Here is a 115343-nt window from a genome sequence, read left to right as displayed (position 1 = left end):
AACCATTGAAAGAATTCCACCCCATGTCCACCACAGTGACCTATTTGTTCGACCCCTTGTGTGGCTGGTGCTACGGCGCCTCCCCTGCCATCCAGCGCCTGGGGCAGGAAGCCTCCATCACCTTGGAACTGGCGCCCATCGGCTTGTTCAGTGGCGGCGGGCGCGTGATGAGCGCAGACTTCGCCGACTTTGCGTGGTCGAACGATATACGCATCGGAAAGCTCACCGGCCAGCCCTTTAGCGAGGCCTACCGCAGCCAGGTGCTGGGTCAGCACGGCACCCGATTTGATTCATCCGCCGCCTCTCTCGCCCTCACTGCCGTGGCACACACCGCACCGGCGGAAGAACTGAATACCTTGAAGCTTTTGCAAGAGGCACGCAACGTCAATGGCCTGGACATCTGCACCCCGCAAGGTGTGGACGGCGTACTGCGTGCCAGGGGCCTGACAGCGGCGGCCGACCTGTTAGCCCGACAGGACCCAGACCTGCAACTCCAGCACGATGCCCGCGTGCAAAAAGCCCGCCGCCTCATGCAGGCCCATGGCGCACAAGGCGTGCCGGCCATGGTGGTTCACGGCGCGAGCGGTGCTCGCCTGGTGCGTGGCGACGCGCTCTACAACGGCCACGACGCCCTGTTGGCAGCGATTGCCGGAGCCGCGGCCTAAGCCTTGCGGGGCGGCACAAAGGCCGCTCTGGCTTGCAGGGCTCGCTCGCGGGCGTGGCAGCCTTCCAGGTGGTCGTTCACTAGCCCCATGGCCTGCATGAAGGCATACATGGTGGTGGGGCCCACAAAGCTCCAGCCGCGCTTGCGCAAGTCTTTGGACAGTGCGATTGATTCCGGCGAGGTGGTCACCCCGCTGAGCGTTTGGTGGGTAATGGTGGCCGGGCGACTGCTGCTGACGGGCTCAAAGCCCCAGAAGTAGGCCGCCAGACTACCGAACTCTGCTCGCAGCTCCTGAGCCTTTTTGGCGTTGTTGATGGTGGAAGCAATCTTGCCGCGATGGCGCACGATGCCGGCGTCCAGCAGCAGGCGCTTCTCATCCGCTTCATCAAAAAGGGCGACTTTGTCCATATCAAACCCTGCAAAGGCGGCGCGGAAGGACTCGCGCTTGTTCAGTATGGTGAGCCAGCTCAAGCCCGCCTGAAAGCCCTCGAGGCAAATCTTCTCGAACAAGCGCGTGTCGCTGTGCACCGGAAAACCCCACTCTTGGTCGTGATAGCGCTGGTATTCGGCCGTGCTGCGGCACCAGACGCAACGTGCGGTGTGGTCATCGTCGGTAAAAAGCCCGTTGGGCGCGGCAGTGTCGTTGAGCATGGGGCCTCCGCTGGGTACGCTGAGATACTGTTTTTTTGATCAGTATAAAGCCTAGTTCACGACCTGCGGCGCCACCTTCGGAATCGTCAATTCAAATTCTGCGCCCTGCCCCGGCACTGAGCTGACCTTGATGCGTCCGCCCAGAATACGGCTCACGATACGGTGGCTCACTGCCAGCCCGAGCCCGGAGCCGCCTTGCCCCAGTTTGGTCGTAAAAAACGGGTCAAACACCTGGCCCAGGTGCTCAGGCGCAATACCGCGCCCGTTATCACTCACCGTGAGCACCACCGATTTACCATCCGCAGCCTCCTCCGCGCGCAGCTCCACCACGCCGTCATTACGACCAGCCAGCCCGTGCACCAGCGCGTTGCTGACCAGATTGATCACCACCTGCCCCAAGGGCCCCGGGAAACTCTCCAGCACCATGTCCGCAGGCACTGCCAGTTCAATTTGCGCTTCCTGGTGTTTGAAGCTGGGTTTGAGCGTCTCTACCACCTCATGCACCGTCTGGTGCAGGTCGAAGCTGCGGCGGCGCTCGGACTCCTGGTCCACCGCCACTTGCTTGAAGCTACGGATCAGCTCCACCGCCCGCTCCAACGATTTGTGAGTGAGCGCAGCGCCGTCGTTCATGTTCTGCATGAACTCCAAAAACGCAGATCGTTTGAGGGTGCCCGCCAGCGCTTGTTCAGAAGCGCGCTCGGTCATTTCATGCAGGGCGCTGGCGGTGATCAAGGCATTGCCCAGCGGAGTATTGAGTTCGTGGGCCACGCCGGCTACCAGGCTGCCCAGCGAAGCGAGTTTTTCCACGCCTATCAGTTCATCCTGCGCGCGTTGCAAGGTGCGCATGGTCTCCAGAAGGTTGCTGTTGGCCTCATCGAGCGCGCTGGTGCGGTCCAGTACCCGCTGTTCCAGAGTAGCGTTCAAGTCTTTGAGCTGCTGTTCCAGCAACTTGCGCTCGGTCACATCCATGGAAATGGTCATCACACAGTCCAGCTCGCCGTACATGAAGCGCTCAGACGACAACAAAAAGGTGCGCTCCGCGCCGTCCGGCAAGGTGAAAGTCACCTCATAGCCACTGACCCGCCGCTGCGTGCCGAATTCCTGCTTGAACTGCTCACGGTGCGCCTGATCGCGCCAGAAGCCCAACTGAACCGGCGTTTTGCCGATCACATCAGCGCGCAAGCGCTGGAAGGCTTGCTCCCAGGCGGGGTTGATCTCCAGGCCCACGCCTGTCTCGAACTCGGCCACGATGATGGGCAAAGGGCTGGCCTTGAGAATCTGCATCACACGGCGCTCGCTCATGCGCAAGGCGTCGTCCTGGTCAGACAGGGCTTGCAGCTTTTCTTCAAGCGTCCGGTTCAGCGTCTGGACTTTGTCTACGTGCTGCTGGTAGGCCTTGAGCACCAGACGGAACGCCATGAACGCGCCTCCCAGCACCCCCAACTGCGCAATCAGCAGGCTCCAATGACTGGTGATATTGGTGGGTGTCCACCAGCCGAACTGGGTGGAGAGCGCCAAGGCCACATACCAAGCCGCTGACGCCAGGCCCACCCACACCGCTTGCCGCATACCGACCAACCACCCTGCCAGCAGCACCAGCACGACGTTGACATTGAGAATCGGATTGAGCGCGCCACCGCGCAATGTGGACTGCAAGACCACCACCGCCCACAAAGCCCAGATGAACAGGCTCATGGCCCGCGCATGGTGTCCCCGTGCGTGCAAGCCCAAGCACACCATGCCCGCCGCAGCAATCAACACCGGGCCGAGCACCATGACCCATTCGCCGATGAACACCATGCTGACCACGCTGTATAGCAGCGCCACGGCCACCGTGGTGCGCAACAGGCGCACAAACAGCAGATTGAGTTCGGTGCCCTCGAACCCGGCAGTGACCGGAGCCCGGGCTGGCGACGCAGGAGGCTTCACACGATTCCTTGCAGACAACAGACGCTCCAGCTTATCCGCAAATGCAATCGGCCTGCAAGTCAAAGCTTATGAATAGAAAAAGCTGCTGGCGCACAACAATAGTGCGCGAGCAGCTCTCATTTTGATAGCAAACTGACGCCGGCGTTACATCGCTTTGTAGAAGATGTAGTCTGCGGTGTAGCGCACCAGCTGGTTTGCACCCTCGTTGGCCTTGGCGCAGGTGCTGGCCGGTGCAATGCCGCCCACGGTCGCCACGCGCTGGATGTAGCTCACGCCCTGCATCGCACCCATGCCCATGGCCGGGTTGGCTTTGACCAACTGCAGGGGTATGTTGGCAGCCCCATTGGGCGCCACAGCGAGCTGCGTGGCAGTCACTTTGGAACCATCGTTGTTTTCCCAGGTGGCGGGTGGGCCGTAGTACTTGCCGATGACCTTGCCACTGCGGTCTTTGAGTCCGGCATCCGGACCCACAAACACCCATTCGAACTGGCCGGCCATGTCTTTCTTGGCGCGGCACTGGTAGGTGATGTCGCCGGCAGCGGCTGTTTCCATCACCACGGTGTGGCCGGCGGGCACTTGCACGGCGGCGGGCAATTCTGCCTGGCTGAACGGGGCGCGCATGGGCTGGCTGGCACAGGCGGTGAGTGCGGCAACAGCCAACAGAGAGAGAGCGGTACGGGTTTGCATAGGTTTGTCCTGCGGAGAAGGTTGGGGAATCAAAGGTTTACTTTTGTGCGGGCTTGGACACGCTGGCCAGATAGGCCACCACGTCCTCGCGGTCCTGGGCTTCGGTCAGGTAGTAGTTCATTTCCTGTCCGGGTACCACTTTTTCCGGGTTGGTCAGCCAGGCTTTGAGGCCTGCGACCGTCCAGGTATGGGTGGCAGCTGCCATGGCTTCGGAAAAGAAATACCCCTCTGCCTTGCCGGCCTTGCGGCCCACCACACCGCGCAAGGCGGGGCCTGCGCGATTCGCGTCCAGGCTGTGGCAGGCAAAGCAGCGGCTCTCTACCAGCTGCTGCCCGCGCTGCACATCGGGCACGAGGGCCTGGGCCTGCACAAGTGCAGGCGCGGCCATGGAAATTGCCAAGGCCATAAGCCCAGCGCACCGACGGATGAAGGTGCGCGGCGTCATTACGCGCCGAAAGACAGTGCGCCTGCGGGCAGCGGACGGCCCAGCGCGTTGTTCAACAGCACGTAGTGCATGGTCTCGTCCGCAGCCAAACGGCCGGCGACCTTGGCCAGATCCTTGTTCCCGAAGGCGGGAATCACACCGAGGTAGGCATTGATGGCACCCAACTCGAGACGCGCTGCCAAGTCCAGCACATCGCCCTGATTGCGCAGGGTGTCAGCCTTCAGGGCTTTTGCGTAGTCATCCAGCTTCTTTTCCATCACAGGCGTACCACCGAGCTTTTGGATAGTGGCAATGAGTGCGTCACGGTGGGCTTTGTGGTCGGCCTGGAAGCGCACCGCCACATCGAGCACCGGCTTTTGCAGCAAGCCGCTACCGGCGCCCAGTTGGTATGCGTTGATGGCTTCGTGCTCCAAGCCCAGCGCCACGTTCAAGATGCTCACGTCTTTGGAGGTGTCACCGGCCATGCCCTGGGCCATGGTGTCTTTGCCGGCCAGAAGGGCGACGGCTACAGCGGACAAGGTGCCTGTGCGGCCCATGAAGGCGCGGCGGGAAGAAGCAGAAGAAGCAACTGTTTGAACGATGGTTTGCATTGCGGAATCCTTTGAGGAGTGTTGGGCAACTAAGCGAGACCGGGAAATCCGGCTCTCCCCTCGAATACGCAGGCCACCCGCACCTTGGATTCAAATTTTTGAATTTAATTTTTTTGAATCCGCGTCAAGGGTTTGTGCGTACTCAAAACACAAGCCCCCAACCAACGCTCAGCCACCCAAACGCCCACACAATGGAGCCATGAATGCCGACCACCCCGACGCCAAGCTCATTGCCCTGCTGGAGCGTATTGCGCTCAAAGACCAGGCAGCCCTCAAATCGCTCTACGACGAGTGCGCGGGCAAGCTCTATGGTCTGGCTCTGCGGGTTGTCAGCCAGCGCGAATTTGCGGAAGACGTGCTGCAGGAGGCCTTCTTGAACATCTGGCGCTCGGCCCCGGACTACTCCGCATCCCTGAGCCCGCCCATGGCCTGGATGGGGCTCATCGTGCGCAGCCGCGCGCTGGACCTGTTGCGCCGCCGTGCCGCCGAGCGCACCCATCTCACCCAGGAGATTGACGAAACACTGGCCGACACCCTGGAGGGCGATGGCCCCACACCGCTGGACACGGCGCAGGCCAGTGAACAAGCCTGGGCCCTGAACCAATGCCTGGGCCGGCTGGAGAGCAAACAGCGCGAGGTCGTGAACCTGGCCTACATGCGCGACCTGAGCCACAGCGAGCTGGCCACCCAGCTTCAACTGCCCTTGGGCACCGTCAAGACCTGGATACGCCGCGGCCTCGACCAGCTGCGCCTGTGCATGGCACGTTTTGCATAAAAGGCCGCCATGAAAATCCACCAACATCCCGAACTACTGGACCGCTTGGCCGCCAGCTACGCACTGGGCACCCTGCGCGGCGCGGCCCGCCGCCGTTTTGAAGCCATGGCCCGCGAGCAGGCCCCGGTGCGCGCAGCAGCCCTCATCTGGCAAAGCCGCTTCTCCAGCATCAACGAACTCCAACCCGACGTGGCCCCCGCGCCCGCGGTGTGGACACGCATTGAAAATCTGGTACTGGCGGAGCGCGAGCAGGCCGCCCTGCGGGCTGCGCGCGCCAAAGCAGCCGCTCAGTCTGAGAATGACACGCGCTGGAGCGCGTGGCTGCGAAGCCTCACGGTCTGGCGCGTCGCGAGCGCAGCTGGTGCTGTTGCCACCGTGGCCGCAGTCACCGTAGGCCTGAACCTGCGCCAGGAGTTAGGCAGCGAGATTGCCAAGTTGCAAACCCAATTGCAGGCCACACCGCAAATCGAATACGTGGCCGTGCTGGCCGACGACAAAGCCGCCGCCTCCATGCTGGTGACTTTCGATCCCAAGAACAAAAAACTCACCCTGCAACGCGTGGGCGGCTACCAGGAAGCCAGCGACCGCTCCTTGCAGCTCTGGGCCTTGCCCCCCAGCGGCGGCCCCAAGTCACTGGGGGTGCTCACCAACGACAAACTGCTGCGCTTGACCGCCGGTGAAAACGACGTGCGCGAAGTACCTACACTCGCCATCAGCCTGGAGCCCAAAGGCGGCGTGCCGAGTGAAACCGGCCCGACCGGACCGGTGCTATTCAAAGGTGCTTTGATTCAGAAGATGTTGTAGCCTCGTCGTACTTTTTCCCAGCCATGCCTGACTCCACTCCGATCTACTCGGACCAGTTCGGTCCTCGCAAATTCAAACCGCATGGGCGCGTTACCTACGAATACAGCGGCAAGATGCTCTGGGCAAATGCGATAGGCCCCTTCAATCAGGAATTGATGGCGGCAGTACTGGAAATGGCACGCATCGCTTTTCCCGTGATGACTGCCCAAGGGCCCTGGGTACACATTTGCACCTTTCACGAAAGCGCACTGTGCTCTCCCGAAGTCCTGACCGATTTGGGCAGCGCATTGAGCGAGATGGCAATTGGTGGCGTAGCCCCACTAGCGATGGCTTTTGTTCTGCCTGCGGCCGTCGAAGGATCTGCCTTGATGGGGCCTCTCTATGCCAAAGTGTTTCAGGGCACTGGTGTCCCGTTTGCGCATTTTGCGGACCGCGATGCCGCTTGCGCTTGGGTTGAAGCCGTATTCGGCGCATGGCAATCGCCGACAGACACCCGGCCCTAAAGGCGGGCGCTGTCATCAGCGCTTCAATGAACCTTAGCTCCGCCGCCGCGGTGCCACATCCAGTTGAAACGTGGCTTTGCCCGACGAACTGTGTACGTTCACCTGCAATGGTGCTTTTTCCACCAGCTGCGCAGCGTTCCAGACCTTGATCGTGGCGGCCCCCTCAGGCACGTCTTCCAGCACGGCAATGCCTTCGCTGTTGGTCTTGACCGTCCATGGCGACTCCGCCACGTAAATGGCTCCGCCCATGCGGCTGTGGATGAAACAGCCCAAGAGAGCTGCGCCTACCGCGCCGGGCTTGTCCATGGTGAAAACGGCAGCGCTGGCGGCTTTTCCGTCCAGCTTGCCTTCAAGCAAAGCGGACTGTCCATCGGAAGCTCCGGGCGCTGCCCCGGGTGTGCTGAGGCGTACATGGTGATTCCATGGGTCGCTATTGGCGAAACGCACTTTGGCGCCCACACCCACGACAGTAACAGCAGGGATGAATTGCTGTTTTTCCTGGTTCACCACAGCGCTCATGGGCAGCGCGGTGCGAGGCTGGCCTTTGCCGCTGGGCAGCACGATCACCACGGAGTCCGGCGCGGGTTTGCCATCCCGGTCCAGCACCAGCACCTCCAAGGTGCCGGCCTGCGCGGTGACGCAGGCTACAAAAAAAGCCGCACTGGCGGCGACTTTCTTTCCATGCTTTAGTCTGGTGTAGCGCATGTTTATTTGGCCGTGATGATGTCGCGGTGCATGGGCGCCAACAGTGCCAACAATTGGTTCTGGGTAGCGAATGGAATGTTGCGCGCATCCATGGAGGCTTGCAGTACCTCTACCAAGGCATTGAAGTTACCCTTGGTGATGCCCATACCGGCGTGTGCGGTCTTCATGTCAGCGCCTTCATATTTACAGGGGCCACCGGTGGCCATACACACCTGGTCTACCAACTGCTCTGACAGGTAAGTAGCCTTGGTGTCTTTGAACTGCTCGCCAATGCGTTTGTCAGCTTTGAGGCCGGCCACAAACAGGTCCATCAGGGCTTGCAAGCCGGGCTTGCCACCCAGCGCTTGAAACAGGGCGTCATTTTTTGCAGGGGCCATGGGCATGGCGGATTGGGCATGGGCACTCACAGCGACCAGGGCGGACAGGGCCACAAGGCAAGCGACAAGGTAGTTTTTCATGGTGATTTCCTTTGAATCTAAAGCGCGCGCGTCTTAGAACGCAAACTGGGCAGACAGGTAGTAGCCGCTCTGGTTGCGGCTGGAGGTCACACCCGGCAGGATGCGGCCCAGGTCCAGATAGGCCAGTGTGACGGAGCTGTGCTTGTTGGGCGCCCATGCGACGAACACGTCTTTCCATGCGTCTTCCTGCAAACCTTCACCCAAACCGTTGGCCATGCCGAACGCACGCAGGTTGTTGGGCTTGGCACGGTACTCGGCGCCTATGGCGATGTTTTTGCTCAGAAGGTAAGCCACCGAAATTTCAGGGACCCAGCTGGCGTTGTTGGTGCCCGGATCTTTGGAGCCGAAGCCCACCAGGCCATTCTGGTTGGCGTTGGTGTAGCGCAGCGTGCCGTTCACCAGCAGGCTGTTGGCCAGAAAGAGCTTGGTAGCACTTACATAAAAGTCGGTACCACTGGTCTTGGCGCCTAAAAAGTCCAGTACTGGTGTGATGGAGCCGGCATCTACCGTTTTCTGCTCCACACCCACCGCCACCTGGGGCATCCAGCTGTCGCTGTTGAGTACTGCATCGCCGGCCACTTTTACCTTGAGACCTAGCACATCCATCTTGATGCGCTGGCCGTCCTGCACCGCAAAGCCCAGGCCATTGAGAGCCGTTACCGGCGAAGCATTGAAATCCTGGCGGGCCAAAGACACCTCCACCCGGTCGTTAAAGGCAAAGGCCACACCCATGGTGCTGAGCTGGTAGTCCGTCACGGTGGCGCGGCTGACATGGGCAGAGACACCCATCTCCCCCTCGGTCGCGTTGGTGCCAATGGTGGCCCACGGAGTCAAGCCACCGCCGGCAGCGCCGTCGATGGAGCTCACGCCCCCGGTGAGCAAGAGCTTGCCGGTATCAGCAAGGGCGCCGCTGCACAGGGCGGCAGCGCTGAGAGCGATGGCGGTGGATAGTTGTTTCATGGGCACGTCCAGTCCTATAGTTCGGGCGAAAAATCAGTTCCTGACCCTATTACGCGGCCGGATGCGCTCCGGATTCAACTTTTTACAAATAATTTTGAATCCACCCGATCGCGGGCGTCAAACCACGCCGGATGGTCACGTTGCCGCCCCTGTTTTCGGCTACGCTGAGCGCTCTTTTTCGGGGAGCGACCATGAAAACAAAAAATGCATTTCTGGCCTGCGGCTTGGCCGCCTTGAGCTGGAGCGCCCAGGCACTGCAAATCATCAGCCTCTCGCCCCAAGGCGAAGTGGCGCAGGTGCGCCAGCTGGTGGCCAAGTTTGACGAGAGTGCAGTCAACTTCGGCGACCCGAAGGCCGAAGCCCCACTCACCCTAAGCTGCAGTGACGCCCAAGTGACCCAAGGTACAGGCCGCTGGGTGAACGACCGGGTGTGGGCCTACGACTTCGACCGCGACCTGCCCCCCGGCGTGCGCTGCACGGTGCAAACCAAACCCGGGTTCAAATCGCCGAAAGGCGCAGATATCACGGGCGCGAGCAGCTATAAATTCAATAGCGGTGGCCCCTTTGTGCGCAGCATCCAGCCCTACCAGGGTTATCGCATTGATGAGGAGCAGTTCTTTATCTTGCAGCTCAGCGGCCCAGCCACGCTGGAGAGCGTGAAAGCCAATGTGTGGTGCAAGGCATCCGACCTGGGCGAAAAGATCAGTATCCGCCTGCTCGAGGGCAAAGAGCGCGCGGCGCTGTTGGAGGCCCAAGGATTGGACGGCTACGCCAAGGCGGACCCGCTGTCGTATGTGACCATGACTTGCGCGCGCCGCCTGTCGTCATCGGCCAAAGTGAGTGTGGTGTTCGGCAAGGGTGTGGCCACGCCAGCCAACGGCACCACCCCCGGTGTGCCCAACACGGTGGAGCGCCAGTTTGCCTACCAGGTGCGCGAGCCCTTTGCGGCCAACTTCAGTTGCGAGCGGGAAAACGCCCAGGCCGCCTGCCTGCCCATCCGCCCCCTGCAGCTCAGCTTCAATGCGCCGGTGTCGGCCAAGCTGCTGCAAGCCATTCGCCTGAGTGACGGCAACAACAGCTTCAAGCCCGTGCTCGCGGAAGACAGCGGTGATGAAGACAACGTGGTCAACAGCGTGCGCTTTGAAGGCGCGCTGCCCGAGCAGGCCCAGCTGACCATCACCTTGCCCAAAGATTTCAAAGACGCGTCCGGCCGCACCCTGCGCAATGCGGACAGCTTCCCGCTCAAAACCGCCACCGCCGCTATGCCGCCGCTGGCCAAGTTTGCCGCCTCGCCCTTCGGCATCGTGGAGCGCTTTGCCGAGCCCGATGGCGTGGCCATGCTGCCGGTGACTTTGCGCAACGTCGAAGCTGCGCTGAAGGTCAAGGGTCTGAACGCCGAGCAGGACAAATCCGCCGCCAAGGCGCCTGCCGGCAAAGTGCGTACCTTCCAGCCGGGGACGGACGCCGACATCATTGCCTGGTACCGCAAGGTACTGCGCTATGACGAGACCAACATCTCACGCAGCCAAGCAGCCCGCGAACTGGGCACCTCACTGCCCAAGCCCTCCACGCCCACAGACCGCGACTATGTGCAAACGCGCATGCTCTCGCTCTTGGACGGCCGCCCCGGCGCCAAAACGCTGGACCTGCCCCAGCCCCAGACCCAAGACCCACGCCCATTCGAGGTGGTAGGCATTCCCCTCACCCCCGGCTTCCATGTGGTGGAGATCGCCTCCCAAAAGCTGGGCACCAGCCTACTGGACGAGCGCTACGGCGAAGGTCGCACCATGTATGTCCGCACCGCCGCACTGGTGACCAACCTGGGTGTGCACTTCAAGCTGGGCCGCGAAAATGCGCTCGCCTGGGTGACATCTCTGGACAAGGGCAAGCCCGTGGCCGGTGCCCAAGTCGTGGTGTCCGATTGCCGGGGCCAAGAAGTGGCCCGTGGCCTGACCGATGCCCAAGGCATTGCCACCCTTAGTGGCGTGTCGCCCCAAGCGCCCCGCTGCAACGGGGAAGACGGCTACTACAGCAGTGCCTACTTTGTGAGCGCCCGCGCCGCCCAGCCTGCGGCCGATGGCAAAGGCACGGTGCAAGACCTGGCCTTCACCTGGAGCGACTGGAACCGCGGCATTGAACCCTGGCGCTTCAACGTGCCTACCAGCCGCCAGGCCCTGCCCGACGAAGTCGCCCACACCATCTTCGACCGCACCCTGCTGCGCGCAGGCGAAACCGTGTCCATGAAGCACGTGTTGCGCACCCAAACCAGCAAAGGCTTTGGCCTGCCGGATGCCAAGCCCGACACCCTACTCATCACCCACATGGGCAGCGGCCAGCAATACGCGCTGCAACTCGGGTGGCGCAAAACCGCCACCGGCGGCTTGAGTGCAGAAAACAGCTTCTCCATCCCTCAAGGCGCCAAGCTGGGTGCTTACCAGGTGCAGCTCACGAGTGGCAATGGCCGGCAGGACTTTTACACCGGCGAGTTCCGGGTCGAAGAGTTCCGCCTGCCGGTGCTGGAGGGCCGTGTCACCCCCACCGAGAAAAAGCCCTTGGTCAACGCCACCCAGGTGCCGGTGGATGTGCAGATCAACTACGTGTCCGGAGGCGGTGCGGTCAACCTGCCGGTGCGCGTGTCTGCCCCGGTGCGGGCCAAAGGCCTGAGCTTTGCGGACTTCAGTGAATTCAGCTTCTCGCCACCGCAAGTGGGGCAGCAAGCCCGCTCAGACGACGGCGAAGAAGAAAACACCGCTAGCGCCGATGCGCGTGTCATCGCCGACAAAATGCCGATCACCCTCGACAAGAACGGCGGCGGCAAGCTGACTATTGCTGATGTGCCCAAGAGCCGCCAGCCGCAAGACCTGCTGCTGGAAGCCACCTACTCCGACCCCAACGGCGAAGTGCAAACCATACGCAGCACCCAGACTCTGTGGCCTGCCAGCGTAATTGCCGGTATCAAGACCGAGGGCTGGGTTTCCAGCGGACAAAAGATCAAGTTCCGCGCGCTCGCCTTGGACTTGTCCGGCAAGCCTCAAGCCGGGGTGGCGCTGGAGGTGAAAGCTACCGCCCGCATCACCACCACCACGCGCAAGCGCATGGTGGGAGGCTTCTACACCTACGACAACAAAACCAGCACCAAAGACCTGGGTAGCGTGTGCTCCGGCAAGAGCGATGCCCGCGGCCTGCTGCTGTGCGAAACCGAGGTCAACGAAGCTGGCCAAGTGGAGCTGGTGGTGACCGCCAAAGACGGCTCGGGCAACAGCATTCAGGCGGCCAGCAGCGTGTATGTGACCAAACAAGGCGAACTCTGGTTCGGTGGCGATAACAACGACCGCATCGACCTGCTGCCCGAAAAGAAAAGCTACCAAGCCGGCGAGACGGCCAACTTCCAAGTGCGCATGCCCTTCCGCTTTGCCACGGCACTGGTAGCCGTGGAGCGCGAAGGCATTGTGCACACCGAGGTGGTGGAGCTCAACGGCCAGGACCCGACCATCCACCTGAAGATTCAGGAAGGCTGGGGCCCCAATGTGTATGTGAGCGCACTGGTGCTGCGCGGCCGCCTGCGCGAGGTGCCGTGGTACAGCTTCTTCACCTGGGGCTACAAGGCTCCGCGCGAGTGGTGGACCAGCTTCTGGTACGAGGGGCGCGAGTACGTGGCGCCCACTGCACTGGTGGACCTGAGCAAGCCCGCCTTCAGGCTGGGTGTGGCCGAAATCCGCGTGGGCACGCAGGCGCATGAACTGAATGTGAGCGTCAAGGCCGACAAGGAAAGTTACGCCGTGCGCGGCAAAGCGCAGGTCACCATCACCGTCAAGCTGCCCAACGGTCAACCCGCTGCCAACGCCGAAGTGGCTGTGGCCGCGGTAGACCAGGCCCTGCTGGAGCTGATGCCCAACCGCAGCTGGAACCTGCTCGATGCCATGTTGCAGCGGCGCAGCTGGGGAGTGGAAACATCCACCGCGCAAATGGAAATCATTGGCCGGCGCCACTATGGCCGCAAGGCCGTGGCGCCTGGTGGCGGGGGCGGCCACAGCGGCGCGCGTGAGCTGTTGGAGACCCTGTTGCTCTGGAAGCCGGTGGTCAAGCTGGACGCCAATGGCCAAGCCCAAGTGACGGTGCCGCTCAACGATGCGCTCACCACCTTCAAGATCGTGGCAGTGGCCGATGCCTCCACCGGCCTGTTTGGCACCGGCAGCACCAGCATACGCGCCACGCAAGATCTGCAGATCATCAGCGGCCTGCCGCCCCTGGTGCGTGAAGACGACCAGTACCGCGCCCAACTGACCCTGCGCAACACCACCAAGCAGGCCATGAAGGTGCTGGTGACTCCGCGGGCCACGCTATTAAATTTAGAGCAACAAACCATTGATGTACCTGCGGGAGATGCCCGTGAGGTTGCATGGAATGTGACTGCCCCCGCACAGCTCGCCTTGAGCCGCAACGAGGCCATCCTGTGGGAGATTGAGGCCAAGGACACCATCAGCGGCGCCAAAGACGCGTTGAAGGCGCGCCAGCGCATCGTGCCAGCGGTACCGCTCACGGTGCAGCAGGCTATGCTTGTGCAGATTGACGGTCCGCTCACCATGGACGTGAATGCGCCTGCCGATGCCCTGCCTGGCCGTGGCGGCCTGAAGATGGCGCTTCAGCCCAAGCTGGCCGAAGGCCTGCCGGGCGTGAAAGACTGGTTTGCCCTCTACCCCTTTGCATGCCTGGAGCAAAAGACCAGCAAGAGCGTGGGCCTGCGCGACGGCAAGCTGTGGCAAAGCGTGGCCGCGCAAATACCAAGCTACCTGGACAGCGACGGCCTGGCCAACTACTTCCCGCCGCGCGATGGTGAAGCCAACCGCGGCAGCGACACGCTGACCGCCTACTTGCTGGCTGCAACCCATGAGGCCGCCAGCATTGACCCGGCGTTTGCTCTGAGCGACGAGATTCGCGCGCCCATGGAGCGCGGCCTGATTGCCTTTGTGGAAGGCCGTATCCAGCGCGAGTTCTGGAGCCCCCGCAAAGACCTGGACATCCGCAAGTTGGCCGCCATCGAAGCCCTGTCGCGCTACGGCAAAGCACAAGGCCGCATGGTGAACAGCATCACCATCGCGCCCAACCAGTGGCCCACGCATGCGGTCATCGACTGGCTCAACATCTTGAAGCGCGTGACTGATGTACCAGAGCGCGACAAGCGCCTGGCTGAGGCCAACCAGATTCTGCGCAGCCGCATCAGCTACCAAGGCACCAAGATGATCTTCAGCACCGAGAAGGACGATTACTGGTGGTGGCTGATGCAAAGCGGCGACGTGAACACCGCGCGCCTGATCTTGAGCGTGCTGGACGACCCGGCCTGGAAAGACGACATGGGCCGCCTGGCCAACGGCTTCATCAGTCGCCAGCAGAACGGCGCATGGCACACCACCACCGCCAACCTGTGGGGTGGCTTGGCTCTGGAAAAATTCAGCGCCAAGTTTGAAGCGGTGCCGGTCGCTGGAAGCACCAAGGCCAGCATGAGCACAGGCACTGCGGCAGTGGACTGGATCAAGGTGGAACGCATCAAGACCACCGATGCATCCGGCGCTGCACACCAGACCACCTGGTTCGGCGCGCCCGCATCTCCGGGTAACCTGAAGAACAACACCATGTTCCTGCCCTGGAGCAAAACTGCAGCCAAAGACACGCTGAACGTGACCCACCAGGGCGCAGGCAAGCCTTGGCTCACATTGCATTCCGTAGCAGCGGTGCAACTGAAAGCGGCGTTCTTTGCGGGCTACCAGATCAAGAAAACCATTACACCCGTGGAGCAGGCCAACAAGAGCCTGCCGGCCGGCAGCTACACGCGCGGAGACGTGTTGCGCATCAGCATTGAGGTCAACGCGAGCGCCGACATGACCTGGGTCGCCATCACCGACCCCGTGCCCGGCGGCGCCACGATTCTGGGCAGCGGCCTGGGCCGCGACAGCGAGATCGCCACGCAAGGAGAAAAGAAAGAGGGCTACGGCTGGGCGGCGTTTGAAGAGCGCAGCTTCGAGTCCTTCCGCAGCTACTACGAATACTTGCCCAAGGGCGTGGTGAAGATGGAATACACCATTCGCCTGAACAACGTGGGTGAGTTTTCGCTGCCGCCATCACGCGTGGAAGCGATGTATGCGCCGGAGATGTTCGGGGAGGCGCCGAATATGAAGGTGAAAGTGGTGGGGGTGAAGTGAGCAACGACGTGCGATCAACTCTCTTTCGTTATGTGATTTACAAAATCACATTTCCCAATGGAAAGATCTATGTGGGTAAAGACGAGGGAGAACCTGGACACTCACTGCGGTACTTCGGTAGCTGGGACAACGCGATAGTTGAAAAAGACTTCTCTAAATCCGAACTTCAAGACCTCACTCTACGAAAGCAGATTCTTTTTGAGTCTGATGACAAGCTTGAAATTCGCAAAAAAGAAAGCGAGTTCATCAGAGAACTCAAAAGCAACGAACCATCTATTGGGTACAACCAAACGCACCGAAAGCGTCCTGCGACATTTGATACAAAGCTTGATCGTTGAAGTTCTGCAATCAACCTCTTATCAACATTGAACCAAACCTCAGGTGGTGCAAGCACTCCCGCACGATCACCATTGCCGCATAAAACTCCGGCGCCGTAGGCAAGGCCTCATGGCCGATCGGCCTACCTTGGCTGACCATGGCGATGCGGTTGAACAGGTCTTCCACCTCATCCAGATTCCAGTGCAATGCGGCGTCCGGCGCAACGCCTACACCTTGCAATATCAACGCCGCACCAGAGCCGCTTAGCTGCAACTGCTCCGTGCGAGCCACCTTGGCAGCAAGCGGCATCAGCACGTCCTCAGTCACCTCTATGGCGTGTTCAATGTCCAGCGGCGTGGGCGGTGTGTGCCCCATCCATTGACGGGCCAGCGAGGCGGTGCCCAGCTGCAACTTTTGTTGCAAGACGACATGGCCGTCCTGCGTGCACAACACAGTGCTGGTCTCCGTACTGAGTTGAAGTGTGGTTTGAACTGTCATCGCGCATCCTTGTTTCGCAGGCCTTCCAGCATGGCCACCAGACACTGTCGGGTGTCTGCCAGCGCGTCCTGCACGCCAGCCTCATCGTCCGGCAGAGAGTCCATGCCGCCATAGAGCGCGCCCAACACGATGCGCGCCAAGCGCTCTGCATCGTGCCCCTGAAAGATGCCACTTGCTTGAATGGCGGCGATGCTGCCGCGCATGGCGCCCAAGCCCTGCCGTTGGCGGATGTCACCCCACACCTGCGCGCCCAGCACTGCAGGCGCGTCCACCAGCATCAGGCGGCGCATGGGTGCATTAGTGCCGGCTTGTAGCACGGTGTCGATAGAGGCCAAAAACGCATCCCAGGCGTTGCCACCTTTCGCGGTCACGCCTTGGCTTGCTGCCATGGCTGCTTGCACCAACTGCCCGTCCACCTGCTCCACCACCGCAGCAAACAAGCCTTTTTTGTCGCCGTAGTGGTGGTACAGCGCGCCCACGGTCACGCCGGCATCCGCGCAGATGCTGCCGACCGGTGCTTTCTCAAAGCCCTGCTCGCTGAACCAGCGCAGTGCGGCGCTTTGCAACGCCGCCTGGGTGGCACTCGCGTTCTCTTTGCGGCCGTCGCGTTTGGTGGGGGTGTCAGTCATGGGTAACTGGGGTGACAACGGCACCCTTTACAAACATAACGTGATTATGTATTCTTCGAATCACTTTATCAACCGGGATGCTTACATGCCTATCGCCGCCCAAGTTTTCATTGCACTGGTCTGCCTGATCCACGTGTACATCTTTCTGCTGGAAACCGTGCTCTACAAGAGCCGTGGGGTGAAGGTATTTGGCATTCCGCCCTCTGAGGTGGAGTCGCGCAAGGCGGCCATGTCCAACCAGGGCTGCTACAACGGATTTTTGGCCGCGGCCCTGTTGCTGGGCCTGGTCTATCCCGACCCGGCGATTGCCAAGGCATTTGCCACTTTCGGGCTGGCCTGCGTGGCGGTGGCAGGCGTATGGGGCGCGGTCACGGTGATGGTGCGCATTCTGTACATCCAGACCGTGCCCGCCGTGCTGGGCTTGGCTGCGCTCTACTTCCTCTGAAGCAGGCAGTAGCCTCAAGCCAATCCTAAAGCTTTCAAGCGCGCTTCCAGCTCTACCACCGAGCTCCAAGGCAGGATGGGTGAGTTTTTGCGCTCATCCGGCGGGTTCTGCTCCAGCTGATCGGACCAGCCTCCGCAACCTGTCAAAGGCAGCAAAGGCCGCTTGTGCAACCAAGCCAGGCACACCTCCGAGATGGTGCCGGCCCGCCCGCCTATAACCAGGCAGGCGTCGCCCGCCAGGGCCATCAACAAATTGCGCGCATCCCCCACGCCTGAGGGCACCACCACAGTGGCAGGCCAATCGGGCGGTGGCATTTCGCCTTCGGGGATGATGCTCAGCACCTGCCCGCCCGCAGCCACCGCGCATTCGGCGGCATGGCGGGTGGCCGGGCTGCCACAACCACTGACCACCGTGATGCCCAGCCCCGCCATCAGGCGGCCGGCCTCACCCGCAAGCGCATAGGCCGCCGAGCCGGGCTCTGCGCTGCCCAACACACATACCTGCCGTCGGCGGATCGTCGTGGCCATGGCGTGCCTTAGACCAAGGTGCCCAGCGCTGCCGGCGAGAAGTTCGACAACTCTGCCTCGCGGCCATCACGCACTTTCACGGCCCAGTCCGGGTCGCTGATGAGCGCCCGGCCTACTGCCACCAAGTCAAAGTCGCCCCGGTCAAAGCGGCGCAGCAGTTCATCCAGCGATGCGGGCTTGGAGCTTTCGCCCCCAAACGCCGCAATGAACTCACCGCTCAGGCCCACCGAGCCCACGGTGATGGTGGGGCGGCCTGTGAGCTTTTTGGCCCAACCGGCAAAGTTCAGGTCAGAGCCTTCAAACTCCGGCTCCCAGAAACGGCGCTGTGAGCAGTGAAAGATATCTGCGCCTGCGTCAGCCAGTGGCTGCAGCCATGCGGCCATTTCATCGGGCGTTTGCGCAATGCGGGCGTTGTAGTCCTGCTGCTTCCATTGCGAGAGGCGGATGATGACCGGGTAGTCCGGGCCCACCTCGGCACGCACGGCCTTCAAGATTTCCGCGGCAAAGCGGCCACGGGCCACCAAATCACCACCGTATTTGTCGGTGCGCGCATTGGTGCCTTCCCAGAAGAACTGATCGATCAAATAGCCGTGAGCGCCATGCAGCTCAATGGTGTCAAAGCCCAGGCGCTTGGCCGCACCGGCGGCTTTGGCGAATGCGGCAATCGTGTCGGCAATGGCTTCGTCGGTCATGGGTTCGCCAAAGGCTTTGCCGGGGCGCGAGAGGCCGGAGGGCGAATCCACGGGCGGTGGCGCTGTCCAGGTGGTGCGGGGGTTGCGGGCTGCGCCCACGTGCCAGAGCTGCGGCGCCATCACGCCACCGGCCTGGTGCACCGAGTTGATGACGTCTTGCCATGCGCCCAAAGCAGCGTCGCCCCAGAAGTGCGGCACATCCGGGTCGTTGGCGGCAGAGGGGCGCTGCACCACCGAGCCCTCAGAAACAATCAGCCCCACCGCGGCAGCAGCGCGCTTGCGGTAATACTCGGTCACTGCCGGGGTGGGCACGCCGCCGGGCGAGAAAGAACGGGTCATGGGTGCCATGACAATGCGGTTGGCAAGCTTCAAGCCTTTGAAGCTGAAGGGCTGGAACAAGGGTGCGGCGTTAGACATAAGAGCAAAGGTGGGTGGGTTGCAGATCAACACAGTTTACGCAGACCGGTCTTGGCACACCGTGCCCAAGGTCACCAAGGCTACAGGCAGGTTGCGCCTCACTTTTGCTACGCTTTTGATAGCTGCTTGCGCACATTCGGCGGGCGCCAAGACCGCTTTTGAGCAAGTAAAGGCTGGCTACAAGCCCTCCGACACCTTGCTGCTGGACCGCCAGGGCGAAGTGCTGCACCGCCTGCGCACCGACACCAGCGTGCGCCGCGGGCAGTGGGTGGCGCTGGCCGATGTGTCGCCTGCGCTGCGCACGGCGCTGGTGCTGAGCGAGGACAAGCGTTTTTACGAGCACAGCGGCGTGGACTGGCGAGCCGTGTCCGCCGCCGCCTGGGCCAACCTGTGGAACACCAAAACCCGGGGCGCCTCCACCATCACCATGCAGCTTGCAGGCTTGTTGGACGAGGATTTGAAGCGCAGCAACTCCGGCCGCAGCGTGGTGCAAAAGCTGGGCCAAACCATGGCCGCCGAGAGCCTGGAGCGCGGTTGGCGCAAGGACCAGATCCTGGAGGCCTACCTCAACCTCGTGCCTTTTCGGGGCGAGCTCGTGGGCATTGATGCTTTAAGCCGCAGCCTCTTCGGCAAGGCGCCGCACGGCTTGGACCACCGCGAGGCCGCCGTGGCGGCCGCCCTGATCCGGGCGCCCAACGCCAAAGAGGCGCAGGTCACCCTGCGGGCCTGCAGTGTGTTCAAAACCCTGGAGCCCCCCAATGCAAATAATGCTTCAGGCCCAAACATGGGTGGCTGCGAAGCCATGGAGCTATTGGTGGCCTCCGCCCTGGCCCGCCGCGACTTTGCGGCGAGCGAGGGCATGGCCCCGCACGTGGCGCGCCAGCTGGCCCGCACCACGGCGGGGAATGGCGCCGCATCGGCCACCATCCGCAGCTCCTTGAGTGCGCCCCTCCAACGCTTTGCCCAACAGGCCATGCAAACCCAGCTGCGTGAGTTGAGCGGCCGGCATGTGGAAGACGCCGCCTTGCTGGTGCTGGACAACGCCAGCGGCGAGGTGCTGGCCTGGGTCAACAGCAGCGGCCCCCTGAGCGCCGCGCCCGAGGTGGACTTTGTGACCTCGCTGCGCCAGCCCGGCTCCACGCTCAAGCCGTTTTTGTACGGGCAGGCGCTGGCGGAGCGGCGCATCACCGCCGCCTCCCTGCTCGAAGACTCTTCCACCCAGATCCAAACCACCGGCGGCCTCTACATCCCGCAGAACTACGACCGCCAGTTCAAAGGCTGGGTATCGGCCCGCACCGCACTGGGCGCCTCGCTCAATGTGCCGGCAGTGCGCACGCTGGTCATGGTGTCGCCCGACGCTTTTCAGAAACAACTGGCCCGCATGGGAATGCCGCTCAAGGAAAGCGGCGACTTCTATGGCTACAGCTTGGCTTTGGGCAGCGCTGAGACCACGCTGCTCAACCTGACCAACAGCTACCGCACCCTGGCCAATGGCGGCCGCGCCAGCCCCACCCGCCTCACCGTGGGTCGCACGCCTCCGCCCTTCAGCCCGGCGCTGGATGCGCGGGCCGCCTTCATCGTGGGCGACATCCTCAGCGACCCCATGGCACGTGCCCGCACCTTCGGCACCGACAGCGTGCTGGCCACCCGCTTCTGGGCCGCCGTCAAAACCGGCACCAGCAAAGACATGCGCGACAACTGGGCCGTGGGTTACAGCCAGCGCTACACCGTGGGCGTGTGGGTGGGCAACGCCAGCGGCGTCCCCATGTGGGACGTGAGCGGCACCAGCGGCGCCGCCCCCATCTGGGCCGCGGTCATGAACCAGCTCCACCGCCAGCGAAGCAGCCGCGCGCCCCAGCCCCCTGCCGGTCTGCTGCAAAAAGCGGTGACGGTGGAAGGCGAAGCGCCCCGCAGCGAGTGGTTCATCAGCGGCACTGAGCAGGCTAGTTTTGCTATGGAAAAAGGAGCTACTCGCGCAGATTCCACGGGCTCTAGAGGCCCAAATCATTCAAAAAACTCCAGCAACAATGCCCCAAGCACTGCCCGCATCACGGCCCCCACCAGCGGCACCATCCTCGCGCTGGACCCCGACATTCCGCCCCAGGCCCAGCGCCTGAGCCTGGAGGCCGAAGGCAGCAATCTGCGCTGGTTGATCGACGGCAAGCAAATCGCCAAAGGCAACACGGCTTTGTGGCTGCCCTGGCCGGGGCGGCATGTGATCCAGATCGTCGACAGCAAAGGCAAGGTGCTGGACCAGGTTCGCCTGGAGGTGCGCGGCGCCGGCGTCAAAATGCAGGACAGCAAAACCGCCCCACGCCGACCATGACCCGACACATCCGCGTAACCCGCTACCACGCGATCCTGCGCGTGCAACAGCAGTTGGAAACCAAGTCATTCCCCCGACTGCAAATGGCCCTGCTCGTAGCGCTCACGGGCGCGGGTGGTTGGCTCTGCTCTGCCCTGCTCTTGCATGCCGGCATACACCGCATGGCCTTGCGCTACCCGCTGGCGGTGGTCGCTGCCTATGGCTTCTTCATGCTGCTTTTGTGGCTGTGGCTTCGCACCGACAGCCGGGACTACATCGACCTGCCCAGCCCCAACTGGAACGGCAGTGGCAGTAGCCGCCACTGTGCAGACACAACGGACCTGGCCACCACGCCCTTCAAAAGTGGAGGCGGAGGCGACTATGCGGGTGGCGGTGCAAGCGCCCGCTTGGATGGGCCTGCCTTCGACAGCCCTGCGTTGTCCACGACGGAAACACCCAACCTGTTTTCCGGGCTGAGCGATGCTGCAGGCAGTGTGAGCGATGCGGATGAGATTGCCATTCCGCTGATTGCCATCGTGATGGCCGTGGGCATGGCATTGGCCTCGCTGTATGTGATCTACATCGCGCCGGTGCTGTTCTCTGAATTGATGTTCGACGGCGTGCTCTCGTACACCCTGTACCGCCGTTTGCGCACCTCAGACAGCCCGCATTGGGTGCAAACCGCCATGCGCCACACAGTCGTGCCCTTTGCGGTAACGGCACTGTTGTTGGCCCTGGTCGGTGGCGGGCTAGGGCTGTATGCGCCCGGTGCCCACTCGTTGGGGCAGGCCTTGGAGCAGCACGCGGCTCACTGAGGCGGCAAGGTATCCACGGGCTTGGCGGCAGGTGGCCGCAGCAGCGCAAACACAGCGGCCATGGCCACTGCCAAAGCCACCAGAAACAAATCCCACAACACCGGGCCGCGCACCTTCCAATGTGCAGGCATCAGCGATGCGGCCCACAGCTGGGGCGCCCCGGGCAGCACGGCCCGCAGCTGCTTGACCGGCCGCAGCGGCACGATGTCGGGCACCATCGCAGGGCCGGGAATCAGGCTTTCCAGTTCCACGGCAGCCTGCGCAGTGCCGGCCCGGCCGGCCGCCACGGTGTAGGGCCCTTTGCCTGTGGCCAGAAACAAAACCTGTATGGGCGCCAGCTCCGCCGCCAGGCGCAAGCCGCCGGCCGGCAAAGGCACGCCGTTACCGGGCTCTATGCGCAATTGCGCAATCTGTGCATCCGGCAGTGCTTGTGGCGGGTTGCTGCCCTGCCCGCCCGGCAAGTCTTGCCGGTACACCACGGTTGAGGCCAGTAGCTTCCAAGGCTGTGCAGGGTCGGCGCGGGCCGAGATGCGCAAGGGCACAGGATCGTCACCCTGCAGCATGTGCAGGTGTACCGCGCTCAAGGGCGTAGCGAACGGGAAAGACCAGACCAAGCCTGACGCGCCATCGGCCACACCGGCCCCCAACTCGGCGCGCACTGCGGGCACCGGAGGGCGCAAACCGGCCACCCGCCCGGTGAGGCTGGCGAGCTTGACGCCGGTATGACCTGGCCAGGTCACGCGCAGGTAGCGTCCCTCCACGCTCAAAGGCTCTTGCAACTCCAACACGGTGTTTACAGGGGGCTCGGCACCTTCAAAGCGGTAGACCGGACCCTTCACGGTCACCGGGGTCCAGTCTTGCAGGTTGTCACTCACAGCCACTTGCAAAGAAATAAGCGTGTTGCGGTGCCACACACCCTTGATATCCAGCGCAGCCAGCAACTGCACCTCAGTGCGCAGGTCGGCAATGGCCTGAGTGGCGGTGGATGTGAATGAAAAAGCCCGGGTCTGCACCGCATGGCGTTGGCGCACCGGCCCATCGCCCCCCGTCACCGCATAGGGAATCACCTCACCCGCGGCATTCAGCACCCGCACGTCATGGCCGGCGCGGCTTTGAAGGCGGGTCAATGCATCGGCAGGCAGGGCAATGCGCACTAGGCTGCCGGACTCCACCCCGGCCACGGTGCCCAACCATGCAAATTCGGACACCCGGGGTGCAAAGGAGGGCGGCTCGGCACCGGCCGCCATGGTGGCCAGCAGCAGGCCGGACACCGGCAACCAGCGCGCCAATTCAATAATTTCACGCGCCGCAGGCCGGATTTCACGGGCAAACCACCGCCTGCGGACTACCATGCCGCATCGATGAAGGAGACTTTGCATGCCTGTGATCACGAATATTGAAGACTTGCGCGTTCTAGCTGAGAAGCGGGTTCCCCGCATGTTTTACGACTATGCCGACTCCGGCTCCTGGACCGAAGGCACATACCGTGCCAATGAAGAGGATTTCCAGAAGATCAAGCTGCGCCAGCGGGTCGCCGTGAACATGGAAAACCGCACTACCGCCACCACCATGGTGGGCACCGTGGCCAAAATGCCTGTGGCCATTGCTCCGGTAGGCTTGACCGGCATGCAACACGCCGATGGCGAGATCCATGCTGCGCGGGCTGCTGAGAAGTTCGGCATTCCTTTCACGCTGTCCACCATGAGCATTTGCTCCATCGAGGACATTGCCGAGAACACCAGCGCCCCCTTCTGGTTCCAGCTCTACATGATGCGGGACCGCAACGCCATGGCCAACATGATCGAGCGCGCCCGTGCCGCGCGCTGCAGTGCCCTGGTGCTGACGCTGGACCTGCAAGTCATCGGCCAGCGCCACAAAGACCTGAAAAACGGCCTGAGCGCCCCACCCCGCCCCACCCTGGCCAACATCATCAACCTGGCCACCAAGCCGCGCTGGTGCTTAGGCATGCTGGGCACCCGCCGCCACACCTTCCGCAACCTGGTGGGGCATGTGGAGTCGGTGAGCGACATGAAGTCCCTGGCCGCTTGGACCAACGAACAGTTCGACCCCCGCCTCTCCTGGGACGATGTGAAATGGGTCAAGGAAAAATGGGGCGGCAAGCTCATCCTCAAGGGCATTCAGGACGTGGAAGACGCCGTGTTGGCCGCCCAGAGCGGAGCGGACGCGATTGTGGTGAGCAACCATGGCGGGCGCCAGTTGGACGGCGCACCCAGCAGCATCAGTGCACTGCCTGCCATCGTGGCGGCCGTGGGCGACAAACTGGAAGTCTGGATGGATGGCGGCATTCGCAGCGGACAGGACGTGCTCAAGGCCTGGGCCCTGGGCGCCAAGGGCACCATGATCGGCCGTGCGATGGTGTATGGCCTGGGCGCCATGGGCGAAGCCGGGGTGACCAAAGCGCTGCAAATCATCCACAAAGAGCTGGACGTAACCATGGCCTTCTGCGGCCACACCAACATCCAAAACGTAGACCGCAACATTCTGGTACCCGGCACGTTCTGAACCGGCCCCTTGCGCCTCAGCGGTAACCCGCTGCGGCCATGATGTCGTTCACCCGGCGCACGATATCGCTCAGCGCCTTGTCCGCCGGTTTCGCGCCGGTCATGCCCTGGTACACCGCTGCCCCCAGGGGGCCGGTGTTGATGTCGTCCCATTCCGCGATGATGGGGCGCCAGTCAGGCTCCGAATAGCGCAGCTGCTCCTTGAGGGTGATGAACTCAGGGAACTGCCGCACCATGTCGGCATCCGCCAGGGTGGAGACCCGGCTCGGGCCTCCGCCGTGACGCACCACCGCCTTGTCTTGCGCCTTGGACGTCAACCACTGCAAAAGCAGGAAGGCCGCCTCACTGCGGACCGAGTTGCGTGCGATGGCCAGACCCAACCCGCCGGATTGCGAGGCATAGCGGGTGCCACGCGGATGCAAGGCATAACTCACTTTGCCCTCGACCTTGGACAGTGGGGAACTGCGCACCGCGCCGAACACCGCGGTGGAGTCCAGGTACATCGCGCTCTCGCCCTGCAGAAAGCTTGCGAGCGAGTCGTTGTACGAAAACTGGGGGATTCCTTTGGGACCGGTATCGGCAATGTGCTTGAGCAGCTCCAGCGCCTGCACGCCCTCACTGCGGTGGAACAGCGGCATCCACTGATCGTCAAAAAAACGACCACCTAGGGCATTGAAGTGCAGCAACCAAGCGTGCACACAGTTGTGCCCGGATTGGCCACGCGAGGTCAAAGCACCCATGCCAGATTTGTCGTGCAAGGGGCCCAGCAGGTCGGCTAACTCCGCATAGGTGCGGGGCGGCGCAAAGCCATGTTTTTCAAATACGTCGCGCCGGTAAGCCAGCACAGACGTCTCTGCACCGTAGGGCAAGCCGTACAGCTTGGCACCCGGGCCGGGCAAATAACCTTTGGGCCCACCCACCAGGCCGATGTTTTGCACATAGCGCGGCACCAGGTCGCCAAAGGCGTAGTCCGGGTCGGCCAGCAGGCGGTTGTTCAGGAAGCCATCCAGTGGCGCAATGAGTTTCTTTTTGACGTACTCGCCCTTCCAGGTGACGATGTAAGTCACCAGGTCCAGGCTACTTTGTGGCTTGGCCAGCTCGGCCATTTGCACATGTTTCATGCGCAAGATGTTGTCGCGCGCTACGTCCACCTTGATGCCCGTCTCTGCCGTGAACTGCGGCAGCAGCTTGAGCATGGCGTCAAAGTGCGGGTGATCCGGGATGCTGAAAGCCACCGTCTGCCCCTTGAATCGGGCATGGCGGTCCTGCGCGCGGCTGCTGGCCACCGGCAGCGCGCTGCCGAACACGGTAAGCGCACTACCGGCCAGAAGTCTGCGGCGGCTGACGGCTTTGGAAAACAACGACGTACCTGCTATCCATTCATGCAGCGCTCTTTGGTTTTTGTGGCGCTGCTGATATCCCCGAATCCATGATATCCCAGCCGCTTGGCGCCGCGCTTACGCTGTATCAAACAGCCCTTGACCCTTTCAGGCCGGCAGACAGGCCGCGCAGGTCCACCAAACGCAGCACCCGTTCGCCATCACCATGGCCCATGAGCACCACATCGGGCATCAAATCCGACGATTCGCGGGGCGCCGATTTGCCCTCCCCAATAGTCACCAGATGCGGCACCTTGAAGCCGATCAACTGCCCTTCGGCCTCCACCACCAGCACATTGCCACTGGTTTGCGCTGCACTGGCGCCCTTGGCATTGCCCAGCAAGCCTGAGAGGCAATACACCGGAATAGGCCGGCCGCGGCTCATCAACAGGCTGCTGCCCTGCATGCCCTGCACTGCGCAAGCTGCGTCCCACGGCAATATCTCGGCAATCTGCTGGATGGGCGAGGCCACGTCCACACCCACGTTGTAGCTCACCATCTGCCCGCTTTCACGGAAGCCTTTGGATTCGGCGGTGCGTGCGACGTTGCTGAGGCCGCCTTCGCTGCGCCCGGTCTGGCGGGTCATGGCGGCCACATCTTGCAAATGCGCGTCGGCCGCCATGTGTGCATCATTCAAAATCAAATGGAAGCCCGCCCCCGGCGGTGCGGACTGCACCGCGTCATCGGCAATCGCTTCGCCGGGCAAGGTGCCGCTGAACATTTCCGCCTGCAGGCTGGCAAACAAGGGCACAGGGGCGATCTGGTGCCCGTCAGCCACGACCACATTCACAATTTCATCCACCAGAAAAGCCACCAGGCCGGCGGGGAACTGCATCAAAAAAGCCTGCGGCTTGACGCCGGCCTCCATGGGTGCGAAACCACACAGGGCCGACAGCTCCAGCGCAGGAATGTCCTGATCGCCAAACCGCATCATCCCCTTGAAGTTGCCCGCCGACATGTGCGAGCCGCGTACCTCCGGCTGTATAAGCGTGGTGTGCACCGCCTGAGAGGCAATGGCCAGCGGGATACCGCCACAGCGCATGAGCATCAGGTGGCGCGGATCATCAATCAGCCCGGATACGTTTTTGCCGGCCCCTACGTTCAGCGCGTTGGTGGCGAGCACGTTCTGCGGCGCTGTCACGAAAGGCACCTTGGGAATGCCAGCAATCGCCGCGGGGCTCAGCACACTGACCATGGAAGCATCATCCGGCCGCTGAAAACCCGCTTGCAGTACCGATGACAACGGGTCCATGGGGCCCACCGCATTCACCGCATCGTCGGGCAGCACGTAAACGCCCACCACTCCGTCTGCAGCCAGGCCCAACAGGCGGCCTTCGTGTTCCATGACCACCACATCGGCATTGGGTAGCAGCTCGCCTTTGCTGTGAATGATGAGGCGCAAATCCACTACCGGCACCATGAGCCCGCGAAGTGAAATCGCCCCGATCACGCACGCCGCTTCGCTGGGCAGCGCGCTGAGCGCACCCATGGGCGTGACTTCCTTGAGCGCGGCAATCGGCAGGGCCAATTGCATTTGCCCCAGGGTGAACACGCCGAAGCGCTGGCCCGCGGTTTCGGTGCTCATTTTTTCTGCTTGGCAGCCATCGAGAGGCCGGCAATCAGCTCAGCCACATAGTCCGCCATGGCACGCTGGTCGCCGGTGGCACTGGCGATATGGGCCACGTTGTCCACCGCCATGTTCACGCTGGACAAAATGCCCTCGAAGCTTTTCGCTGCCGCCCGGCTGACCTGTGCACCTTCTTTGACGTGTGCGGAGGACTCCTCGATCAGGTTGGAAATTTCCTTGGCGGCCACGCTGCTGCGCTCAGCCAGCTTGCGCACTTCAGAGGCCACCACCGAGAAGCCCACGCCATGCTGACCGGCACGCGCTGCCTCAATGGCCGCATTGAAGGCCAGCAGGTTGGTCTGGTTGGCAATATCGCTGATAACCCGCACGATGTCCGCCACCTTGGCGGTGCTGCTTTGAATGCGCTCAATGGCATCCATGGACTGCAACACCGACGCACTGCCGGTATGTGCAGCCTCTGCGGTTTCGTTCACTTTGCCCGAGGCCGTCGCAGAGTTGTCGGCTACCTCACTGATGCTTTGCACCAGGCTTTTGATGTTGTTTTTCATTTCGTGGGCACGGGTGATGATGCTCTGCTCCAGCGTCACTTCCTTGGTCACATCGAAGGCGTATTTGATGACCTTGGCCGGCTTGCCGTTCAGGTCAAACACCGGCGTGTAGGTGGACTGCAGCCACACATCCCGGTTGAACTTGCCCAATCGCTGGAAGCGACCACTGATGAACTGGCCTTCATTCAAGCGCAGCCAGAAGTCGCGGTACTCGGTGCTTTGCTGGTAATCCACCGTGCAAAACATGCTGTGGTGCTGGCCGACGATTTCGCGCAAGGTGTAGCCCATGGACGCCAGAAAATTGCGGTTGGCGGTGATGACCTTGCCATCAAGGTCAAACTCGATCACGGCCTGCCCCTTGTCGATGGCGTCGACCTTGGCTTCAAAATCTGCGCTCTTGATTTTGGCTTCCGTCACATCACTGGCGAACTTGACCACCTTGACCGGGTTGCCACGTGGGTCGAGGATGGGGTTGTAGGTGGCCTGAATCCAGACCTCCTTGCCGTCTTTGCCAATGCGCTTGTATTCACCGCTTTCAAACTCGCCGCGACCCAGTCGCTCCCAAAATGCTTGGTAGTCCGCGGAAGATGCGTAGGCACTTTCGGCGAACATGCGGTGGTGGCGACCCACCATTTCATCAAGCTCATAGCCCATGAGCTTCTGGAAGTTCTTGTTGGCGGTAAGCACCCTGCCACTGAGGTCAAATTCGATGCTGGCCTGGGCCCGGTCTATGGCACCCAGCTTGCCGTCGGCTTCAAGACGAGAGAGCTTTTGTTCGGTCACATCCTGGCTCACCACAATCACTTTGGAGAGCGCGCCATCCAGTCCCATCAGGGGGCTCAAGATGACAGAGAACCAGACCTCATTCCGGTTAGCGCCTTTGCGCCGAACCTCAGCAGACACTGTTTTGCCTTCGCGCAGATTGAGCCAACGCTGTTTTCGTGCTTCCTGGTCTTGCGCATCGTCAAACATGAATTCGTTTTCGTTGCGCCCCACCATGTCAGCCTCTGCGCAGCCCATGGCTTTGGTCATCAAATCATTGGCTTTGAGAATGGTGCCGTTGCGATCCATCTCCCAAACACACGATGCGCTCATCACCGCCTGCATGCGCACCTGACTCTCCAGAGCCATTAGCTTGCCAGGAGTGATGTCTGAGCAGAACTTCACCACTTTGAACGGCTTGCCCTCCAGGTCGAGGATGGGGTTGTAGGTGGCCTGGAGCCAGACGCGCTTTCCGTCCCTGCCAAAGCGCAGGTATTCACCCGCATCAAACTCGCCCCGTCCCAGTTTTTGCCAGAAGGCCCGGTAAGCCCCGGAGCCCACTTCGTTGTGATCTACAAACATGCTGTGGTGGCGGCCCACAATGTCTTCCAGGCTGTATTCCATCAACTTCAGGAAGTTGTCATTGGCGCTAATCACGTTGCCTGCCAGGTCAAACTCCACCACCGCCTGCGCCCGGGCAATAGCATTGACCTTGCCCTCGTCCTCCAGAGATTTTTGTTTGGCCCGCGTGACGTCGGTAGCGAACTTGATGACCTTGGCCACCTTGCCGCTGGTGCCCATGACGGGCGTGTACGTGGCTTGCAACCAGACGGGGTGACCCGTCTTGCTCAAGCGCAGGTATTCGCCGGTGGCCGATTGGCCAGAACCCAGTGCGGCCCAGAACGCCTTGTATTCATCGCTCGCCGAATAGTCCAAGGGGCAGAAGATGCGATGGTGTTGCCCTTTGAGCTCCTGCAAGTTGTAGCCCATGGCCTTCAGGAAAATGGCGTTGGCGTCCAGGATGTTGCCTTGCACATCAAACTCGATGACGGCTTGGGTGTTATCGATGGCATGCAGCTTGGCGTTGACCTCCAACGACTGAAGCTTGGACGCCGTAATGTCGATGGCGAACTTCACGACCTTGACGGTACGGCCCTCTACGTCGGTGATAGGCGTGTAGGTGCATTGCAACCAGACGGGGCTGCCGTTTTTGTGACGGCGCTCCACCTCACCCACGTGGGAATGACCCGCACGCAGGTCGTCCCAGAAGGTGGCATACGCGTCGGTCGCGGCAAAGTCTTCAAAGCACAATGCACGATGATGCTGGCCCACCAGCTCATCCCGCGTGTAACCCACAGCACTTAGGAAGTGCTGGTTGACATCGGTAACTAGGCCATCCGCATTGAACTCAATGACCGGCTGCATGCCGTCGATGGCGGCGAACTTTGCCATGTCTTCCAGGGCGCGCACGCTGGTGCCGGATACATCGGTAGCCAGCTTGTGCACCTTGTAGATTTCGCCTCCGGTATTTCGCACCGGCACAAACACGCAGTTCAGAAACAGGGTGCTGCCGTCCTTGCGCACCATGGTGCGCACCTGGGTGAGTGACTCACCGGCCACGACCCGGTTCCAGAAAGATTCAAATGCCGGATCCTCCAGCGTCTCGGGGGTGCAGAACTCACGCCGGTTCATGCCTTTGATTTCGTCCGACGAGTAGCCCATGAGTTCCAGGTACGGAACGCTGGCGCCTATGACCTGACCGTCGAGCGTGTATTGCACGGTGGGCTGGGTTTCATACCAGGCCTTGCCTATGAGCAAAGCATCTTCCACTGCGGCTGGAGGAAGTGCCCCTAGATCAATGTGGGCGGTTCCGGTAGGAACGGGGAGGTCAGCGTCAGTCATGTCAGCTCCGGCAAATGGATCGGGAAAATCACAATAAATTTGATTTATTTGATAATTTATCGTCACAAACAATGAATGTCAATGTAAATGTTTTTATCAAATTCATCTAAATACAGCGTTTTTACTAAATACATCGTCATGCCCTCTGCGTACTTGAGCTTGCTATGCTGTGCGCCGCATGTCTCAAGCTGAAAGCCCCCTGCCAAACACCTCGCCCGAGGTGGTGCGCCGCATTGCGCACCTGGACATGGATGCGTTTTATGCGTCGGTGGAGTTGCTCCGCTACCCGCAGCTCAAGGGGCTGCCGGTGGTGATTGGCGGCGGGCGGCGGCATGCGGATGACGCGCTGCTCGTCAAACACGCAGACACGCCGCTGCACAAAATTCCGGTCGCCGATTTCCCGCTCTTGGATGGCTACACCGGTCGCGGCGTCATCACCACCGCCACATATGCCGCCCGGCAGTTCGGCGTGGGCTCAGCCATGGGGCTCATGAAGGCGGCCAAGTTGTGTCCGCAGGCCATTCTGTTGCCGGTGGACTTTGCACAGTACCGGCACTACTCGCAGCGCTTCAAAGCCATCATCACTGACATTGCCCCGGTCATGGAGAACCGCGGGGTGGACGAGGTGTACATCGACTTCACCCACGTGCCCGGTGGGCAACGCCAAGGCGGCCGCGTGCTGGCGCGGCTGATCCAGAAGGCGATTTTTGATGACACGGGCCTCACCTGCTCGGTAGGCGTAGCGCCGAACAAGCTACTGGCCAAGATGGCCAGTGAGTTCAACAAGCCCAACGGCATTGCCATCGTCCATGAGAGCGACCTGGAGCCCATGATCTGGCCCCTGGCCTGCCGCAAGATCAACGGCATAGGCCCCAAGGCCGACGAGAAGCTCAAAAAGCACGGCATAGAAACCATTGGCCAGCTGGCCGCCAAAGAGCTGCAGTGGCTGATGGACACCTTTGGACCGCGCGCCGGTGCCTGGCTGCACGCCGCTGCCCACGGGCAGGACGACAGGCCGGTAGAAACCGAGAGCGAGCCGGTGAGCATGAGCCGCGAGACCACGTTTGACCGCGACCTGCACGCAGTGCGCGACAAGGCCGAGCTAGGCGCCATCTTTACCCGTCTGTGTGAACAGGTGGCGGCAGACCTGCAGCGCAAGGGCTACCGCGGAAAAACCGTGGGAATCAAACTGCGGTTTGACGATTTCAAAAGCGTGACCCGAGACATCACGGTGGACTACTTCACGGCTGACGCCAAAGACATACGACGCATTGCGGGCCTGTGCCTCAAGCGCGCGCCATTGCAAAAACGCCTACGCCTCCTGGGCGTCCGCGTAGGCGCACTGCTCAGTGAGGACGAAGCGTTGGAATTAATGAAAAACAAGCAGGTAGCGCAGGTGGAATATGCGCGAGCAGCTACTAAAAACATAGCAAACGACCCACTGACAGGTCAGCTCTTTTAACCCCGCCACTCCACCGGTGGCAAGGCACACAGTCCGGGCCTGGCAATCAAATATCCCTGAATCCGGTTGACGCCCGCATGGCGCAGCCAGTTGAACTCCTCGACGGTCTCCACGCCCTCTGCCACCACGGCAATGCCAAGGCAATAACAAAACTCCACGATGGCCCGCACAATGGCTTGGCGGGGCCCGCTTTCGTGCACGTTCTGGACTATGCAACGGTCAATTTTGAGTTTGTCGGGCTGAAAGTCCGCCAAGAGCGACAAACCAGCAAACCCGGCGCCAAAGTCATCAATGGCCACGCGCATGCCCGCAGAGCGCACGCGTTTGACCGCGTCGGCAAACATGTCCGGGTCTGTTATTGCTTCTTCTTCGGTCACCTCCAGCACGATGCGATCCGGCGTGAAGCCGTGGCGCGCAGCCGCTTGCACCAGAAAGTCGACGGCATGGGCGTCTACCAACAGGGACTCGGGCAGGAGGTTGAGCGACAAACGGGCATCGGTGCCCAGCTGTTGCGCAATGGAGAGGGCCGCCACCTTGCTCGTGAGGTCAAACCGGTGCAAGGCATCTCCCTCGAAAGCGCTGAGCACGGCCTGCGGAGATTCGCCCGCCGGGCCACGCAACAAAGCTTCGTAAGAGCTGATGCGCCGGTTCTCAAAATCCACAATCGGCTGATAAGCGAACCTGGGTCCGACGTGAGGCAGCGCTTGTCGCTGCACTGCGCTGAGCGTGCTGCCGGGGATGAGCAATTCGGGGTCCCGGCCCGCGCTGGTATGCCCGTCGTGGGCCGCAAGGGGGGCAACAGCATGGTGCCAACGTCCCTGGGTGAAAGCGTCCAGCACGGTGCGAACGCGGTCTTCCGTCAAGTTTTGGAGCGCACGGCTTGACAGCAGCTCGCTCCAGGTCGAGAAGCCCTCAAGGCCTAACTCAGCCTGCACACCAAGCCGCGGCACCGCCAGGCCCATGCTCCACTGCGCGAACCGCCGCTGCGCAATAGGCTCGTGAATCAGCTTCACCAGATTGCTGTGGCGGGGGTCTGACTTGAGGCGCTGATAGAGCGCGATGAGCACATCGTCCTCACCCTCCATCACCTGCAGAAAGCAACCCTGGTCGTAAATCAACAGGCCCGAAACATCCATGCGTACGTTGTCACGCGCAGCCGTAGAGGCTATGGCCTGAAGCATCTCAGGTGTGATACCGGGCTGGGCCTGGCTGGTGTAGATGAGCTGCGACAACATAGCGTTCGGCCTCTCGTCATGGGAGTGTCTGAGGGTCATGCTAACCCAGCAATGCCACGGTGACTAACTCGCCAAGCCTGAATTAATTGATACCGGTCAAGAATCGATCAAACACTTGATCAAGGTCAACCCCACAGAAAAACAAGCGTGCATTCTCTGGGTTATTGCACATTGACTTGATCAACATCCCTGTTGCTAAATGCTTTGGTGCAAAGGTCTTTAGTAGTTACACCATCCAAAAAAAGGGGAAAGTCCATATGCGCGTGAATCTACCGATCAGCCAGCGGGAATACGACTACCCATCCGACCGGATGTTGGTGTCGATGACAGATACCAAGGGTGTCATCACCCATTGCAACCACGCATTTGTGGAGACCAGTGGTTTCAGCTATGAAGAGCTGATAGGCCAGAACCACAACCTGGTGCGCCACCCCGACATGCCACCTGCCGCCTACCGCGACATGTGGAACACCATAGGCCGCGGCCTGCCGTGGACAGCACTGGTCAAAAACCGCCGCAAGGATGGCGACCATTATTGGGTGCAGGCCAACGTGACCCCGATTCTGGACAACGGCAAGCCCAAAGGCTACATGTCGGTGCGCATCAAGCCCAGCCGGCAAGAAATCCAGGAAGCAGAAGCGCTGTATGCCCAGATGCGTGCCGAGGAGAAATCCGGCAAAGCCACCATTTACCTGCGCAATGGCCGGGTCCGGTACCACGGCATCAAAGGCTGGGCTGGTGCGCTGGGCCGCTTGTCGCTGACTGCACGACTGGGGCTGGCACTGGCCGCCATGGTCTTGCTGGGAATGCTTCCGGACTTTTTGGGACTGGAGGGGCACGCCTTGTTCTGGACCCAACTGGCTGTGCTCTCCGCCGGTGGCCTGGGCGTCATGGCCTGGTTCCAACTCCGCTTCGGTGCTGCGATCAAGGCAGCCGAAGACTTTGCGAACGACATCTCGGGCTGCAACCTGACCACCAACGTTTCGGGCGCCTACCCGCCCCCGCTGGGCGACATGATCCGGGCCTTGCGGCAGATTCAAATCAACCTGCGGGCCGTGGTCGGCGATGTGCGCGAGGAGATTGATGCGTTCAGCCGCTCTGCCTCAGAGATTGCATCCGGCAGTATGGATTTGTCTGCACGCACCGAGTCCCAGGCCAGCAGCCTGGAAGAGACTGCTGCCTCTATGGAGGAACTCTCCAGCACCGTGAAACAAACGGCAGACACGGCAGCCCGCGTGGCGGACCAGAGCGCCCGCAGCTCCAAGGTTGCCACCGAGGGCGGGCAAGCGGTACACCATGTGATTGAAGTGATGGAGCGGATTGACCAGTCCTCCAGCAAGATGCGCGACATCATCAGTGTGATTGAAGGCATTGCGTTCCAGACCAACATTCTGGCCCTCAATGCCGCAGTGGAAGCTGCTCGCGCCGGTGAACAGGGCCGTGGTTTTGCCGTGGTGGCATCCGAGGTGCGGGCTCTGGCCCAGCGCAGTGCGACCGCTGCCAAAGAAATCCGCGAACTCATCGCCCAGTCTTCAGAGCAGATCTCTGAAGGTGCGACGCAGATGAAGAATGCCGGACGCACCATCGATGCGGTGGTGGCTAACGTGCAGGAAGTGGGCAACCTGATCCAGATGATTACCAGCGCCACGAAAGAACAGGCCATCGGCATTGCCCAAGTGAACGAAGCAGTGACCCAACTGGACACGGTGACCCAACAAAATGCGGCCTTGGTGGAAGAGTCGGCCGCGTCTTCGGACGGTCTAAACAACAGTGCCTCATCGGTTGCGCGTGCGGTTCAGGTGTTCCAGCTACCATAGGATGCAATCAACACCGCGCGCTGAACGCTTCACCGGACATGCCTGACACGAACCTGCGCTCACTCCAACCACACGATCTGATCCAGTTGCTGGAAGGGGTGCCGGTTCCGCTGTTCGTCAAAGACACCCAAGGCCATGTCATCTATGTGAACCGGACCTGGCGCCAGTCCATGGCTCCCGCATTGGGCGGCTCACCGGCTGCCGCAGTGAGCGATGTGCTGAGCGCGGAGCAGCTCGCATCTTTTCACCAGCGGGATCTTGAGGCGTTCAGTGCTGGGACTACGGTCACCCACGAAGACGAGGTGAAGGGCAACGGGCAACAAAGCGCACGCCATACCCTGACCACGTTGGTTCCCCTTTTTGATGCGGATGGACAGCCCTCCCTGATTGTGGGGTCCACGGTTGACATCACTGAACAACGCCAACTACAGCAACAGAACGCGGCAGAGCGCGGCTTGTTGGAGATGCTGGCCTCTGATGTGCCCTTGCAGGACATCATGTCGGAGTTCATCCTGCGCTACGAGGCCATATTCACCGGTGTGATGGGCTCGGTCTTATTGATGGACGAAGAAGGCAAGCACCTGAGACATGGCGCGGCCCCGAATCTCCCCATCGAATACTGCAAAGCTATAGATGGCGGCGCCATCGGCCCCTCGGCGGGATCCTGCGGCACTGCGGCATTCACCGGCAAGGAAGTCCTTGTTTCGGACATCGCCAATGATCCCTTGTGGGCTGCCTACAAGGAACTAGCGCTGAGCCATGGGCTGCGGGCCTGCTGGTCGGTGCCCATCCGGTCCACCAAGGGCAAGGTGATAGGTACCTTTGCCAACTATTACGGCGTAGCCCGCATTCCGTCTGACTCGGAACTCCAGTCGGCACGCCGAAGCGCCTACCTGCTAAGCCTGGCGATTGAAAACGATTTGAATGACCGGCAGATCCGGCAGGACCGCCAGGCCATTGAAGAAGCGGGGCTCTATCGCCAGGCCATCCTCGACAGCATGGTTGACGGCTTGGTCACGCTGGATCTGAATGGGCGCATCCACACTTTCAACAATGCCGCCTGCCGGATGATGGGGCGCGACCCCGAGGCTCCCCGCCCCCAGACGCTCAGCGAACTCTTGGGCACGCAGCTACCGCTCAATGTACAAGGCCACCTCGATTTGCTGAGCACGGTGGATGGCATTGAAGGCGCAAGCGCCGAGGTCAACGGACGGCATGCCAACGGGGCCATTCGGCCCATCAGCGTGTCTGCCTCACGCATACCGCACACCGAACACGATACCTTTGTGGTGACGCTGCGGGACATTACCCAGCAGCGCCAGGACGAAGAAGAAATCCGCCGCCTCGCCTTCTACGACCCGCTCACCGGCTTGCCCAACCGGCGCCTGTTGATGGACCGAGTCCGCCAGGCCATGGTCAATAGCGCGCGGCTGGGTCAGCATGGCGCGCTGATGTTTCTGGACCTGGACCATTTCAAGCTGCTCAATGACACCCTGGGCCACGATGTGGGGGACGAACTTTTGCAGCAAGTGGCCTACCGCCTGCGCAACTGCGTGCGCGAAGGCGACAGCGTGGCGCGCCTGGGCGGCGATGAATTTGTGGTGCTGCTGGAAGGCTTGAGTGACAACCGCACCGACGCCGCCAACCAGGCCGAGGTGGTCGCCCACAAAATTCTGGACGCACTGGCCCTGCCCTATAGCCTGCGTGGCCACGGCTACAACAGCACCCCCAGTATCGGGATTGTGGTGTTCATGGAAGACCATGAAACCATGGACGACCTGCTCAAAAAAGCGGACGTCGCCATGTACCAGGCCAAGGCGGCCGGCCGCAACACCGCGCGCTTCTTCGACCCGGTCATGCAGGCCGCCGTTACCACCCACGCCGAGCTGGCCAAGGAAATCCGGCTGGGCTTGCAGCGGCACGAATTCGTGCTGCACTACCAGGTGCAAATCGATAGCCAGGGCCGCTGCACTGGCGCAGAGGCGCTGGTGCGTTGGAACCACCGGGTGCGCGGGCTGGTGTCGCCAGCCCACTTCATTCCGCTGGCCGAAGAGACCGGCATGATCCTGCCGCTGGGCGAATGGGTGATGGAGTCCGCTTGCCAGCAATTGGTGGAATGGAGCCGCAACCCCATGACCGCCCACTGGACCCTCGCTGTCAACGTAAGTGCCTCGCAGCTGGCGCAACCCGAATTCGTGGCCAGCGTACGCGAGGCGCTGCAACGCTCCGGTGCGCCGGCCGGTCAGCTCAAGCTGGAACTGACAGAGAGCATGCTGGTGGACGATGTGGAAGACATCATCGTCAAGATGATGGCGATCAAGGAGCTGGGGGTGAGCTTCTCGCTCGATGACTTCGGCACAGGCTATTCGTCTCTTTCGTACCTCAAGCGTCTGCCCCTGTCGCAACTCAAGATTGACCAGTCCTTTGTCCGCGACGTACTGACTGACCCTAGCGATGCGGTGATCGCTCGCACCGTGGTCGCACTGGGCCACAGCCTGGGACTGACGGTAATTGCGGAAGGCGTGGAAACCGCCGAACAACGCGATGCCCTGGCCGCCATGCAATGTGATGCCTTCCAAGGCTATTACTTCGGGCGCCCGGCGCCCGCTGATGCACTGATCTTGTCCGCTGGGACCCAAAATCTGAATCTGTGAAGGTTTTCACATAAAACTTTGCTCCTTGGCGTTAGGATGAAACCTGCAGATCAGCAGGAGGCGTACTGTGGAGAAAAAACTAAGCCCCCGCACGTTGTTGGCTTGGATGTTGGTACTCTGGACTTGCCTTGCGCAGGCTTGGGCTCAGGCCGCTCCACCAGCACCCGCGGGCGGACAACGCTTGCGCATCGTCGGCGGCTTGGCGGGCATACACCAGTACGTGCGCAATGAGGAGCCCTTCTGGACCCAAGAGCTGTCCCGTCTGACCGCAGGCAAATACAGCGCAGAGATAGCTCCTTTTGACCGGTCCGGAGTTCCTGGTGAAGAAATGCTTCGCTTGATGGAACTCGGCGTCGTGCCATTCGGCACTGCGCTCATGAACCTTTCCTCCGCCCAAAATCCCATGCTGGGTGCCATCGACCTCGCAGGCCTGAACCCTGACATCGCCAGCCTGCGCCGTAATCTCTCCGCGTACCGCCCCTATTTGCAAAAAATGTTGCGTGAAAAACATGGGGTGGAACTGCTGGCTGTGTATATCTACCCGGCGCAAGTGCTGTTCTGCAAACGCCAATTCAGCAGCCTGCTGGATCTTGAAGGGCGGCGCATCCGTGTTTCCTCACCCACCCAATCCGACATGGTCGCTGCCTTGGGCGGAGTGCCCGTGCTGGTGGGATTCAGCCAGATCGTGGCGAATATGCAGTCCGGCAACACCGAGTGCGCTATCACCGGCACCATGTCCGGCTACACCATCGGCCTGCACGAAGTCACCGAGTATTACCACCCCATGCCCATCAGCTGGGGCTTGGCACTTTTCGGCGCCAATCTGAATGCTTGGAACGCACTGCCTGCGGACTTGCGCGCAGTGTTGGGGCGCGAAATACCCAAGCTGGAGGCCAACATATGGGCCGAGAGCGAACGTGAGACTGCCGAAGGACTGGCCTGCAACCGAGGCGATGCATCCTGCACAGGTACACGCAAAGGCCACATGAAAGAAGTCGCTCCTTCCAAAAAAGATGCCCAAAGAATGCAAGAAATCCTGCGCTCAGTGGTGATTCCACGCTGGATGCAACGGTGTAACCAGCGCTGCAAAGACATGTGGGACAACACCATCGGCAGCGTATGGACCGCCGCGCCGCCCGGCGCTGCCACTCGCTGATGCCACAACGCTACTCCAAGGCCACTTTGTCTGCCGTCGTGGTGACGGTGGCCTTGATTTTGTCAGTAGCCGCCGCCACCACGCTGCTGGCCAGAAACCTTTACACCGGTGCCATCACGGATGGCAAATCGCAAGCAGACCGCTTTGTCACAGGAGCACAAGCTGCGGTCAACCGCAGCTTGCTGGGGGTCGATGTGCTGCTGGCCAGTCTGAGTAGCCTGCTCAATCTGGACAGCATGCAGGCCGACTGGCTGGAGGGGCCGCTGGCCGGCAAACTGATTCAGGGCGCCACTCGGCAAAACCTGCTGGTGCGCAATGTCTGGCTCATGGACGCCCAAGGCACGGTCGTCGCCAGCTCCGAAAGCCAGGGTGCGGAGACCAACCCTGAGACACCACCGAGCTTTGTGAGTGAGGCCATCAACGTGCCGGTGTCCACCCTCATCATCAGCCAGCCGGTGATCAGCCCACGCAGTGCGGAGCAGGTCTTGTTTTTCGGGCGGCATCTGAAACTGGCCGATGGCAGCAAGCTACTTGCTGTGGCGGAGGTACCGGTCAACCTGATCACCACCATCCTCGTGCAAGGGGCCGACATCAGCCAGCTGGAAGCCACCCTGGAGCGGGGGAACGGGCAACTTCTGGCCAGCATGCCGGCACAGGACGCGCTGAACGGCGTCATCCTCAACCCGGCTTTGGGGAGCAACGCCAGTGTGAACGCCCGGGAAATGCAGTCGCGCATCCAGCAACGCCCTGCCCTGGTGGCCTCGCGCCCCATGCTCTATAACGACCTGCTGATCACGGCCAGCATTCCAATGGAAACCGTAATGGCAGATTGGCGCTTCCAGGTGCGACTGATCGGTCTGGTGGGACTGGCCTTCAGCCTGTTCCTGGCCGGGGCAGGCTTTGCCGCGGTGCGCTACCTGCAGAGCATGGGCCGCGCCCAGCGCTCCATCAGCGACGCCAAGGCCACGACCGACCGCGCCCTTGAATCCATGGAGAGCGGCTTTCTGCTGCTGGATGCCCAGCGCAAAGTCGTGACCTGGAACCGCCGCTACCTGGAGATGTACCCCTGGCAGGCGGGTGAGATCAAAGCAGGCGCTTCTTTCGAGAAGATGCTGATGGTCACGGCACTGGAAACCCTGGGCGATGTGCCGGAAGAGGCCAGAGTGCAGTGGGTGGCCAACCGCATGTCGCTCATGTCGCAAGGGGTGCACAGCCACGAGCGCGAGTTTCCCAACGGCCGCATCATCGAAATCACGGAGCGTGGCACGCCGGATGGCGGCGTGGTCATCGTCTACCAGGACGTGACCCGCCTGCGCCGTGCCAGCGCCGAGATCGAGCAGCTGGCTTTCTTTGACCCCCTCACCGGCCTGCCCAACCGCCGGCTGCTGACTGACCGGCTGCAACAGGCGCTGGTGGCCACTGTGCGCAGTGGCCGGCATGGCGCCCTGCTGTTCATGGACCTGGACCACTTCAAAACGCTGAACGACACCCTGGGGCACGATGTGGGGGACCTGCTGTTGCAGCAAGTGGCACAGCGCGTGAAAGGCTGCGTGCGCGAAGCAGACACGGTAGCGCGGCTCGGTGGTGACGAATTTGTGGTCATGCTCTTGGACCTGAGCCCGGACGCCGCGGAGGCCGCGCGCCAGACCCGACTGGTGGGCGACAACGTGCTGCGATCCATCAACGAGCCCTACACACTCAAAGGCAAGCACTACCGCAGCTCTTGCAGTCTGGGTGCAGCCATGTTCGGCGATAGCCAACAGAATGCGGCTGAGCTGCTCAAACAAGCGGACATTGCGATGTACCAGGTGAAAAACACTGGGCGCAATGCGCTGTGCTTCTTTGACCCTGGCATGCTGGCCATCATCGAGGCACGCGCCAACCTTGAAAACGATCTGCGCCGCGGCATCAGCGAATCTCAGTTTGAGCTGTACTACCAGTTGCAGGTCACGGACAACGGTACACCGGTAGGCGCCGAGGCTTTGATCCGCTGGCACCACCCGTTGCGCGGCATGGTGATGCCGGCAGAGTTCATCAGTCTGGCGGAAGAGACCAACCTGATTTTGCCTATGGGCCAGTGGGTACTGGAGCAGGCGTGCAAACAGTTAGCCGAATGGCAAGCTACCCCGGAGACAGCGGATTTGCAGCTGTCGGTGAATGTGAGTGCCCGCCAATTCCGGCAAGCCGAATTTGTGGAGCATGTGCGTGCCACGCTGCGCGCCAGCGGTGCCCGGGCCAGCCTGCTGAAACTGGAGCTGACCGAGAGTCTGGTGCTGGACAACGTGGACGACACTGTAGAAAAAATGCACGCACTCAAGTCACTGGGTGTGCGCTTCTCCATGGACGATTTCGGTACCGGCCATTCGTCGCTGGCCTACCTCACGCGCCTGCCGCTGGACCAGCTCAAGATCGACCAATCCTTTGTGCACAACATCGGACTGCAGGCTACCGACTCGATGATCATCCAGACCATCATCGGCATGGGGAACAACCTGGGATTGGAAGTGCTGGCCGAGGGCGTGGAAACCGAAGCCCAACGCGCCTTCCTGGCCGCGCACGGCTGCCACTTGTGCCAGGGCTACCTGTTCGGGCGACCCCAGCCGGTAGATGCCTTCAACGGCGGGCTGATTACTGAAGAAATCACTGCCTAGCGCTCACCAAATCTGCACTGGCAGCTACTGTTTCAATAGCAAATACATGCCGGCGACCTGCCGGCAACAGGGTCACTGGCGTGCAGTGCGGGTGTTGGCAGGCAGCGCCTGTGGGTGGCTGGTCCGGAAAGGGTTGATATCCAGCCCGCCACGGCGCGTGTAACGGGCATACACCGTGAGCTTGGTGGGGTGGCAGCGGCTCCAGATGTCCATGAAGATGCGCTCTACGCACTGCTCATGGAACTCATTGTGGTTGCGGTAGCTGATCAGGTACTGCAGCAGGCCTTCCTGATTGATCTGCGCGCCGGTGTAGCTGATCTGCACGCTGCCCCAGTCCGGCTGGCCGGTCACCAGGCAATTGCTCTTGAGCAGGTTGCTCACCAGCACTTCACTCACCACACCCTCCTCGGCCGGCGCGGTACTCAGCAGTTCCGGCGCGGGTTGGTAGCGGGTGCACTCCACGTCCAAGCGGTCCAGGTTCAGGCCGTCGAGCTCATACACCGGCTCGCGGTCAAACTGGTCGGCCGCTATCAGGCGCACCCCCACTGACTGCACGGGCCCGCCGCGCCAAGCGGCTTCAGCAATGTCGGTGCGCAGGCGCTGCAGCACGTCGGAAGCATCAGCAAACTGCGTGTTGTTGAAGCTGTTGAGGTAGAGCTTGAAGGACTTGCTCTCGATGATGTTGGGCGACTCAGCGGGAATGGTGAAGTGCACCAGCGCCACTTGGGGCTTGCCACGTGTGTTGAGCCAACTCAGCTCAAACGCAGTCCACATGTCGGCGCCGAAAAACGGCGCCGCGCCGGTAATGCCGATCTCGGTACGCTTGCCCGAGCGGGGAATGGGGAACAAGAGCGAGGCGTCGTACCGGTCAACATACGCCGACGATTTGCCGAGTTGGGATTGTTCAGGGGTGTTCATGCGATGTTCTCAAACTGCGGGGTGGGCCGTGATGTGGGACAAGAGCGCGGCCAGAATGCGGCGCACCGGTTCCGGGGGCAGATCGTGCCCCATGCCGTCAATGGTCACCAGCTTAGCACCGGGTATGCGGCGCGCCGTGTCCTGGCCGCAGGCCAAAGGCACCAGCGGGTCGGCAGTCCCGTGCACCACCAAAGTAGGCGCCGCAATGCGCCCCAGCAGTGCTGCCCGCGCATGGTCGGACACCACGGCCACCATCTGTCGCAAGGTGCCCACGGGATAAAACGCCCGCTCCACACCACGGGTGATGCGTGCTCGCAAATCCGCTTCCGGTAATGGGAAAGCCGGGCTGCCGATGGCACGGAATAGCGCGAGGGAATGCTCAATCACGGCCGCCTTGCTACTGCCTGTTGGGCGACTCAGCATGGCGCGCAGCACCTCGGGGGTGGGGCCCGGCAGGCCCTTGGCGCCGCTGCTGCTCATGATGCTGGTCAGACTCAGCACCCGCTGCGGCACGGCCAGTGCCACGCGCTGCGCAATCATGCCGCCCATGCTCACGCCCACCACATGGGCTTGACGCACACCAAGAGCATCCAGCACGCCAATCGCGTCTGCGGCCATATCGCTCAAGGAGTAAGGGGCTGCAGGCGTAAAGCCCAGCTTGTACTGCAGGCTGGCCCACATCAGGTTGGGCTTTCCCGCAGCATCCATACGGGTGCTCAGGCCCACATCGCGGTTGTCAAAACGGATGACGCGGTAGCCCGCATCCTCCAGCCCCTGCACCATGTCGGGCGGCCAGGCGATCAGTTGCAGGCCCAGCCCCATGATGAGCAGAACCGCCGGCTTGGCCGCGAACGACGCGTCCTGCGTGGCGCTGTCTTCGACTTCAATCTCGATACCGTTTGCTCTTATTTTCATAGCTGCTCGCGCAAATTCAACGGGCGCTCAGGCCTGTTTTCTTCTAAAAACCAGCCGCTCGGGCGTGGACTCTTGCCCAGCAAAGGCGTAGCCGTCCACATCAAAGCCCCTGAGCTGCTCGGGCGTACTCAGGCGGTGCTCAATGGCATAGCGCGCCATCAGGCCGCGCGCCTTTTTGGCAAAGAAGCTGATGATCTTGTAGTTCCCGTCTTTGTATTCCTGGAACACGCATTCCACCACCCGGCCCTTCAGGGCCTTGAGGTCCACGGCCTTGAAGTATTCGTTCGAGGCCAGATTGACCACCACGGGTGTGGTGTCGACTTTCAGGCGCTTGTTCAGGTAGTCGGAGAGCTGGCTGCCCCAGTAGTGGTAGAGGTTGCTGCCGTGCGGGCCCTTCAGGCCGGTGCCCATTTCCAGGCGGTAAGGCTGCATCAGGTCCAAAGGGCGCAGCACGCCGTAGAGGCCACTCAGGATGCACACGTGCTCTTGGGCCCACGCCAAGTCATCGGCGCCCAATGTCTTGGCATTGAGGCCGTCGTACACATCGCCGTTGAAGGCGAGCACGGCCTGGCGGGCATTCCTCTCGGTGGATTTGGGCGACCAGGCCGCGTAGCGCGCCACATTGAGGGCAGAGAGCTTGTCGGACAGATCCATGAGCCCGGCTATGTCCTGCGGCGAATACGCACGCAACAGGCTGATCAATTCCTTGGACTGCTTGACAAACAGAGGCGCGGTGTGGGGCTGACCATTCAGCGGGGTCTCAAAATCCAGCGATTTGGCGGGGGAAAGCAAAAACAACATGGCAATTTAGGGCTGCGCGAGGCGAGCCGGCCAGTTTATCGCTAAGGCTTATGTCGCACAGATCGCAGGCGTGAAGGCCCGTGCAAGCGTCACGGTTTGTTCATATGCGCGGCTTAGTCTCGGCGCCTTCTTCAACCGGGAACCTTGACCACCATGAACGCTTTCTCCCCCACCCGCCTCGCAGCCGCGCTTGCACTGGCTGTGACCGCCTTCAGCGCCTCCGCCCAAACGGAAGTCACGGCCGTGCTGGCCGGCCACGCCGCCCTGCCCGCCTCCACCACGGTGGAAGCGCCCAAGTCCGCCGGTCCGTTCTTTGAGACCGCCGGCAAGTTCAACGCGGCTAATCGCCAGCGCACCGAGGCACTGGGCAGCATTGACGGCATCAGCTTTGTGGGCGACCCCAAGTACCCACGCAAGTCCGGTGGCAGCTTGCCCATCAAGGGCCAATCCGTTCAAGGGTTCTCCGGCATCGTGTCGCTGGGCAACAGCGAATTCCTGGTGCTGACCGACAACGGCTTCGGCAGCAAGCTCAACTCGCAGGACGCGCTGCTGATGGTGCACCACGCCAAAGCTGACTGGGCCAAGGGCGAAGTCACCCGCCTCAAGACCACCTTCCTGCAAGACCCGGACCGCAAAGTGCCCTTTGCCATCCAGAACGAAGCTACCGCAGAGCGCTTTCTGACCGGTATCGACTTCGACCCCGAATCCATCCAGATCGTGGGTGACGAATGGTGGATCGGTGACGAGTTCGGCCCCTATGTGCTGCGCGTGACCCCCCAAGGCAAGGTACTGGGTGTGATCGAAACCGTGGTGGGCGGCAAGGCCTACCGCAGCCCCGACCACTACATGAACGGCCGCTTGCCCAACTACCCCGGCGACGCCAGCTTTGAAGTGCGCCGTAGCGGCGGCTTTGAGCCCATGGCCAAGTCTTTGGACGGCAAGACCCTCTACCCCATGTTTGAGTGGCCTCTGTGGGACGCTACCACCAAGGCCCATGAAATGCACAAGGGCAAGCCCTACACCCGCATTCTGGAACTGGATGCCGCCAGCAAAACCTACAGCACCCGCCAGAGGAAGTACGCGTTTGAAGAAGCCGGCAACATTGCCGCCGACTTCCAGATGCTGAGCGCCACGACGGGTCTGGTCATCGAACGCGACGACATGACCGAAGGCTCCGGCAACGTCTGCAAGGACGAGCCGCGCACCGACTGCTTTACCCGTCCTGCCAAGTTCAAGCGTGTCTACAAGATCGATTTCGCCCAGACCGACGCCGATGGTTTTGTGAAAAAAGTGGCATTTATTGACCTCACCAAAATCGCCAACCCCAACCGGCTGGCCAAGCGCGGCCCGAACGAGGAAACTTTTGTGCTGCCCCACCTCGGACCTGAAGGCCTGACCGTGGTGGACGCCAAGCACATCGTGGTGGTGAACGACAACAACTTCCCCTACTCCAGCGGCCGCACCCTGGGCAAGCCGGATGACAATGAGCTGACCCTGCTCAACATCCAGGCGCTGATCGACGCGAAGTAATTGGGTTTGCAGGCCGGTGCCGCCATGCACAATGGCGGCACCATGCCTCTTACTGCTTCGCCCCCCGTTTCTCTGGCGTTTTCTTCCCGGCCCCGCAATGCCGGAGCTTTGTTCCGCAGCCTGCTGGCGGGACGGCCGGCGCAGGCCGCACCGGATCAACTTTCCATCGCCATCCATGCCCACTGGCACGGTGCTCAAGCAGATGCCAGGCGACTGAAGCAGTACCGTGAAGTGTGTGGCCTCACGGATGCCGGATTTTTGCCCCCGCTGTACCTGCACGCCATGGCCATGCCCCTGCACATGGCGGTCATGAGTCACCTGCAGTTTCCCCTGCGCCTGCTGGGCCTGGTGCATCTGGCCAACAGCATGCAGTGCCTGCGCCCCATCGGCGACTTTGAGACCTTGGATATGGACTGCCAGCTCCATGGCATAGAGGCGACCGAACGCGGCCAGACCTTTACCTTGCATACCCGGCTGCAAACTGCGGGCGAGACGGTATGGACCGAGACCAGCACCTTTCTAGCCCCCCTGCCCCGTGGCGGAAAACGTCAGCCACCTGACGATCGGCCCGACTGGGGCAGCCCTGTGGCTCGCTGGGCGGTGGCGGGCAACGCCGGGCGCCGCTTTGCGGGCCCGTCCGGTGACTGGAACCCGATCCACGTGAGTGCTTTCACGGCACGCCTGTTCGGCTACCCACGGGCCATTGCACACGGCATGTTCAGCGCCGCCCGCTGCGTAGACTTGCTCTGCCGCGATCTGCCCGCTTGCGCGCCCCTGCAAATCGACCTGCGCTTCAAGCGCCCCCTGTTGATTCCTGGCGAAGTGGCCTTACATACCCGGCAAGAGGCAGACAGCACCCGCTTTGTGCTGAACGTGCTGCCGCAGGGCGAGCCGCATATTGAAGGCGCCTTGCGCAGGCTGTAAGCCCGCAAAGCACCTGGCCAGGAAGCTGCCCGCCTCACCCATCATTGATTGCGAACGAGGAAACTACCATGAGCAACCCCGCAGATGCAGGCTCAGCCCTGACCCATTTCGACAACAAAGGCGATGCCCACATGGTCAATATCGCCGGCAAACCGTTGACGCACCGCAAGGCAGTAGCCGGCGGGCGCATCCAGATGCAGCAGCACACGCTGGACCTGATCCAAAACGCGCAGGCCGCCAAAGGCGATGTGCTGGGCGTGGCGCGTGTGGCCGGCATCATGGCCGCCAAGAAAACCAGCGACCTCATTCCCCTGTGCCACCCCATCATGCTCACTCGGGTGGCTATCGAATTTGAAGTGATTCACGCCACGGCCACCACCCCGCCCGCCATCCAGTGCCTGGCCATTGCCGAAACCACAGGTGGCACAGGCGTGGAAATGGAAGCGCTGACCGCCGTACAGGTCACCCTGCTGACCATTTACGACATGTGCAAGGCCGTGGACAAAGGCATGGTCATGACCGACGTGAAGCTGCTTGAAAAGCACGGCGGCAAGTCGGGCACCTACCTCGCCCCGCCCACCGCCTGACCGCGCTGTCAGCCGCTTAGTCCCCCGGCTGCGCACCCTCGTAGCCCTCAATCAGGATCAGGTCGATCACCGACACGTCTTTGCGCAGGGCGATGGCGGCTTGGTATTCGGGGGAATGCCAGCAGTCCACCGCCGCCTGGTAGCTGGGGAATTCAATCACCACGTTGCGGCTGCGGCTCTGACCCTCGGGGTTCTCAAAGCGGCCGGCGCGCACCAGAAAGCGGGCGCCGTACTTTTTGAACGGCGCGGCGTTCGCGGCCTGATACGCCTTGTACGCCTCGATATCGAACACTTCAACGCGGCCTATCCAGTAACCCTTGGGCATATTTGTCTCCTGTGGAATGCTTGGCGCCAGTGTAGAAGATGCCGCCCCCGGCTACCCGTGCACGATTGCAAATGGAATATGCCCCTAGCGCTTGTTGAATATGCGCCAATAGCTATCAAAAGCATAGCAAATACCGGGGTATAGCCCTGCACCGGTAAAATCGACGCTCGCTCTTAGAAGAACCTCCATGTCTGACAACGCCAACACCCCCATTGCCGCCCCCACCGCCCCCGAACAACCGGGTCTGCAGTCCCTCTCCAAGTCTTTTGAACCCGCTGCGCTGGAAGCGCACTGGGGCCCCGAGTGGGAAAAGCGCGGCTACGGCATCGCCGGCTTCCGCGGCACCAGCGCACCGGATGCAGCGGCTGCTGCACAGGGCAAAAACTTCTCCATCCAGCTGCCACCACCCAACGTGACGGGCACGCTGCACATGGGCCACGCGTTCAACCAGACCATCATGGACAGCCTGACCCGCTACCACCGCATGGCCGGTTTCAACACCGCGTGGATTCCGGGCACCGACCACGCCGGCATTGCCACCCAGATCGTGGTAGAGCGCCAGCTGCAAGAGCAAAAAGTCAGCCGCCACGACCTGGGCCGTGAGGCTTTCACCAAAAAGGTCTGGGAGTGGAAAGAAAAGTCCGGCAACACCATCACCACCCAGATGCGCCGCATGGGCGACAGCGTGGACTGGAGCCGCGAATACTTCACCATGGACCCCAAGCTGTCGCAAACGGTCACCGAGACCTTTGTGCAGCTCTACGAGCAAGGCCTGATTTACCGCGGCAAGCGCCTGGTGAACTGGGACCCGATCTTGATGAGCGCCGTGTCGGATCTGGAAGTGGAAAGCGAAGAAGAAGACGGCTCGCTCTGGCACATCCGCTACCCGTTGGCCGATGGCTCCGGTGACATCACCGTGGCCACCACCCGCCCCGAGACCATGCTGGGCGACGTGGCGGTGATGGTGCACCCCGAGGACGAGCGCTACACCGCGCTGATCGGCAAGCATGTCACCCTGCCCCTGTGCGGCCGCACCATCCCCGTGATTGCCGACGATTACGTGGACAAGGCCTTTGGTACCGGTGTAGTGAAGGTCACCCCCGCCCACGACCAGAACGACTATGCCGTCGGCCAGCGCCACAAGCTGCCCATGATCTGCGTGTTGACCCTGGACGCCAAGATCAACGAGAACGCCCCCGCTGCCTACCAAGGCCTGGACCGTTTTGTGGCCCGCAAAAAAGTGGTGGCAGACCTCGAAGCCGGCGGCTTCCTGGTTGAGGTGAAGAAGCACAAGCTCATGGTGCCGCGCTGCGCCCGCACTGGCCAGGTGATCGAGCCCATGCTCACCGACCAATGGTTTGTCGCCATGAACCAGGTGGGCAAAGGCGACGCCACCGGCAAGTCCATCGCCCAAAAAGCCATTGACGCTGTGCAAAGCGGCGAGGTGAAATTTGTGCCCGAGAACTGGGTCAACACCTACAACCAGTGGATGAACAACATCCAGGACTGGTGTATCAGCCGCCAACTCTGGTGGGGCCACCAGATTCCGGCTTGGTATGACGAGGACGGCAACGTGATCGTGGCCCGCAACGAAGCAGAAGCGCAAGCCAAGGCACCGGGCAAAACACTGCGCCGTGATGAAGACGTACTCGACACCTGGTACTCCAGCGCGCTGGTGCCCTTCAGCACCATGGGCTGGGGCAACGAAGGCGCCGGCACCGGTGCCACCGACGACTACAACCTCTACCTACCCAGCAGCACGCTGGTGACCGGCTACGACATCATCTTCTTCTGGGTCGCCCGGATGATCATGATGACCACGCACTTCACCGGCCGCGTGCCGTTCAAGCACGTCTACATCCACGGCCTGGTGCGCGACGCCCAAGGCAAGAAGATGAGCAAGTCCGAAGGCAACGTGCTGGACCCCGTGGACCTGATCGACGGCATTGCGCTCAGCCCCCTGCTGGACAAACGCACCACCGGACTGCGCAAACCAGAGACCGCGCCTGCCGTTCGCAAAAACACCGAGAAAGAATTCCCCGAGGGCATTCCCGCCTACGGTGCCGACGCACTGCGCTTCACCTTTGCCGCACTCGCGTCGCTGGGCCGCAGCATCAACTTCGACAGCAAGCGCTGCGAGGGCTACCGCAATTTCTGCAACAAGCTGTGGAACGCCACCCGCTTTGTGCTGATGAACTGCGAAGGTCAGGACTGCGGCCTGATGGAGCACAGCAAAGAACAGTGTGCGCCCGGAGGCGTTGCCCATGGCTACCTGGAGTTCAGCCAAAGCGACCGCTGGATCGTGTCGCTTTTGCAAAAGACCGAGGCTGACGTGGCCCAAGGCTTTGCCGACTACCGCTTGGACAACGTCGCCAACACGATTTACGACTTCGTGTGGAACGAGTTCTGCGACTGGTACCTGGAAATCGCCAAGGTACAAATCAACACCGGCACTGACGCGCAAAAACGCGCCACCCGCCGCACCCTGATCCGCACCCTGGAGACCATCCTGCGCATGGCACACCCCATCACGCCCTTCATCACCGAGGAGCTGTGGCAAAAGGTGGCACCCGTCGCGGGTCGTAGCGGTCCCTCGATCTCGATTGCGGCCTACCCTGTCAGCCAGCCTGAGCGCATTGACGAAGCCGCGATTGCGCACGTCGCCAAACTCAAGCAACTGGTGGACGCATGCCGCAACCTTCGTGGTGAGATGAACGTATCGCCCGCGACCCGCCTGCCTTTGTATGTGGTGGCCCAGACAGAAGCTGAGGGTGCTTTCCTGCAATCGTCTGCCGCCGTGCTGCAGGCATTGGCCAAGCTGAGCGAAGTCAAGCTGTTCGACAACGAGGCTGCATGGCAAGCCGCCGCCCAGTCTGCGCCTGTGGCGGTGGTGGGCGAAGCCCGCGTGTGCCTGTTTGTGGAAGTGGACGTGGCGGCCGAAAAGCTGCGCTTGGGCAAGGAGGTGACTCGCTTAGAGGAGCAGATTGCCAAAGCCAGCACCAAGCTCAACAACGAGGCTTTTGTCGCCAAGGCGCCTGCTGCCGTGCTGGAGCAGGAACGCAAGCGCGTGGCCGACTTCGCCGCCACCTTGACCAAGGTGCAAGAGCAATTGGCTCGTTTGGGGTGATAGCAAGTTTGCCGGTACGCCGGCGGACAACAAAAAAGCCGGCTTCAAGCCGGCTTTTTTGTTAGCGCGCTGATCGCAATGTCAGCGTCGACGCAGCACGTGGATGAACATGGTGCCTACGGTTTGCTGGTCCACGAGCTCATGCCCGGTCTGCTTGGTGAAAGCCTGGAAATCGCGCAATGAACCGGGGTCGGTAGCCACCACCTTGAGGGTCTGTCCGCTGTGCAACTCGGCCAGCGCCTTCTTGGCTTTCAGGATAGGGAGCGGGCAATTCAAACCGCTGGTGTCAATTTCTTTGTCGAAGTTCATGCAGGCTGCTTTCTGGCGTTGGAACTGATTTTAGTCGGCCCGTTGCTCGATGTCTTTGCGCCACACCGGATCAATGAACTCCGGCTCATGGCCGCGAGACCGCAAAAATTCTGCAAGTGCATAGCCGGTGCCGGCAGGCCAGCATTTCACGTCCTGCAGGTCATAGAGACGGTAATCCACCAGTTCGGGGCTGAGCTTCACCTCCCCGTCGCACACTGCGTGGTAGGCAATGATGACCTGGTTCATGCGCTGGAAGTCATACACCCCCAAGAGCTTGAGGGCACTGGTGTGGAGGTTGGTCTCTTCCGCGATCTCCCGCGCAATGCCCTCCTCGGACGTTTCGCCGGCTTCCATGAAGCCGGTGATCAACGCGTACATTTTGCCGGGCCAAGCCGCATTGCGGGCCAGAAGCACCTGCCCGCGGTACTCAATCACGGCCGCCAGCACGGGCGTGGGGTTGTTCCAATGGGTGAAGTCGCATGACGGGCACCGCAGGCGTGTTTTGTCACCTCCGTCTTCGGCCAGGGTGATCTCAGCCAATGGTGTAGCGCATTGCGGGCAAAACTTGAAAACTGCTGACATGGAAGCCTTTGCTATTATTTCAGGAGCTGCCCGCGCAATATCCACGAGCGCCAATGGCTGATTTACCTTCAATATCAGGCGGGGAAAACGCCGGTAGACAAGTAACGGTCGCCGCGGTCGCAGACGATGAAAACGATCACCGCATCGCGCTCGCGCTTGGCGATTTCCTGTGCCACCCAGCATGCACCGGCGGCAGAGATGCCACCGAAAATGCCCTCTTCGCGGGCCATGCGGCGGCACATGTCTTCGGCGTCGCCCTGGCTCACATAAATCAGCTCGTCAACGTTGGACGGGTCGTAAATCTTGGGCAGGTATTCCTGCGGCCACTTGCGGATGCCGGGAATGCGCGAGCCTTCAGAGGGCTGCGCGCCGATGATGCGAATGGCAGGGTTCTTCTCTTTCAGGAAGCGGGAGACACCTGTGATGGTGCCTGTAGTGCCCATGGCGCTCACAAAGTGGGTCACACGCCCGCCGGTTTGTTCCCAGATCTCAGGGCCGGTCGTTTCGTAATGGATGCGCGGGTTGTCGCCATTGGCGAATTGGTCCAGCACCCGACCTTTGCCCTCACGTTGCATCTGTTCTGCGAGGTCTCGCGCGTATTCCATGCCGCCGCTCTTGGGCGTGAGAATGAGCTCAGCACCGAAGGCCTTCATGGTCTGCGCGCGCTCGATGGACAGGTCCTCGGGCATGATCAAAATCATGCGGTAGCCCTTGACCGCAGCAGCCATGGCCAGCGCAATGCCAGTGTTGCCTGAGGTGGCCTCAATCAGCGTGTCACCGGGCTGAATGTCGCCGCGCTCCTGAGCGCGCTGAATCATGGAGAGTGCGGGGCGGTCTTTCACCGAACCCGCAGGGTTGTTGCCTTCAAGCTTGCCCAGCAACACATTGTTGCGGGCGAGGTTGTCGGTAGCCTGAATGCGTTGCAGGGCTACCAAAGGTGTTTTTCCGATTGCTTCTTCAATAGTTGGATATTTCATGCCATAAATGTGCCATAATTCGAGCTTCACGAAATACCTGCCCAGGTGGTGAAATTGGTAGACTCAGGGGACTCAAAATCCCCCGCCGCAAGGCGTGCCGGTTCGAGTCCGGCCCTGGGCACCAGATTAAAGCCGAATGTTCTTGCAACATTCGGCTTTTTCTTTGTCGGCTGGTCCGCCTGCAATGTCCTGATCCGGTGTATGCCCGAAATGGCTTGCATCACAATCTGCTTTTTGTGTACGTCCCACACACCATGTCCATGCACTCCACAGAAGATCGCACACCTGCCCTGTTCTGGAAACTGGTGGCGGCTTCGATTCTGGTGGCACTGATACCCACCCTCTGGCCGGCGCTGGATCTTCGCGCGGCGGCTCTTTTTGCCGGCGCCACACCCGCCATTGATTCAGTCAACTGGTGGTGGGTGGAATGGATCAATGCCTGGATGCCCGCCGCATTCCGGACCATGTTGGCCATTTGCGCAATCGCATGGCTCATCTCGCACTTTGCGCAGCGATGGAAGGCGTGGCGCTTGCCGCTGGCTTTTGTGGTTTGCGCCGGCATTGCCGGACCGGGTGCGGTGGTCAATTGGGGTTTCAAAGAGCACTGGCAACGTGCCCGCCCCTATCAGGTCGAAAATTTTGGCGGCACCCAGCAGTTCACCCGAGCTGCGGTGATGACAGACCAGTGCGACAACAACTGCTCTTTTGTCAGCGGGCACGTGGCATGCGGCTTCTTCTTCAGCAGCCTGATGTTGATCCATGCGCGCGGGCGCAAGTTGTGGTTGGTGGTGGGAACTGTTTCCGGACTTGCCATCGGTTTCTCCCGCATGTCAGCGGTCGCCCATTGGTTGAGCGATGTGCTGTGGGCCTACCCGATCACGCTGATGAGCAGCTGGCTTGTTTGGCAGCTGCTACTGAAGCTCTACGGGCTGAAGGGCACAGACACCAATCCGGCAGCCACATCCGGGTAACGCAATCGCAACCGAAGCTCAGTCTTCATGCGCCGGTTGTCGATTCGGCGCGACTCACTCATGAAGCTCAACAACATCACAGGCAGCTGCTTTTGGGCACTGTCTCGTGCCACTCGGGGCGGGCGTGGCAAACCGTACAAGTCTGCCGCCATGTCGAAGTAATCCCCCATCTTCAGTTGGGTGTCGTCGCTCACGTTGTAGATTCGCTGGGGAGCGCCAGCCCATAGCGCCCGCATGCAAGCGCGGGCGAGGTCATCCGCATGAATGTGGTTGGTGTACACGTCATCCTGCGGCTGGAGCACAGGCGTACCTTTTTGCAGCCGGGTACGCGGCGTCCCACCTTCCCGGTCCGGCGCGTAGATGCCCGGAATACGCAGCACAGCGATGGGTGTACCCGTTGCCTTGCCCCATGTGCGCAACACTGCTTCTGCATGCACACGGCGCTGCGCACGAGGGGTTTGCGGGGATACAGCGCGCGTCTCTGCGACCCATTCACCGAAGCAATCACCATAGACCCCGGTGGTCGAACCATAGACCGCGGAGTGCAAGGGACTGCGCAATCGAAGTACCCGCGTTAAGGCTGCAGCGCGCGGATCGGTGCATCCTTCCGTGGGCGGCGGCGCCAGGTACATCAAACGGCTGCCCAAGCCTGCCAATCTTCTCAGGCTGGACGCCTTATCCAGATTGCCCAGCAAAGGCATCACACCGGCTTTACGGAGCTCAGTAATGCGTTCTTCGCTGGAGGTGAGCGCCATCCAACGAATGTGCGAACCGGACTGTCGAATGGCGCGCATCGCCACATCGCCGCAACCGACCACCAGCACACGCTGACGTCTGAACCGCGCCGGGAGCGCACCGAGGGGGGATTGGTTTGAAGGCAAAATCGAGGGTTGTTGACAAAGCAGCCACCTAGGATACCGAAGATGAGCGAGACCGCATCCGCCACCATGACATTTTCTGTTGCCGTGCAGCCCAGCGGACGCACCTTCAGCACACACAGCGACGAAACGCTGCTGGCTGCAGGCATACGCCAAGGGGTAGGCCTGCCCTATGGTTGCAAAGACGGCGCATGTGGCTCCTGCAAGTGCAGGATGCTGTCCGGAAGCGTGGTGCACGGCGCCCATCAAGCCAAGGCACTGAGCCCCGAGGAAGAGGCGCAAGGACTGGTGTTGACCTGCTGTGCGACCGCTACCTCCGATGTGGTGCTGGAATCCAGACAGGTGTCAGCAGAAGGTGCTTTGCCGATCAAAAAGATGCCTACCCGTGTAACGACCCTGCAAAAGGTGTCTGACGACGTCATGGTGCTGCAACTTCAACTGCCAGCGAACGACACTTTTTTGTACCGCGCCGGTCAATACATTGAATTCTTGCTCCGCGATGGCGCGCGCCGCAGTTACTCCATGGCCAACGCGCCGCAGGGCAACAGTGTGGAACTGCACATTCGCCATATGCCCGGTGGCAAATTCACCGACCACGTATTCGGCGCCATGAAGGAAAAAGAAATTCTGCGGGTGGAGGGGCTTCATGGGTCTTTCTTCCTGCGGGAGGACTCCGACAAACCCATGATCCTGCTGGCCTCCGGCACGGGCTTTGCGCCCATCAAGGCGCTGCTGGAGCACATGCTCGCGCAAGGCATTGCGCGCAACACCACCCTCTACTGGGGCGGCCGCCGTCCACAAGACCTTTACATGGACGCTTGGGTAAAAGACTTCCAAATACAGATGCCTACCTTGGCCTACGTTCCGGTCGTGTCCGATGCCCTACCGGAAGACGCGTGGGCCGGCCGTACAGGATTTGTACATCGTGCAGTGTTGGCGGACTACACCGATTTGAGCGGGTATCAGGTGTATGCGTGCGGCGCGCCTGTGGTGGTGGAGTCTGCTCGGCGCGACTATGTTTCGCTAGGCGGTTTACCTGAAGAAGAGTTTTTCGCGGACGCCTTTACCTCAGAGGCCGACAAAGCCCAAGTATGAAAACAAAAAGCCGCTGTGATTTACAGCGGCTTGTTGAAGATAGGGGCTTGTTAACCCTTGCGATCCCGCTTGCCGTCGTGGTTCAAGTCAACCTGACGGTCGTGCTTTTGCAAATAGATGGCCTTGCTTTCGGCACGCTGCATCGCGGTGATTTGCTTGCGCTCATGGCGCGTCACCTTGCCGTCGGCTTCTGCGTGATCCTCTGCTTTGTCGATGCGGGCTTCGCCCCGGTTGAGCCGGCGGGCTTCACGGGCAGTCAAGGCACCGGACGTAGTGCCTTGCGCAATGCGCTTTTCCTGATTCACTTCCCGCTTGTCGATGCCTGGGGTGGCCAAGGGGTCTTTGGGTACGGGTGCGTTTTGAGCAAACGTCACACCCGCCGACAGCAAAACGGCAGTAACAATCAAAGCACGGTATTTCATGCGAAGCTCCTTTTCAAAGTGGCATGGAACAGTTCCATGCATTTTCAACGGAGAGCCAGCAAAAGACTCCGACATCCGGAATGCAAAGCTGTGTAACAGCCTGTATCCGGACGTCGGCGGTGTCGCTTATTCGCCCAAGTAGGCGGCCCGCACCTTGGGGTCGGTCAGCATGTCAGCAGCATTACCGGTCATGGTGACAATGCCGGACTCCATCACATAGCCACGGTTGGCGATCGACAGGGCTCGGCTGGCATTCTGCTCTACCAACAACACGGTTACGCCTTGGGCGTAAACGTCTTTCACAACTTCAAAAATCTTGTCCACCATGATGGGAGACAGACCCATGGAAGGCTCATCGAGCAACAGGACCTTGGGGCGACTCATCAGTGCACGGCCCATAGCCAGCATCTGCTGCTCACCGCCGGACATGGTGCCCGCCAATTGGTCCTTGCGTTCGCGCAATCTGGGGAAGATGGTGAACATTTTTTCAATGTCCGCCAGGATGCCTTCCTTGTCGTTGCGGATGTAAGCACCCATTTGCAGGTTCTCGGTGATGGTCATGCGGGTGAACACACCGCGACCTTCCGGCACCATGGCCAGGCCTTGTTTCACCAAGTCCCAAGGGCCTTGACCCTTGATGCTTTTCCCGAGGTATTCGATATCACCGGCGTTGATGGGCAAGGTACCCGTGATGGCTTTCATGGTGGTAGTCTTGCCGGCACCGTTGGAGCCGATCAGGGAGACCAATTCACCCTCGTGCACTTCGAAATCCACACCTTTGACGGCCTGAATGCCGCCATATGCCACTTTCAGGCCTTTTACTTTGAGCAGAGTCTGGGTAGTCATTTGTCAATCCTTAGTGGCCGCTCGTGCCCAAGTAGGCCTCAATCACTTTTTCGTTCTTCTGCACGTCCGCAGGTGTGCCCTCGGCGATTTGCTTGCCGTAATCCAGCACCGTTACGCGATCACACAGGCCCATGACCAGTTTGACATCGTGTTCGATGAGCAAGATGGTGCGGTTGTCTTTGCGGATGCGGTCAATCAGTTCACGCAACATGACTTTCTCAGTCGCGTTCATGCCGGCGGCTGGCTCGTCTAGAGCGATGAGCTGGGGGTCGGTTGCCAACGCACGGGCGATCTCAAGACGGCGCTGGTCGCCATAGCTCAAGGTGCGGGCTTTGTAGTCGGCAAACTTGCCGATGCCCACGTAGTCCAAAAGTTCTTGGGCGCGTTGAGCAATCGCTGCCTCTTCCGCTTTGAAGGAGCTGGTGCGGAACACGGCGCCCAACAAGCCTGAATGCGTACGGATGTGGCGGCCCACCATCACGTTTTCCAAGGCTGTCATTTCAGCGAACAAGCGGATGTTCTGGAAAGTGCGGGCAATACCGGCTTTGGCTACGGTGTGAACCGCTGTCGGTTGGTATGGTTTGCCGGCCAGTTCAAATTTGCCGCTATCCGGTGTGTACAAGCCGGTCAGCACATTGAAGAAGGTGGTCTTACCGGCACCGTTGGGACCGATCAGGCCATACACCTGGCCACGTTCAATTTTGATGCCCACATCGCTCAAGGCCTGCAAGCCACCGAAGCGCTTGGAGACGCCGGAGACGTTCAATACTGTATCTGTCATAGGTATTCCAATCAGTTGAAGGTCCCCGCCACACGAATGCAGCGGGAAGCTCGCAAAGTTCAGCTCTTGGCGTTTTGCAGGGATTTGCCGTGCTCAGGCGAAGGCCACAGACCGCGGGGGCGCAGCAGCATCACGCTGATCATTGCCAATGCAATCAGCAACTGGCGGAGGATGGAGGCATCCAGGCGGCCATCGGTCATGGTTTGCAGAGGACCAGCGACATAGCGCAGCACTTCCGGCAAGGCCGCCAACAGGACGGCGCCCAGAATGACACCCGGCAGGTGACCGACACCTCCCAACACCACCATGGCCACAATCATCACGGACTCCATCAGGCTGAAGGACTCGGGAGAGATGAAGCCCTGGAAAGAGGCAAACATGGCACCGGACACGCCGCCGAAAGTAGCGCCCATACCGAAGGCCAACAACTTCATGTTGCGGGTGTTGATGCCCATCGCTTTGGCAGCAATTTCGTCTTCACGGATGGCCATCCAGGCACGTCCAACGCGGGACAACTCCAAGCGATGGCAAATGATCACGCTGACCACTACCAATGTCAGGAATAGGTAGTAGTACAAGGTCACCGACGCAATCTCAAAGTCGCCGATCATGAGCTTCTTGCCCAGGTTCAGGCCAAAGAAGTGCAGTGAATCAATCTGATTGATACCTTTGGGTCCGTTCGTGATGTTGACCGGGTGATCCAAGTTGTTCATGAACACACGGATGATTTCACCGAAGCCCAATGTCACGATGGCCAGGTAGTCACCGCGCAGACGCAGTGTAGGAGCACCCAGCAACACCCCGAAGATGCCCGCTAGCGCCGCACCCAAGGGAATGACCAACCACAAAGGCGTGTGCATGCCATCCGGAAACATGGCTGCGATGGCAGGGAAGGTTTCAATCAGGTGTGGCGAGGACATCAAGCCGTACATGTAGGCGCCGATGGCGAAAAACGCCACGTAGCCCAAGTCCAGCAGGCCGGCATAGCCGACAACGATATTCAAGCCGAGTGCCAGCAATACGAAAAGCAATGCCATGTCGGCAATGCGCACCCAGGCGTTGCCGAAGCCTTGCAGAACGAACGGCAGAATCAGCAAGCCGGCAGCAGCCAGCAGCATGGTGAAAAGACGTTTTTGGGGGTTCATGTGCGGGTTCTCCTCAAGCACGGTCCGCAACGCGCTCACCCAGCAAACCGGAAGGACGCAGAGTCAGCACAATGATCAACACGATAAAGGCAAAAATGTCGGAGTAGTGGCTGCCCAAAACGCCGCCGGTCAAGGCGCCGATATAGCCGGCACCGATGGCTTCGATCAAGCCAAGCAAAAGTGCACCAACCACAGCACCGGCCAAGTTGCCGATACCTCCGAACACCGCAGCCGTAAAGGCCTTCAAACCGGGCAGGAAGCCCATGGCGTGCTGGGCTGTGCCGTAGTTGGATGCGTACATCACACCTGCGATGGCCGCCAAGACGGCACCGATGATGAAGGTGGCAGAAATCACAACGTCGGGCTTCACACCCATCAGGGCGGCAACGCGTGGGTTCTCAGCGGTCGCACGCATGGCACGACCCAACTTGGTGTAATTCACCAACCACATCAGGACTGCGAGGGACGCCGCCGTCACACCCAGAATCATGACTTGGGTTGGAGTGATCACAGCGCCGGCGATATCAATCGGGTTACCGGGCAACAGAGTCGGGTAAGACTTGTAGTTGGGCTTCCAGATGATCATGGCCAAAGTCTGCAACAGAATGGACATACCGATAGCGGTAATCAGCGGAGCCAGTTTGGGGCTGTTGCGCAAAGGACGGTATGCGACCTTTTCGATCACGAAGTTCAACGCAGCGGCAACGACGCATGCGATCACCAAGGCGATCAAAAGAATGACAGGGCCCGGAGTGCCGGGCATGGACTCTTGCATCAATCCGATGATGGTCCAACTGGTGAGAGCCCCCACCATCACGACTTCGCCGTGGGCAAAGTTAATCAAATTGATGATGCCGTACACCATCGTGTAGCCCAGCGCGATGAGCGCATACATGCTACCCAACACCAGACCGTTGATGATCTGCTGTATCAAAATATCCATAGAAAACTCCGTTGTTCTTGTGTGCGAACGGCCATGGCCGTTAACACTGGTGGCGTCAGACCATCGAAAGCAATAAGCCTGCCACGTCAGGTTCACTGGCGGTGCAGGCCAAAAGCAGTGCCGCGATTCTAGCGATGTCAGGCTTGGGGGTCTCGGGGGTACAGGGTGGGTTTACCCTTGAGTCTTATGCCGATTCAGCAATTCGTCCCGCATTTCATGCACTATTAGTTTTTCTTCTGATTGCGATCTTTCAAATCCCGTAGCTTCTCAGCAATACGGATTTCCAGCCCCCGTTCCACGGGGCGGTAAAAGTCGGTGTCTGGCATGCCGTCCGGCAGATAGCGTTCACCCGCTGCAAAGCCGCCCTCCTCGTCATGGGCATAGCGATAACCCTTGCCGTAGTCCAGCTCCTTCATGAGCTTGGTGGGCGCGTTGCGCAGGTGCATGGGCACTGGGCGTGTACCGTCTTTTTTCACGAACGCTTTGGCCTCATTGAAGGCCTTGTAAACCGCGTTGCTCTTGGGCGCTACAGCCAGATAGACCACGCATTCGGCCAAGGCCAATTCACCTTCCGGGCTGCCCAAGCGCTCGTATACATCCGCCGCATCCAATGCCAAACGCAGGGCACGGGGATCCGCCAATCCTATGTCTTCAGCAGCCATTCGAATGAAGCGGCGGGCCATGTAGCGCGGATCTGCCCCTCCATCCAACATACGGGTGAACCAATAGAGTGACGCGTTCGGGTCGGAACCCCGTACGCTTTTATGCAGGGCGGAGATCGTGTCGTAGAACTGCTCCCCGCCCTTGTCATAGCGCCGCATGCGTTCGCCCAGCACCTTGAGCAGCCATGCATCCGTAATCTCTGGTGCTTGCTCCTGGCGGGCAGCAATGGCGAGCGTTTCCAGTGTGTTGAGAAGACGGCGTGCATCACCATCTGCATACGCAATCAATCGATCAATTGCTATGCTTTCGATAGCTGGTAGCGCATATTCCGTCTGCGCTTTCAGCACAATTTTCTTCAAGCTGTCAGCGTCCAGAGGCTGCAACACGTACACCGCTGCACGCGACAGCAAAGCAGAATTCACTTCAAACGACGGGTTCTCGGTGGTCGCACCGATGAAGGTAAATAAGCCACTCTCCACATGCGGCAGAAACGCGTCCTGCTGGCTCTTGTTGAACCGGTGCACCTCGTCCACGAAGATGATGGTGCGACGCTGCTCGAGGCCATCACGCGCATTCAGGGCCTGATCCACCGCCTCGCGGATTTCCTTGATTCCGCCCAACACCGCACTGATGGTGATGAATTGGGCGTCAAAGGCGTCGGCCATCAAGCGCGCGATCGTAGTCTTGCCCACGCCGGGCGGCCCCCACAGGATGCAGCTGTGCGGTTGGCCCGACTCGAACGCCAGACGCAAGGCCATGCCCTCCCCCAGCAGATGCTGCTGGCCGATGACTTCACCCAGCGTTTTGGGGCGCAGCAGTTCGGCCAGTGGCTGGTGTTTGGATGGGGGAGTTGCCACAGGGATGCGTCAGGCCTTCAGGCGTTACAAATTGCGATGTGCCACCGGCGTTTCAGGCACGGGGTAGCCGGCTGCACCGAAGGTCTGCACCACCGCTTTATGGGTGTCGAAATACACCTGCCAATAGTGGTCGGTGTGGGTGTAGGGGCGCACGCACAGCAATGGCCCTTCGGGTGTGAACTGAAGAATCTCAATGTCCGGCGCAGGCGAAGTAGCCACGTTCGGAATCGCAGTGACGGCCACACGCAATCGGGCAATAGCATCTTGCACATCTACGCTATTGGCGACCTTGGCCACGCAGTCCACACGGCGATGGGGCAAGGCGCTGAAGTTCTGGATAGAGCCAGAAAACACGGTGTTGTTGCCCACGATGGTGACGACGTTGTCCGGCGTGATCAGCGTGGTGCCGAACAGGCCCAGCTCTTTCACCGTACCGGTGATACCGCCTGCGGTCACAAAATCGCCCACCTTGTAGGGGCGCAGCACCTGCATAAACACACCCGCTGCAAAGTGGGTGAGCAAACCGCCCCAGGCGGTGCCGATGGCCAGACCTGCACCAGCCAGCAAAGCGGCGAACGACGTAGTCTTGACGCCGAAGATATCCAGAATGGCGAGGATCAACACAATGTTGAGCAACACCGAGATGATGGAGGTCAGGTAGTTGGACAGGGTCAGGTCCACCTTGCCGCCCCGCTGCAACCCCGCCCCGAGCAGCCGCAGAGCCATACTGATCAGCCAGCGGCCGATGATCCAGGCAGCCAAAGCACCCAACAATTTCAGGCCGAAATCAGCCCCCTGGGTCGTCAAAAAATTCCAGATGACTTCTGTATTCATACGCAATCTCCCTCAGATGGAGGCCAAGCCAACATTTTCTGGCTGGCCCCGATATACCGTCTATTGACGGACAACATCCGCCCCAGCGGGCGGCTTGAACTGGAATAGTTCAGGGTCCGTAACGGGGTTGCTCTGGAATCCGTTGAACGTCAGCACTGATTTCTGGCCGAAAGTGTCAACTATTTCAAGTATTTCGAGTTTTCCTTGCCGGAATCCGACCCGCACACTTTGCAGCTGGCTGTCTTTGGCCTTGGGTGCGCCCTGCACCCATTGCAGACCCTCTTTGTCAGGAGAATCAGCGAGATTGAAATCCGCCTGCAGAGCCTTGATGTCTGCCGACGATGCAATCAGTGCTGCTGGCGTGGAGCCCAGGGCTTGGGCTTGTTTGCGCGCAGTGACCTGGTTCAGATCCACGTCATAGAGCCACAGCGTCTGCCCATCTGCAACGATGGTTTGCTCAAAAGGCTTCTTGTAGGTGAACTTGAAACGCCCGGGGCGCAAAAACTCGAAGGTGCCGCTGGAGACTTTGCTTCGGGCGACCTGCCCTTCCTTGGCAGGCGCTGTAACGACTTGACTGAACTCCGCTTTCCCCGACTTGACGCCCTTGATAAAGGATTCCAAGTCATTCAAACCGGTAGCGCCCGCAGATAGTGCGCAAGTAGCTATAAAAAAAGTAGCAAATCGCTTCATGCAAACCTTATTCGTTGCGGCTCGGAACCAGAATATCTCGCTGCCCACTGCCGCTCATGGCACTGACCAGCCCGGCCTTCTCCATGTCCTCAACCAAACGGGCGGCGCGGTTGTAGCCGATCTTCAGGTGGCGCTGCACCAATGAGATGCTGGCCTTGCGGTTCTTGAGCACCACCTCAACCGCCTGGTCGTACATAGGGTCTTTTTCGCCACCGCCGTCCTCGCCGCCAACGCCATCCTCGCCGTCGACCGTACCACCTTCCAGCACGCCCTCGATGTAATCCGGCTCACCCTGGCTTTTGAGATAGCTCACCACGCGGTGCACCTCGTCGTCGCTCACAAATGCGCCGTGTACCCGCACCGGAAAACCGGTGCCGCTGGCCATGTACAGCATGTCACCCATGCCAAGCAAGGCTTCAGCCCCCATTTGGTCGAGAATCGTGCGGCTGTCGATCTTGGACCCCACCGAGAAGGCAATGCGGGTCGGAATGTTGGCCTTGATGAGACCCGTAATCACGTCTACGCTGGGACGCTGGGTGGCGAGGATCAAGTGGATACCCGCCGCACGTGCCTTCTGGGCCAGCCGCGCGATCAGCTCTTCAATCTTCTTGCCCACCACCATCATCAAGTCCGCCAGCTCATCGATGATGACCACGATGTGCGGCAGGCGCTGCAGGGGCTCTGGGCTTTCAGGGGTTAGGCTGAAGGGGTTGTAAATGAACTCGCCTTTGGCTTTGGCCTCGTCGATCTTGGTATTGAAGCCGGCCAGGTTACGCACGCCCATTTTGCTCATGAGCTTGTAGCGTTTTTCCATCTCGGCCACGCACCAATTGAGGCCATGCGCCGCCTGCTTCATATCAGTGACCACGGGTGCCAACAAGTGTGGAATTCCTTCGTACACGGACATTTCCAGCATCTTGGGGTCAATCATCAGCAGGCGCACATCGCGCGCCTCCGCCTTGTACAACAAGGACAGAATCATGGCGTTGATACCCACCGACTTGCCGGAGCCGGTAGTACCCGCCACCAGCACGTGCGGCATCTTGGCCAGATCGGCCACGATGGGGTTACCGATGATGTCTTTGCCCAGACCCATGGTGAGCATAGATTTGGCTTCGTTGTAGACCTGCGATCCCAGAATTTCAGAGAGACGAATGCTCTGCCGCTTGGCGTTTGGCAACTCCAGCGCCATGTAGTTCTTGCCGGGGATGGTCTCCACCACACGGATGGACACGAGGCTCAGGCTCCGCGCCAAGTCTTTGGCCAGGCCCACAATCTGAGAGCCCTTCACGCCCGTGGCGGGTTCGATCTCGTAACGGGTAATAACCGGGCCGGGTTGGGCCAGCACCACACGCACTTCCACGCCGAAGTCCTTGAGCTTTTTCTCGATCATACGGCTGGTCATTTCCAGCGTTTCAGGGGACACCGTTTCCTGCCGTACTTGCGGATCATCCAGCAGAGCCACTTGCGGCAACTTGCTGTCCGGCATTTCGCTGAACAGGGGTTTCTGCCGCTCTTTGGCGACCCGCACGCTGGGCGGCAGCTCTACCAAAACGGGCTCAATCACCACCGGTGCCGGTGGCGGGTGAACGATCAGTTCTTCACCACGCTCTTCGAGGAAAACCTCTTCCCGTTCCCGAACCGCCAGCTGCCCGAGCTCGCGGTCCTGTGCTTCTTCTTTTTTCTCACGCCGGGATTCGACCAAAGAATACAAAAAGCTGCCGATGCGTTCAGCCACACGCGGCCACGAGAAATTAAACACCCAAGACACACCGACCAAGCCCAAAACAATGGCAATCAGGCCGGAGCCGGCAAAACCCATCCAGCGGACACTCCACGGGCCCAACAACTGCCCCATGGCACCACCGCTGGCCCCAGGCAACATCAGTTCCAGGCGATAGAGGCGCGCCCACTCCAAGGAGGTACTGGCATACATGAGCAAAAACAAGCCACCCCAGAACATCCAGCGCCGCTGACGATGATTGACCACAGAAGCAGCCTCCACGTCTTCGTCTCCGCGAAGCCGGTCTGCCAACAAAGATAACCAGACACGACCTGCAGCAGCCACACACCACCACACCGAAAATCCGAACAGGAAATAGCTCAAATCCGACCACAGCGCACCCAAACGACCTACATGGTTATGTGTGGGCGCACCGGAGCCGGATGTCGACCAGGCGGCATCCTGCACGGAGTGGCTCAACAGTGCGATCAGCCACAAAGCCAGCAAAACAAAGCCGACCACCAATGCAATTTCGTTCGCAAATCGGCTCAGGCCCGGGGCGGCAGGTTCTGGCGCCTTCTTGCGGGTCGGTGAATGAAGAGTGTGGAGTGAATAGGTCATGTCATGGTGCGCAACAGCTTAGCGTTGCGCAAACGGAATCAACGTGGCTTGGAGCGTCGCTCCCACACCCGTATACCGCCATCGTTGTTGGTTTTGATGAAGCCCTGGTCTTCGAAGTCCTTCATCACACGACTCACCATTTCACGTGAGGCGCCGACCATCTTGGACAAGTCCGAACGGGACACTTTTTCACGGATCAGCATTTCACCTTTGTCGATGGGCTCCGCCATGTCCAACAACACGTTGGCCACGCGTCCATAAACACCCATCAACGCAAGCGACACAATTTTCTGGTCCGCTGTGCGCAGTCGTTGCACCAAACCGCGCATCACAGCACCGGCAATGGCCGCATTGTTGCTGACACAGCGGGTGAAATCATCTCGCCCCAGCACCAGCACATCCATCTGGGTTTCGGCCTGAACCGTGGCCGAGTGGGCTTCGTTATCAATCAGGCTCATCTCACCGATGTAGTCACCGGCCTTCAGCGTTGCCAGAATGACTTCTTTGCCCTTGCTGTCGGTCATCACCACATGCGACCGGCCAGACAGTATCAGAAACAGCGCGTTGGAGTTATGCCCTTGCCGGACGACGTCCTCCCCTTTTTTGATTTTGCGTTTGGTGACATTTGCCGCCAGATCGTCAATCTGCTCCTGAGTCAAATTGGCGAAAAGGGGCACCCGTCGAATCAAATCCTGGTTGCTCAACATTGCCATTGATTGGGGTTCCTGCTTGCTAATGTGCTGCTTCTTACAATCAAGGGTCCGGCTGCTAGCAGCCTTGCAGATCCCGCAACAGCATCCATATGGAAAGCTGTCCCACCGAACTGTACACGGCTCGGTTCACGATTTTCGTAGAAGAAGGTTACATCATGTCTAACACCAAACACGCCAAGGTAATGATCCTGGGCTCCGGTCCTGCCGGATACACCGCCGCCGTCTACGCGGCGCGTGCCAATTTGAATCCGGTCTTGGTCACCGGCATTGCCCAAGGCGGCCAACTCATGACCACCACGGAGGTGGACAACTGGCCGGCCGATGTGAATGGTGTGCAAGGCCCCGAATTGATGCAGCGCTTTCAGGAGCACGCTGAGCGTTTCAAAACCGAGATCATTTTTGATCACATCAATGCAGTAGACCTCACCAAGCGCCCTTTCACCTTGAAAGGCGACACAGACTCTTACACCTGTGATTCGCTAATCATCGCCACCGGTGCCTCTGCCAAGTACCTCGGCCTGCCTTCCGAATCCGCATTCATGGGCCGCGGGGTTTCCGGCTGTGCCACCTGCGACGGTTTTTTCTACCGCAATGAAGTGTGCTGCGTAGTGGGTGGTGGCAATACTGCGGTGGAAGAGGCACTCTACCTTTCCAACATCGCCAGCAAGGTGTACCTGGTACACCGCCGCGACAAATTCAAGGCCGAACCTATCTTGGTGGACAAGCTGATGGACAAAGTTGCGGCAGGCAAGATCGAGCTGAAAACCTTCAAGACCCTGGAAGAAGTATTGGGCGACGCGTCCGGCGTTACCGGCATCCGCCTCAAGAGCGTGCATGACGGATCCACTGAAGACGTGACGCTCAAAGGTTGCTTCATTGCCATCGGCCATGCACCGAACACAGAGATTTTCCAAGGGCAACTGGAGCTGGAAAATGGCTACATCGTGACCCAGGGCGGCCTCAAGGGGTTTGCGACTCAGACCAGCATTCCGGGCGTCTTTGCTGCCGGCGATGTGCAGGATCACGTTTACCGCCAGGCGATCACCAGTGCGGGAACCGGCTGTATGGCCGCGCTGGACGCTCAGCGCTATCTTGAGCAGCAGGAATAGGGAAATTGGCGCGGTCCTGCAGGACCCGCTATAATTTGAGGCTTTGCTGAATTCGCCCCGTGAGGGGCCGCCCTCTCATCGAGGGGTTTGGCAAGTTCCGCTGAGTATTCAGCGGGGGGTTACCGCCACCCTTTCTCTTGGCGAGGTGAGGCCGGCGCACTTTTGCACCGGCCGTATCAATCGGAGTGTCCACATGGCACGCGTATGTGAAGTAACGGGCAAAGGCCCCATGGTCGGAAACAATGTTTCCCACGCCAACAACAAAACCAAGCGCCGGTTCCTGCCGAACCTGCAATACCGCCGTTTCTGGGTGGAGTCTGAAAACCGCTGGGTTCGCCTGCGTATTTCTAACGCCGGCCTGCGTCTGATCGACAAAAACGGTATCGATTCTGTGCTCGCCGATCTGCGCGCACGTGGTCAAGCTTAAGGAGTAAAGCACCATGGCAACCAAAGGCGGACGCGAAAAAATCAAGCTGGAATCCACAGCTGGTACCGGTCACTTCTACACGACCGACAAGAACAAGAAGACCATGCCCGAGAAGATGTTGATCAAGAAATTTGATCCCGTTGCTCGCAAGCACGTCGACTACAAGGAAATCAAGCTGAAGTAATTCACGCTTGCCTTGATGAAAAGCCCGCCTTGAGCGGGCTTTTTTACGTTTGATGCTCGCAAGACTACCTCGCCCGAGAGGAGGTGATGGGTATGCCGGTTTTGCGTAGATCAAGGAGGAGCCCGCAGGGCGGGGGACACGGAGCAAAGCCGGTGTACCCATCACCGCTGTGAAACAAAGTCAAGAATACGGAAGCACAAAAAAGCCCGCACTAGGCGGGCTTCAGATCAGTTAGGTGAACTCTTAGACGCGTGCAGCGCGCAGCTTCATGGAAAAGTCACGCAAAGCGGCAATGCCACTTTCTTCCGCACGGTGGCACCAGCCTTGCAGGTCCTTGGTCAACTGTTCGCGGGACACGCTGGTGTTGAGCCACATCTGGCGCAGCTCTTCACGCATGGTGACCATCTTATCGAGCACTGGAGAAGCGGCGCGGGCTTGGGCCAACTGAGGGGCAGCAGCCGCAGGCACCTTTTCCACATCACGGTGCATCCAGCGCTTGGCGGCTTGGATCATGGCGGCATCCGCACTGCGTGCCTTCATGGCTTCCAACTCGTCACGAGCGGCCTGGCGAACGCCCTTGGCGTAGGTCGCCATGATTTCGTAGCGGTTTGCAATGAGCGCTTCCAGAGTCTTCTCGTCAGCCACAGGGCGGACGTCGCCGTAGGCAGCTTTGGGAGGCGTCTTTTTGACCTTGGCAAGACCCAAGGCACTCATGATGGAGATGTACATCCAGCCGATGTCGAACTCGTAAGGCTTCACCGACAACTTGGCGGATGTGGGATAGGTGTGGTGGTTGTTGTGCAACTCTTCGCCGGCAATGATGATGCCCCAAGGGGAAATATTGGTCGAAGCATCAGGTGCTTCGAAGTTGCGGTAACCCCAGTAGTGAGCCGCACCGTTGATGATGCCGGCCGCAGTGATGGGCGTCCACGCCATTTGCACCGCCCAGACGGCCAGGCCTGCAGCGCCGAACATGAACAGATCAATGATCATCATCAATCCCACGCCCTGCCAAGAGTAGCGGGTGTACAAGTTGCGCTCGATCCAGTCATCCGGGGTACCGTGGCCGAAACGGGCCATGGTTTCCTTGTTTTTGGACTCGGCACGGTACAGCTCAGCACCCTGGAACAACACGGTCTTGATGCCGTGGACGTGAGGGCTGTGTGGATCTTCCGCCTGCTCGCACTTGGCGTGGTGCTTGCGGTGGATGGCAGCCCACTCTTTGGTGACCTGACCGGTGGTCAGCCACAGCCAGAAACGGAAAAAATGAGAGGCAATGGGGTGCAGGTCCAGCGAGCGGTGCGCTTGGTGGCGGTGCAAAAACACGGTCACGCTGATCATGGTCACGTGGGTCAATGCCAGGGTAAACAGCACCATCTGCCACCAGGCGATATTCCAGGCACCGTGGGCCAGCCAATCAATTGCTGCGTTCAGCACAGCCCAGTCAGGTAAGAACATAGTTCGCTCAATCTCTCAACGAGGTTTGGTTATGTATGACAAGGGGACGACGCACGCCCCCTTGTGAAGCCGCTATTTTAGATGCAGCAGTCAGTTTTAGCCAGATAAATCAACGTGAAGTTAAAAAACATTAACTTTCGTCAAAAGATTCACTTCTTTTGCCAAACCGCTGCGAAAAATCCGTCGGTTTGATGCAAATGTGGCCACAAACGCAGGTACAACTGTCCGTCATCGCCCCCGCTGCACAGGCTTGGTGCATTTTCAACCTTGAGGTTGGAAAGGACATCCCCAGCCGGTAGATGTACAAATTCCGGGTTGGCCGCAGAAAACGCATCCGCAATCGCCTCGTTCTCTTGTGGCAAGACGCTACAAGTCGCGTAGACCAATCGCCCGCCGGACTTCACCATACGCGCAGCGCTTTGCAAGATGGCAGCTTGCTTCACCGCCATTTCTTCCACGCCCGCCATGGTCTGGCGCCATTTGAGGTCCGGATTGCGGCGCAAAGTTCCCAGTCCGGTGCAAGGCGCATCTACCAACACGCGATCCAGCTTGCCGGAGAGGCGCTTCACGCGGTCGTCGCGCTCATGGGCAATCGCTGCAGGATGTACGTTGGACAAGCCGCTGCGGGCCATACGGGGCTTGAGCGCGTCCAAGCGATGCGCGGATGTGTCGAAGGCGTACAGGCGTCCGGTGCTCCGCATGGCGGCGCCCAGCGCCAATGTCTTGCCACCGGCGCCTGCGCAGAAGTCCACCACCATTTCACCTCGCTTGGCGTCGACCAGCATGGCCAAGAGCTGGGAGCCTTCGTCCTGCACTTCAAAGTCACCACGCAGGAAGGCTTCGTTCTTGTTCAGGGCCGGCTTGCCGGCAATGCGCAGCCCCAAGGGAGAGAACGGCGTGGGCACAGCCTTGATGCCGGCTTGCTGCAGTTCTTTTTGTACATCTGCACGCTTGGCCTTGAGGGCGTTCACGCGCAAATCCAAGCCAGCGCCCAGATTCAGGTTTTCGACCAGAGGCCAAAAACCATCCCCCAGCTGATCTTTCAGGGGCTGCACCAGCCACTCCGGCAGGTTGTGGCGATGGCGCTCCATCAGGTCGTCAGGCTTGACGGCTTCGCACTGGTCCAGCCAGCGCTTTTCCTGGTCCGTCAATGCGCTACGCAGGAAATCGCCGGGGCCATAAAAGCCCAGAATGGCCAGACGGCGCTCTTTGGGGCCGCTCCCGGAAGGAGCAAGGTGGTCAAACAGCAGTTTTTTCCGGAGGACGGTGTACACCGTTTCAGCCAATGTGGCACGCTCACGCGGTCCCAAGCCGCGGTTGTCACGGAAGAAACGGGAGACGATAGCGTCTGCAGGGTGGTCGAATTTGAGGGTGAGCCGGACCAGTTCGGTACAGGCTTCAAGCAGGGCTTTTGGATGCATAACCTAGTATTGTCCCATGTTCGATGAAAAACTACCCCCTCTCGTGATCACCCCGCCCGGCCGCTATCGCCATTACAAGGGCATGGAATACCAAGTGCTGGACACGGTGCGCCACAGCGAAACCTGTGAACCCATGACGCTGTATCGCGCTCTGTATGGCGAACAAGGCCTCTGGGTCAGACCCGCAGCGATGTTTCTGGAAACGGTGGTGATTGAGGGGGTAGCGCAGCCCCGTTTCACCAGGATTGATGGCTGAATAACCTCTAGCGCCCGCGGGATATGCGCAAGCAGCTCCTGATTTGATAGCGTCTTCAGATGACTGGTAAGGCCAACTCGGCCTCCAAGCCACCATGCGGGAGGTTTCGCAGTAGCAGGCTACCACCGTGCTGCCGGGCAATGTCATGGGCTGCGGCCAGGCCCAAGCCAACCCCGCCGGTATGCCTATTGCGCGAGCTTTCCACCCGGTAGAAAGGCTGCAAGACCTTGGTGAGTTCGCCTTCGGGAATGCCGGGGCCCCGGTCCCGCACCAGCACCCGCAGAGTTTTGTCTGCTAGTTCCAATTGCACCTTGGCCCCACCGCCGTAGCGCACGGCGTTGTCCAGCAGGTTATTGAGGCATCGCCGCAGTGCGCTGGCCTGGGTGCGCACGGGGGGAAACCCCTGCAAAGTAGTGGCCTCCACGGACACGTCGTGACCACAGTCCTGCTGGTCATGCGCGAGGCTGCTGACCAGAGAAGCCACGTCCATGGGCATCCAGGGTTCAGCATCCGCTGCCCCGCGCAGATAATCCAAGGTCGCGCGGATCATCGCGTCCATCTCGGTAATGTCTTTGGCAAAGCGTTGACGTTCCGCCTCGTCTTTCAATGACTCTGCCCTCAGCGCCAAGCGGGTGAGCGGCGTGCGCAGATCGTGCGAAACCGCAGCTACGAACTGGTCGCGCTGCTCGAGCTGCGCTCGGATGTGCTGCTGCATCTGGTTGAACACCTGCGTGGCCTCACGGCACTCCAGGGTGCCTGTCTCAGGCAAGGGCGCTCGGTGGATGTTATGACCCAACTCACGGGCAGCACCGGCAAGCCGGCGCACCGGGTCGGAGAGCCAGCGCGCCCCCACCCAAGCCGCCAAAAGCAAGGCCCCCAAACGCACCCCGATATCCAGCAGGAGTCCTGCAGGCGGCGGGCCACCGTGGGGCCCCGGGCCGGGATGAGGAGGAGGCTCCGGCAGTGCTTGACCCTGCAATCCCGTGCCAGCATCCGCAATAGGTGTGACAAATGCCATCTGCTCACCGGGTGCGCCACGCGGAGGAAAACCCGGCTTGAAGTCGGGCCGCATTTCAAACAGCAGGGTCAATGCCAGCACATGGCTACTGAGCACCGCCACAGCCAATAGCAATGCGAGACGTCCGAACAAGGTGTCCGGCACGCAACGCGCGGCCATCACTTTCCATCGTGCCAGCCATGCCGTCGAGGCCCTCATACCCGCCAAGCCATCCGCCCTTGCACCGATTGCACATTGAACATGTAGCCCGCTCCGCGCACGGTTTTGATCATGGAAGGCTCGTCGGGGTCATCCGCCAGCTTCTGCCTCAGGCGGGACACCAGCAAGTCGATGCTGCGTTCAAACGCGTCCATGGCCCGGCCGCGTGCCTGCTCCATCAGCTGGTCACGACTGAACAAACGGCGTGGTGTCTGCAAAAAGGTATTCAGGAGCCTGAACTCGGCGTTTGACAAGGCCACCACCAAGCCGGTTGGCGACACCAGCGTACGTTCCTCGCGGTGCAGCTCCCAGCCGTCAAAGCAGACCACATCACTGCGTGCCACATTCGGGGCGACCTCTTTGGCGCCTTGCGAGCGGCGCAGCACGGTGTGGATACGGGCGACCAGCTCACGCGGCTCAAAGGGTTTGCCCATGTAGTCGTCCGCCCCGTTTTCCAGCCCCATGATGCGGTCAAACGTGGTGGTCCGGGCGGTGAGCATGATCACCGGGATCTGGGAGCGTTCACGGATTTCGCGGGACAAGGTGAGCCCGTCCGTACCGGGCAGCATCACATCCAGCACCACCAGATTCACCGCATGGCGGGCCAACTGGGCACGCATGCTGTCTGCGTCGCAAGCCGTGTGCACCTCGAAGTTGAATCGGCTGAGGTATTCGCCCAACAGCTCGGTGATTTCGGCGTCGTCGTCAACGATGAGGATGGATATCTTGGTATGCATGGACAGTCCCTTCGGCCCGCTCAGTGTAGAAAACCACCCGCCTCGCAAAGCCCTGAATTGGCAGGTGTGCGGCCCGCTTCTCAACGCTTGAAACCGCCTTTTGTATCAAGCCCGGTACAAAGCCGACAAACCGGCGATACCTCCGCTTTCAAGAATCAAACTGTCGCTCGGCTCCATCGGTTCCGGGTGGCACTTCACCCACCTACCGAGAAAGGAAATGACCATGAGCACCATCAGCGGGGTCAGCGGTTCCAGCAATGCCTGGGCGGCAGTCAGTGCACAACGGGCCCAGCACCAGGCGAAGATGTTCGCCAAGGTCGACACCGACAGCAGTGGCAGCGTCGACCAGACCGAACTCAGCAGCATGTTGAGCGATATCGCCAGCAAAACAGGCACCAGCCTGGGCGACAGCAAAGAACTGTTCACGAAAATGGACAGCAACTCCGACGGCAGCCTCTCCAGCGATGAGCTGGACAAGGGCATGAAAGACCTGATGCCGCCTCCGCCCTCGACCATGGACTTCGCCCAGTCCCGCGGCATGGGTGGCAGCAATGGCAGCCAGGACGACTTGTTCGCCAAGGTCGATACCGATGGCGACGGTTTCGTCAGCAAGGACGAGCTGCAAGTGTTGACCGACAAAATCAAGGCCGATACCGGCCAGGATGTCAGCCAGGACTTCAGCCAGCTCGACACCGACGGCAGTGGCTCCTTGTCGCAAACCGAGTTCGATGCCGGCCGGCCCCAGCCACCTGAGGGTTCCCAAGGCAGCAGTGGCACACAAGGTGCGCATGGCCCCGGTGGACCGGGCGGACCGCCCCCCGGTGGCGGGCATGGCGGTGCCGAGAAAACAGAGTCCAGCAGCAGTGCGACCTACGACCCCTTGGACACCAACCAGGACGGCACGGTGTCAGAGATTGAGCGCTTGGTGGGAGAAATCAAGAACGCGGTGGCTTCGCTGTCGGGAAGTGACAGCGATTCCGGGACAGACAGCACGTCGTCTGCATCTGCGACTGACACGGATGACAGCAAAACCAGCGCTGTGATTGCCAACCTTGCCAAGCAGATCTATGCCCAAGTCGCGCAGGGTCTGGGCGGAAGCACAAGCAGCCTGCTCAGCGCTTCAGCATAAAAAGTGCTGCTAGCGCAAACGGAATGTGCGCTGGCAGCTACTTTTTTGATAGCAGCGTCGCAACCGCCTGGGGGTAAATGCGGTGCTCCTGCGTGAGTACCCGGGCGGCCAGTGCGTCTGCTGTATCGCCAGGCAACACGGGCACCACGGCCTGCTCCAAGATCGGTCCATGGTCCAGCTCAGGCGTCACCAGGTGCACGGTGGCACCGGCAAATTTGCAACCGGCATCCAGCGCCCGTTGGTGCGTGTTCAAGCCGCCAAAAGCCGGCAACAGCGAGGGGTGAATGTTCACCAGACGCCCGGCATACTTCTCCACAAAGCCCGCGGTGAGGATGCGCATGAACCCGGCCAGCACCACCAGGACGGGTGCCTGCGGCGTGTCATAGCGGTTGATCACCTCAGCCAGGGCGGCATCAAACGCTTCGCGGTCGGCATAGGTTTTGTGGTCAAGCACATGGGTATCCAAGCCCTGCTCTTTGCCGAACACCAAGCCACCGGCGGTACCCTTGTTGCTGATAACGGCAGCCACCCGGGCGCCGTATCGACCCGGCCAGTCTTCTTTTTGGGATGCGCGCACGATGGCTGCCATGTTGGAGCCACCGCCAGAGATCAAAATCACGATGTTTTTCATAACTGGCTGAATTATGACCACCCCCCTCCTGCTCTCCCCTGTCGAAGCCCGCGTGCTGGCCACCCTGATGGAAAAAGCCCGCACGGTGCCCGACAGCTATCCGCTTACCCTGAACAGCCTGCTGCTGGGCTGCAACCAAAAGACCAGCCGGGAGCCACTGATGGAGTTGAGCGAGTCCGAAGTCAGCAGCGCCGTCGACAGCCTGCGCGAGGCCGGCCTGTTGCATGAAACCAGCGGCGGACGCGCCGTCAAGTTCACCCACAACGCCCAACGGGGTATCGGTGTGCCTGAACAAAGTGCTGTGTTGCTGGGCCTCTTGATGTTGCGCGGCCCGCAGACGGCCGCCGAGCTGCGTCTGAATGCCGAGCGCTGGTACCGTTTTGCCGACACCTCGTCGGTCGAAGCGTTTCTGGACGAGCTGCAGGAACGCAGTGAAGAAAAAGGCGGCCCCCTGGTCATCAAGCTGGACCGCGCACCCGGGGCCCGCGAACAACGTTGGGCCCACCTGCTGTGCGGGCCGGTGGATGCCAGCGCGGCGGTGGGCAGCCGGTCCGGCGCTGCAACGGGCCCGGCCAACGTGGAGCTTCAGGCCCGTGTCATGCAACTGGAAGCGGAGGTAGCCGACCTGCGCGCCACCGTACAAAAACTGTGCGCCGAACTCGGAATGTCACAACCCGGACAAGAATAAAAGAACGACCGTGCTAAAACACGGCGTAAAGTTCTGTTGAACCTGATAACGAGACCGAGGAGACTGCAATGGATCTGGCATTCACGCCTGAGGAACAGGCTTTCCGCGAGGAGGTGCGCACTTGGGTGACTTCCCACCTGCCCGCCGACATCGCCAACAAAGTGCACAACGCCCTGGAGCTGACCCGCGAAGACCACCAGCGATGGGCCAAAATTTTGGGCGCCAAAGGCTGGCTGGGTTTCGGCTGGCCCAAGGAATTTGGCGGCCCCGGCTGGACGGCCATCCAAAAGCATTTGTTTGAAGAAGAATGCGCGCTCGCCGGTGCGCCAAGGGTCATCCCCTTCGGCCCGGTGATGGTGGCGCCGGTGATCATGGCCTTCGGCAACGCTGAACAGCAGCAGCGCTTTTTGCCCGGCATTGCCAGTGGTGAAGTCTGGTGGAGCCAGGGCTACAGCGAACCGGGCTCCGGCTCGGACTTGGCCTCGGTCAAGACGCGTGCAGAGCGCCAGGGCAACAAATACATCGTGAACGGCCAGAAGACCTGGACCACGCTGGGCCAGTACGGCGAGTGGATATTCTGTCTGGTGCGCACCAGCAATGAAGGCAAGCCACAAACCGGCATCAGCTTCCTGCTGATCGACATGAAAAGCCCTGGCGTGACGGTGCGCCCCATCATCATGCTCGACGGCGGCCACGAGGTGAACGAAGTCTTTTTTGATAACGTGGAAGTCCCGGTGGAGAACCTGATCGGCGAAGAGAACAAGGGCTGGACCTATGCCAAGCACCTGCTGAGCCACGAGCGCACCAACATTGCCGACATCAACCGCTCCAAGCGCGAGTTGGAGCGCCTCAAGCGAATTGCCAAGCGCGAGGGCGTGTGGGAAGACAGCCGCTTCCGCGATGAAATCGCCAAGCTGGAAGTGGATGTGGTTGCCCTAGAGATGCTGGTGCTGCGCGTGCTGTCCGCTGAGAAGAGCGGCAAAAACTCGCTGGACATTGCCGGCCTGTTGAAGATCCGGGGCAGCGAGATCCAGCAGCGCTACAGCGAATTGATGATGCTGGCTGCCGGCCCATTTGCCCTGCCGCTCATCCGCGAAGCCATGGAAGCCGGCTGGCAAGGCGACGCCACTGCTGGCGCCCTGGGTGGCTTCCCCGGTGGCGAAGTGGGCAATGCGCCCTTGGCCTCCGCTTACTTCAACCTGCGCAAGACCACCATCTATGGCGGCAGCAACGAAGTGCAACGAAACATTGTTGCTCAGGTCGTCCTGGGCTAACGGGAGAAGAACATGGACTTTGATTTTTCTGACGACCAGGAACAACTGCGCGACGCGGTGCGAAAGTACGTTGACAAGGGCTACACCTTCGAACGCCGTCGCGCGGCCGAGAAAGCCGGTGGCTTTGATGCCGCCGCCTATGCCGAGCTGGCAGAGCTAGGACTTACCGGCCTCTATGTGCCCGAAGACGATGGCGGCATGGGGTTGGGCCCCATTGAAGGCATGGTGGTGATGGAGGAGCTGGGCCGCGGCATGGTGATGGAGCCTCTGGCGCAGAGCCTGATCGCCGGTGCGGTGTTGGCAGGCTATGCGGATGCCGCCACCCGTGCCGCTTGGCTGCCCGGTGTGGCCAGTGGCGAAAAGCTGGTGACCCTGGCCTACCAGGAGCGCGGCAGCCGCTACGCTCTGGATGCCATTGCAGGAAAAGCGCACCAGGCGCCCGGTGGCTATGTGCTGAACGCTACAAAAAGCATAGTAGCTGCCGGCGACAAGGCCGACGCCTACATCGTCTCCGCCAAGGTCAACAGCGTGATGGGCCTGTTCCTGGTAGAGCGCGAATCCGCGGGCGTCAGCACCCGGGGCTACAACACCCAGGGCGGTGGCCGTGCGGCAGAAGTCGCCTTCAAAAATGCTCCTGCGACCCTGATCACCACCCAAGGCCAAGCTGCGCTGGAACACGCGGTGGACATCGGCATTGCCGCCACCTGCGCAGAGGCCGTGGGCGTGATGGACAAGACCCTGGACATCACCGCCGAGTACATGAACACCCGCAAACAGTTCGGTGTGGCGATCAGCAGCTTCCAGGCACTGCGCCATCGCATGGCCGACATGAAGATGCAGCTGGAACTGGCCCGCTCCATGAGCTACTACGCCAGCCTCAAGCTCAATGCACCCGCACCGGAACGCCGCGCGGCCATGGCACGCGCCAAGTACCAACTCGGGACCAGCATGCGCTTCATCAGCCAGCAAGCGGTGCAGCTGCACGGCGGCATTGGCGTGACGGACGAGTACATCGTGAGCCACTACTTCCGCAAGCTCACCGAACTGGAAATGAGCTTCGGCGACACCCTTCACCACCTGGGTGAAGTGTCAGCCCGCATGCAGGACACGGCTGGCGTTTTCGCCTGATCTGCGGCGGTGTCCGATAGGCCCGGTTGCTGCGAAGCACCGGGCTTTTTTTCGCCTTTGACAGCTGAGTCGCGGTGTAGGATGTACATCAACATATCTGTAGAACCCGTGTAATCCCCAGCCCAGCACCATGAAAGGCAACGCCTCCCGCCCTGCTACCGGTTTCCGGGCCGGCTTGGTAGACATGTACAGCGCCGCGACTCCGCAAGCGGGCAGGCTGCGTGCTGCGCATCTGACTGCCGTCGTCCGGCTGACACCTGAAACCATGCTGGCCAACATCGCCAGCGCCGGGCTGATTTTGTGGACGTTTTCTCCAGACATCAGCTGGGAACTGTTGCTTTGGTTTGCCGGCATCCTGACCGTGTGCTTGTTTGCGTTGCGCAGCTGGCGCCGGAGTTTGGGTCGGCAATTCACCCAAGCTTCACCTGGCACCATCCACAAAGCCACTTGGCACGCCATCGTGCTCGGTGGCGTATGGGCCTTTATTCCGGTCTTCTGGTTTCCGGGCGCCTCTGACAGCCAACAGTTGACCATCGCCACCCTGCTGACCGGGATGATCGGTGCCGGCGGTTTTGTACTGAACCCGCTACCACTGGCCAGCGTGGCCTATGTCACGGTGTTCAGTGCCTCCGCTCTCGCAGCTCTGTGGCGTAGCGGTAACCCTGCGTATTCAGGCGTTGCGGCGTTGGTCAGTGTCTATGCCCCCTTGGTGACGCTCGCCGCCCTGACTGCCTGGCGCAAGTCCATGGCCTTGATCAATGCGGAGAGCCAATCGCAACAGCAGGAACAGACGATCTCTGTGCTTCTCTCGGACTTTGAACAAAACGCCGGCGATGCACTCTGGGAAACCGATGCCGCCGGTCGGCTGGTGCACATCTCGCCGAAGTTGTGTGAGCTGCTCCAAGTCAGCGAAGAAAAAGTTTCGGGCAACACATGGATGAGCATCTTGGTGCCCATTGATGCCAGCGGTGCAGTCACCCTGTCAGAGGCTTTGGCGAGTGGCAAGCCCTTCAAAGAATTGCAGATCTCCTTCAAAAGTCCCAGCGGGAACCGACACATTCAGCTGAACGGCAAAGCACTGCAAAACGATGAAGGCGCCTTCTCCGGATGGCGTGGGGTGGTCTCCGACGTCACGGAGAAAGTGCAAAGCACCAACCTGTTGCGGCAACTGGCCCACACGGACTCTTTGACCGGACTGACCAACCGATTCAAGCTCCGGGAATTTTTGACGGAGAAGGTCGCCGGAAAGCACCCCCTGGCTCTGCTATCCATCGATCTGGACCGCTTCAAAGCCATCAACGATCGCCATGGCCACAGCGTAGGGGACGATGTGCTGCGTTTGATCGCCCAGCGACTGAGGCAGCAACTCGGCCCACAAACCATGATTGCCCGCCTGGGTGGCGATGAATTTGCGGTTGTATTGGTAGAACCGGGCGACATCCAGCAAGCACCCACACTGGGTCGCCGGGTGGTACACCTGCTTCAAGAGCCCTTGGACATCAGCGTGCGCCGCCTGACCGTGGGCGGCAGTGTGGGTTTGACTATCAGCCGTGGGGACGTCGTTACCCTGGATGAACTGATGGTTCAGGCCGACATTGCCCTCTATGCGGCCAAAGACGCCGGACGCGGGCAATGTGTGGCCTACACCCCTGAACTGGGGGCCGTCAACCAGCGACGGGCCACCCTGGAATATGGCCTTCGGAAGGCCCTGCACCAGCAGGAGCTACAGCTCTACTGGCAACCCAAGGTCGACCTCAAGACCTGGAAAATTGTGGGAGCAGAAACCCTCATGCGTTGGCGACACCCGGTGCTGGGCTGGATCAGTCCCGGTGAATTCATCCCCATCGCGGAGCAAAGTGGAATGATTGCAGCGCTGGGAAGCTGGGCCTTGCTGGAGGCCTGCCGCATGCACTCCAGCGCGTTGGCAGGGCTGAAGGTATCGGTCAATGTGTCATCGATGCAGCTGCGCGATGACAGCTTTTTGTCGGTGTTGCAAGACGCCATGGATGAATTCCAGGTCAACCCCGGCCAGCTGGAGTTGGAACTCACCGAATCCGTATTCTTGGAAAGCGCCGACCACGCCTTGGCGATGCTGCATGCCATCAAGAAAACCGGCGTCAAGTTGGCGATGGACGACTTTGGTACGGGCTACTCATCGTTGTCTTACCTGCGCAGCTTCCCGTTTGACACGCTCAAGATAGACCGGGCATTTGTGATTGAACTGGTCGAGAAAAAGGATGCAGAGGCCGTCGTCCACATGATTACCGGCCTGGCCCAGACCTTGGGCATGCGAACCGTGTGCGAAGGGGTGGAAACACCACAACAACTCGAGGCCATCCAACGTGCCGGTTGTGATGAGGTACAGGGCTATATCGTGGCCAAACCCATGCCCTTGCAGGAGTTCGTGGTCTTCCGGGAGAACTGGGACAAGACCAAACCCACCGGCTGGCGATGACTAGCCTGGACTGAGAGGCTGGCCTGCCGCATGGCAGGCCACGCAAAGCTTATTGCCTTCCGGGTCACGAAAGTAGGCGCCGTAGTAATGAGCGTGATACTCGGGGCGCAGGCCCGGAGCCCCTTCGGACACACCACCTTGCGCAAGAGCGACTTGGTAGGCCGCATCCACCATAGCGCGTGTCTCAGCCAGAAATGCCGTCATCTGACCGTTTCCCGCGTGGTGCGTGCCTTCAAAAGGCGTGCCCACCAAGAACAGGGGGCGACTCACGCCTGCCTGCTGCCAACCGGCCCAAGGCCGCTCGGGTTCACAAAAGCGCAAGTCCAACTGCAATACGTCCATCAGCGGCCGGTAAAAGCGCATGGCCCGCTCGAAATCGGAAACGCCGATGAAAATATGCGAAAACATCAGCCCTCCTTCAGACCAAGCCGACTTCCAGCAGCTCGCGTTTGATGTAGGCGTAGTACAGGGGCGCGGCCACCAGGCCAGCGACACCAAAGATCGCTTCACCCACAAACATCACCGTCAACAACTCCCACGCGGAGGTGCCGGTGCGCTTGCCCACGACCTTGGCGTTGATAACGTATTCGAACTTGTGGATGGCAATCAAGAACATCAGGCAAGCCAAGCCCACCATGGGGGCCACTGACACACCTGCCAGGGTCAGTACCCCGTTGCACAACAGGTTCCCGACAATCGGGATCAGTCCGGCAAAAAAAGTCAGCGCCACCAGCATGCCCGAGTACGGAATGTGCACGTCAAACAAGGGCAAGGCGCCGAACAAAAAGAGCGCCGTACAAACAGCATTGAAAGTAGCGATCCAAAACTGGGCCACCACAATCTGCCGGAAGGCGCTGATGAAATACCGGGCACGGGCGCGTGCAGCGGCGCGCAGAGGCGCGGGATGCTCTACTCCGGGCGAGCCCACGATCAGCGCACCAATGACCAAGCCCACATAAGCCAAGAGCCCGCCCTGCAGGCCGGCAGAGCCGAAACCCGTCAGGGCATGGGCCTGGCTTTGCAGGTACGCCGCCAGCCAAGCTTGTGCAGCGACCAGCTCATCAGGAAGGTGGGCGGCCAGGTTGGGCGGCAACTTTTGGCGGATTTCCAGCACCGTACCAGCCAAGTGGTGGAGCAAGGCTTCGTACTGCGCACCCGCGCTGAACACCATGCCCTTGGCGTTGGACAACACCAATGCCAACAGCACCAGCGGAACCACAATGACCCACGCTGCCGCCGCAAAGCCACTAGGCCGCCAGCGGCCCAAGCGCCGGCTGGTGCTTAAAGCCTGAGTGGCCATAAAACCCAGGCAAACCGCCAGAAGTCCAGGCAGGAGGCCGTACACCAAGACCGCGAGGCACACACCACCCGCCAGCACATAGGCGCTGGTGGTGACCATTCGGGGGGGAACGCGAGGGGAGGAGTGAGGGGTGGCTTTGGGCGTCATGAGTGACGCGATGGTACCAACTCAAGTATCCCAATCCGAGGACGAATCCCTGGAAACTCCGGGGTCGTCCCACGTGGTGCTGTCGCTGATGCCGAAATCCGCTCCGCCCATGTCGCGGTTGAGGTCGTTGCCCAAGACGCTGTTATCTGACACCGGGTTGCTGAAGTTGCCACTGTCATGCACCGCGTCATGCCCACCCATGAGGTTGCGGCCTATGGCTTCCGCCGCCATCACGCCAGCACCTACGGCCAGCCCGGTGGCAACACCGCCCATGATTTTTCCCCCCAGACCACTGACGGGGGCTTGACCATATCCGGCGCCATAAGTCGGGCCGTATGGCTGCGGACCATAGGGATTGGACGCTGGGCCGCCGAAGGTCTGCGGGCCGTTCAACCCTCCGCTCATGGAAGCACCATAGGCAGGCTGGAGGACCTTCACGTCCGGTGTACGGCGGCGGAAAGCAAAAAACGCCAAGGCAATCACGCCGCCGGCAAGCAGCACAGGTAGCGCCCAGCCACCCGACGAGGACGGTGCAGGGCTGCTGTAAGCCACCGGCGCCGCGTTGGCATGGGCTACCACAGCGCTCGCCTGGCTGCCCGAGAGCTGGCTGCGCAAGGCTTGTACCGCCTCTGCCTTGGCAAAGGGCAGACCGGGAGCCAGTTTTTCCGCTTTGGCCAGCGACTCGCGTGCACTGGCGAGTTGGCCCTGTCGGGCATACAGCTCGCTGCGCACATAGTGGGCCTTGGCACTGTTGGGGTGCGAAACCAGTACCTGTTGCACCATTACCTGTGCCTGCTCCAGCTTGCCGGCCTGCGCAGTGGTGTAAATGTCGTTCAACGACGGCTCCTGCTGAGCCCACGCGGCACTACCGGCCAACATGCCCATTACCAGCGCCCATTTCCAGATGCTTTTGTTCATCGCTACAAACTCCTTGCGGTTGTGACAGTGCGTTCGCTTGCCAGGTCCAGTTTGCGTCGCGAGGGTACAAATCAAGTCGCTGGTCGGTGAAGGTTGTGTAAAGGCTTGATGCGGTCCTTATTGCCCCATATCAAGACTCGTGTCAGCTTGGCTGCCTAGACTGGCAAAAAAACAGATGCAGGAGACACGATGCTGCCCGCCTTTATTTCTCACCCCGACTGCGCCCGCCACGAAATGGGGCCGGACCACCCCGAGTGCCCCGAACGCTTGGGTGCCATCCAGGACATGCTGTTGCTGCGCGGACTGCTGGACTACATGAACACCTATGACGCGCCTCTGGCCACCGAAGCGCAGCTGGGTCGGGCCCACGCCATCAACTATGTGCATGAGCTGATTGAGGCGTCTCCCAAAGAGGGTTACCACAAGGTGGACCCTGACACCGACATGAACCCCTTCACAGTACGTGCTGCCTTGCGCGCGGCGGGGGCTGCCGTGCAGGCCACAGATCTGGTCATCAGCGGGCAGGTACCCACCGCTTTTTGCAGCGTGCGCCCGCCGGGCCACCATGCAGAACGCTCGGCTGCCATGGGGTTTTGCTTTTTCAACAACGTGGCGGTTGGTATACGCCATGCGCTGGACGTGCACGGATTGGAACGCGTGGCCTTGATTGACTTCGATGTGCACCACGGCAATGGCAGTGAAGACATTTTTCGCGGCGATGACCGGGTGCTCATGTGTTCCATCTTCGAGCAGGGACTCTATCCCTATAACGGGGAGAAGGCCGTGGGCCCCAACATGATGAATGTAGGTCTGCCCGCACGCTCGGGCAGCGACAAATTCCGCGAGGCGGTGGCCACCCAGTGGGTGCCTGCGCTGGACGCCTTTGCCCCTCAGCTCATCTACATCTCTGCAGGCTTTGACGCACACCGTGAAGACGATATGGGCAACCTCGGTCTGGTCGATGCGGACTATGCTTGGGTCACCCGGCAGCTCATGGGTGTCGCCCAACGGCATTGCCAGGGGCGCATCATCTCTTGTCTGGAGGGCGGCTATGTGCTGAACCCGCTGGCCCGCAGCGTGGCCGAGCACGTCAAAGTCCTCATCGGCGCCGATTGAATCTGGAGTCACACCCCATGGAAAAGCATTACCTGTCCCCTCTTTTCACCCCGCAATCGGTCATCGTGTTTGCCGGGCAGGTGGATGCACCTGAGCAACTGCCGCCTCAGGCACGCATGCTGGTGGCCGCCCTGCAGGCCCAGACATTTACCGGCCTGCTGCGTTTTCTGGACATCCACAGCACCGGCACCTTGGCAGACCTGGCGCAATCGCGCGCAGACCTGGCGGTCATCGCCCTCCCTCCTGAGGATCTGACCGCTGCGCTGGAAATTGCAGGGCGCATAGCCTGCAAAGCCGCAGTGATTGTGTCCAGTGGCATCAGTGCAGAGCTGGCAGCATCCCTGGCCAAAATCGCCAAACGCGAAGGCGTACAACTGCTGGGCCCGAATTCTTTGGGCTTGCAACGCCCGCAGCTGCAGCTCAATGCCAGCCTCGCAGGCCCCTTGGCACACCGCGGGCCGCTGGCGCTGGTGTCGCAGTCGGGCGCCCTGGCCTCTTCCATGCTGGACTGGGCTGCCAACAACGCTGTGGGCTTCTCCACTGTCGTGTCATTGGGCCCCCACACCTCCGTGGATCTGGCGCACGTGCTCGACTTTCTGGCCAATGACGCGCAAACCCAAAGCATCGTGGTCTACATGGAGGGCATTTCGGATGCCCGCCGGTTCATGAGTGCCCTGCGTATGGCTGCCAACGCCAAACCGGTGGTAGTGCTCAAGGCCGGGCGGCGCCCTGCCGGCAATGAGGCCGCCCAAACCCACAGCGGCGCCATAGTGGGCAGTGACGATGTGTTCGACGCTGCTCTGCGCCGCGCAGGCGCCGTGCGGGTGCGCTCTTTCGTGGAGCTGTTCTCGGCAGCCAAGTGCCTGGCATCGCGCTACCGCCCCGTCGGCAAGCGCTTGGCACTGGTCACCAACGGGGGCGGCCCCGGTGTGCTGGCCGCCGACTGGATCAACGAACTCCAGCTGGAACTCGGCAGGCTTTCTGCCACGACCACAGAGACCCTCAAACCCCTGCTCCCGCCGTTGGCCTCCTTAACGGATCTGATTGATCTGTCGGAGGAAGCGGACGCAGAACACTTCAAGGCAGCGCTGGACGCTGCCGGCAAGGACCGAGGGGTAGACGGCGTGTTGGCCATCTATTCGCCCAAAGCGGGCCACGACGCGTCTGCGGTGGCCACCGCCCTGGCAGAGGTCAAAAAAACCATCGGCAAACCCTTGCTCTCCTGTTGGATGGGCGACAGCACGGTCAACGCGGCACGTGGCATCCTGAAAGCCGCCGAGATACCCAGCTTCAGAACTCCGGAAGCTGCAGTGGGCGCCTTCGGCAACATTGCCTCCTTCCATCAGAACCAGCTGCTCTTGCAGCAAACGCCACCACCGCTCTCCACGCTGGCCAAGCCGGACATTGAAGGCGCGCGCCTGGTGATCGAAAGCGTGCTGGCCGAGCGGCGCAAGGTGCTCACCGAGATGGAGTCCAAGACCCTGCTCTCGGCATTCCACATTCCCGTCACACGTACCATCCTGGCCCGCAGCGCCAACGAGGCCATGATGATTGCCACACAGCTGGGCTTTCCGGCAGTGCTCAAAATCGACTCGCCCGACATCAGCCACAAATCGGATGTGGGCGGCGTGGCGCTGAACATCATGAACGCCACCGGTGTGCGTGACACCTACAACGACATGATGCAAACCGTGAAGCGCCTGCGCCCCGATGCCCGCATCAATGGCGTCACGGTGCAAAGTATGGTGCGCTCCCGACATGGCCGTGAGATCTATATCGGTTTGGTCACGGATGACCCGTTCGGTCCAGTCATTGCCTTCGGCGCCGGCGGCACCATGATCGAGTTGATCAACGACCGCGCCATGGAACTGCCCCCGCTCAACCAGTTTCTGGCGCGCCGCCTCATCGAACGCTCGCGGGTGGCCGAGACCTTGGGTGAATGGCGCGGCAACGCACCCGCCAACATCGACCTGCTGGAGCAGATATTGCTGCGCATCTCCGAGATGGTGTGCGAGCTGCCCCAGCTGCGCGAGATGGACATCAACCCCATCATCGTGGATGAACACGGCGCGCTCGCGGTGGACGCACGCATCGTCATCGACAACGCACCGCAAGGCGTCAGCAGCCGCGTCCACAACTACAACCACCTTTCCATCCTGCCCTACCCCGCCCAGTACGAGCAACTCTGGCCCATGCGCGGGGGCGGTGAATACACCGTGCGCCCGGTGCAACCGGACGACGCGCAGATGCTGCAGGACCTGGTGCAAGGCCTTTCCAAGGAGAGTCGCTACTTCCGCTTTGTCTCCAGCATGCATGAGCTGCCGCCCGCGATGCTCGCCCGCTTCACACTGATTGATTACGACCGGGAAATGGCGCTGGTGGCCATTCACAAGACACGCACTGCGGGCGAAGACGGCGAGATGCTGGAAACCGAACGCATCATCGGTGTGTCGCGCTATGTGACCAACCCCGACAAATCGAGCTGTGAGTTCTCTTTGGTGGTGGCGGACGACTTTGCCGGCAAAGGCCTGGGTTCGCGGCTGATGATGTCCATCATGGACGTGGCACGCGACAAAGGCCTGAGCGAAATCGAAGGCCTGGTGCTCACCCACAACCCCGGCATGCTCAAGCTGATGCGCAGCCTGGGCTTCACCGTCAAAACCTTTGAAGAAGACGCTGATTTCAAACTGGTAAGCCACCCGCTGTAGCGCCTGCTTCGGGCGCAGCCTCCACACCCGAACGCTTCACATTTCTTTGCATTTCCGCGCTGGAACTCGGGCTGGCGCGTCCTTATCTGAAGCAGGTCTAGTCTGTTTCTTGAAAGATGACACCATGCAACACACAGAGCGTTCTCTCTACCTCAAACCGACATTCATCGGCGTGCTGGCGTCCAGCTGCTTTCTGGGCGGCTATGCGCTTTCGCAACGTAACCCGGCCGCCGCACCCGCCGACGCCACACCCACAGCCATCAGCCGCGCCATGGATGCACGCGGCGGCACACCAGCGAGCTTTGCCGACATTGCCGAGCAGCAGGGACCGGCCGTGGTAAACATCAGCGTGCAAGGTGCGGTCAAGACCAGCGCCCGCAGCGGTGTGCCGCAGCTGGACCCACGTGACCCGTTTTATGAATTCTTCCGCCGCTTCCAGCCCCCTGCAGAGTCTGACAACGCGCCCACCCGTGGCACCGGTTCCGGCTTCATCGTCAAGGCCGATGGCGTGGTGCTCACCAACGCACACGTCGTGGCCGATGCCAGCGAGGTCACCGTCAAGCTCAAGGACAAGCGCGAGTTCAAGGCCAAGGTGCTGGGCATCGACAAACTGTCGGATGTGGCGGTGCTCAAAATCGATGCCAAAGACCTGCCCACCGTCAAAATTGGTGATCCGAAAAACAGCCGTGTGGGCGAATGGGTGGTCGCCATCGGCTCGCCCTTCGGTTTTGAGAACACGGTGACAGCCGGCATCGTGTCCGCCAAATCGCGCAGCTTGCCCGACGAGGGCTATGTGCCCTTCCTGCAAACGGATGTGGCCATCAACCCCGGCAACTCCGGCGGCCCCTTGTTCAATCTTGCGGGTGAAGTCATTGGCATCAACTCGCAGATCTACAGCCGCAGCGGCGGCTACCAGGGCTTGTCGTTTGCCATCCCGATCGATGTGGCCATGAAGGTCGAAGGCCAGTTGCTCGCGCACGGCAAGGTCAGCCGCGGCCGCTTGGGTGTGACCATCCAGGAAGTCAGCCCCGAGCTGGCAGAGTCCTTCGGACTGGACAAGCCCGCCGGCGCCCTGGTGAACTCAGTGGACAAAGGCAGCGCTGCCGACAAGGCCGGCCTGCAGGCAGGCGATGTGATCCTGAAGTTCAACGGCACCGCCATCAGCCAGTCCAGCGAGCTGCCGCCCTTGGTGTCTGACACTGCACCGGGCAGCAACGCGGCCTTGAGCGTGTGGCGCCAAGGCAAGCCCAAAGAGCTGAGCATCACGCTCGGCCAGATGGAATCGGGCAAGGTCGCCGCTGAGTCCGCCGCTCCGCAAGACAAGCAACTGGGCCTGGCCGTGCGCCCCTTGAACCGTCAGGAACGCGCCGAAGCGCAAGTCGCCGGCGGTTTGGTAGTGGAAGACGTAGCCGACGGCCCTGCCAAGCGCGCCGGCCTGCGCAGCGGCGATGTGATCCTGTCGGTCAATGGCGAGCTGGCCAGCTCACCCGACACACTCAAGAGCCAATTGGGCCAAGGGCGCAAGAAAATGGCGTTGCTGGTGCTACGCGGTGAGGACCGATTGTTTGTGCCCGTGACCGTGGGGTAAGCACCCATTTAGCACGAAATCGGCCTCCAGCGCCCGCCCCATGTGCGCGAGCAGCTATGCTTTCAGGAGCAACTGCGCGAGCACCAGGCGTGCGCTGGACAGGTTGGTGGCACAGGGCACATCGTGCACATCGCAGGCGCGCACCAAGGCGTTGATGTCGGGCTCGTGCGGCTGGGGCGTCATGGGGTCGCGCAGGAAGATCACCGCGTCCACCTCGCCCACCGCCAGGCGCGCGCCAATCTGCAAGTCGCCGCCCCAGGGGCCGCTGAGCATGCGCTCCACATGCAGGCCCACCTCATCGACCAAGCGGCCGCCCGTGGTGCCGGTGGCCATCAGGGTGCAAGTTTTCAGGTAAGGGGCGAACTCGCGGGCGAGCGCCACCATGGTGTCTTTTTTGCGGTCGTGCGCAATCAGGGCGATGCGCGGGCGCTCAGACGGGGTGCGGGTAGCGGGTCTTTGGGCAGGGCTGGTACTCATGCCCGCATGCTAAACCAGCAAACGGGACGACGCCGGCACATGCGCCATCAAAAACTCCATCTGGTCCGCCAGGATGCGACGGTTGCGCAGGATGAAGTCCTCCCATAAGCTGGGCACATAGGGCGTGTACAGCAGCGGCATGTTGGCCTGCTCGGGGGTGCGGTGGCTCTTGCGGTGGTTGCACGGGCGACATTATCTCTACCACAGATGATCTACTAGTTCTGACTGAACGCTATAGGCATTACCTTCAAAAAGCTGATTAAACTGTGTCAGACAAAATAGTTAATACGCCCAACTAGTTTACTATTCAAGACATGACTGAACTCTCAAGTTCCCACACAGTTGTGCACTTAGCTATCGACGCGGTTGATGCTCAAACGTTGCCGGTTGTAATTGAATTGGACAATCCGGAAAATCCGCTCATCTCACTGAGTGCCGCGAAGTTTGCGCGATACCACCAGTTGCAGGGTGCATTAAGCTATGAATCGATCACCAAATCAGTGATAGCTATTGGCAAACTTCGCGACTTCTATAAGCTCGTTTGTGGTGACACTCCCGTTGGATCAGGGAAGTTACGCAATATTCTGGAAGACTTTCTTGCTGCGTTCGATCGGGGAACCGTACTTGAATGGCGACCTGCAAGTACCCAGCAGTACCTATTCACACGATCCGCAGTGTTTGAATATGTCAAATTCCTGATGGACACTAGCCGCCCCTTCTGGAGTGTGGGTGAGGCTCAATTCATAGAAGCGTGTCGAGAGTCATGGATCAGTTTGAGCCATGCTGAGAAAAGTCTGTTGTTCCATACTAAGTCAAGGTCACGAAAGAAGACAGGAGGCCGCAAACGCCAGACTGTTGGCCTTACGCAGTACAAACCATTCCCACCTTACTTGGTACAAGACCTTATCGACCAGACCCAAAATCTTCGGGACAAACTACTCTTTGCTTTGTTGGCTTATGGAGGCAGACGCCTTTCCGAGATGCTTCATTTGTTCTTAGTGGACATCAGAAGCCGCGGTACGGAGCTATTGGTCGAACTCAAACATCCGTCCTATGCACCGATGAGATGGACAAACAAAGCCCACCAGCAGGTAAGCGGGCAGCGACGTGAGTATCTCAAAGCTATGCACAACCTGCTTCCACGTACAGAGCATGGCGCCAATCGAAGCGCTGTAGGATGGAAAGGAATAAAGTTCGATGACCAAGCAGCCTATAGTTCGGAGATCTACTGGATTCGGGATGCTGGCGAATACCTTTTGCAACTACATCGAGATTACCTTCACGGCGCGCGCGCTACCGCTCCCACACGAGGCCATCCATACTATTTTGTTGCACAAGATGGCATGCCACTCACTATCAAAGCCGTCGAAAAGCAATTCCTCTTAGCTTGCCGCCGTTTGGAAAAAAAACATGGCGTATCTTTGAAGGGATACGGACCTCATTCCTTACGCCACTTCTATGGATTTTATTGCGCCGACGTCTTGAAGGCAGATCTGTTGCTCATCCAAAAATGGATGGGGCACGTGCAGATTCAGTCTACTGCGATATATGCGCATATCAGTCCAGGCAGCGCCCATAAAGCACTGCAACAGGCAGAAAAAATCGCTCAGATTGAGGGCCGAACTGGACTCAATGCTATTGAACGTGAACAACTTGCCAAAGAATTCGCTGATGCTGGATTGAAGCCGCTTCCCCAGATGAACCTTGGAAGTATTCCCTTTGGAAAAATCGACACGAGAGCCCTAACCAGGACAATGTAATGACCTATGAGTTCATATCGGATCAACCACCTGAGATTTATCCAGCACCGGGAAGTATTGATAAATCGGTTTTACTAAATCCGCACAAGCTTAAGTTTCTCATTCTTGTCGAACCGTCACTTGAAGAGTTAGCCGAGGCAGTAGAGCAGCATGCGTTCAAACGATTGGAAGACAGATGGTCCGAGTTAATGCAAGCAAGCAACAAAGGCCCCCTCATTCGAGCTTTGCAAGTCAAAGAAATTGGTTTAAGGGCCTTTTCATTGGACCAAATAATTCAGCTATCAGGCGAAACTCAATTGGTTCAGATTGCGAAAAAGTTTAGAAGAATGAGTTTAGGTGAACAGCGAGACTTTATCGCACAAATTAAGCCCAAAACCATAGGAGAAATGTTGGCGCTCTATTTGGATACTTCGAGTATAGACCAGACCGGTTATCGCTATTTTCAACATGAACTGGGCAAGGCCAAATCTGCACGAGATTTCTTTGGTAACTTGACCACTGCCCTATTCACCGGTTTTGCATCTACTGACTATAAGCTTGGATCGCCAAAACCAAGTTTCCATCAACCACGCATCTTCGAATTCCTGGGCATGGCCGCCAAGCGTGGTTGGATACTTTTTCCCTTTATCACTGGAGAAAGCGGAACCAATGAAATACGCGCGCTCATGCACAAGGACAACACCCGACGCTATCTCAACCCTGTGTTTGGGCCGCAGCAGCATGTCCCGATTTTGGAGATGCTCAGCGGATTGGCAAAAAATGACACGGAATACAGTTTTTCTCACAAGTACGCCAAATATCTGACTGTTTGTTCAACCTTCAAAAATATTGGACAAGCTAGCACCGCGCTTTTTAATCGATGCGCTGAGTTGGTTGATAACGGTAAGCCTGACTCTCATCGACAAATCGGCTACGCGCGCCGATGCTATAACGCGATGCTCTTGTTACATAACAGTCATTTCGCAAGTGCACCCCGACAAGCGCAAATAACCAAGAATCGTCCCAAAATCTCTCTGGACGAGTTTTCATCTCTTTCGGATAGTGTGGTCGAGCATCCACACTTGGCTGGTTGGGCGAAGCAACTGTCGGCCTTCATTCGCGACAACCCTAATGCTCCTGGCAGTGGTTTGCAACGCAAGAGCTATTGCGTTGAGTTTCTAGACTTTCTTGTGAGTTTGCCCACACCGCCGTTGCACCCCCTAGATACACAACGTTCACATATCAACGACTTTACAGAAGGTGGTCCGTGCTTTCGTAACTATTTGAGGAGAGAAATCAAGACTCCAGACGGGTGCAATTCTCGTTTGCAGCAAATGAGCCAATTTTTCAGCTTCATTCAAGACAGGCAGCGGGTGGAGTTTAAGGGTGGCCTACATGAAGCAAAGTGGTTCGCAAATCCGATAGATATGAGGCGTGACCGATTCAATGTCGAACTACGCTCCGGCACTACACGCAAGTCAATCTCAGCCGACATATTGGAGACAATGAGGAAATTGCTGATTGAAGACGACTATGCCTGGGCCAAGCAGTGGGACTGCGACTGGGCTCATCTGGTCAACCAAGAAACTAAGCGCTTAGAGTATGTGTGGTGCCCCAGTGCGGCGCTATGCCTCTATACGCTTTTATCATTACCACTTCGAAGTTTACAAGCCCGGATGTTTGATTCCGGTGAAGGTGACGCGGTAATCTATGACTTCGACAGCGGGCGTATGCTCCCTAACCCAAATCAATTACCCGTTAACGGCCGAATTGATCCAAACAGGCGGGAAGGTTTCTTGCAGGTGATGCCGTCAGGCTTAGCTTCTGATCCCGAGTTGCTTGGACTGTGGATTTGCGTCAACAAGACAAGCGACGAAGGCTATGCAATTCCTTGGATTAGTGATGACTTGCTGCACCATCTTCGATATCAGCGTGAGTGGATACAGCGCTACGCACCTCATCCGAACACCCAGACCATCGAAGACGCCCAAGGTCATCGCAATACCCCGCAGGAGTGGATTGACTCGCAAAATCGTTTTTACTGTCTATTCCGTGACCCTGCGGTGATTGACCGAGTCTCCGACAAGTCCTTTCCAGTGTCCAAGCAAAAGCTCGGGAAAATTTGGGGAAGGCTGTCGTTTGCAGTTCAAGAGCGACTTAATGCGCTTGCATCTGAAGACAAGAATCGTGTAACGCTTGCTCGGTTTGGCAGCAAAAGAGATACCGACCCTATTGCGCTTCACGATTTACACTCACTGCGTGTCTCTGGCATCACCGATCTACTCGACAGAGGCGTGCCGCTCAACATCGTATCGGAATATGTTGCGGGTCATGCGACTTACATTATGACGCTCTGGTATGACTCACCTGCACCGGGTTCGGTACGCCGCGCCATGATGCAAGCCCATGAACGGGCAGGTGAAAGCCTAGGCCCCTTGCCACGATTGCTCGACAGCGAGATTGCAGAAATGAAGCCGTTTCTGATCTCGCACCCAGATCACGAGGGCATGTACACCGGATTCGATGCGCTTCAAGAAAACACCGGGCTTATTCACGTTCGCCATTCAGGCATCTGCCCCGGCACTCGCTGCGAAGAAGGTGGGTTAACGAGCAAGGGGCGCATAGATCCGGTTCCAGTGGGTGATCGAGGTCCATCCTGCCCACAGTGCAGGTTTTGGCTCACCGGACCGGCTTTCCTCCTCGGGCAAGTGATTGAAGGCAACCAACTAATCATGAAGATTCGAAAAAAGGTAGATTCGTTAGCCTCCTGTCGACAAAAAATCATGGATGCAGAGGATGCCAACGATACCGCTCTTGCGGATCTCTTGCGTGGTAAGAATGATGTGGAAGAGCGACAGTTGAACAATATGCTGGCCGAATGGTGGCACCGCATGCGCTTCTATGAAAGTTCGATTGCCAAACTAGATGCATACCGAAAAGCTCGCGATACGAAAGAATCAGCTCAAGGAACCGAACCAATCGTGCTTTTCAGGCGCCAGGACAAAGGCGATCCTCACTTTGGCTACGGTTCTGCCACCGAGCTTGAACTCAAGCATTTCCTGTCTACCTGCTCTGAAATCCTGCCGGCCTTCACTGATGAGGGCTTGAGCGCACATCAGGATATCGAGCTAGCCGTAGGCCGTTTTCTTGCAGTTAACGATGAGCAAGAACTATCGTCCATGTTTTTCAAACTTGATGAAGCTCAACGTCTTGCCGCAGCGAATCTCGCAATAGAGTTGCTACAACGCGCATCAGCATCTCCGATGGACACCAATGCATTGCTCGAAGGGAAAATCAAATTGAAAAATCTTCCCCACCTCCAAGGTGACTTGAAGTCACTTCTTTCCGGTGGCGTGAATAAAGCAATGGTAGGCGCTAAACGCCGATTAACCCAAGGATCTGAATGAACAGCATCCAGTTAGGGCATCCGATTAGACGTGCTTCAGAAATACTTCACGACGAAATTGCCACGTCGCGTAACAGTTTGCGGCGAAAAAACATCCAGCTCATCAAAGAAATTTGCGACCGGATGGAGAAAGACAAGGTGCCCATCACAGCTGCGGAAGTCGTCCGTCGCTGCGGTAAAGATGGTCCAGCATATTCCACGGTATCCAATCAAGGCTCCCAGTTGGGTGAGTACATCCGGCTTCGTCTTACCGAGCAGGCAGCTGGAAATACCTCCAATGGGTCGAGCGGCAATAATAGCCTTGCCGATATGATTTCAGATCCGGTGCTACACGCTCGAATAAAAGACACGGAGAGCAGAGCGCGCTTGGTTACTCGCGAGAACAATAGTTTACGGACATTGCTAAAGACTCTGCGCCCGGGCGTAGATATTGATGGACTCATTCGAAAGGCTTCTGATATGCCACAACCAGAACCCGTCAAGTCTGTCGTGCCGACTTCCCTACCCGGTCCCGACATGAATGAACTGAGCGGCCTGTTGCTAAAGCTAATGGATCACATGGTGAGCAGTCGGCAGTACAAGGAAACTCGTGGCCGCCTCACCATCAACGGAAAGATCGTGCTTGATGCGCGCGAGTTTAGGACATACCGAGAAGCGTCCGGTCTTTCGGAAGAATCGTGGCAAGCTCGTTACGGTGAGAAGCACAGCGGGAGTGAATAACGATCATCATTCCTTCCTTAGAGATCATTCCATAATGCTGATTCTTTTCAATGGAAGCCGTAAGTCAATCGGTTCATTGTGATGGCTCCAATCAGAAACTAAACACTGGGGCGAGGACATTTATTTTTGCTACTTGAAAGTAGTTCATGTGTACTAGTCAAGACTTAATCTGACTTTTTGATATTCTTGCTGAACTGGCAAGAGGAAGGAAAGTCAGATGAACATTGCACAACAGAGCAAAGTAATAAAGAACAAGGTGGGCCTGCTTCAGCTTGCCGAACAACTCGATAAAGAAGTGGCCCGACGAATTTGTACAATTTGGCTAAGTGGATGATTGGGGTATCAAGCTGGGCCGATGACGGCCTGGCAAGGAGTCCAAAATGAGTAAGACATCATCAGGCCGTCGCACACGGCGTCTATTCAATTCCGAGTTCAAGGCCAAGGTGGCATTCGCCGCATTAAGCGAGGACAAGACGATGGCTCAGTTATGCCAATAGTACGAGCTACACCCCAGCCAGATCAACGATTGGAAGAAGCTTCTGCTGACCCGTGCAGCTGAGCTTTTTGACTCAGGCAAGACCGAAGAACCCGTCAATCTGGCTCCCCTGCATGCCAAGATCGGGCAGCAAGCGCTGGAGCTGGATTTTTTTAACAACGCGCTCACCAAGGCGGGATTGCTGAGCGCAGGCAAATGATTGACTGAGACCATACTTTGGGCATCACCAAGCAGGCGGGTCTACTGGGCATGAGCCGCTCCTCGGTGTACTACCTGCCGCGCTCCACAAGCGCAGCAGATTTGGCGCTCATGCGCGTCATTGACGAGTAGCATCTGGAATTCCCCCTCATGGGAGCTCGCCTGCTCAGCCGCCACCTGTTTAAGCGTGGCCAAAAACAGGCCGTTTGCATGTGCGAACGCTCATGACCCAGATGGGCATCGAAGCACTGGCCCCGCAGCCAGGCACCAGCGAACGCAACCCGCAGCACAAGGTTTATCCCTATCTGCTGCGCAAGTTGGCCATCGTGCGCAGCAAACAGGTCTGGGTGTCAATGCCGCACCCCCATTGGCCCATTATTCAAGCGGCAGCCATACTGGGCACTGGATACCACTCACATCCGCATTGAGCGCGGGTTTCTGTACCTTACTGCGCATTCCATTGATGGCGGACTGTGATTCCACGTTCATCGCGGACAGCATTCCGTTCGATGGCGGACACCCTGTGCTGGTGTCCTGAGTGACGGTGGCAATCCTATCCCAACTGTCCACGATGGCCGTGGAATGTGCCAGTCGCGGTGCATTGGTTAGGCAGCCTTGGCCAGCTTCCTCAGGTGCTCGCCCTTCAAGGCCATCTTGTGGGAGCCGTGCACGATGCGGTCCAGGATGGCATCAGCCAGGGTCGACTCATCGAGCCATGCATGCCAGGCCGTCACCGGCAGTTGGCTGGTGATGAGCGTGGCGCGACTGCCCACCCGGTCAATCGTTATGGCACGCCCGAGTTAGTTAACACCGACTAAGGTAGCCAGTTTACGGCTCAGGAGTTTGTGGATACCGTGTTCGGGTCTGGAGTCAAGCTGTCAATGGACGGGCGTGGGGCTTGGCGGGACAACGTGTTTGTGGAGCGCGTTTGGCGTTCGGTGAAGTACGAATGCGTATACCTCAAGGCTTACGAGTCTGTCAGCCCTTAATGGCCAGTCCAAACTCCCCCACCCGTGGCCACCCCAAATTCCCCCAGGCAGCGCAGCTAGATTTTGACGTTTCAGGCTGGATGGCCAAGCGAGCAGCCGCCTCCTTGAGCCTGTAGCTCTTACCTTCAAACTCCAGCATCACGCAGCGGTGCATCAGCCTGTCCAGGATCGTGCTGGCCATCGTCGCATCCCCCAGATACTTGCCCCAGTCCTGGACCACCCGGTTCGATGTCACAACCAACGCTCTTCGCAGCTTGTAGCGCTGGTGAACGATGGCCTGCAAAACTTCTGCCGCCTCCGCCGTGATCCGCCTGGCCAGAAACAAATCGTCCACGATCAGCAAATCTGGCTTGACCCACGCCCGCAGCATGTTCGCCCTGTCTGGACTGGGTGCCAGTGCATACCGCGCAAACTCGGTGTCTGCCTCCAAGTACCGCACGTCATAGCCCTGCAGCGTGGCCTGGTACGCCAGCGCCTTGACCACATGGCTCTTGCCTGTGCCCGGTTTGCCCACGATCAGCGCATTGGCCCCTTCGGTGATGAACTTCAAGTTGTGCAACTCAAAGCACGCAGCGCGCGGTATCTTGGGGTTAAAGCGCCAGTCCAAGTCTGCCAACGAGGCCTTCTCATCGAGACCCGAGCGCTTGTAGCGGCGATCCAGCAGCACCGAGCTGCGCCGCTCCAGCTCGTCTTGCAGCAAGGCGGCAAAGGTCTCCAAGAAAGGCTCTTCGCTGGCCTGGGCCTGCATCGCTCGTGTGGAAAGGGTTTGCTGCATGCCCGACAGGCGCAGCTGACACAAAGCGTTGTCAATCTCGGTCATGTTCATGATTGACCCCCTTGAGCCGCATCCATGGCCCGGCCCACCGCCGCACTGGCCACCATGGCCGCATGGGTGAACAAATCCGCATACTCGTTGCCTTGGCGAATGAGCGCATGCCGCTGGGCCAGAGGGTCTGCGTGAACGAGGTCACCACCATCACCACCACGGCCACCACCACCGTCATGGCCATCGTTTGCGGCCTCGTCCATGGTCGTCATGGCATTGACAAACAAACGCTCACTCAAAGTCTTGACATGGTTGTAGCTGTAGACCCCTCGCGCCAAGGCCTGGGCGCAGGCGCTGTCAATGCAGACCGCCGGGTAGCGTTTGGTCAAACCCACGATGCCCCAAAGCTTTCTTTGGCCTACCCGGCCCTCGGCTGCAAACATCAGCTCACACAGGCGGCTGGCGTGCTCACCAATTTCTTTGGCCTGTCGCAAGATCAACCGTGTCTCGCGCGATGGGTTGAACACCCGCTCGTCTGCGGGCAGCACCACAGTGCCTGGCCGCTCGGCCTTGGCGTGGGTGCGCAGCAACGCACCTTGCAGGTCCCGGATCTCGATGCGCCACTCAAAGATACGCACCAGCACTTTGGCGCCAATGGCTGCAGGGCGGGCGGCGTAGCTGCTGTGATCGACCCGCACGCAGCTGTCGTCGCAGACGGTGCGCACGCCTTGTGTGAAGTACTGCATGCCCAGCAGGGGCAAGGACTTGAGGTGTGGGCGTTCGGCCTCGAACATGGCCTGAACCTGTTGGCGCTCGCTGCCGTGGATGCGTTTGGAGGCCCAATTCGTTTCCCAATGCTCCAGGAACTCGTTCTGGGCTTCAATGGAATCAAAGCGTTTGCCCTTCAAGGCGGTGGCCTGGGTGTGGCCGATGGCGTGTTCCACCGTGCCCTTGCGGTTGGGGTCACGCACGCGGGCTGGGTCGGCCACCACGCCGTAGTGATCAAGCATGGCCGCATACACCCCGTTGAGCTCGGGCTCGTACAGGTCGGGCCTCTGCACGCCCTCCTTGAGGTTGTCCAGCACCACGTACTGGGGGCAGCCCCCGAAGTAGCGAAACGCTTGCTCGTGCAGCTGAGCCCACACCTGCTGGCTGGACTTCCAGACCACCCGGCGGAAACTGCGCCGGGAGTGGCGCAGTGTGGCGACAAACAGGCGGGGCTTCTTGTAGCGATCAGAGCCGGGCACCAAGATCGGCGCACCTTCGCCGTAATCGACCTGCATCTCTTCGCCGGGCAGGAATGACGGGCGGTCAAACTGCTCGGGTGCCTTCTTACGCAAGGCGCGCACAAAGCGTTTGACGCTGTTGTAGGCGGCTGTAAAGCCGTGGGCATCGACCAAGTCTTGGTAGATGGCGGTGGCGTTGCGGCGCAAGAGCAGTTGGGCCTGTATGAAATCGCGGTGGACTTCGCACAGGCTGCAGGAAGTGGAAACTGGAGCCGGTGGCCAGGGTGGGGGAATTTGAGTGGCCACAGCCTCAGAGCCGGTGGCCACCCTGGGGGAGTTTGCGGGGTCAAGCAGCCAGCGCTGGTGGTGGCTGCGAATGGTTTTGCGGTCGATGCCGGTGATGCGGGCAATCTCGCGCTGGAGGGTGTTGCGCTCCAGCAGCGTGATGACGGTAGCGCATTGGTTGGGTTTCAAGACATTCACTCCTTGGCCTTCCTTCGAGGAAAGCCAGAACATGCGTCCTGCCCACAGGTGCCGACGGTGTCGGCGTTGAGACCCTGTCCCCGATCAATTCAGGTGGGGGAGTTTGAGGTGGCCATAAGTGGGGGAATTTGGGTGGCCATCAGGGGTCAGCCAAGCCCGCTCGGACATTGCACGCTATATCGATTGGTACAACGCAGAGCGCCAGCACTCCAGCCATGCAGGGCAAACACCCGATGAGGTTTGGCTTGCAGGGCTGCCTGAACTTCAAGAGGTTGCGTAAAATGAATTCTTCGATGCGCCCCGAGTTGACTGCATGCGTGGACAACTCTGCATCTCTTCAAACCCGCCCTTCATCAATTATCTATCGGGGTTTGACTGTTCAAACTAACCGAGCCACTTCTCTCAATCAGCGCCTTCTTGAACGCCATGGAGTCGGCATTCACCGCCTCCGCGCTCATGGGGCCGTTGACAAACTGGTCAATGAGTTCTTCGGGGATGGTTGGCAGCACCTGTGCTGCTTTGGGCTTGCGTGTATTGCACGGCATTCATGTTCCTTGATGACAAGTTATGCCTCACACACAAAATTTCTGACAGGCTCACCTGCGAGGGACTTTTGATTTTCCATTTGGGAGGTTCGCGCATCGAATCTTGCCTAGTTCGGTACCCGTGAAAGCACTTGGACAAAGGCGCACGGCACGAGCACAAATCAGCCATTGCCACCAGGCACAGCACGCCGTATTTTCGGGACATCCTTGTATTCAGGCGCGCGCCGACATGTCAGTAGCTAATCGCTTACGCAAATTCTTTCCTTCCTTAAAACGCACGAGCTTGCTAGACCTCTTTACCAGTTTTTCGCCGGTTCGCGGATTCCGATAGGTTACAGCTAGTCTGGTCTTGGTCTGCATCACCCCAAAATTGCGAATTTCAATCCGTTGACCCTTTGTCAGTGCTGTTGCCATTGCATCCAAAATCAAACGGACTGCAAGTTCCGAATCTTTGGTATCAATATCTTTGAACTTGGCGGCGATTCCTCGAACGATATCGGAACGATTAATCGCAAGCTCTTCTTGAGGAGACTTTTGCTTGGGTCGCATAGTCATTAGTTTCAAGAGCCTAGATCATGGACCAAGCTCCTGAACTCACCACGCAGACAAATACATAGGCAATCAGGAGGTATACAAAGATTTGATGACTTGACATGCCATCTCGCGACTTAGCTTTTTTCATATCCAGCAGATAACATTGGATTGGGATTGAGTGATTGGTGTTCCTCACGAATTCGCTGCAATTGAAGGGGCAACCATGATTGCTCAGTTTACGGATTCCTCTTTGATGTTTTGACATATCAACGTCGAATATGAAGCAAACTGACGGCATAGGCACATAAAGTGAACGGATGGAGTTCGCGCTCTTTACTTTGCTGCATGAAATCAGCTACACCCTGCGCGGTGCCTTGTATTGAATACAAGGGTCTGCAGCATTCAAAGCCTTGTTGCAGAAGCTGCTCTGTCCAACGGCAGTATTCTTCCCACGTCTGGTGCAGAAGATTTGTTTGCCTGAGAAGTAGAATTTTTTGTATTCATCACCATTGAGTTGAAGAACTGCGATTTCTTCATCTTTGAGGGCATGATCGACGCCATGTGGTTCGATAGAACGGTCCTTGCGGGTCCACATCGACATTTGGGACCTCTTGAGGTGACAGGCGTGAGATTTATCCATTACTCGTTTATGTTCAAACAAATCTCGTTGCCAGGCCGCTAGTATTTGCCTTTGCGGAATCAGGGTTTCTATGCCTTCTCTCGGCAATGCAGAGGTGAGCAACTGCTCTTTATAACCATGGGGAAGTGCACTATGGTTCGGATACGGCAACTCCGCAACAACGCGCCTTTTCTTGAACTGAAACGTTAAACAATGGGCCAGAATTCCCCCCACTATGGCCGCACAAACACTGATCAGAGCAGTAATGAAGGAATACTCTATTTGAGCCTCCGCACAAAAACACCGCTCGCTGCGGTCGCAAGCTACGTTCTGACAATCAATCTTCTGATTATTTACTTTTCACGCTGAATTAACTTGATTAATTCGACGACAACCTAATTTGATCAAATTGATAAATTGAGGATTGCCTCATTTGTGTCTACGTATACAATTTTGATGAGATTAAGCCAATTTTCGGGTCTGTAATTGGTTGCTGGGCGTGCAACATGAACATAAATCAGCTGTTTCCTCTGGGCCTGAATATTGATTTTCTAGAGGAGCTTTCCATCACACAAGAACTAAGTGGAGCAATGGGGTTGGAACTGGAACGCTGGCGTAATAATGTCCAACTCACTTTGAGGCTAGGGCAAGAAGTCCCACCTACAACGAAGGTATCCGGTTTTTGGTTTGACCTACTGCCGGTTACTTGCTCATGTAACGGTTTCCCTTAGTTCTGTTATCGCTTTGGGGTCAATCCAAACTGCACGGATCAGAAGCAGTACTTGAACCCGCGTATCGGCCATGTATGCAGGTGGACCTAGATCAAGTCCAAATGGTTGCGAAATCGCGCAAACTCCTGGCGCGACTTGGACGCAAACATCTCTGTTTCATGGAGCGTTCATTAATTCTCGGATTCCAGCGCGTACCTGATTCAACAACCACTGACGATCCCAGCCCTTTTGCCAAGTGAAACCTGGCAAGTTACGAAGATACGTCAATGCAGCCTGAACATCCGGTTGAGAAATGACGATTTCCCGTTCAGGCTTCCTAAGGATAGATAACACGGCTGGTTTCCTAGATGATTTCGTGTTTAAGGCCCGTACCGTCAGTCGTCCATTGCTTTTGATCAGTCAAAACGATCCAGTGAGCTGATTCAGATGCTCCACATCGCTCTAAATATCAGTTGGCTGCGACTTTTGTTCAGTTCGATCATGAACATGGCTCTATTCAATCGAATGCGCATTCTTCATGTTGCTTGATTTGTAATAACAAATACAATTTACCGAGAACAATGCTTTTTTCATTGAGCAACGACCGTCAAAAAAGTAGAGGTATCTGGATTGAGGAGGGAGAAGTCTGACGTGAAGAAGCCCAGATTTACCGAGAACGACCTCTCGAAGATGGTGGCCGGCATCCAAGCCAACCTGACATTGCCCGAGGGGTACGAGAGGTTCGCACACAGGGTACTATTGCGGATAGAAGTACTCAGCTGGGTCTTGTTTGGCCGACACTTGCACCAAAAAAGGCTATGGACTCAGGATAAAAAAATCAATCGATGGTGGCTGCGGGAACCTCTGAAGCGCTTTCAAACGTCTTCATCATGGATGAAGCTTTAAAGCAGTACCAATCCTGCATTCAGTTAGCGCGCAATGCTTCCTTGAGCCCGAAAGTGCTTGCCCACCACACCAATCTTCAGGCTTTATGCAAACGACTCGGGCTGGCTTGCGAGCACACCTCTTTGTCATGCCGAGACAGAGATAAAGCCGTAAAGGTGCTGAGACATTATGTTGCCCTGGAAGAGTGGGCGTTATTGAGATCGAGTAGAAATCTCTGGCCCAAGTCGCGGATCGCATATGGCGGGTTGTAGTTCGCGAGGAGACGCGAATTCCTGCCTATTTACAGCGCAATTTTCATAACGACTTTCATCTACATAGTCCTGATTTTTGAAAGTGCTTCTTCAGCTATCCGGCACGAACCACCTCTCTCTTGCCAATCTACCAAACTAATTGCATCTTTTAAATTCTCCGACCTCAGCGTTATCGCATCCCGCATTGCAGCAAAGTTTCGGGAAAGTTGATCCCAAAGTTCGGGACTGGGGTCGCCTTCATACGCTTCCAAATGAATACTCAGGTTCAAGAGTTCTTTATGCAAATACTCTATCGTGTGGCCCATGTTACCTAGGGATAAATAGACAGCATCGAGATGGGACTGAGCGCGGTCAACCAAACGTACAGCCTTTTTCAGACGCAAAGAACGTGCCGATTAGCGTTCAAAACGACTCCCAATCATCAACTCCACTTTTCGAGCTTTCTTGAGAGTCAGATTTACTTGGAGTGAAGGGGACTGGCTTTATCTGGGACTGCTGTGGAAGCACTTTGGACGGTGCGCCTTTTTGGGAGCCATGAATCAATTTCAACTGGGGAGTATGATTTTTTTCCTGTGCCCCGGATGGACTCGAAGTCCCCAACTTGAATGTAGAGACGAGCTGAACCAATCCGCTTGCCTGGCTGCTCAGGCTGCTGGCAGCAGCTGCCATTTCTTCTACAAGTGCGGCGTTCTGCTGGATGACTTGGTCCATGTTTTGAACAGCTTCTCCAACTTGGGCCACTCCAGCTGCTTGCTCACTGCTTGCCGCACTTATTTCACTCATGAGATCGGTTGTGCGCCTGATGGCATCAACAACTTGCGTCATTGTCGAACCCGCCTGATCTACGAGCACAGTGCCATGTTCAACTCGTTCAACACTTGCGTTGATTAGTGTCTTGATCTCCTTGGCCGCCTCTGCTGAACGTCCAGCGAGGGAACGAACTTCGGAGGCGACAACAGCAAAACCGCGCCCCTGTTCACCGGCTCGCGCGGCTTCAACCGCAGCATTCAGAGCCAGAATGTTCGTTTGGAATGCGATTCCGTCGATAACGCTGATGATGTCTGATATCTTCTTGCTCGACTCACTGATGCCCTTCATGGTTTGCACAACCAACTCAACGACCTGTCCGCCTTGCATGGCGATGGTGGACGCACTCATCGCCAATTGATTGGCTTGCCGGGCGCTGTCCGCATTTTGCTTAACCGTGGCTGATAGCTCTTCCATGCTTGCCGCAGTTTCTTCCAGTGAACTCGCTTGGCTTTCTGTCCGCGCAGACAGATCCTGATTCCCTTGAGCAATTTCAGCAGAGGCAGTTGCTACTCCTTCAGAGCCGCTGCGCACACTGGACACTACGTTAATTAATTTGTCCTGCATGACCTGCAACGACTGCAGCAATTGCGCAAGTTCATTGTCACCCGCTGCGTGAATCGTCAAGCTTAGATCACCATCACCAATTTTCTCGGTGACTTCAACCGCCTCGCGCAGTGGCTTGAGGATGCTGTTGGCAATAGCGAAAGCAAAGCCGATCGTTGTTGCAAGCGTTATCAGCAAAATAATCATCATCAGCGTCGACGCACTCTCAATGCTGGACTTGCCAAGTGCCTCATCTTCTTCAGCGAGCTTGCTGGCAAGTTCTACAGCTTGGTCAATCGACTTTCGGTGCGTATTGAAGAGAGTTGTGATTTCTCCGAGTGCTGCCTGCATCGCATCCTGGTTGTCTTTCTTGACCGCCGGTATCAACTCGCTTTCGATAACTTTGAAGATTTGCTGAGCGGGGACATCAACCTGCTTCAAGAGTACTTCCCCCAATCGGGGATTCAACGCCGCCTTGGACCAGTATTCGTGGCGCGTGTCGTAGTCCTTCTTAAGGGATTTCATGCGACCTATCAACTCATCCTGAAGAACTTTGTCTTTGGCCATCGCCAATTGCAGCGTGACCAGATAGGTTTCCAAGATGTACACCGGTGGCGGCAATATGTCAGCTACCAAATCTTTGGTCTGCACGATGTGGTGGTATAGCGGCCCATTGACCTTGAGATCACCGAGCGTCTTGAAGGACCAAACACCGTAAATCCCCAGACCAAGAAAAAAAGCGCCAATCAACAGAATAAAGCGCGTGCGAATGTTCAAATTTTTCATATGGGAGCCTCATCAAGACTTTTCTCAGCCTATCGAAATACCTTGCAATGAGGGGCCTCCATTGTTCCCGGGAGGACAAATAGATGACTCAGGTGGCTCGTCGGCTGAGCCTGATGCGCCGCTGCATTATTCTTGGTAGGCCATCAAGCCGCAGACCTGTCTTGCGATCGTTGGCTACCCGTCTGAAGCTGTGGGCCATTCGTGAATTCTGTGTCTACCAAAAGAGGAACACCTGAATTTGTGTGTTTCCCACGGGCCTATCGATGTCAGTAAGGAGATGAATATGATTCAAGCGGATTTCATGTTCTTGTAGCAACTAAAGAAAACGTAGGCATTGCCACCAGCGCGTTTTGCTGCGTACATGGCCATGTCTGCTTTCTTCAGGATTTGCTCACGCGGGCCGTCTACCGGGTACATGGCAATTGAATCGCCCCGAGTATCGATGAGGCCCGTTGGGTTAAGTCAGGCCGGTATGGCTGCCTGACTGGGTAATTGCCAATAGTAATTTTCCTCAGCATCGGCAGGAGGAATATATCCAGTCGGTTCAAGCAACCTGTGGTGGTTGAACCAGGACACCCATTCCAGCGTGGCAAGTTCCAGCGATTCTTTGGTCTTCTAGGGTGCCCTGCGATGGATCAATTCAGCCTTGTACAAGCCGTTAATAGTTTCGGCCAGCGCGTTGTCATAGCTGTCGCCGCGACTGCCCACGGAAGGTTCGATTCCAGCTTCGGCTAGCCGCTCGGTGTACCGGATGGAGACGTATTGGGCGGATTCAACCGGTCGTTGCAACACCGGATTACGCGACAGATTTTTGGTAGTCGTTCAGCGCCTCCGCTGGAGTCTTCCAACCCAGCGTTTTGCGTGGCCTGTTGTTCAAGGTCAGTGCAACGGCTTGAATCTCTCGCTCACTCCACCAGGATAGGTCAGTGCCCTTTGGGAAGTATTGGCGTAGCAGCCCGTTCGTGTTCTCGTTCGTACCACGCTGCCAAGGACTATTGGGGTCAGCAAAGAAGACCTTCACCCCGGAGTCGATGGTGAAACGGGCATGGTCCGACAGTTCCTTGCCACGATCCCATGACAATGACTGCCATAACTGTGTAGGCAGATTCGTCACCGTTCTCTTGAGAGCGTTGGTCATGGTGATGGCTCCATAGTCAGCGAGCGCAGGACCGTTCTTTGTTCGGGGAGTCAGTCCATAGCCCTCCTCGCGCGGCAGGTGCACGAGCACGGTGAAGCGGCTTGAGCGCTCTACCAGCGTTCCAATGGCCGACCTGTCCAGACCGATGATCAAGTCTCCTTCCCAGTGACCGGGTACAGCACGATCTTCTACTTCAGCAGGGCGGCTGGAGATCATCACCTCTTCACTGACATGTGCCCATGCTTTGGCCTGAGACCTTGCCCGCGGCGTGCGCAAAGCACGGCCAGTGCGGAGATAGCTGACCAACTCGCGCTTGAGGGCACCTCGACCTTGAATGTAGAGGGCCTGGTAGATGGCTTCGTGAGAAATGCGCATGGAAGGATCATCGGGGAAGTCAACCCACAGTCGGTTGGCAATCTGCTCTGGCGACCAGCCATTGACCCACTTTCGGTCACCACGATGAGGCTTGTTGCGGCCAATGAAGGGGGCTTGCCGAGGGCCGGCAACCTTGCGCCCTTGAGCATCGTGGACGGGACACTCCCCTCCACACACCTAAGCAGTTGATTCCATTCGGTTTTTTCAAAACCGGCGTTACAAGTGTCCCAATTTTACTGGTACCCCTGAATGTGACACCTGCATTGTCTCCACGACAGGCGGAACGTCAATGCTTGACGACAACTAAATTCGGTACTAAATTTAAACCCATCAGCCCAATGGATTCACTGCATGCCTTCCGTCGCCAACATAAAGTCCATCTCCTACCTGAAAAGCCATGCCGCCCAGATTTCCGAGGATCTGACGCTGAACGGCAATCCGTTCTTCATCACCCAGAACGGTGAAGCCAGCATGGTCATTGAAGGCGTCAAGCAGTACCAAGAGAAGGAAGCCCTGATTGCTGCGTTGAAGGTCATGGCTTTGGGCGAAAAAGACCGCCTGCACGGCAAAGCCATTTCGGCAGCAGAATCTCGTGCGCAATTGGTTGCAGCCCGCCAGAAGCGCAAGTAATGGCGGTCTTCATCCTTCCATATGCCCAGGATGACCTCCTGTCGCTTCAGGAATACATGTTGAATCAATGGAGCGAGTCCGACTGGCTCAAAGCCGAAGACGAAATCTTCGACAAGTTGGCCTTGATTGACACGGGACTTTTAACTGGCCCACCCGTCCAAGAGTTGGCATCTGTCGGCATAGCCGATTACCAGTATGTCCTGACTTCACACCACAAGCTGGTGTACCGGCGCATCAACGGGGATGTGTATGTCTATACCGTCGCAGGGCACAAGCAAGACTTTCCGACATTGCTGATGAAGCGCATGCTTAAGCTTTAAGCAAATGCGCAGCTGTGGTCTCAGGATATCGTGATGAACAGTACCGCTGACATTGAAAACGGATCAATGCCACCCGGAGCCCGAATCTAGTGAGTTTCCTCAAAGACTCCACATGACAAAAGCATCGCTCAGCCTCGCTGAAAGTCTGCGCACTCCAAGGTCTATCACAGAGCCAGACCCTCGAACAGGTAAATTCGAGGAGCCAGTAGCAGCCCAGTTATCGCTGGAAGCACATCATGCCAACGTGGCGGGAATCAAACTTGGTACAGCAGTCCCAGAACCTATCGCAATTCAATTTGAGACGGCGAGAAACCTCTACCTCTATCGACGTCCCCCCCATTTTCAGTAGCACTGGGCTTTGGAGTCCGTGGTTAATTTAACTGGTTTTTGAATCAATGTTTTTGCATAGGCTGTTGGTGTCAAGCCACCCAGTGATTTCTTCGGTCTTTCCTTGTTGTATTCCCGACGCCATGCTTCAACGATCACGCGGGCATGCTGCAGGCTTGTAAACCAGTGCTCGTTTAAGCATTCATCCCGGAAGCGTCCGTTGAAGGATTCGATATAGGCGTTCTGATTTGGTTTGCCCGGTTCGATCAGGAATAGCTGAACACCTCTTGCATGAGCCCAAGTCAGCATGGTGCGGCTGCAGAACTCTTTGCCGTTGTCTGTCCGTATCGCTTTGGGTAGCCCTCTGGTGCTGGCCAGTTGCTCCAGGATTCGCACCAGTTGGTTTCCGCCTAATGCACGCTCTGGCACGATCGCTACCGCCTCATGGGTTGCGTCATCCACCACCGTCAGGCTCTTGATGCTGCGCCCCTCGGCCGTTCGATCAAACACGAAGTCCATGGCCCACACCTGGTTGGCGGCCGTTGGGCGCTCCAAGGGATGTCTGTCGCTCAGAGGAATCTTCTTGCGCTTGCGCTTCTTCACCTGCAAACCTGCTTCAGCGTACAGGCGATCCACGCGCTTGTGGTTGATGAGTTCACCGGCCTGGCGCAGCTTCAGATAAATCATGCCTGCGCCGTAGCGTCGATGCCGCTGTGCCAGGGCAATGATCTTCTCCTTGAGCACACAGTTGCGGTCCTGAGCTGGCTCGTAGCGATAGGCGCTGGCGCTCATGCCCATGATGCGCAACGAGCGACGTTCGCTTAGTCCATGGCTGATCATGTCGCGCACCAGTTCGCGTCTGGCCGGTGCGCTCACCAATTTTTTCTCAAGGCTTCTTTCGTTACCTCGTTTTCCAGCATCGCCTCTGCCAGCAGCCGCTTGAGGCGCCCGTTCTCCGCCTCCAGCTCCTTGAGGCGCTTGGCGTCAGATACGTTCATGCCGCCGAATTTGCTGCGCCAGAGGTAATAGCTGGCTTCTGAGAAGCCATGCCGCCTGCACAACTCGGCTACTGCCAGGCCCGCTTCGGCTTCACGCAGAAAGCCAATGATCTGTTCTTCTGTAAATCGCTTTTTCACGTCCAATCTCCTGTCTCTGGGATTGGACTCCAAGCTTAGGCGCTACTCAATACCGGGGGGACGTCGAGACCACCTCTGCACGCAATCACTCGTTCTCTTCGCGCAAGGCCTGCACCGAATCGGTGACCGTAGCGCTTTGCAGCGCTGGAAAGAGTCGTTCTTTCTTCATACTGGAGTGCTCTTCTTCCCTTATCCCAGAGACCTCCACGCCGCCCTCATCGAGCTTGCCTCGTCAGGTAACGACTTGCTTGTAGTTGCGGATTTCGTAAACCGCCGCGACCTCACGGCTCGAAAGCTGCTCATGGTCCTGGTGGGACAGCACCTGCAACTTGAACTGTACTTGCTGCGCTTGGTCCATAGCCCGTCAGGGCCGAGCAGGCGGTAGTGGCCCACCCAAGTACGGATCTTGTCCTCTGCCACCGACCACTGCCGCGCAAGCAGCTTCGCTCCGCCATCCCCCGTCAAAACAACTCTTGACTAGCTTGAGCTTGAACTCAGTTTCGTACTTTATTATGAAACCCCTTGAAGTTTGCCCAACCTCTGGGGGTCAGTTCAAACCCCGTCGCGATCCACCCGCCATTTTAACGACACCGACTTGCTAATTGCAACTCGCAACGAGTTATTCAGAACGTTCTCCAATTAGTTAAGAAACTTCTTAAATAGCAGTCCGATCAATGGCATTGAAACAATTGAAAATAAAACCCAGAAAACAAAAAAACGCTTTGCTTTTTCTATGTCTTCCTTTGTAGCCGAACTATTTAAAATTTCTCTTTGTTTCGCCTCTATTCTTACCAAGCGATTACCAGTTTCCTTTACTAGATGATCCACTCGATCTAGCTTTTTTTCATCTTCAATTGGAATGCTCTCCTGATGAGAATCATTTGCGGAACTTTTTAGTAGTCTGTATCGCAAATCGAGTTTTTCAGAGTCTTGCATTTCAATTCTTAGTAAGTTGATCTAACTCCATATTCTTCTTGGCATTCGAGACCAATATTGCTCAGAATGTCTTTTTGGAGACAATTCGTATCGACTCCCACCTTCTTGAGGATTGGGTCCATTCACCTGCTCATTTCCACCCCAAGAGAGAGTGAAAAGGCGTGCGTGTTGAATTGATGCAAAGTTGTCAACGGTGAAAGCCGTGGGTAACTCGGGGCGCATTCGGAATTTTCGTTCAATGCACGTCGGGCTTTTTCGCCCCCCCAAAAAAATGGTCACTTTTGTGGCCGCTCCACAATACCGGAAGAACCCATTCGCGGTACTGCCGGTCAATGTACGCGGCCACGTCATCTTTTGCTCAGAGGACTGAGTTACAGGAACAAGATATACCCGCTCGTAATGGACTGTTCGCCACAAGCTTGTGATGAATACGTTGTCCCGCCAAGCACTTTTGCCGTCCATCCTGCGGGTCGCCCCATAAACACCTCCTAGTTGAAGGTGTTGCAACGACCGGTTGAATCCGCCCTGGCTGCTCTGGTCGGTGGTGACGATCTCCGGCAATTCTTAGAGCGCGAATGCTTGCTCAATGATTTCCATGCCTTGGCAGGCTTCCAGCGTAATTACGACTTGGTGTGCCAGAACCATGCGGCTAGCCACATCCACCACGGCAGTTAAGTAGACAAAGCCCCGTTCCATTGGAATGTGGGTCATATCCCGACGCCCAAACTTGACTAGTGCGCAGTTTTGCCACCCTACTCAGAAGGTTTGGATAAACCTTGCTCTATGGGTGACGAGCCGGACTCTGGACATTGAGCGTAGGCGCCCATTCGTTCCATCCACGTGCTCAAGTGGAGTCGGCCAACGTGGATAACTTAGCGCTTTACTCTCCAGCGCATCATGCGAGTGGCTATGAATGGCTGCCCCAGAAAACATCATTCACTAACACCTATTGTCCAACCATGGCATGCGACGGAGCAATATCAACAGGCTCCTAACGGGCTATGGAACCGAACACCCCGGCAGCGCCCTAAAGCAACTGGCGACTCAAGTCGTTGATCTGAGAGGAGTACTGATCGGCTTCCTTGAGCAACTCTGCTAAAGCAACCTTGGCCTTGCATCCCGGCCCGCGTGCTTGAACTCAATCTTCACCGCATGAGGAGCAACCTCGAAGCCTTGCTCGCGCCACCTACTGGATATTCAGGCCTCTTGACTCCAAGATGTAGACCCTTCACGTCGAGTCATTAAGAGCGACTACTCTGGGATGAGCCCCTCATTGCTGAGAAAAAACTGGCTAAAGATTGTTACTTCTTCGAGTTTGTATCCACGTGATCAATTTGAAAAGTCCTATTAGCGGCTTGGCAACTAAAGTCACGTCCAAGAATTACAAGAGGAGTACATATGACAGATCTTGGTGAGCTGGCTAAAGATAAAACCTTGAGTGTCTTGGAGTTATTGCATGCCGACTTCCTTGTGAGAAAAAGGAATTTTGATTGCGTTTTGATTGAGGAGTGTATGTATCTCCTTAGGATGCGCCACATTGAAAGTGAGAAATCAGTCGTAAATCAAATGACATCGACAGACTCAATGAAACTGACTGGAGGAGCTTCATGCTTTTATATCAACTAGTAAATTTTGAAAATGAAGCTTTAGATGTCGCCAGGATAATTCGTTGTCAACTTAAAGTATCTATGGCTCAGGGGTACCGCTGGATTGAGTGGAATGAAAGCATTAAAGCGATTACTCCATATCCTGATGTATCAATTGTTTATGCTAAGGAATTATCTTGGAGAGATTTGGCATCTGTCTTAAACGATGCTAAATCAATGAATGTTATCGTCCTCGGGAATAGTTCTGGGATTCTTGCGTTGCCTTGCTTTAAGGACAACTTTGATGTCTGCGAACTGAATGCCTTTATGCATGGTCAGCTCCAAGAAACTGCTAGTCCAAGGCGGAAGAATCCTCAGTCAAAATGGGTGGAGACAATTCCAATGCCGCTGCCAAACATGAAGCCCGCAAGCATGTTTGAGCGCTAAACGATTGCCAGAGAAAAATCATGTCGAAAAAAATATTCAATTTGAGTGATGCCAAAGACAAGGACAAGGATGGTGAAAACTTCAAGGTCTGGTGTTCGCTTTTCTCTCAGTCATATTTGACTGAGCATGAAATGAAAAAGAATTCGGAAAAACGATGCCTGCTGAATAAACAAATTCAGACATTAAGCAAAAACAGAAAATTAGCGAATTATTGAATACGGTCGGCAGAGAATAAATATGAATTCTGATAATGGCGTGCTTCCCATTCAAAGTGACGGACTTCTTTCTTCCGACCGTTTTAAAAGCCCTGTACTTGTAGTCATCAGAGGTGATGAATTTTTGGTTGCCATAGTAGATGGAGAACCTTATGTCTATAAGTCGTCTATAGATCTGTTGCGACTAATACGCATTTCTGGAATTCGAATTCAAACCGACTCGCCGATTAGTTTGATAGCAGATGATTTTTGGTGCAAAGAGGTGATAGACACCTGAAGGGAAGCTATGACAAAAAGTGAGATTCTCACTACCTTACTTCAAATCAGACAATCTCTCTATCTTCGTGAAGATTGTCTGATTGAAAGAAAAGACGAGCTTGATAAAGGTCTGATGCTCAAAGTCGAGCACTTGATACTTAGATTGCAAATCGACTTAAGGATAAAAGCAATGTAACTGCAGTTCGAAATGTAATTGATATGAACTAGTTTTCTATGACTTGAAAAAACTAGTGAGGAGCACTTTCATAAAGCGACTCAATTAAATCTTCAATAGTGGGATCATACTTGAGAACGCTCATATGTCTTCTTGTAGAAGCGAAAGCATGCCATGCGGGTAAATTTAGTACCTCAATCCTGCCGTATTCGAGTCTCAACCAACCATGTTTTTCAAGTGCATGAATAACAGTTGATAATCTGCTCCGGGAAACACCACAAAGTGAAGCAAGGACGGTTTGATTTATCGGGATTGTGATCTCCGAGCCGAAACCTATGGTGGGAGGTCTGTCAGCGTTATATGCCAATGTTTCTGCAAACTGACTAATCCCAATGACAGAGCGCAGAGCTGGATTACCCAAGCGCATCAACATTAGCATCTCTGACGTTCTCTGGACTCTCCATGCAGAAATTTTTGCTAATTTCGATGCGAATGCAATCTCGGTTTCAAGGAGTTCATGGACAGATGATGACGAGATCTGAAGCAGGTCGACCGGTACCAAGCAACTGTAGTTCGCAAAACTTGGTTTTTGAGAGAGTATCGAGTGTTCTCCGAACCAAGAGTTCTCACCAAACAAAGCCACATGAACATCTTCTTTGTTGGGGGTCACTAATGAGCAAGACACCAGACCATTAATAATGGTACACCAATGCGTGATGTCTTGGCCCTTTGACCAAACCAATTCAGACGCTCCATACGATTTGATGGATGTTTTGGCTGCATAAATTCTCGCTGTGGAATCCGAGCACCCAAGTGAACGCAGTTTTTGATACGCATACCCACCGCCGTAGTGATCTGAATTACCCATTTCGAAAAGCCATTTCAATAATGGAATAATATTATGAGGACATGAACTTGGGAAGCTATCACAATGTTCCACAGGGAACATTTAAAACAAAAAAAGCTTAAAATAACTCGCTTTGAAATTTTCATTCTTTCATTTGCGCAATGATAAACATCCTAATTTCATTCATTCTTTCCTGTTGGCGCCAGTGGAATTTTGACAGTGGGGGGGCAGACAAAATCTTGGACTACCTGGAGATGTAATGGATGCCTCCCTGCCTACGGGCAGGTAAACAGGAGGAGCACTGAGATGAAACAACCGTTTGTCTGAGGTGAAATTCCACTGGAGCTGAAGTGGATCCTCTAATGGATACGGAATTGAAGTGCCCAAGGCGTGATAGACCACGGTCTTCACAAACACCATCGAGGATCCGACATGAATCGTAATGCAGGCATGTATGCAGGGCAAATAATCGGCTTGATCAATGGCGAGCAAGTGGTGGGGTTGGATATTGCCAAGAGTGTGTTCCAGCTGCACACAGTGGATATGCGCACTGGGGAGATCGTCAATGTCTCACTCAAGCGTGCCAAGATGCTTGACTACTTTGCCAATCGTCAGCCCTGCCTGATCGGCATGGAAGCGTGCGGCAGCGCACACCATTGGGCGCGCAAATTCAAGGCACTGGGCCACAATGTTCGATTGATTCATGCCAAGGCGGTACGCCCGTTTGTAGCCGGCAACAAGACCGATGCAACGGATGCACGGGCGATCTGGCTGGCCATTCAACAGCCTGGCACGAAATTCGTAGGAATGAAAACACTGGAACAGCAAGCAACGTTGGTGCTGCATCGCCAGCGCGAGTTACTCATGAAGATGAAGATCATGCAGACCAACGCGCTGCGTGGACTTCTCTATGAATTCGGCGCCACGTTTGCCCGCGGCAAGAACGCGCTGTTCAGTGAGATTGAGGCCACCTTGGAATCACTTGCCAAGGATATTCCACAGTACGTTGCTGAGAGCTTGCGTGAACAAGTCCAGCGGATCAAACAGGCAGAACTGGACATCAAGGCCATTCGGCTGCGACTCGCGCAACGGTTGCGCACCAATGCCGATATGAAGCGCGTAGCTGAAATTCCAGGCGTGAGTTTGCTCACCGCCACGGCGACCATCGCCACGATGGGAGAGGCCAGCGCATTCAAGTCGGCACGGGAATTCTGTGCGTGGCTGGGCCTGGTACCCAAGCAGCGAGGTACGGGGGGAAAGATCCAGTTGTTGGGTATCTCCAAGCGAGGCGATACGTATTTGCGAACTTTATTGATCCACGGTGCGCGCGCCGTACTCACTCATGCCAAAGAGCCTACGCCATGGCTGGAGCAGCTCAAAACTAGGCGTCCAGCCAATGTGGTCATCGTGGCACAAGCGGCCAAGATGGCACGAACGATTTGGGCCGTGACGGCCAGACAGCTGGAGTATCAACGGGGGCATCACAGCATCAGGCCACAAACGGCTTGAGCATGGTGGCCAACATTAACTACCTGAAAGAAGGGATATGGTCAGCCTTTTGAGGGCGAGAGGCAGCAAAGCGAAGTGATGTGAAACAGGTCAGACCGGGACGAGCAAAACCTGAATGAACTACTGGACTTCAACAGTCCGCCCTGGAGATGAGGTGATTGTCAGCGGATTACATAGGGGCCAGTGACTAGCTGGGGTAACTCAGCGAATCACGTTCAAGGCCTGATATAAGGTAGCAGCCGACTTTATTCACAACACGACGCGGGTTTCTACCTATCGCCGGGAGGCATCCATATAAGGTAGCTCGTGTATTCCTACGAAGAGCGAATTCGCGCAGTCAAGCTTTACATAAAGCTCGGAGGGCGTCTTGGTGCAACCATTCGCAAATTGGGTTATCCGACTAAGAATTCCCTCATTAGCTGGTATCGAGAGTACGAGCGAGAGCAAGACTTGCAGGTAGGCTATTCCCGTGCACCCAGCAAATACTCTGCTGAACAGAAGCAGCGTGCAGTCCAGCACTACCTCGATCACGATCAATGCATTGCCGCCACCCTCAGGGCACTGGGATACCCCTGCAGGGAATTACTCACCAGGTGGATCGATGAGCTGCATCCACAGCTGCGCCTTCGTATGGTGGGTCGAGCACCGAATGTTCAGCACCCGCCGGAAACAAAGAATGCTGCAGTAGTGGAGCTGTGCACTAGGACGACCAACGCGCTGACTATTGCCGAATCCGTAGGCGTTTTCAGGCCGACATTGTACAACTGGAAGAATCAACTACTGGGCCGAGAGGCCTCAGCATCCATGAAGCGACGACAAACATCGCAGACGGCACCAAAACCCAAAGACCTGACGGAGTTAGAGCAACAAGTTTTACTGCTTGAACGCGATATCCGGCGTTTGCAGCTTGAACATGACCTCTTGAAGAAGGCCAATGAACTCCTAAAAAAAGGCCTGGGCGTCGCCCCGCAGCTCCTGAGCAATCGGGAGAAGACTCTGCTGGTTGACGCCCTGAAGAATACCTACACACTGGCCGAGTTGCTCTGCGAGCTGGACTTGGCGCGTAGCTCTTACTTCTATCACTGCGCTCGGCTCAGGAATCCAGACAAATACGCCGAAGCCCGTATTGCCATCGCCGAAGTGTTCCAAAGCAATCACCGTTGCTATGGTTACAGGCGCATGCGGGCTGCGCTTGGCAGACGGCATGTGCACATCTCGGAGAAAGTCGTGCAGCGCCTGATGAAGCAGGAGTGTTTGGTTGTTGCCGCCAACAAAAGATGCCGTTACGGTTCATACCTTGGAGAAATCAGCCCAGCACCGGAGAACCTGATTAACCGTGACTTCCAAGCTGAATCACCGAATGAAAAGTGGCTGACAGACATCACAGAATTCCAGATTCCAGCGGGGAAGGTATACCTCTCGCCCATGATCGACTGCTTCGACGGCATGGTGGTGAGTTGGACTATCGGCACCCGCCCGGATT

101 protein-coding genes, 1 tRNA gene and 6 pseudogenes (2 of these 108 cut by a window edge) are annotated in these 115343 nt (G+C 58.5%); 47 read left to right on the top strand and 61 right to left on the bottom strand.

Going from position 1 to position 115343, the window contains the following annotated elements; translation table 11 throughout:
• Positions 1–9 carry the end of a hypothetical protein gene (locus ACOAP0_RS16105; protein ID WP_498377233.1) on the top strand. It extends 246 nt beyond the left edge of the window, so the window shows 9 of its 255 coding nt (coding positions 247–255); its start codon lies beyond the left edge, outside the window; the stop codon is at positions 7–9.
• 14 nt (positions 10–23) lie between these two features.
• Entirely contained in the window at positions 24–665 is a 642-nt protein-coding gene (locus ACOAP0_RS16100; protein WP_498377231.1) for a DsbA family protein, read from the top strand.
• Here ACOAP0_RS16100 and ACOAP0_RS16095 read toward each other — a convergent pair.
• The 5 genes from ACOAP0_RS16095 to ACOAP0_RS16075 all read right to left on the bottom strand — a co-directional run bounded on the left by ACOAP0_RS16095 (position 662) and on the right by ACOAP0_RS16075 (position 4966).
• On the bottom strand, positions 662–1315 hold the full coding sequence (locus ACOAP0_RS16095) for a DNA-3-methyladenine glycosylase I (protein WP_498377230.1): 654 nt from the start codon (positions 1313–1315) through the stop codon (positions 662–664). The genes ACOAP0_RS16100 and ACOAP0_RS16095 overlap by 4 nt on opposite strands.
• Before the next feature lie 51 nt (positions 1316–1366).
• Positions 1367–3244 (bottom strand): PAS domain-containing sensor histidine kinase, encoded by a 1878-nt coding sequence (locus ACOAP0_RS16090; protein ID WP_498391470.1) that lies wholly within the window; start codon positions 3242–3244, stop codon positions 1367–1369.
• Between the two features lie 144 nt (positions 3245–3388).
• Positions 3389–3931 (bottom strand): DUF3455 domain-containing protein, encoded by a 543-nt coding sequence (locus ACOAP0_RS16085; protein ID WP_498377228.1) that lies wholly within the window; start codon positions 3929–3931, stop codon positions 3389–3391.
• A 37-nt stretch (positions 3932–3968) separates the two neighbouring features.
• Positions 3969–4337, bottom strand: coding sequence for a c-type cytochrome (locus tag ACOAP0_RS16080; protein WP_498377227.1), 369 nt, complete (start codon positions 4335–4337; stop codon positions 3969–3971).
• Between the two features lie 38 nt (positions 4338–4375).
• Positions 4376–4966: a ferritin-like domain-containing protein gene (locus ACOAP0_RS16075; protein ID WP_498377226.1), complete on the bottom strand. Its 591-nt coding sequence runs from the start codon at positions 4964–4966 to the stop codon at positions 4376–4378.
• 199 nt (positions 4967–5165) lie between these two features.
• Here ACOAP0_RS16075 and ACOAP0_RS16070 point away from each other — a divergent pair, with 199 nt between their 5' ends.
• The 3 genes from ACOAP0_RS16070 to ACOAP0_RS16060 are packed head-to-tail and all read left to right on the top strand — an operon-like array spanning position 5166 to position 7048.
• Positions 5166–5741, top strand: a complete 576-nt coding sequence (locus ACOAP0_RS16070) for an RNA polymerase sigma factor (RefSeq protein WP_498377225.1) — start codon at positions 5166–5168, stop codon at positions 5739–5741.
• Positions 5742–5750: 9 nt separating this feature from the next.
• Entirely contained in the window at positions 5751–6545 is a 795-nt protein-coding gene (locus ACOAP0_RS16065; RefSeq protein ID WP_498377224.1) for an anti-sigma factor, read from the top strand.
• Between the two features lie 23 nt (positions 6546–6568).
• The gene (locus tag ACOAP0_RS16060) at positions 6569–7048 is read left to right on the top strand and encodes a hypothetical protein (RefSeq protein WP_498377222.1); all 480 of its coding nucleotides are present in this window, start codon (positions 6569–6571) and stop codon (positions 7046–7048) included.
• 33 nt (positions 7049–7081) lie between these two features.
• Here the strand turns inward: ACOAP0_RS16060 and ACOAP0_RS16055 are convergent, their stop codons facing one another.
• The 3 genes from ACOAP0_RS16055 to ACOAP0_RS16045 are packed head-to-tail and all read right to left on the bottom strand — an operon-like array spanning position 7082 to position 9171.
• The gene (locus ACOAP0_RS16055; protein ID WP_498377220.1) at positions 7082–7753 is read right to left on the bottom strand and encodes a cupredoxin domain-containing protein; all 672 of its coding nucleotides are present in this window, start codon (positions 7751–7753) and stop codon (positions 7082–7084) included.
• Positions 7754–7755: 2 nt separating this feature from the next.
• Positions 7756–8211: a group I truncated hemoglobin gene (locus ACOAP0_RS16050; protein ID WP_498377219.1), complete on the bottom strand. Its 456-nt coding sequence runs from the start codon at positions 8209–8211 to the stop codon at positions 7756–7758.
• 33 nt (positions 8212–8244) lie between these two features.
• On the bottom strand, positions 8245–9171 hold the full coding sequence (locus tag ACOAP0_RS16045) for a DUF3034 family protein (RefSeq protein ID WP_498377217.1): 927 nt from the start codon (positions 9169–9171) through the stop codon (positions 8245–8247).
• A 191-nt stretch (positions 9172–9362) separates the two neighbouring features.
• Here ACOAP0_RS16045 and ACOAP0_RS16040 point away from each other — a divergent pair, with 191 nt between their 5' ends.
• Entirely contained in the window at positions 9363–15368 is a 6006-nt protein-coding gene (locus tag ACOAP0_RS16040) for an alpha-2-macroglobulin family protein (protein WP_498377216.1), read from the top strand.
• Positions 15365–15706 (top strand): GIY-YIG nuclease family protein, encoded by a 342-nt coding sequence (locus ACOAP0_RS16035; RefSeq protein WP_498377215.1) that lies wholly within the window; start codon positions 15365–15367, stop codon positions 15704–15706. Before ACOAP0_RS16040 ends, ACOAP0_RS16035 begins: the two co-directional genes overlap by 4 nt.
• 10 nt (positions 15707–15716) lie before the next feature.
• Here the strand turns inward: ACOAP0_RS16035 and ACOAP0_RS16030 are convergent, their stop codons facing one another.
• Together ACOAP0_RS16030 and ACOAP0_RS16025 are read right to left on the bottom strand one after the other, a co-directional pair.
• Positions 15717–16184, bottom strand: coding sequence for a hypothetical protein (locus ACOAP0_RS16030; RefSeq protein WP_498377214.1), 468 nt, complete (start codon positions 16182–16184; stop codon positions 15717–15719).
• A complete protein-coding gene (locus ACOAP0_RS16025; protein WP_498377213.1) occupies positions 16181–16813 on the bottom strand; it encodes a TetR/AcrR family transcriptional regulator in 633 nt (210 codons plus the stop codon). The genes ACOAP0_RS16030 and ACOAP0_RS16025 overlap by 4 nt, the downstream gene beginning before the upstream one ends.
• Positions 16814–16898: 85 nt before the next feature.
• On the opposite strand from ACOAP0_RS16025, the gene ACOAP0_RS16020 reads away from it, so the two are divergent.
• Positions 16899–17258 carry a DUF1304 domain-containing protein gene (locus ACOAP0_RS16020; RefSeq protein ID WP_498377212.1) on the top strand — a complete coding sequence of 120 codons (360 nt, stop codon included), beginning with the start codon at positions 16899–16901 and terminating at the stop codon, positions 17256–17258.
• A gap of 14 nt (positions 17259–17272) precedes the next feature.
• Here the strand turns inward: ACOAP0_RS16020 and ACOAP0_RS16015 are convergent, their stop codons facing one another.
• The gene (locus ACOAP0_RS16015; protein WP_498377211.1) at positions 17273–17785 is read right to left on the bottom strand and encodes an SLOG cluster 4 domain-containing protein; all 513 of its coding nucleotides are present in this window, start codon (positions 17783–17785) and stop codon (positions 17273–17275) included.
• 8 nt (positions 17786–17793) lie between these two features.
• A complete protein-coding gene (locus ACOAP0_RS16010; protein WP_498377209.1) occupies positions 17794–18894 on the bottom strand; it encodes an NADH:flavin oxidoreductase in 1101 nt (366 codons plus the stop codon).
• Positions 18895–18955: 61 nt separating this feature from the next.
• Between ACOAP0_RS16010 and pbpC the strand changes: the two genes are divergently transcribed.
• Together pbpC and ACOAP0_RS16000 are read left to right on the top strand one after the other, a co-directional pair.
• Positions 18956–21220 (top strand): penicillin-binding protein 1C, encoded by a 2265-nt coding sequence (pbpC, locus tag ACOAP0_RS16005; RefSeq protein WP_498377796.1) that lies wholly within the window; start codon positions 18956–18958, stop codon positions 21218–21220.
• On the top strand, positions 21217–22014 hold the full coding sequence (locus tag ACOAP0_RS16000; protein ID WP_498377208.1) for a hypothetical protein: 798 nt from the start codon (positions 21217–21219) through the stop codon (positions 22012–22014). The genes pbpC and ACOAP0_RS16000 overlap by 4 nt, the downstream gene beginning before the upstream one ends.
• Here the strand turns inward: ACOAP0_RS16000 and ACOAP0_RS15995 are convergent.
• The gene (locus ACOAP0_RS15995) at positions 22008–23393 is read right to left on the bottom strand and encodes a DUF3999 family protein (protein ID WP_498391468.1); all 1386 of its coding nucleotides are present in this window, start codon (positions 23391–23393) and stop codon (positions 22008–22010) included. The genes ACOAP0_RS16000 and ACOAP0_RS15995 overlap by 7 nt on opposite strands.
• Here ACOAP0_RS15995 and ACOAP0_RS15990 point away from each other — a divergent pair.
• On the top strand, positions 23392–24537 hold the full coding sequence (locus tag ACOAP0_RS15990; protein WP_498377205.1) for an alpha-hydroxy acid oxidase: 1146 nt from the start codon (positions 23392–23394) through the stop codon (positions 24535–24537). The genes ACOAP0_RS15995 and ACOAP0_RS15990 overlap by 2 nt on opposite strands.
• 16 nt (positions 24538–24553) lie before the next feature.
• Here the strand turns inward: ACOAP0_RS15990 and ACOAP0_RS15985 are convergent, their stop codons facing one another.
• The 3 genes from ACOAP0_RS15985 to ACOAP0_RS15975 form a co-directional block, all read right to left on the bottom strand.
• On the bottom strand, positions 24554–25897 hold the full coding sequence (locus ACOAP0_RS15985) for an ABC transporter substrate-binding protein (RefSeq protein ID WP_498377204.1): 1344 nt from the start codon (positions 25895–25897) through the stop codon (positions 24554–24556).
• 106 nt (positions 25898–26003) lie between these two features.
• Positions 26004–27500, bottom strand: a complete 1497-nt coding sequence (locus tag ACOAP0_RS15980; protein ID WP_498377203.1) for a chemotaxis protein CheW — start codon at positions 27498–27500, stop codon at positions 26004–26006.
• Entirely contained in the window at positions 27497–30715 is a 3219-nt protein-coding gene (locus ACOAP0_RS15975; protein WP_498377202.1) for a methyl-accepting chemotaxis protein, read from the bottom strand. The genes ACOAP0_RS15980 and ACOAP0_RS15975 overlap by 4 nt, the downstream gene beginning before the upstream one ends.
• Positions 30716–30893: 178 nt before the next feature.
• Between ACOAP0_RS15975 and dinB the strand changes: the two genes are divergently transcribed.
• Entirely contained in the window at positions 30894–32177 is a 1284-nt protein-coding gene (gene dinB, locus ACOAP0_RS15970; RefSeq protein WP_498377201.1) for a DNA polymerase IV, read from the top strand.
• Here the strand turns inward: dinB and ACOAP0_RS15965 are convergent.
• The gene (locus ACOAP0_RS15965; RefSeq protein ID WP_498377200.1) at positions 32174–33412 is read right to left on the bottom strand and encodes a diguanylate phosphodiesterase; all 1239 of its coding nucleotides are present in this window, start codon (positions 33410–33412) and stop codon (positions 32174–32176) included. The two genes, dinB and ACOAP0_RS15965, sit on opposite strands and share 4 nt — an antisense overlap.
• 257 nt (positions 33413–33669) lie before the next feature.
• Here ACOAP0_RS15965 and ACOAP0_RS15960 point away from each other — a divergent pair, with 257 nt between their 5' ends.
• From ACOAP0_RS15960 to ACOAP0_RS15945, 4 genes are all read left to right on the top strand, one after another.
• Positions 33670–35229 (top strand): methyl-accepting chemotaxis protein, encoded by a 1560-nt coding sequence (locus ACOAP0_RS15960; RefSeq protein ID WP_498377199.1) that lies wholly within the window; start codon positions 33670–33672, stop codon positions 35227–35229.
• 38 nt (positions 35230–35267) lie between these two features.
• Positions 35268–37883, top strand: coding sequence for a sensor domain-containing protein (locus ACOAP0_RS15955; protein ID WP_498377198.1), 2616 nt, complete (start codon positions 35268–35270; stop codon positions 37881–37883).
• Between the two features lie 67 nt (positions 37884–37950).
• The gene (locus ACOAP0_RS15950) at positions 37951–39039 is read left to right on the top strand and encodes a TRAP transporter substrate-binding protein (RefSeq protein WP_498377197.1); all 1089 of its coding nucleotides are present in this window, start codon (positions 37951–37953) and stop codon (positions 39037–39039) included.
• A complete protein-coding gene (locus ACOAP0_RS15945) occupies positions 39039–41690 on the top strand; it encodes a bifunctional diguanylate cyclase/phosphodiesterase (protein WP_498391467.1) in 2652 nt (883 codons plus the stop codon). The genes ACOAP0_RS15950 and ACOAP0_RS15945 overlap by 1 nt, the downstream gene beginning before the upstream one ends.
• A gap of 72 nt (positions 41691–41762) precedes the next feature.
• On the opposite strand, the gene queF is transcribed toward ACOAP0_RS15945, so the two are convergent.
• From queF to yaaA, 3 genes are read right to left on the bottom strand one after another with little or no spacing between them, the layout of a single operon-like run.
• Positions 41763–42608 (bottom strand): NADPH-dependent 7-cyano-7-deazaguanine reductase QueF, encoded by an 846-nt coding sequence (queF, locus tag ACOAP0_RS15940; RefSeq protein ID WP_498377195.1) that lies wholly within the window; start codon positions 42606–42608, stop codon positions 41763–41765.
• Positions 42609–42617: 9 nt separating this feature from the next.
• A complete protein-coding gene (locus tag ACOAP0_RS15935; protein ID WP_498377194.1) occupies positions 42618–43523 on the bottom strand; it encodes an alpha/beta fold hydrolase in 906 nt (301 codons plus the stop codon).
• Positions 43524–43550: 27 nt separating this feature from the next.
• On the bottom strand, positions 43551–44324 hold the full coding sequence (gene yaaA / locus ACOAP0_RS15930) for a peroxide stress protein YaaA (RefSeq protein ID WP_498377193.1): 774 nt from the start codon (positions 44322–44324) through the stop codon (positions 43551–43553).
• A 153-nt stretch (positions 44325–44477) separates the two neighbouring features.
• Between yaaA and ACOAP0_RS15925 the strand changes: the two genes are divergently transcribed.
• From ACOAP0_RS15925 to moaC, 3 genes are all read left to right on the top strand, one after another.
• Positions 44478–45854 carry an esterase-like activity of phytase family protein gene (locus tag ACOAP0_RS15925; RefSeq protein WP_498377192.1) on the top strand — a complete coding sequence of 459 codons (1377 nt, stop codon included), beginning with the start codon at positions 44478–44480 and terminating at the stop codon, positions 45852–45854.
• Between the two features lie 42 nt (positions 45855–45896).
• On the top strand, positions 45897–46778 hold the full coding sequence (locus tag ACOAP0_RS15920; protein ID WP_498377191.1) for a MaoC family dehydratase: 882 nt from the start codon (positions 45897–45899) through the stop codon (positions 46776–46778).
• Between the two features lie 68 nt (positions 46779–46846).
• Positions 46847–47365, top strand: coding sequence for a cyclic pyranopterin monophosphate synthase MoaC (gene moaC / locus ACOAP0_RS15915; protein WP_138516496.1), 519 nt, complete (start codon positions 46847–46849; stop codon positions 47363–47365).
• Between the two features lie 16 nt (positions 47366–47381).
• Here the strand turns inward: moaC and ACOAP0_RS15910 are convergent, their stop codons facing one another.
• Positions 47382–47690 (bottom strand): DUF1330 domain-containing protein, encoded by a 309-nt coding sequence (locus ACOAP0_RS15910; RefSeq protein WP_498377190.1) that lies wholly within the window; start codon positions 47688–47690, stop codon positions 47382–47384.
• Between the two features lie 187 nt (positions 47691–47877).
• On the opposite strand from ACOAP0_RS15910, the gene ACOAP0_RS15905 reads away from it, so the two are divergent.
• The gene (locus ACOAP0_RS15905; protein ID WP_498377189.1) at positions 47878–50817 is read left to right on the top strand and encodes a valine--tRNA ligase; all 2940 of its coding nucleotides are present in this window, start codon (positions 47878–47880) and stop codon (positions 50815–50817) included.
• A gap of 81 nt (positions 50818–50898) precedes the next feature.
• Here ACOAP0_RS15905 and ACOAP0_RS15900 read toward each other — a convergent pair whose 3' ends face one another.
• From ACOAP0_RS15900 to cysM, 3 genes are all read right to left on the bottom strand, one after another.
• A complete protein-coding gene (locus tag ACOAP0_RS15900; protein ID WP_087496804.1) occupies positions 50899–51126 on the bottom strand; it encodes a sulfurtransferase TusA family protein in 228 nt (75 codons plus the stop codon).
• A gap of 30 nt (positions 51127–51156) precedes the next feature.
• Positions 51157–51708 carry an NUDIX domain-containing protein gene (locus ACOAP0_RS15895; protein ID WP_498377188.1) on the bottom strand — a complete coding sequence of 184 codons (552 nt, stop codon included), beginning with the start codon at positions 51706–51708 and terminating at the stop codon, positions 51157–51159.
• Between the two features lie 74 nt (positions 51709–51782).
• On the bottom strand, positions 51783–52685 hold the full coding sequence (cysM, locus tag ACOAP0_RS15890; protein ID WP_313869156.1) for a cysteine synthase CysM: 903 nt from the start codon (positions 52683–52685) through the stop codon (positions 51783–51785).
• 39 nt (positions 52686–52724) lie between these two features.
• Here cysM and ACOAP0_RS15885 point away from each other — a divergent pair.
• A tRNA-Leu gene (locus ACOAP0_RS15885) sits at positions 52725–52809 on the top strand.
• Between the two features lie 130 nt (positions 52810–52939).
• Positions 52940–53656: a phosphatase PAP2 family protein gene (locus ACOAP0_RS15880; protein WP_498377187.1), complete on the top strand. Its 717-nt coding sequence runs from the start codon at positions 52940–52942 to the stop codon at positions 53654–53656.
• Here the strand turns inward: ACOAP0_RS15880 and ACOAP0_RS15875 are convergent.
• Positions 53608–54537, bottom strand: a complete 930-nt coding sequence (locus tag ACOAP0_RS15875) for an SDR family oxidoreductase (RefSeq protein ID WP_498377186.1) — start codon at positions 54535–54537, stop codon at positions 53608–53610. The genes ACOAP0_RS15880 and ACOAP0_RS15875 overlap by 49 nt on opposite strands.
• A gap of 42 nt (positions 54538–54579) precedes the next feature.
• On the opposite strand from ACOAP0_RS15875, the gene ACOAP0_RS15870 reads away from it, so the two are divergent.
• The gene (locus tag ACOAP0_RS15870; protein ID WP_498391466.1) at positions 54580–55629 is read left to right on the top strand and encodes a CDP-6-deoxy-delta-3,4-glucoseen reductase; all 1050 of its coding nucleotides are present in this window, start codon (positions 54580–54582) and stop codon (positions 55627–55629) included.
• A gap of 50 nt (positions 55630–55679) precedes the next feature.
• Here ACOAP0_RS15870 and ACOAP0_RS15865 read toward each other — a convergent pair whose 3' ends face one another.
• The 10 genes from ACOAP0_RS15865 to ACOAP0_RS15820 form a co-directional block, all read right to left on the bottom strand.
• Positions 55680–56051, bottom strand: coding sequence for a hypothetical protein (locus tag ACOAP0_RS15865; protein ID WP_498377184.1), 372 nt, complete (start codon positions 56049–56051; stop codon positions 55680–55682).
• Positions 56052–56177: 126 nt separating this feature from the next.
• Positions 56178–56897 (bottom strand): ABC transporter ATP-binding protein, encoded by a 720-nt coding sequence (locus ACOAP0_RS15860; RefSeq protein WP_313869151.1) that lies wholly within the window; start codon positions 56895–56897, stop codon positions 56178–56180.
• A gap of 10 nt (positions 56898–56907) precedes the next feature.
• Entirely contained in the window at positions 56908–57678 is a 771-nt protein-coding gene (locus tag ACOAP0_RS15855; RefSeq protein WP_087496797.1) for an ABC transporter ATP-binding protein, read from the bottom strand.
• Between the two features lie 59 nt (positions 57679–57737).
• On the bottom strand, positions 57738–58823 hold the full coding sequence (locus ACOAP0_RS15850) for a branched-chain amino acid ABC transporter permease (protein WP_087496796.1): 1086 nt from the start codon (positions 58821–58823) through the stop codon (positions 57738–57740).
• Between the two features lie 13 nt (positions 58824–58836).
• Positions 58837–59766 (bottom strand): branched-chain amino acid ABC transporter permease, encoded by a 930-nt coding sequence (locus ACOAP0_RS15845; RefSeq protein ID WP_087496795.1) that lies wholly within the window; start codon positions 59764–59766, stop codon positions 58837–58839.
• Positions 59767–59990: 224 nt separating this feature from the next.
• Positions 59991–61286, bottom strand: a complete 1296-nt coding sequence (locus tag ACOAP0_RS15840) for a replication-associated recombination protein A (RefSeq protein ID WP_498377183.1) — start codon at positions 61284–61286, stop codon at positions 59991–59993.
• A gap of 24 nt (positions 61287–61310) precedes the next feature.
• Positions 61311–62120 carry a mechanosensitive ion channel family protein gene (locus ACOAP0_RS15835; RefSeq protein WP_313869146.1) on the bottom strand — a complete coding sequence of 270 codons (810 nt, stop codon included), beginning with the start codon at positions 62118–62120 and terminating at the stop codon, positions 61311–61313.
• A gap of 60 nt (positions 62121–62180) precedes the next feature.
• Positions 62181–62810, bottom strand: a complete 630-nt coding sequence (gene lolA / locus ACOAP0_RS15830) for an outer membrane lipoprotein periplasmic chaperone LolA (RefSeq protein WP_498377182.1) — start codon at positions 62808–62810, stop codon at positions 62181–62183.
• Positions 62811–62817: 7 nt separating this feature from the next.
• Positions 62818–65154, bottom strand: coding sequence for a DNA translocase FtsK (locus tag ACOAP0_RS15825; RefSeq protein WP_498377181.1), 2337 nt, complete (start codon positions 65152–65154; stop codon positions 62818–62820).
• A gap of 38 nt (positions 65155–65192) precedes the next feature.
• Positions 65193–65867 (bottom strand): Crp/Fnr family transcriptional regulator, encoded by a 675-nt coding sequence (locus ACOAP0_RS15820; RefSeq protein WP_498377180.1) that lies wholly within the window; start codon positions 65865–65867, stop codon positions 65193–65195.
• 155 nt (positions 65868–66022) lie between these two features.
• Between ACOAP0_RS15820 and trxB the strand changes: the two genes are divergently transcribed.
• The 3 genes from trxB to rpmG all read left to right on the top strand — a co-directional run bounded on the left by trxB (position 66023) and on the right by rpmG (position 67587).
• On the top strand, positions 66023–66976 hold the full coding sequence (gene trxB / locus ACOAP0_RS15815; protein ID WP_498377179.1) for a thioredoxin-disulfide reductase: 954 nt from the start codon (positions 66023–66025) through the stop codon (positions 66974–66976).
• A gap of 193 nt (positions 66977–67169) precedes the next feature.
• On the top strand, positions 67170–67403 hold the full coding sequence (gene rpmB / locus ACOAP0_RS15810; RefSeq protein WP_087496789.1) for a 50S ribosomal protein L28: 234 nt from the start codon (positions 67170–67172) through the stop codon (positions 67401–67403).
• A gap of 13 nt (positions 67404–67416) precedes the next feature.
• Complete coding sequence (gene rpmG / locus ACOAP0_RS15805; RefSeq protein ID WP_087496788.1) at positions 67417–67587, top strand: 50S ribosomal protein L33; 171 nt, start codon at positions 67417–67419, stop codon at positions 67585–67587.
• Positions 67588–67830: 243 nt separating this feature from the next.
• On the opposite strand, the gene ACOAP0_RS15800 is transcribed toward rpmG, so the two are convergent.
• Positions 67831–69045, bottom strand: a complete 1215-nt coding sequence (locus ACOAP0_RS15800; RefSeq protein ID WP_481874629.1) for a DesA family fatty acid desaturase — start codon at positions 69043–69045, stop codon at positions 67831–67833.
• 149 nt (positions 69046–69194) lie between these two features.
• A complete protein-coding gene (locus ACOAP0_RS15795; RefSeq protein WP_498377178.1) occupies positions 69195–70466 on the bottom strand; it encodes an RsmB/NOP family class I SAM-dependent RNA methyltransferase in 1272 nt (423 codons plus the stop codon).
• A gap of 16 nt (positions 70467–70482) precedes the next feature.
• Between ACOAP0_RS15795 and ACOAP0_RS15790 the strand changes: the two genes are divergently transcribed.
• The gene (locus ACOAP0_RS15790; RefSeq protein ID WP_498377177.1) at positions 70483–70722 is read left to right on the top strand and encodes a DUF1653 domain-containing protein; all 240 of its coding nucleotides are present in this window, start codon (positions 70483–70485) and stop codon (positions 70720–70722) included.
• Between the two features lie 55 nt (positions 70723–70777).
• Here ACOAP0_RS15790 and ACOAP0_RS15785 read toward each other — a convergent pair whose 3' ends face one another.
• Positions 70778–71899, bottom strand: coding sequence for an ATP-binding protein (locus ACOAP0_RS15785; RefSeq protein WP_498377176.1), 1122 nt, complete (start codon positions 71897–71899; stop codon positions 70778–70780).
• A gap of 35 nt (positions 71900–71934) precedes the next feature.
• Positions 71935–72675 carry a response regulator gene (locus tag ACOAP0_RS15780; RefSeq protein WP_087496783.1) on the bottom strand — a complete coding sequence of 247 codons (741 nt, stop codon included), beginning with the start codon at positions 72673–72675 and terminating at the stop codon, positions 71935–71937.
• Positions 72676–72898: 223 nt separating this feature from the next.
• Here ACOAP0_RS15780 and xopAW point away from each other — a divergent pair, with 223 nt between their 5' ends.
• Positions 72899–73804 (top strand): XopAW family type III secretion system calcium-binding effector, encoded by a 906-nt coding sequence (gene xopAW, locus ACOAP0_RS15775; protein WP_498377175.1) that lies wholly within the window; start codon positions 72899–72901, stop codon positions 73802–73804.
• Positions 73805–73841: 37 nt separating this feature from the next.
• Here xopAW and purN read toward each other — a convergent pair whose 3' ends face one another.
• Positions 73842–74435, bottom strand: a complete 594-nt coding sequence (purN, locus tag ACOAP0_RS15770; RefSeq protein WP_498377174.1) for a phosphoribosylglycinamide formyltransferase — start codon at positions 74433–74435, stop codon at positions 73842–73844.
• A gap of 13 nt (positions 74436–74448) precedes the next feature.
• On the opposite strand from purN, the gene ACOAP0_RS15765 reads away from it, so the two are divergent.
• The 4 genes from ACOAP0_RS15765 (at position 74449) to ACOAP0_RS15750 (ending at position 79980) form a co-directional block, all read left to right on the top strand.
• Positions 74449–75123 (top strand): YceH family protein, encoded by a 675-nt coding sequence (locus ACOAP0_RS15765; protein WP_498377173.1) that lies wholly within the window; start codon positions 74449–74451, stop codon positions 75121–75123.
• Between the two features lie 68 nt (positions 75124–75191).
• The gene (locus ACOAP0_RS15760; RefSeq protein WP_498377172.1) at positions 75192–76397 is read left to right on the top strand and encodes an acyl-CoA dehydrogenase family protein; all 1206 of its coding nucleotides are present in this window, start codon (positions 75192–75194) and stop codon (positions 76395–76397) included.
• Between the two features lie 12 nt (positions 76398–76409).
• The gene (locus ACOAP0_RS15755; RefSeq protein ID WP_481874638.1) at positions 76410–77525 is read left to right on the top strand and encodes an acyl-CoA dehydrogenase family protein; all 1116 of its coding nucleotides are present in this window, start codon (positions 76410–76412) and stop codon (positions 77523–77525) included.
• Between the two features lie 130 nt (positions 77526–77655).
• Positions 77656–79980 (top strand): putative bifunctional diguanylate cyclase/phosphodiesterase, encoded by a 2325-nt coding sequence (locus ACOAP0_RS15750; RefSeq protein WP_498377171.1) that lies wholly within the window; start codon positions 77656–77658, stop codon positions 79978–79980.
• On the opposite strand, the gene ACOAP0_RS15745 is transcribed toward ACOAP0_RS15750, so the two are convergent.
• From ACOAP0_RS15745 to ACOAP0_RS15735, 3 genes are all read right to left on the bottom strand, one after another.
• A complete protein-coding gene (locus ACOAP0_RS15745; RefSeq protein ID WP_498377170.1) occupies positions 79981–80388 on the bottom strand; it encodes a VOC family protein in 408 nt (135 codons plus the stop codon).
• A 10-nt stretch (positions 80389–80398) separates the two neighbouring features.
• Complete coding sequence (locus ACOAP0_RS15740; protein WP_498377169.1) at positions 80399–81379, bottom strand: AI-2E family transporter; 981 nt, start codon at positions 81377–81379, stop codon at positions 80399–80401.
• Positions 81380–81448: 69 nt separating this feature from the next.
• Positions 81449–82345 carry a tetratricopeptide repeat protein gene (locus ACOAP0_RS15735; RefSeq protein WP_498377168.1) on the bottom strand — a complete coding sequence of 299 codons (897 nt, stop codon included), beginning with the start codon at positions 82343–82345 and terminating at the stop codon, positions 81449–81451.
• Between the two features lie 189 nt (positions 82346–82534).
• On the opposite strand from ACOAP0_RS15735, the gene ACOAP0_RS15730 reads away from it, so the two are divergent.
• The 3 genes from ACOAP0_RS15730 to ACOAP0_RS15720 all read left to right on the top strand — a co-directional run bounded on the left by ACOAP0_RS15730 (position 82535) and on the right by ACOAP0_RS15720 (position 87757).
• Positions 82535–83461, top strand: a complete 927-nt coding sequence (locus ACOAP0_RS15730; RefSeq protein ID WP_498377167.1) for a histone deacetylase family protein — start codon at positions 82535–82537, stop codon at positions 83459–83461.
• Positions 83462–83478: 17 nt separating this feature from the next.
• Entirely contained in the window at positions 83479–86169 is a 2691-nt protein-coding gene (locus ACOAP0_RS15725; protein ID WP_498377166.1) for a bifunctional acetate--CoA ligase family protein/GNAT family N-acetyltransferase, read from the top strand.
• 124 nt (positions 86170–86293) lie between these two features.
• Positions 86294–87757, top strand: coding sequence for a DegQ family serine endoprotease (locus tag ACOAP0_RS15720; RefSeq protein WP_498377165.1), 1464 nt, complete (start codon positions 86294–86296; stop codon positions 87755–87757).
• A gap of 54 nt (positions 87758–87811) precedes the next feature.
• Here the strand turns inward: ACOAP0_RS15720 and ACOAP0_RS15715 are convergent, their stop codons facing one another.
• Positions 87812–88234 carry a methylglyoxal synthase gene (locus ACOAP0_RS15715; protein ID WP_087496769.1) on the bottom strand — a complete coding sequence of 141 codons (423 nt, stop codon included), beginning with the start codon at positions 88232–88234 and terminating at the stop codon, positions 87812–87814.
• 9 nt (positions 88235–88243) lie between these two features.
• A pseudogene (locus ACOAP0_RS15710) lies at positions 88244–88426 on the bottom strand (HNH endonuclease); the annotation flags it as partial.
• Positions 88427–88548: 122 nt separating this feature from the next.
• Between ACOAP0_RS15710 and ACOAP0_RS15705 the strand changes: the two are divergent.
• From ACOAP0_RS15705 to ACOAP0_RS15690, 4 genes are all read left to right on the top strand, one after another.
• Positions 88549–89994: a tyrosine-type recombinase/integrase gene (locus ACOAP0_RS15705; protein ID WP_498377164.1), complete on the top strand. Its 1446-nt coding sequence runs from the start codon at positions 88549–88551 to the stop codon at positions 89992–89994.
• A complete protein-coding gene (locus ACOAP0_RS15700; protein ID WP_498377163.1) occupies positions 89994–93380 on the top strand; it encodes a VPA1269 family protein in 3387 nt (1128 codons plus the stop codon). Before ACOAP0_RS15705 ends, ACOAP0_RS15700 begins: the two co-directional genes overlap by 1 nt.
• A complete protein-coding gene (locus tag ACOAP0_RS15695) occupies positions 93377–94099 on the top strand; it encodes a hypothetical protein (RefSeq protein WP_498377162.1) in 723 nt (240 codons plus the stop codon). The genes ACOAP0_RS15700 and ACOAP0_RS15695 overlap by 4 nt, the downstream gene beginning before the upstream one ends.
• 918 nt (positions 94100–95017) lie before the next feature.
• Positions 95018–95221, top strand: a complete 204-nt coding sequence (locus ACOAP0_RS15690) for a hypothetical protein (protein ID WP_498391465.1) — start codon at positions 95018–95020, stop codon at positions 95219–95221.
• Between the two features lie 177 nt (positions 95222–95398).
• On the opposite strand, the pseudogene ACOAP0_RS15685 reads toward ACOAP0_RS15690, so the two are convergent.
• Positions 95399–95572, bottom strand: a pseudogene (locus ACOAP0_RS15685) (ATP-binding protein); the annotation flags it as partial.
• Positions 95573–95575: 3 nt separating this feature from the next.
• On the opposite strand from ACOAP0_RS15685, the pseudogene ACOAP0_RS15680 reads away from it, so the two are divergent.
• Positions 95576–95776 (top strand): annotated as a pseudogene (locus ACOAP0_RS15680) (IS3 family transposase); the annotation flags it as partial.
• Here ACOAP0_RS15680 and istB read toward each other — a convergent pair.
• Entirely contained in the window at positions 95772–96608 is an 837-nt protein-coding gene (istB, locus tag ACOAP0_RS15675; protein WP_498377160.1) for an IS21-like element helper ATPase IstB, read from the bottom strand. The pseudogene ACOAP0_RS15680 and the gene istB overlap by 5 nt on opposite strands.
• On the bottom strand, positions 96605–98257 hold the full coding sequence (gene istA, locus ACOAP0_RS15670; protein ID WP_498377159.1) for an IS21 family transposase: 1653 nt from the start codon (positions 98255–98257) through the stop codon (positions 96605–96607). The genes istB and istA overlap by 4 nt, the downstream gene beginning before the upstream one ends.
• 118 nt (positions 98258–98375) lie before the next feature.
• On the opposite strand from istA, the gene ACOAP0_RS15665 reads away from it, so the two are divergent.
• Positions 98376–98537, top strand: a complete 162-nt coding sequence (locus ACOAP0_RS15665) for an integrase core domain-containing protein (RefSeq protein ID WP_498377158.1) — start codon at positions 98376–98378, stop codon at positions 98535–98537.
• A gap of 115 nt (positions 98538–98652) precedes the next feature.
• On the opposite strand, the pseudogene ACOAP0_RS15660 reads toward ACOAP0_RS15665, so the two are convergent.
• The 8 genes and pseudogenes from ACOAP0_RS15660 to ACOAP0_RS15625 all read right to left on the bottom strand — a co-directional run.
• Positions 98653–98802 (bottom strand): annotated as a pseudogene (locus ACOAP0_RS15660) (IS256 family transposase); the annotation flags it as partial.
• 213 nt (positions 98803–99015) lie between these two features.
• Positions 99016–99351 carry an HU family DNA-binding protein gene (locus ACOAP0_RS15655; protein WP_498377157.1) on the bottom strand — a complete coding sequence of 112 codons (336 nt, stop codon included), beginning with the start codon at positions 99349–99351 and terminating at the stop codon, positions 99016–99018.
• A gap of 340 nt (positions 99352–99691) precedes the next feature.
• Positions 99692–99937, bottom strand: a complete 246-nt coding sequence (locus ACOAP0_RS15650; RefSeq protein WP_498377156.1) for a hypothetical protein — start codon at positions 99935–99937, stop codon at positions 99692–99694.
• A gap of 1944 nt (positions 99938–101881) precedes the next feature.
• Positions 101882–102205 carry a hypothetical protein gene (locus tag ACOAP0_RS15645; RefSeq protein WP_498377155.1) on the bottom strand — a complete coding sequence of 108 codons (324 nt, stop codon included), beginning with the start codon at positions 102203–102205 and terminating at the stop codon, positions 101882–101884.
• Positions 102206–102224: 19 nt separating this feature from the next.
• A complete protein-coding gene (locus ACOAP0_RS15640) occupies positions 102225–103961 on the bottom strand; it encodes a methyl-accepting chemotaxis protein (protein WP_498377154.1) in 1737 nt (578 codons plus the stop codon).
• A 288-nt stretch (positions 103962–104249) separates the two neighbouring features.
• A complete protein-coding gene (locus ACOAP0_RS15635; RefSeq protein WP_498377153.1) occupies positions 104250–104378 on the bottom strand; it encodes a hypothetical protein in 129 nt (42 codons plus the stop codon).
• Positions 104379–104423: 45 nt separating this feature from the next.
• A pseudogene (locus ACOAP0_RS15630) lies at positions 104424–104729 on the bottom strand (integrase core domain-containing protein); the annotation flags it as partial.
• 28 nt (positions 104730–104757) lie between these two features.
• Positions 104758–105615, bottom strand: a pseudogene (locus ACOAP0_RS15625) (IS30 family transposase); the annotation flags it as partial.
• 210 nt (positions 105616–105825) lie between these two features.
• On the opposite strand from ACOAP0_RS15625, the gene ACOAP0_RS15620 reads away from it, so the two are divergent.
• Positions 105826–106104 carry a type II toxin-antitoxin system Phd/YefM family antitoxin gene (locus tag ACOAP0_RS15620; RefSeq protein WP_498377152.1) on the top strand — a complete coding sequence of 93 codons (279 nt, stop codon included), beginning with the start codon at positions 105826–105828 and terminating at the stop codon, positions 106102–106104.
• Positions 106104–106424, top strand: coding sequence for a type II toxin-antitoxin system RelE/ParE family toxin (locus ACOAP0_RS15615; protein ID WP_498377151.1), 321 nt, complete (start codon positions 106104–106106; stop codon positions 106422–106424). The genes ACOAP0_RS15620 and ACOAP0_RS15615 overlap by 1 nt, the downstream gene beginning before the upstream one ends.
• A 342-nt stretch (positions 106425–106766) precedes the next feature.
• Here ACOAP0_RS15615 and ACOAP0_RS15610 read toward each other — a convergent pair.
• From ACOAP0_RS15610 to ACOAP0_RS15595, 4 genes are all read right to left on the bottom strand, one after another.
• A protein-coding gene (locus ACOAP0_RS15610; protein ID WP_498377150.1) for an IS3 family transposase occupies positions 106767–107887 on the bottom strand; the annotation gives its coding sequence in 2 pieces (ribosomal slippage) (positions 106767–107638 and positions 107638–107887; 1122 coding nt in all).
• A gap of 232 nt (positions 107888–108119) precedes the next feature.
• A complete protein-coding gene (locus ACOAP0_RS15605; RefSeq protein ID WP_498377149.1) occupies positions 108120–108245 on the bottom strand; it encodes a hypothetical protein in 126 nt (41 codons plus the stop codon).
• Between the two features lie 281 nt (positions 108246–108526).
• On the bottom strand, positions 108527–108823 hold the full coding sequence (locus ACOAP0_RS15600) for a hypothetical protein (RefSeq protein ID WP_498377148.1): 297 nt from the start codon (positions 108821–108823) through the stop codon (positions 108527–108529).
• A 564-nt stretch (positions 108824–109387) separates the two neighbouring features.
• Entirely contained in the window at positions 109388–109534 is a 147-nt protein-coding gene (locus ACOAP0_RS15595) for a hypothetical protein (RefSeq protein ID WP_498377147.1), read from the bottom strand.
• Between the two features lie 896 nt (positions 109535–110430).
• Between ACOAP0_RS15595 and ACOAP0_RS15590 the strand changes: the two genes are divergently transcribed.
• Both ACOAP0_RS15590 and ACOAP0_RS15585 read left to right on the top strand, forming a co-directional pair.
• Entirely contained in the window at positions 110431–110856 is a 426-nt protein-coding gene (locus tag ACOAP0_RS15590; protein WP_498377146.1) for a hypothetical protein, read from the top strand.
• Positions 110857–111093: 237 nt separating this feature from the next.
• Entirely contained in the window at positions 111094–111348 is a 255-nt protein-coding gene (locus tag ACOAP0_RS15585) for a hypothetical protein (RefSeq protein ID WP_498377145.1), read from the top strand.
• Between the two features lie 229 nt (positions 111349–111577).
• On the opposite strand, the gene ACOAP0_RS15580 is transcribed toward ACOAP0_RS15585, so the two are convergent.
• Positions 111578–112444, bottom strand: coding sequence for a Crp/Fnr family transcriptional regulator (locus ACOAP0_RS15580; RefSeq protein WP_498377144.1), 867 nt, complete (start codon positions 112442–112444; stop codon positions 111578–111580).
• A 357-nt stretch (positions 112445–112801) separates the two neighbouring features.
• Between ACOAP0_RS15580 and ACOAP0_RS15575 the strand changes: the two genes are divergently transcribed.
• The gene (locus ACOAP0_RS15575) at positions 112802–113860 is read left to right on the top strand and encodes an IS110 family RNA-guided transposase (protein ID WP_498377795.1); all 1059 of its coding nucleotides are present in this window, start codon (positions 112802–112804) and stop codon (positions 113858–113860) included.
• Between the two features lie 306 nt (positions 113861–114166).
• Positions 114167–115343: the 5' portion of an IS3 family transposase gene (locus ACOAP0_RS15570; RefSeq protein ID WP_498377107.1), read on the top strand. The gene runs 371 nt beyond the window's last position; the window shows 1177 of its 1548 coding nt (coding positions 1–1177); it begins with the start codon at positions 114167–114169; its stop codon lies off the right edge, out of view.

This window comes from Curvibacter sp. Hmag1.1 (genome assembly GCF_059769165.1).
This window is presented reverse-complemented; position numbering and strand designations above follow the sequence as displayed.

What these genes read in the sequence shown, in the direction of transcription:
- ACOAP0_RS16100 (WP_498377231.1), top strand. Translation starts at nt 24, where the DNA reads ATGTCCACCACAGTGACCTATTTGTTCGACCCCTTGTGTGGCTGGTGC.
- ACOAP0_RS16095 (WP_498377230.1), bottom strand. Translation starts at nt 1,315, where the DNA reads ATGCTCAACGACACTGCCGCGCCCAACGGGCTTTTTACCGACGATGAC.
- ACOAP0_RS16085 (WP_498377228.1), bottom strand. Translation starts at nt 3,931, where the DNA reads ATGCAAACCCGTACCGCTCTCTCTCTGTTGGCTGTTGCCGCACTCACC.
- ACOAP0_RS16080 (WP_498377227.1), bottom strand. Translation starts at nt 4,337, where the DNA reads ATGGCCTTGGCAATTTCCATGGCCGCGCCTGCACTTGTGCAGGCCCAG.
- ACOAP0_RS16075 (WP_498377226.1), bottom strand. Translation starts at nt 4,966, where the DNA reads ATGCAAACCATCGTTCAAACAGTTGCTTCTTCTGCTTCTTCCCGCCGC.
- ACOAP0_RS16070 (WP_498377225.1), top strand. Translation starts at nt 5,166, where the DNA reads ATGAATGCCGACCACCCCGACGCCAAGCTCATTGCCCTGCTGGAGCGT.
- ACOAP0_RS16065 (WP_498377224.1), top strand. Translation starts at nt 5,751, where the DNA reads ATGAAAATCCACCAACATCCCGAACTACTGGACCGCTTGGCCGCCAGC.
- ACOAP0_RS16060 (WP_498377222.1), top strand. Translation starts at nt 6,569, where the DNA reads ATGCCTGACTCCACTCCGATCTACTCGGACCAGTTCGGTCCTCGCAAA.
- ACOAP0_RS16055 (WP_498377220.1), bottom strand. Translation starts at nt 7,753, where the DNA reads ATGCGCTACACCAGACTAAAGCATGGAAAGAAAGTCGCCGCCAGTGCG.
- ACOAP0_RS16050 (WP_498377219.1), bottom strand. Translation starts at nt 8,211, where the DNA reads ATGAAAAACTACCTTGTCGCTTGCCTTGTGGCCCTGTCCGCCCTGGTC.
- ACOAP0_RS16045 (WP_498377217.1), bottom strand. Translation starts at nt 9,171, where the DNA reads ATGAAACAACTATCCACCGCCATCGCTCTCAGCGCTGCCGCCCTGTGC.
- ACOAP0_RS16040 (WP_498377216.1), top strand. Translation starts at nt 9,363, where the DNA reads ATGAAAACAAAAAATGCATTTCTGGCCTGCGGCTTGGCCGCCTTGAGC.
- ACOAP0_RS16030 (WP_498377214.1), bottom strand. Translation starts at nt 16,184, where the DNA reads ATGACAGTTCAAACCACACTTCAACTCAGTACGGAGACCAGCACTGTG.
- ACOAP0_RS16025 (WP_498377213.1), bottom strand. Translation starts at nt 16,813, where the DNA reads ATGACTGACACCCCCACCAAACGCGACGGCCGCAAAGAGAACGCGAGT.
- ACOAP0_RS16020 (WP_498377212.1), top strand. Translation starts at nt 16,899, where the DNA reads ATGCCTATCGCCGCCCAAGTTTTCATTGCACTGGTCTGCCTGATCCAC.
- ACOAP0_RS16015 (WP_498377211.1), bottom strand. Translation starts at nt 17,785, where the DNA reads ATGGCCACGACGATCCGCCGACGGCAGGTATGTGTGTTGGGCAGCGCA.
- ACOAP0_RS16010 (WP_498377209.1), bottom strand. Translation starts at nt 18,894, where the DNA reads ATGTCTAACGCCGCACCCTTGTTCCAGCCCTTCAGCTTCAAAGGCTTG.
- ACOAP0_RS16000 (WP_498377208.1), top strand. Translation starts at nt 21,217, where the DNA reads ATGACCCGACACATCCGCGTAACCCGCTACCACGCGATCCTGCGCGTG.
- ACOAP0_RS15990 (WP_498377205.1), top strand. Translation starts at nt 23,392, where the DNA reads ATGCCTGTGATCACGAATATTGAAGACTTGCGCGTTCTAGCTGAGAAG.
- ACOAP0_RS15995 (WP_498391468.1), bottom strand. Translation starts at nt 23,393, where the DNA reads ATGCAAAGTCTCCTTCATCGATGCGGCATGGTAGTCCGCAGGCGGTGG.
- ACOAP0_RS15980 (WP_498377203.1), bottom strand. Translation starts at nt 27,500, where the DNA reads ATGAGCACCGAAACCGCGGGCCAGCGCTTCGGCGTGTTCACCCTGGGG.
- ACOAP0_RS15975 (WP_498377202.1), bottom strand. Translation starts at nt 30,715, where the DNA reads ATGACTGACGCTGACCTCCCCGTTCCTACCGGAACCGCCCACATTGAT.
- dinB (WP_498377201.1), top strand. Translation starts at nt 30,894, where the DNA reads ATGTCTCAAGCTGAAAGCCCCCTGCCAAACACCTCGCCCGAGGTGGTG.
- ACOAP0_RS15965 (WP_498377200.1), bottom strand. Translation starts at nt 33,412, where the DNA reads ATGTTGTCGCAGCTCATCTACACCAGCCAGGCCCAGCCCGGTATCACA.
- ACOAP0_RS15960 (WP_498377199.1), top strand. Translation starts at nt 33,670, where the DNA reads ATGCGCGTGAATCTACCGATCAGCCAGCGGGAATACGACTACCCATCC.
- ACOAP0_RS15955 (WP_498377198.1), top strand. Translation starts at nt 35,268, where the DNA reads ATGCCTGACACGAACCTGCGCTCACTCCAACCACACGATCTGATCCAG.
- ACOAP0_RS15945 (WP_498391467.1), top strand. Translation starts at nt 39,039, where the DNA reads ATGCCACAACGCTACTCCAAGGCCACTTTGTCTGCCGTCGTGGTGACG.
- queF (WP_498377195.1), bottom strand. Translation starts at nt 42,608, where the DNA reads ATGAACACCCCTGAACAATCCCAACTCGGCAAATCGTCGGCGTATGTT.
- ACOAP0_RS15935 (WP_498377194.1), bottom strand. Translation starts at nt 43,523, where the DNA reads ATGAAAATAAGAGCAAACGGTATCGAGATTGAAGTCGAAGACAGCGCC.
- yaaA (WP_498377193.1), bottom strand. Translation starts at nt 44,324, where the DNA reads ATGTTGTTTTTGCTTTCCCCCGCCAAATCGCTGGATTTTGAGACCCCG.
- ACOAP0_RS15925 (WP_498377192.1), top strand. Translation starts at nt 44,478, where the DNA reads ATGAACGCTTTCTCCCCCACCCGCCTCGCAGCCGCGCTTGCACTGGCT.
- ACOAP0_RS15920 (WP_498377191.1), top strand. Translation starts at nt 45,897, where the DNA reads ATGCCTCTTACTGCTTCGCCCCCCGTTTCTCTGGCGTTTTCTTCCCGG.
- moaC (WP_138516496.1), top strand. Translation starts at nt 46,847, where the DNA reads ATGAGCAACCCCGCAGATGCAGGCTCAGCCCTGACCCATTTCGACAAC.
- ACOAP0_RS15910 (WP_498377190.1), bottom strand. Translation starts at nt 47,690, where the DNA reads ATGCCCAAGGGTTACTGGATAGGCCGCGTTGAAGTGTTCGATATCGAG.
- ACOAP0_RS15905 (WP_498377189.1), top strand. Translation starts at nt 47,878, where the DNA reads ATGTCTGACAACGCCAACACCCCCATTGCCGCCCCCACCGCCCCCGAA.
- ACOAP0_RS15900 (WP_087496804.1), bottom strand. Translation starts at nt 51,126, where the DNA reads ATGAACTTCGACAAAGAAATTGACACCAGCGGTTTGAATTGCCCGCTC.
- ACOAP0_RS15895 (WP_498377188.1), bottom strand. Translation starts at nt 51,708, where the DNA reads ATGTCAGCAGTTTTCAAGTTTTGCCCGCAATGCGCTACACCATTGGCT.
- cysM (WP_313869156.1), bottom strand. Translation starts at nt 52,685, where the DNA reads ATGAAATATCCAACTATTGAAGAAGCAATCGGAAAAACACCTTTGGTA.
- ACOAP0_RS15880 (WP_498377187.1), top strand. Translation starts at nt 52,940, where the DNA reads ATGTCCATGCACTCCACAGAAGATCGCACACCTGCCCTGTTCTGGAAA.
- ACOAP0_RS15870 (WP_498391466.1), top strand. Translation starts at nt 54,580, where the DNA reads ATGAGCGAGACCGCATCCGCCACCATGACATTTTCTGTTGCCGTGCAG.
- ACOAP0_RS15865 (WP_498377184.1), bottom strand. Translation starts at nt 56,051, where the DNA reads ATGAAATACCGTGCTTTGATTGTTACTGCCGTTTTGCTGTCGGCGGGT.
- ACOAP0_RS15860 (WP_313869151.1), bottom strand. Translation starts at nt 56,897, where the DNA reads ATGACTACCCAGACTCTGCTCAAAGTAAAAGGCCTGAAAGTGGCATAT.
- ACOAP0_RS15855 (WP_087496797.1), bottom strand. Translation starts at nt 57,678, where the DNA reads ATGACAGATACAGTATTGAACGTCTCCGGCGTCTCCAAGCGCTTCGGT.
- ACOAP0_RS15850 (WP_087496796.1), bottom strand. Translation starts at nt 58,823, where the DNA reads ATGAACCCCCAAAAACGTCTTTTCACCATGCTGCTGGCTGCTGCCGGC.
- ACOAP0_RS15845 (WP_087496795.1), bottom strand. Translation starts at nt 59,766, where the DNA reads ATGGATATTTTGATACAGCAGATCATCAACGGTCTGGTGTTGGGTAGC.
- ACOAP0_RS15835 (WP_313869146.1), bottom strand. Translation starts at nt 62,120, where the DNA reads ATGAATACAGAAGTCATCTGGAATTTTTTGACGACCCAGGGGGCTGAT.
- lolA (WP_498377182.1), bottom strand. Translation starts at nt 62,810, where the DNA reads ATGAAGCGATTTGCTACTTTTTTTATAGCTACTTGCGCACTATCTGCG.
- ACOAP0_RS15825 (WP_498377181.1), bottom strand. Translation starts at nt 65,154, where the DNA reads ATGACCTATTCACTCCACACTCTTCATTCACCGACCCGCAAGAAGGCG.
- ACOAP0_RS15820 (WP_498377180.1), bottom strand. Translation starts at nt 65,867, where the DNA reads ATGGCAATGTTGAGCAACCAGGATTTGATTCGACGGGTGCCCCTTTTC.
- trxB (WP_498377179.1), top strand. Translation starts at nt 66,023, where the DNA reads ATGTCTAACACCAAACACGCCAAGGTAATGATCCTGGGCTCCGGTCCT.
- rpmB (WP_087496789.1), top strand. Translation starts at nt 67,170, where the DNA reads ATGGCACGCGTATGTGAAGTAACGGGCAAAGGCCCCATGGTCGGAAAC.
- rpmG (WP_087496788.1), top strand. Translation starts at nt 67,417, where the DNA reads ATGGCAACCAAAGGCGGACGCGAAAAAATCAAGCTGGAATCCACAGCT.
- ACOAP0_RS15800 (WP_481874629.1), bottom strand. Translation starts at nt 69,045, where the DNA reads ATGTTCTTACCTGACTGGGCTGTGCTGAACGCAGCAATTGATTGGCTG.
- ACOAP0_RS15795 (WP_498377178.1), bottom strand. Translation starts at nt 70,466, where the DNA reads ATGCATCCAAAAGCCCTGCTTGAAGCCTGTACCGAACTGGTCCGGCTC.
- ACOAP0_RS15790 (WP_498377177.1), top strand. Translation starts at nt 70,483, where the DNA reads ATGTTCGATGAAAAACTACCCCCTCTCGTGATCACCCCGCCCGGCCGC.
- ACOAP0_RS15785 (WP_498377176.1), bottom strand. Translation starts at nt 71,899, where the DNA reads ATGGCCGCGCGTTGCGTGCCGGACACCTTGTTCGGACGTCTCGCATTG.
- ACOAP0_RS15780 (WP_087496783.1), bottom strand. Translation starts at nt 72,675, where the DNA reads ATGCATACCAAGATATCCATCCTCATCGTTGACGACGACGCCGAAATC.
- xopAW (WP_498377175.1), top strand. Translation starts at nt 72,899, where the DNA reads ATGAGCACCATCAGCGGGGTCAGCGGTTCCAGCAATGCCTGGGCGGCA.
- purN (WP_498377174.1), bottom strand. Translation starts at nt 74,435, where the DNA reads ATGAAAAACATCGTGATTTTGATCTCTGGCGGTGGCTCCAACATGGCA.
- ACOAP0_RS15765 (WP_498377173.1), top strand. Translation starts at nt 74,449, where the DNA reads ATGACCACCCCCCTCCTGCTCTCCCCTGTCGAAGCCCGCGTGCTGGCC.
- ACOAP0_RS15760 (WP_498377172.1), top strand. Translation starts at nt 75,192, where the DNA reads ATGGATCTGGCATTCACGCCTGAGGAACAGGCTTTCCGCGAGGAGGTG.
- ACOAP0_RS15755 (WP_481874638.1), top strand. Translation starts at nt 76,410, where the DNA reads ATGGACTTTGATTTTTCTGACGACCAGGAACAACTGCGCGACGCGGTG.
- ACOAP0_RS15750 (WP_498377171.1), top strand. Translation starts at nt 77,656, where the DNA reads ATGAAAGGCAACGCCTCCCGCCCTGCTACCGGTTTCCGGGCCGGCTTG.
- ACOAP0_RS15745 (WP_498377170.1), bottom strand. Translation starts at nt 80,388, where the DNA reads ATGTTTTCGCATATTTTCATCGGCGTTTCCGATTTCGAGCGGGCCATG.
- ACOAP0_RS15740 (WP_498377169.1), bottom strand. Translation starts at nt 81,379, where the DNA reads ATGGTCACCACCAGCGCCTATGTGCTGGCGGGTGGTGTGTGCCTCGCG.
- ACOAP0_RS15735 (WP_498377168.1), bottom strand. Translation starts at nt 82,345, where the DNA reads ATGAACAAAAGCATCTGGAAATGGGCGCTGGTAATGGGCATGTTGGCC.
- ACOAP0_RS15730 (WP_498377167.1), top strand. Translation starts at nt 82,535, where the DNA reads ATGCTGCCCGCCTTTATTTCTCACCCCGACTGCGCCCGCCACGAAATG.
- ACOAP0_RS15725 (WP_498377166.1), top strand. Translation starts at nt 83,479, where the DNA reads ATGGAAAAGCATTACCTGTCCCCTCTTTTCACCCCGCAATCGGTCATC.
- ACOAP0_RS15720 (WP_498377165.1), top strand. Translation starts at nt 86,294, where the DNA reads ATGCAACACACAGAGCGTTCTCTCTACCTCAAACCGACATTCATCGGC.
- ACOAP0_RS15715 (WP_087496769.1), bottom strand. Translation starts at nt 88,234, where the DNA reads ATGAGTACCAGCCCTGCCCAAAGACCCGCTACCCGCACCCCGTCTGAG.
- ACOAP0_RS15705 (WP_498377164.1), top strand. Translation starts at nt 88,549, where the DNA reads ATGACTGAACTCTCAAGTTCCCACACAGTTGTGCACTTAGCTATCGAC.
- ACOAP0_RS15700 (WP_498377163.1), top strand. Translation starts at nt 89,994, where the DNA reads ATGACCTATGAGTTCATATCGGATCAACCACCTGAGATTTATCCAGCA.
- ACOAP0_RS15695 (WP_498377162.1), top strand. Translation starts at nt 93,377, where the DNA reads ATGAACAGCATCCAGTTAGGGCATCCGATTAGACGTGCTTCAGAAATA.
- ACOAP0_RS15690 (WP_498391465.1), top strand. Translation starts at nt 95,018, where the DNA reads ATGACCCAGATGGGCATCGAAGCACTGGCCCCGCAGCCAGGCACCAGC.
- istB (WP_498377160.1), bottom strand. Translation starts at nt 96,608, where the DNA reads ATGAACATGACCGAGATTGACAACGCTTTGTGTCAGCTGCGCCTGTCG.
- ACOAP0_RS15655 (WP_498377157.1), bottom strand. Translation starts at nt 99,351, where the DNA reads ATGCGACCCAAGCAAAAGTCTCCTCAAGAAGAGCTTGCGATTAATCGT.
- ACOAP0_RS15650 (WP_498377156.1), bottom strand. Translation starts at nt 99,937, where the DNA reads ATGTCGATGTGGACCCGCAAGGACCGTTCTATCGAACCACATGGCGTC.
- ACOAP0_RS15640 (WP_498377154.1), bottom strand. Translation starts at nt 103,961, where the DNA reads ATGAAAAATTTGAACATTCGCACGCGCTTTATTCTGTTGATTGGCGCT.
- ACOAP0_RS15635 (WP_498377153.1), bottom strand. Translation starts at nt 104,378, where the DNA reads ATGTACCCGGTAGACGGCCCGCGTGAGCAAATCCTGAAGAAAGCAGAC.
- ACOAP0_RS15620 (WP_498377152.1), top strand. Translation starts at nt 105,826, where the DNA reads ATGCCTTCCGTCGCCAACATAAAGTCCATCTCCTACCTGAAAAGCCAT.
- ACOAP0_RS15615 (WP_498377151.1), top strand. Translation starts at nt 106,104, where the DNA reads ATGGCGGTCTTCATCCTTCCATATGCCCAGGATGACCTCCTGTCGCTT.
- ACOAP0_RS15605 (WP_498377149.1), bottom strand. Translation starts at nt 108,245, where the DNA reads ATGGACCAAGCGCAGCAAGTACAGTTCAAGTTGCAGGTGCTGTCCCAC.
- ACOAP0_RS15600 (WP_498377148.1), bottom strand. Translation starts at nt 108,823, where the DNA reads ATGCAAGACTCTGAAAAACTCGATTTGCGATACAGACTACTAAAAAGT.
- ACOAP0_RS15595 (WP_498377147.1), bottom strand. Translation starts at nt 109,534, where the DNA reads ATGACCCACATTCCAATGGAACGGGGCTTTGTCTACTTAACTGCCGTG.
- ACOAP0_RS15590 (WP_498377146.1), top strand. Translation starts at nt 110,431, where the DNA reads ATGCTTTTATATCAACTAGTAAATTTTGAAAATGAAGCTTTAGATGTC.
- ACOAP0_RS15585 (WP_498377145.1), top strand. Translation starts at nt 111,094, where the DNA reads ATGAATTCTGATAATGGCGTGCTTCCCATTCAAAGTGACGGACTTCTT.
- ACOAP0_RS15575 (WP_498377795.1), top strand. Translation starts at nt 112,802, where the DNA reads ATGTATGCAGGGCAAATAATCGGCTTGATCAATGGCGAGCAAGTGGTG.